Here is a 113,762-nt window from a genome sequence, read left to right on the forward strand (position 1 = left end):
AACAGGAAAAGCCCAGCCATAGGTTGGGGAACAATGAACGACACAAAAAGGCTGGGATGGGGGCTCTGGGGAGCGTTTTTCTACAGCCTCGTTAGCAGCTGTACCCACCCCTCCACGATCTTGCCTGATGAGTAAAAAAGGGATAATTTGTACTCATGGAAGAATTCGAGTTCGACGACGAAAAGAGCAGGGCCAATCTTGCAAAGCATGGAATTGACTTCGACACGGCCCAAGAGCTCTGGCAAGACCCTGATCTTCTGGAAATTCAGGCTAAGACAGAAGGCGAGCCGCGCTTTCTCATCATTGGCCGGGTAGGAGCAAAGCATTGGTCTGCTGTCGTTACCTATAGGGAAGGCCGAATCCGCCTGATCTCTGTCAGGCGGTCTCGCAAGAGAGAGGTGGAGCTGTATGAATGCTGAAGACTTCGACGAAAAGTTTGATGCGGATAAGCAAGATGTCGTTGACGACCTGGACCTTTCGACAGCACGTCGGGTGAACCAGGAACAGAAGCGTATCAATGTTGATTTTCCGTCCTGGGTTGTCGAGGCGTTGGATCGCGAAGCAGCGCGAATAGGTGTCACTAGACAGTCGATTATCAAGGTCTGGCTGGTTGAGCGCCTGGAAGCTGATGCTGCTAACAAGGCGCTTAACGGTGACGCCGCAAGCGGCGCACGTTGAGGCTGTAGAAAAAGTCCCGGAATCGCCGATCCGGCTCTGGTAGCATCGACCCATCGCTGGCTGACAAGGACCCGTCTTCCATCATGCCCCGTTTCAAGCCCTACAACTACGACCAGGACGCCATGGTCGTGATCAACTACCAGGACCAGATTCAGCCCGGCACCTTCGAGTACGCGGTGCATTACCTCATTTAGCACAAGCTGGATTTGTCGGTCTTCCATCCCCGGTATCGCAACGAGGACACCGGACGGCAGGCCTACAATCCTGCTCAAGATCATCCGGTTCGCCGACTAAAAGGCAAGGGACGACAGGTGTCCTACACTGCGAGCACGAAACGCGGTCCGACCTACACCGACTGGATGAAGCAGCGCGTAGATAGCCAACAGGGCAAGTCTGTTTACAGCCCTCGAATGTCGGTGGTGGAGCCGGTGTTCGGCAACATCGGCACGATCAAGGGACTGAACCGGTTCAGCCATAGAGGGGAGAAAAAGAGCAGGGCCAGTGGCAGCTTTACTGCCTCGTCCACAATATCGAGAAACTGGCCAATTATGGGCGGATGGCGGCATAAGGCAGTGCTTCGGAATAGCTGCTCCAAGCGCTTTTATGGGGCGCATCAGGACCCGGCAGTGGTCGGTTAAACAAGAAAACAGGAAAAGACCCAGCCATGGGCTTGGGGCCAATCTACGAAATAAAAAGGCTATAACGGGGGCTCTTAGGAGCGTTTTTCTACAGCCTCGTTGGACGGCAAACTTTGACACAACACACAAAACCTAAAGAAGGAGGCAACTATGTGGGGCTGGAAACCTGTAGAACGAAACATTGAACCTAGCGTTACCCTGGAACAGGCACGCTCTATCATGAAAGAGGCCGGATTCGACGAGCACGTCACTAATCCTGACCACGTCATCTTTCGGCGCACCGGAACGCAACTCGCTGTTAAGGGTGAGAAGTTTCCGATTGAAGTCGCACTCGCCACATCAGAGGGAGGACTTTTCCTTCAGGTCCGTTACGACACTTTCGCGCTCTTTGATACCGGCGACCTTGCCAAACTGGCAGATGAGCTCGTCGCAAAGCTTGGATGATAGGGTATTACCACAAATGCCCAACAAACGGATGCAGCCAGACCTCGCTATCGCTCGGCTGCTGATCCGCCGCGTTTTAGGGTTGCGGAGGTTGGATCTAGATATGAACTACGAAGAGGCAGTGCGGAGCGTCTGGCGCCACGCCGAAGCCGCGCCGACTGATGAGGCGGAGCAGATGAAAGAGATCATCCGTTACGCCACGCTGGCTCCCTCCGGGCACAACACACAGTGCTGGCGGTTTCGGCTCGGGAATCGTTCCATTGCGATCCTGCCGGATTTGTCCCGGCGTACCCCAGTGGTTGACCCGGATGACCATCATCTTTTCGTGTCGCTGGGATGCGCTACCGAGAACCTCGTCCAAGCGGCAAGGGCATTCGGCTTGAAAGGCAATGCGGAATTCAGCCCCGAATCCGGTGGAGTAATAACGGTCGGGCTGGAACAATCGAAGGCGGAAGAATCGCCTCTGTTCAAAGCAATTCCCCGTCGGCAATGCACACGAACCGACTTTGATGGTAAACCGCTTGCTCCCGAAGAACTGCGACTGCTCGAAGCGGCGGGAACCGGGAATGGCGTTGCGGTCATTCTGCTGACCGAACGCGAAGCCATGGAAAAAGTTCTTGAATATGTGGTTGAGGGCAACACGTTGCAGACCAACAACCCGGCTTTTGTGAATGAGCTGGAGAGTTGGATTCGCTTCAGTGATGGCGAAGCGATCCGATCCGGGGATGGGTTGGCGGCCCGATCGACCGGAAACCCCCCGGCTCCGCGCTGGCTGGGGAGGCTACTATTTCGCACTTTCTTTCGTGCGAAACCGGAGAATGACAAGAATGCCCGTCACATCCGTAGTTCGGCGGGAATCGCAGTGTTTGTCTCGGATGTCGATGATAGAAATCACTGGGTTGAGGCAGGCCGCTGTTATGAGCGCTTTGCGCTACAAGCGACAGCGCTGGGAATTCGGAACGCCTTTGTGAATCAGCCTGTCGAGGAGTCCGGGCTTCGCCCCGAATTCGCCAAGGCCCTGGGGCTGGGTGACCGGAGACCCGATCTCGTCGTACGCTTTGGCCGGGGAAAGGAAATGCCGAGATCGTTGCGGCGTCCAGTGGAGTCGGTATTGGTTTGAAAAACAACAATGGCGTTAACAGGCATGATAAGGACATGGAGGCATTAGTTGCTTGCTCCGGACGAAGCAGAGAAAGCCTCAGAAGCTATTTTAGAGCCCAGCCGCGAGCGGCTTGCCAAGAAGCAGCGAAAAAGGCTTAGATGGTCGGTACGTTTTCAGAAATTCCGAGTAGCGCTTCTAGGTTTCATCGTTGGTGGCCTGCTGGGAGATTACTTTTTTGGGGATCTGTATCCCTGGAATGTGGTGGGGCTGGCTATAGGTCTCTTCGTTGCAGCAATACTCCGGCGCTTTCCCGTGCCTGTTAACAAGTAGCTCCAGTACGTTCCGGCCCTACGGGCCTCCACCGGACGTGCTAAAGCGCGCCGCTGAGCAAGTCGTTAGTGGTCTGTGGCTCCGGGCCTTTCGTTGGCTGTGTGCCAGGGCCTCGGCGGAAAGTTGGCAGAAAACCGGAAATGTCGGTGCTCGGCCAACGCCGTCAGCATCGGAGAGCGAATTGGTAGCTCAGTCGAGTTCTGTTCCGGTTGGAGAAGTTGGTGCCAGGGTCGTGGGGCTGTCCGGCGCAAGCCAGTTGCAGATCCGCTACCCTTGAGTTCAGGTTCCTTCGTCACCGTGCTTTAAGCTGCCCGTTATAGCTGCCGTTATGTAAATTGACACCCGATACGTAACGGGTTACATTTCCGAAATGATTCGAAGTTTTAAGCACAAAGGGCTGGCCAAATTTTTTAAGACGGGCAGCACTGCAGGTATTCAGCCAGCTCATGCAAAAAGGCTTCGGCTCATTCTCGGTAGGCTGAATGCGGCGTCAGACGTCAGCGATATGGATTTGCCAGGTCTGCGACGACACCAACTTTCGGGGAGTCGCTCCGGAATTTGGTCAGTAACGGTCAGCGGTAACTGGCGAGTGACGTTCAGGTTTGAGGATGGAGATGCCGAGATAGTGAATTACGAAGATTACCACTGAGGTACGGCCAATGTTGATGCATAACCCTCCCCATCCCGGCGAAGTATTGCGAGAATTATGTCTGGAGCCCCTTGGCTTGTCGGTAACGGCTGCAGCGGAGGCTTTGGGCGTAAGCCGTAAAACGCTTAGTGCGGTCTTGAACGGCAATGCTGGTATTAGTCCCGAGATGGCAATCCGATTGTCTATCGCATTTGATACGTCAGCAGAAAGTTGGCTCAACCAACAGTCCCAGTATGAACTCTGGCATGCCGAGCAGCATCGTAAGGAGCTCAAGGTCAAGAAGCTTGGTGCCGCCTAAAAGTAGATAAAACCGGGACAGATCTATTTATTGAAAAGTAACTGTCGCGACCGGTCAGCCGTATCCGGGCTGGTCTGGAGGTCAGGGACTACGCACCCAGTAGGCTCTGTGCAACCTGACCCGCCAGCCCCACTCAACGGCGGATTCCTCGCACAATCAGGTAATCGCGCGGTACGGTCACACCGAGTTCGTCCTCGAACTGCTCATGGAATGCCACGAAATCGGACTCAAACTGGTCGCGTCGTTTGGCATCCAGTTTCCCGGCCAGTGTTTGGACGGGGCCGTAGCCCTCAACAAAGGTGCGCCACGCGGCCAGGGCATCGGGTTCGCGGTAATAGGACGTGCCCCGTTCAAAGGCCAGTTCGAAGGCATCTCCCAGCAATACCTTTAACCGGTCGGTATCTCCCCACGCGAAGGGAGACGGTGGCGGTTCGCCTTCGGGCGTTGGCATGTATTGCTTGATGACCTTGAACATCTCGAAGACCTTGCCGTCCGGTGTCCAGACGGCCAGGACCAGCCGACCGCCCGGGCGCACGACGCGGGCCATTTCGGCGGCGGCGTCCTCGGGGCGCTGCGTAAACATGACCCCGAACGTCGAGATGAGGGCATCGAATTCCCCATCGTCAAAGGGCAGTGCCTCGGCGTCGCCATCCACAAAAGGAATGGGCAGTTGGCGTGCGCCGGCCAGATCACGGGCGGCCGATAGCATGTCCGGTGCAAAATCGGCCCCGGTTACATCATAGCCACGTTCGGCGAGTCGGCGTGCGGTCCAGCCGGTTCCCGTCGCCAGGTCGAGAATGCGCATCGGTTGGCTTGGCTCCAACCGATTGATGGCGTGTTCGATGGCATCGAGGATGCCACGGCTGACTTCATCGTAGGCGGCGCCACCGCTTGACCAGACGGCCGACGGGCCCTGGTTATGGGGGCGTAGGGAGTGTTGCGCTGTGTCTTGTGCCGTTGTCATGAGAAACCTCCGCATGAGTTGCTCAGCGTCAGTGGATGTCTGACGGGCCTCAGCCCGCCACGATTCATCATCGCAAGCGGGATGTCGGCGCAACCAGTTCAGAAACTGAACCGCGCGACGTGGAAAATGCGGTGCCTGAATGGCAGGATTCAGGGAGGGCGAAGGCTGCTTAGCGGCAATGGCTGGGAGCAACGCCTACCCGGAAGGGACAACGGGGCCACAAGGAGGGAAGGGTATGGCGGGCTTTTCCGGTTATGGCCAGTTCTGCCCGGTTGCCAAGGCATCGGAGATTCTGGCAAAACGCTGGACGCCGTTGGTCGTGCGCGAGCTGACCAGTGGGTCAACGGGCTTCAACGAGATTCATCGCGGTGTCCCGCTGATGTCTCGCCCGTTATTGGCTCAGCGCCTGCGGGAGCTTGCCGAAGAAGGCGTGGTCACCCGGAGCGCCGCCGGCGTCTATGAACTGACCGACGCTGGCCATGCGCTGGAGCCGGTGATTCGGGCCATGGGCCTGTGGGGCCAGCGTTGGGTGGAAAGTGAGGCCAACGGCCCCGACTGGGATGCCGGCGTGTTGATGTGGGACATGCGCCGTCGGATCGATACCGATGCGCTGCCGTCGGGCCGCACGGTGCTGCAGTTCGATTTTCAGGACGCACCGGACGAGATGCGCTGGTGGTGGTTGCTGATCGAAGGCCAGAACGTGGATCTGTGCGTCTCCGATCCCGGCCACGAGGTGGACCTCTACCTCATCACGCAAGTGCGGATACTGGGGCCGATCTGGATTGGTCAGCGAGCGCTGGCGCCAGCCATCGAGCGGGGCGACGTTCGCCTGCACGGTCGCGTGGATGTGTCGCGCTCGATTCATCAGTGGATGATGCTGTCGGCGCTTGCCGAAGCCTCTGGCGTGACCCACGACCAATAGCCACGCTGGCACGCCCCGCGAAGCGGCTCGATAAGGGCCTCGTGGTTTGCGAACTAGGCACCGGAATCTTGTCCTATGGAGACGAAACAGGCTTAATCTGCCAGCAACGCTACAGAAGAAGGAAGTCAGTCGATTTGCGCCGTCACGAATTCATTGAAGAGTCCCGGAAACAGTGGAGTTCGGAATCGGCATTCGTTGCCTCCATGGCGGCCGCCGCCGTCGGCCTGGGGAACCTGTGGCGCTTTCCCTACATCATGGGCGAAAACGGCGGTGGCGCGTTTGTGGTGGCCTATCTGACCGCGCTCATCGTGGTGGTGATGCCGATCATGATTCTGGAGGTCGCCGCTGGTCGATTGTCAGAGGGCAGCACGGTCGGCACCTATCGCCAGGTGGGCCGCTTTGGCACCTTCTACGGCTGGTTTGTGGTGCTGGTGACGGTGGCGATCACCAGCTATTACCTGGTGATCACGGGGTGGACGCTGGGGTACGCGGTGGACTCGGTACGGGGTGAGCTGCGTGTCTTCGACGAGTTTACGAGCGGCTATAACTCGCTCTGGTTCTTCATCGCGACGACGGTGCTTGCTGCGATTGTTCTGGCGCGCGATGTTACGGCGATTGAGACGCTGTCCAAGCTGCTGATGCCGGCGCTGGTGGCGGTGGTGCTCTTTCTGGTGTTTCAGGCATCCCAGACGCCGGGGTGGGGCGAGGCGAAGGACTTTTTCTTTCAGGTGGACTGGTCGCGTCTGTGGAGCGGCCAGCTCTGGGGATTCGCGTTCGGCCAGGCGTTTTACACACTGGCCATTGGCCAGGGCTATCTGGTCACCTACGGCAGTTTCATTCCCCGGAAAACCCATCTGCCCCGCGCCTGCCTGACCGTTGCCGGTGTGGAAACCAGTATCGCGCTTCTCGCCGGCTGGATGATCTTCCCCTTTGTGTTCAGTTTTGGCCTGGAGCCGGGGCAGGGCTCGGCGCTGGCCTTCGAGACGCTGCCCCGGGTCTTCGATCAGCTTCCGGGCGGCGGCTGGCTGGCAGCCCTGTTTTTCGGCCTGTTCTTTGCCGCGGCCTTTACCTCATCACTGGCTGGTCTGAAAGTCGTGACTGCCGCGGTGGCAGAGGAATTCCGGCTGCGTAATGGCACGGCCGTGGCCATTGTGACCGGCGTGATGCTGGTGCTGGGAACGGCATCGGCGCTGAGCTTCACACCCCTGGAATGGCGAATTGCGGGCGAGCCGGTACTGGACGTGATCGACCGTGTGGCCGGTGGTGATGTCATCATTTTCTCAGGGGTGACGGGCGCGGCGTTACTGTGTTGGTTCATTCCGCCACACCGGATTCGAACGGTCCTCGGCACGGCCAATCGGTGGTGGGAGTGGCGGGTGTACCTGGTGGGTCGGTACCTGCCGGTGCTGGTGGTGGTGTGGGCGTTGATCGTCTTCGCCCGAAACCAGATATAGTGGCCGGTGTGATCCGAAACCTCAGCTTGCCGGAGTCAGTGACCCTGCATCCGGAAACGGCAGTCCATTGGTAAAGAGCTGATGACTTAAACGCGGCATCTACGTTGACAGACACTGTTCGGGAGCAGTTACCGGAGTGTGGCAGCGACGGGTGGTTGGTATGCTCTGTTGAAACCCCTGACGTGGAAGGCACGACCATGAGCACACCATCGAGCCGTACCCGAGAGGCGGAAACCGTCGCCGACGATCCACGCTGGGCCGCGGTGCGGACCCGCGACCCGGAGGCCCTATGTGTCAACGTATTTGTCGCCTGAATACTTCAGAGGACAATCATGCTCCATTACTCCCCGGAACGTAAGGAAGCCATTCTCAAGAAGATGGCGCCGCCTCACAGTCTCACTGTCGACCTGGTGTTCGGTTCCAACTCCATTCTGCGTGCCTATGCGGAAGTCTACTCACAGGACGACAACGAGGAGAAGTTCGTTCACGACTTCGTGAGGGACTGAATCAAGATGATGAACGCAGATAGATTCGATATCAGCTGATAATCGCCCAATGAGGGCGGGCAAGGATTGGAGCGCCCGCCCTCGATAACGCCAAAGCAGCGATGGCGTTTCAGCCTATCGTTCTAGAACTTAAAAACAACCTTCACGTTTCCATCGACATGTTTCTCGTCCACATATCCGATTGTATTGGGATTATCGGATACGAGCTCCTTGACAGCCGCCGCATCGGAAACCGACTTCGGCGGGCTCCCCTTGCCGGTAAACATCTTTTCAGACCAGAAGGACTTCAGTTGGCTGGGACTTTTACCGAGTACGCTCTCTGAGAAACCCTTCCGTATATCGCTACCCTCAGCCTGATCGACGGGAATAGCCTCGCTACCATCTGGAAACGAGCTTGCCTTGCCGAGAAAGATGGCAGCCACCTGATCTTGGTTCAGTTTCGCCGAGTTGGATGGGTGAACAATGACCGCATTTTCAGCCAATGCACTGACACTGAAAAGCAGCAGAGTCGACGTCAAAAAGGCGAATCCGAGTTGTTTCACGTGACCTCTCATAGCTAACTCTCCTTAAAAAACCGTGTCTATCGTGAAGGCGACAAGACGCCCTTCATTGCTCACGCTGTCGTCGAGAACATCCTCTTCCTCAGTCTGGGTAACGTCGAGCTTGAAAGCAGTCCCGGGCGCGAAATCGTAACGCACCCCGACCGTGACGGCGCTATTGTCATTACTCGCAACCAACTGTTGCGCGGCTCCCTGCACCACAGCAGGTTGGCCATCCACAAATGAGAGATCTGGATCATCTGTTTGCTCTTCATAGGTCACATGAAGGGTAAAATCACTGATTCGCCGGCCGATTGTCGCGTACCAGCCCTCATCCTCGGAAGTGGTTGATTGCTCATCCACCAGCAGCTCTGTGTACTCTGAGATAAAGAGCCAGTTGGCATAATCGATTTCTGCCGCAACGCCCCAGAACTCACCGACCTCGTCTTCCGCCCTCAACACTTCTGCAACATCATTAGGCAATCCGCTTAACACGGTAGTCAATGCGGCAGGCGATGCAACATCAAAATCTGCGCGATTGTACGATGCCCTGAAGGTCAGCCAGTCTCGGTCGAGGGTGAGATTCACACCCGTAAACTTGGTCAGGTCAAGGTCCACTTCTTCGCCCAGCAACACGGTTTCATCCTGAAGCCGGCCATAGTAGGCCTGTACCGTCGCATTCCACCCTGCGACCCGGGTGTTATAAACGGCGTCAACACCCTCTACCGTGTCAAAAATGAATCGATAGACCTGCCTTGGAGGAGCGACCCAGGGGTAGGCGTAACCGACATCAAGAGAATCCGAGTATCGAAAGAACGGAGACCGCAGTCGTCCTACCCTGAGGTCAAGGTTCCGATTCGCTTCATAAGTCAGATAAGCCCACTCGGCCTCCATGTTGTAGTCATCGTTTCCGGATGCCAGTAACTGGCCTGTCACCGTTACATCCTTGTTAACCTCTGCAGTAGCCTGTAGGGCAATCTTCGTAACAGGCTTCATTGTGAAGTTGTCATCAAACCCCTGGTAACTTTCTGAGGCAGCGCTGTCATCGGCTTCAAACTGACCACCACCAAAGGAAGCAAACCCGTTTAAACGCAAATCCCCAGCCTGCGTGTTGGCGCAAACCAAAAGCGCTGAGGTAAGTGCTATCGATTTCCTGTTAATTGGGACCATCTTCCACTCCTCATTCGTTGATTGTTGTCACAACTCACTCCCCAACCCTCCTGGCAAAAAACACGTCGGATCAGACTCTGAATTGGCCCGCAACAGCTTTTAGTTCCCGAGCCAGTACATCCAGCCGTTCCGAAACTCCTTTTAGCTCATCCGAGTCAGTCGCACCCTCTTTAGTTTGCTCGCGAATCTGATTAACCTGGTTGACCATATCGCGCGACAGTGACTCCTGCTGTTCGGTTGCCGTCGCAATCTGCTGGTTCATGCTGGTTATCGTATCCACCAACCCCGTAATCGATTGAAGTGTCTCTCCGGCGTGGCCAACCTTGTCGACATTGCTCTGAACAACCTCGGTACTGTTCTGCATGTCCGCTACAGCCCTCTGGGCCACCTCCTGGAGATTCTTCAGGGTTTCAGTGATCTCTTCGGTTGAGTCCTGGGTTCTGGACGCAAGTGCCCTCACTTCATCAGCGACAACAGCAAAGCCGCGCCCCTGCTCACCGGCGCGGGCGGCTTCAATCGCAGCATTCAACGCAAGGAGGTTGGTCTGCTCTGCAATGCCTTTAATCACATCCAGAACGCCACTGACCTTATCAGTGTGCTGCTGAACGTTGCCGACAACCTCGGCCGCCTCACCCAGTCTTTGCGACAGGGAGTTGATTCCAGATACTGTCTCGCCAACGACGCGATTACCCTGCTCCGCGTGCTGATTGGCGTTACTTGCCGCGTTTGCTGCCTCGGCGGCGCTCTCTGCAATCTCGGCGACACTACGGCTCATCTCCTCCATCGCTTGCTGGGACTGAGCCGCATATTCATCCTGCTGGCCGAGGCTTTTCTGCATACGCCCGGACAGGTTATGAACCGTCTCAGATAGTTCCGCAAGCGGTACAGCCGACTCAACGAGCTGCCGGATAACCTGCTGTAACTTCTCTACAAAACTGTTGAACCAATACACGAGATCACCAACTTCATCCTGCGAGTTGGTGCTGATTCGAATGGTCAGGTCGCCGTCGGTTTGCGCCATGGTTCTCAGCCGGTCGACCACTTCATCCATGCTCTTGCTGATGACACGGCTTATTGGAATAGCGACCGCGAGCAACGCGCCCAGGGTGACCACCGCCGCCAGGATGCCAACATTGGCAATGTTTGCCGCTTCCTGGTTGGCATTATCGAAGGCTGCCTTGAATTTACCCCTCTGATCCTCATAAAAACCGTCGAGCCTTGTGTCCAGTTGCTTGATCATGGACGACATCTTATCGGCGCGTTCCCCAACTTTTGAAAAGTCGGCACTCCCTTCCACCATATCCTTGGATAAAGAGGAGGCGAGCGAATAATACGCGTCGAAGTCTTTCAATATGTCCTCGATCTCACGACGAGTGGCATCATCCTGAACATTCACGTCCTTAAAATCAGAGCGGAATGCCTCAGCGAGAGTGTTTGCTTGTGTCAGCTTTTCAGCCTCTCCCGCAGAAACCGCGCTGCTCAGCGTGTTCTTGATCTTATCCAGCCGAACGCGATTCGATTCCGCCGTCAGCATCAGAGGAAACTGCTGGTCTTGCGCAACGTCCAACTTCTCAACAGCATCATTGACCGCCATGACACTGAACATCACATAAAATATGAACCCGGCAGCGCCAACCAACGGGATCAGCAGTATCTTGCGCGTAATGGATAGTTTTCTGATCAAGAAACCATACTCCTAAATCACGGTCCGGCACTAAAGGCGGACGGGCTACACTGACTTAATCGTCATAAAAAACTTTGAAAAACTAACCTTAACTTGAGATTAGCTTCGGCTTTTTGTACGTCAAGCCGCTTTCAGGTCTAGAGTATCGGGGGTTTGCCAGACCGTGCTCATCGTGGTGATGCCGATCATGATTCTGGAGGTCGCCGCTGGTCGGTTGTCCGAAGGAAGCACGGTGGCCACCTATCGTCAGGTGGGCCGCTTTGGCACCTTCTATGGCTGGTTTTTGGTGCTGGTGACGGTGGCGGTCACCAGCTATTTTCCGCCACACCGGATTCGAACGGTTCTCGGCACCGCCAATCGGTGGTGGGAGTGGCGGGTGTATCTGGTGGGCCGGTACCTGCCGGTGCTGGTGGTGGTGTGGGCGTTGATTGTCTTTGCCCGAAACCAGATATAGTGGCCGGTGTGATCCGAAACCTCAGCTTGCCGGAGTCAGTGACCCTGCATCCGGAAACGGCAGTCCATCGGTAAAGAGCTGATGACTTAAACGCGACATCCACGTTGATAGACACTGTTTGGGAGCAGTTACCGGAGTGTGGCAGCGAGGGGCGGTTGGTATGCTCTGTTGAAACCCCTGAGGTGGAAGGTACGACCATGAGCACACCATCGAGCAGCACCCGAGAGGCGGAAACCGTCGCCGACGATCCACGCTGGGCCGCCGTACTGACCCGCGACCCGGAGGCCGACGGCCGTTTCTTCTATGCGGTCATCACCACCGGTGTGTACTGCCGGCCGTCGTGCCCGACACGACCGGCCAGGCCGGAGAATGTGCGTTTTCACGCCACCCGTGAGAGTGCCGAGCAGGCGGGCTTTCGCCCCTGTCAGCGCTGTCGTCCGGATGCGCCGTCGCTTGCGGAGCGGCGGGCGTCGGCGGTCGCCGCGGCGTGTCGGGCCATCGAAGCGTCGGACACCATGCCCGGCGTCAGTGCGCTCGCGCGGGAGGCTGGCATGAGCAGCTCGCACTTTCATCGTGTTTTCCGCGAGGTTACCGGCCTGACCCCGAGGCAATACGGCGCCGCCCACCGCGACCGCCGGCTTCGGGAAGTGCTCCGGCGCGCGGGGAGTATCACGGACGCCATTTTCGACTCCGGCTTCAACGCGGTCAGCCGGTTCTATGAGCGCGCCGATCAGGCCCTGGGGATGGCGCCGAAGAGCTACCGCGATGGTGGCGCCAACGAAACCATACGCTTCGCCGTGGGCGAATGCTCGCTCGGGGCCATCCTGGTGGCGTCCAGCGAGCGTGGCGTCTGTGCGATTCTGCTGGGGGACGACCCGGATGCCCTGGCGCGGGAGCTTCAGGACCAGTTCCCCAACGCCACACTGACCGGCGGCGACGCGGCCTTCGAGTCTCAGGTGGCGGCGGTGGTGGGATTTGTCGATTCGCCCCAGATCGGGCTCGATCTGCCGCTCGACATACGCGGTACGGCCTTCCAGCAGCGGGTCTGGCAGGCCCTGCGCCGCATTCCCGCCGGGGAGACGGCGAGTTACAGCGAGATCGCGCAGCGCATCGGTTCGCCAAAGTCCGTGCGGGCCGTCGCCCGGGCCTGTGCCAGCAACCGCCTGGCGGTGGCGATCCCCTGCCATCGTGTGGTGCGCAAGGATGCCGGGCTCTCCGGTTACCGTTGGGGTGTCGAGCGGAAGCGTGCGTTGCTCGAACGGGAAGCGCGATCCACCCAATAGGCCAGGATGGTCACATCGAAAGGGGTGTCACCCGGACCTTGTCGCGCAGCCGGTCCACTGTTTTTTGGTCGAATAACTCCGTTCCCGGCTGCATGACCGTCGCGGCACTGCACGCCATGCCCTCACGCAGGGCGTCTTCGTCGGAAGCGCCCTGTGCGATTCGTCCCGCCAAACCGGCCACCATGGAGTCACCCGCACCGACGGTGGAGACAACCGGCACCGACGGCGCATCGCCTTTCAGGACGCCGGAGGCGGTGACCAGCAACGCGCCTTCGGCTCCCATGGAGACACAGACCTTGCCCACGCCGCATTCGAGCAGCCGACGGGCTTCCCGGACGACATCGGATTGACGGGGCAGCGATTGGCCCGCGAGCACCTCCAGCTCGTACCGGTTAGGTTTGATGAGGAAGGGGCCGGCATCGATCGCGTGTCGCAGTGGCTTGTCATGGGAGTCGATCACCGCAAGGCCTCCGGCGGCATGAATCCGGCGCACGACGTCGGCGAAGAGATCCTGTGGCAGGTCCCTTTGCAGAGAGCCGCACAGGATGCCGAGCCCGCCCTGACAGTGGGTCAGGAATGGCTCGAGCAATCGCTCCCGTTGGTCCGCCGCAACGTGGGGACCGACGCCGCTGACCTCGTACTGGGCGCCCGAGACGCTCTCGAGGATGGCGCTGTTGATCCGTGTTTCACCGTCGACTTCCTGATAGGTGACGTCACCCAGCTCCGTGTCGAGCTGCTGTTTCAGGGCGCGCCCGATGCCGCCGGCGATCACACAGAATGTCCGGGCGTCCACGGCCAGTCGTTTGAGGCCGCGACTGACGTTGATGCCACTTCCGCCGGGGTCGAAGCGCGAACGGTGGGCGCGGACTTTCTGGTCGGCGATCAGTTGGGGGATGTCATAGGTGACATCCACTGCCGGGTTCAGGCTCAACACGGCGACGGGGTGGTGCGCGAGCGCATCGGCCATCAAAGACTCCTCGGGACAGACGGCGAACAGCCAGGGTATACCTTGGTCATATTATCGGGGCGGGCGGATTCGACCAAGCGCCATGCCGCGGGCGCTTGGTTTTCAGGGAGACTCTGGCGAATCCCGCGGAGATCAGCGAGGATGTGGCGGAGCCGCTGTGAGATCCGAACGGACGCAATGATGCCTCTGCTGAACGCCCATACCGACATCACTGAACAGGCGCTGAACGCCATCGCCCATATGCCGACCCGGAGTCTGCCCGTCCTGATGGATGATGACTTCGCCGGCCGCCTCACCGACGCGGAGGTCATGCGCATTGCCGTGCTGCTGGCCCGCAAGAGCTATGACGAGGGCGGCTGCCCGATTGGCGCGGTGATCGTGGACAATGCCACCCGGCGGATTGTTGGGAAAGGGCACAACACGCTGGTGCAGGAGAGCCACCCCTACAATCATGGCGAAACGTCAGCGATTCGTGATGCCGGCCGGATTGATTTCAGCGCCACCACGCTCTACACCAGCCTCAGCCCCTGCGATGTCTGCGCCACACTGCTTTACATGCGCGGGTTCAGCCGGGTCGTGGTCGGGGACGTGACCACCGCCTCGGGTAATGAGGCCCTGCTGCGGGAGAAGGGCGTTGCGGTGGACATTCTGGAAGATCCGACGGGTATTGATCTTTACGCCCGCTTCCGCTTGGAGAAGCCGGATCAGGACCTGGAGGACTGGAAGGGTCTGAGCGCGCTTTAACGACCGGGATGTCGTTGAGGGGCGGATGCTGGACATGTTGGCGTTCCGAATGGTACTGGGTTCATTCTGATCTTCCTGGCGCTGTTCTGAGCCATCATCGCCGCGATTGAAGCCGCGCGCCGTGGCTGAGCGATTAACGAGTGGGACCGGACTCAAGGAGCGCGGCGAGTCGCTCCAGGCCGAGCCGGACGTTGTCGTCACAGTACCAGTGGAGTGGCAAGCAACAGCATCAGCCCCATGCCGATGATGTTCGTTGTCTATGAATGAAAGCGCCCGGTCGCGGTGTGAGTATGGTCACTATGGCAACAGCGGCCCCGATCAGTCGCTCAGCGGCGGCAGTGCCAGAATCTCCTCCCGAGCCGTCTGCTTTTCCGCCCGGATTTGATCCATCAGCCAGCTCAGGTTTTTTTGCTGGTCCGGCGTTGATCGCTGTCTCGCGATGTTGTCCAGCAGGACCATCTGTACGTGTCGATCCTGAAAGCGCCCCAGCAGTTTCTGGCGGGCCTTGAGGTGCTTGATGGCGCCCGCCAGGTGGTCCGGGTCCATCTCAATGAGGTATCGGACACGCTTGAGCGCCTTGCGGACCCGGTGGAATTCATCGTCCGGGGCGTCGTGGGTGAGGCGGTTCAGAAGACGATCATGCCGCGCCGTCTGTTTTTCGAGTGTTTTGCGGATGGACTTCGGCTTGAGATCCTTTGTCAGTCGCTTGATGGCGCCGTCCTGAATCAGACGATGCCAGCGGTTCATGTCGTGTGCGAAGTCCTCGCCGTCCAGCTGCTTCACAAGCTGTTGATGCGCCGCCTGTTGCTCTCTCGAAAACGATGATTGCAGACCGAGGTCGTCGATCACCTCCCGGCGCGCCGGATCCCCCCGCCACTCCGCCAGTGTCCCGAGGAAGACATCAAGATCCCGGAGATGGCTGGTGTTCCGGGCCTGGCGTTTGAGTCCCTTGATCCCTTTCTTGAGGGACTTGTCCTTCTGGACCCGTTCCAGCGCCTCTGCGATCGCGCGGCTTTTGCGAAGGTTAACGCGGAACTGGTGCAGAAACTCCGGGTCATGACCGTGCCGCACCCCGCTTTGCAGTGCTGATATGAGCTCGGCCTGATGCGCCAGCATGGCCGGAATGCGCTTGCGCAGACCGAGCCCATTCAGGTCCGGTGCCGCGGGTGCTTTGCGCCGGAACAGCTTATAGCTGAGCTGCTCTGGCAGGAACCGGGCCGTGAGTTGCCCGGCCTGCCGGTTCACCTGACGCCAGGAAACGCCGGGCAGGGTGATTTGCAGCGCCGTTCCGGTGGGCAGCGTCTCCAGAGGGGCATCCAGCAGGCGGTTGGCGAGATCGAGCAGAGCGGGGTTGTGTCCGATGATCGTGACTGGAGACTGTTTGGGCCGGGACTGGAGCCACTGCATCAGATGGTCGTCATCGAAGGTGTAGAGCGTGTTGTCGGTCTCGAGCCGCAGTGGGCTGCCGGCAGGCAGCGCCTCGATGATGCCGGTCGCGGTCTCCTGAGCCCGTGCAGCGGGGCTGACGTAGAGGCTGCCCGCGAACGCACCGGCTTTTTTGAGGGCCGGGCCGAGTGCCAGCGCCTGCCGCCGTCCGCGTTTCTTGAGGGGACGTCGGTCGTCGGGGAGATCCGGCTGGTCCCAGCTTGATTTGCCGTGTCGGACCAGGAACAGGGTTTTCATACAGGGGGCCCTCTGGTTCTTCCGCTGATCGTCTGTGCGTACCATTGTCGACCGTGCCTGGGATACTCTGTCAATCGGACGTTCGGCCACAGTTACTGGCTTTTCTGTCCTGAATTCGCTACCGTTCGCGCGCACACGACAAGCCACGGCCTGATTGTCCGCCATGAAGATTTCCGATTTCCATTTTGAGCTGCCGGACGAGCTGATCGCCCGATACCCGCTGGCGCAGCGCAGTGCCTCCCGCCTGCTGTCGCTGGATGGTCCGTCCGGGTCGGTCACGCACCGTCATTTCGTCGATCTGCCGGAGCTGCTGGCCCCCGGGGATCTGCTGGTGTTCAACAACACGCGGGTGATACCGGCGCGTCTTTATGGCCACAAGGAGAGCGGCGGCCGGGTGGAAGTGCTGGTGGAGCGCCTGCTGGATGACGACGAACTGCTGGCCCACGTCGGCGCGTCCCGCCCACCCAAACCGGATCAGACGGTGGTGCTCGAAGATGGCACGGCACTGCGGATGGTGGACCGCAATGGGCCGCTGTTCCGCTTCAGCCGCACCACCGACGAGCCGCTATTGAGCCTGCTGGAGCGGGTGGGTCACATGCCGCTGCCGCCCTATGTGGACCGGCCCGACGAGGACACCGACCGGGAGCGTTACCAGACCGTTTATGCCCGGGAGTCCGGTGCCGTTGCCGCGCCGACGGCCGGCCTGCACTTTGACGATACGATCTTTCAGGCGCTGCATGATAAGGGTGTGGAAACCGCTGAGGTCACGCTTCACGTTGGCGCCGGCACCTTTCAGCCGGTGCGTGTTGAACGGGTCGAAGATCACGAGATGCACAGTGAGATTGCCGAGGTCCCAGAGGCAACGGCGGATGCCGTTGCGCGGACGCGACAGCGTGGTGGTCGTGTCGTGGCTGTGGGGACGACGTCCGTCCGATCACTGGAGTCGGCGACGGTGGATGGCGAGTTGCGCCCGTTCCGGGGCGAGACCGACATCTTCATCTATCCCGGCTACGCCTTCCGCTGCGTGGATGCGATGGTGACAAACTTCCACCTGCCGGAGTCTACTCTGATCATGCTGGTCAGTGCGTTTGCCGGCCGGGAGGCGGTGCTTGGCGCCTATGAGGAAGCGGTCCGGGAGCGCTATCGATTCTTCAGCTACGGCGATGCCATGTTCGTGACGGGCCAGGTACCAAGCCTCGGCGCCGGCAAGCAGACAGAAGAGGGGAGTGCCTCGTGAGAGACGACTGTGTGATGCAGTTTGAAAAACTGGCGAACGACGGCGAGGCGCGCCGGGGCCGGCTGACCTTCCCGCGCGGGACCGTGGAGACGCCCGCGTTCATGCCGGTGGGTACCTACGGCACGGTCAAGGGCATGCTGCCGCGAGACATTGAGGAGATCGGCGCCGAGATCATTCTGGGCAACACCTTTCACCTGATGCTCCGGCCCGGCACGGAAGTGATCCGGGGTCATGGCGACCTGCACGACTTTACCCAGTGGCAGGGCCCGATTCTCACGGATTCCGGTGGGTTTCAGGTCTTCAGCCTCGGTGAAATGACCAAAATCTCCGAAAAGGGCGTGCAGTTCCGCTCGCCGATTGATGGCTCGCCGGTGGAGCTGAACCCGGAGATTGCCATGCAGGTGCAGCGCGATCTCGGGTCGGACATTGTGATGATCTTCGATGAGTGCACCCCATACCCGGCAACGGAACAGCAGGCCCGTGAATCCATGGACCTGTCTCTGCGCTGGGCCGAGCGCTCGAAGCAGGCCCATGGCGACAATCCGTCGGCACTGTTTGGCATCGTTCAGGGCGGTATGTACGAGGGGCTCCGGGAGGCGTCCCTGAACGGACTGACCGATATCGGTTTTGACGGCTACGCCATTGGCGGGCTGTCGGTTGGCGAGCCCAAAGAGGACATGCAGCGCATCCTCACCCACATTGCTCCGAAACTGCCGGACGATCAGCCGCGGTACCTGATGGGTGTTGGCCGGCCGGAAGATATTGTCGAAGCGGTCCGGCGCGGCGTGGACATGTTTGATTGTGTGATGCCGACCCGCAACGCGCGAAACGGTCACCTGTTTACCACCGAAGGCGTGATCAAGATCCGCAACGCGAAGCATCGCCACGATACCGGGCCACTGGATACCGCGTGCGACTGTTACACCTGCCGGCATTTTTCCCGGGGCTATCTCCATCACCTTGATCGGTGTGGGGAAATGCTGGGTTCACAACTCAATACCATTCACAACCTGCGGCACTATCAGAGCCTCATGGCCGGATTGCGTGGGGCCATTGAAGCAGGTACATTGTCCGACTTCATTGAACGGTTCTACGAGCGGTGCGGGCAGACCGTTCCGCCGCTTTAACCCGATTGTAATGCCTGATCGGCGAACCTCTCTTTTCCAATAACGGAGTGAACGAATGAAAGCGCTTTCCACCCTTCTGTTGACCGCTCTGTCGCTGATGCCGGCAGCTGCCATGGCCCAGGACGCCAGTGGCCAGGGCATGGGCGTGATCGGCCAGATCATCTTCTTTGCCGGCTTTATCCTGATTTTCTACCTCCTGATCTGGCGTCCGCAGTCCAAGCGTGCCAAGGAACACAAAGCCCTGATGGCCGGTCTCAACAAGGGTGATGAAGTGGTGACCTCCGGCGGTGTGGCGGGCAAGATCACCAAGGTGACCGACGACTTCATCGTTCTGGAAGTGGCGGACAACGTCGAAATGACCGTACAGAAGGTCGCCGTGGCATCCGCACTGCCGAAAGGGACGCTGAAAGACATCTGATCCCGCCGGTCTGAGCGGCGCCGATTCCCGGCGCCCGCCGGACCGACGCCCGGACCGGGCCCCGATGATGGGGCTGGTCCGGGTGCCGTTCACCGGAAAGAAACGCAGGCCGGGGCCGCCCGGCGATAAGGCCATTCATGCTGAACAAGTTCCCGCTCTGGAAAAACCTCCTGATCCTGGTGGCGCTCATTGTCGGTTTTGTCTACGCGCTGCCGAACCTCTACCCGGACGACTACGCGCTCCAGATCACCGGCGCCCGGAGTTCCACCCAGGTGTCTGAATCCGTGCTGGACCGCGCCGTGTCCGTCCTTGAGGACAAGGGCATTGAAGTCAAGCAGTCCAGTCTCAACCCGCCCGATGCGCTGATCCGCGTCAACAGTGCCGAAGCCCAGCTCGAAGGGCGTCCGCTGTTGCAGAAAACGCTGGGCGAGCGCTATCTGGTGGCGCTGAACATGGCGGAAAGCACGCCGGACTGGCTGCGGTCCATTGGTGCCGGGCCCATGAAGCTGGGCCTGGATCTGCGCGGCGGTGTGCACTTCCTTCTGGAAGTGGACATGGACGAGGCGGTGGAAAAGCGCCTGAGTGTCTACGCCAGCGAGATCAAGCGCAAGCTGCGTGAGGAGCGTATCCGCTACCGGGGCGGTGACGTGACCGATGACGGCGACATCGTCATGGAATTCCGCAGCGAAAGCGCGCGGGAATCCGCGGCCGACCTGATGCAGGATGAGTACAACCAGTTCCGGCTTCGCGAGTCCGAAACCGACGACGGCGCTTTCCAGATGGAATTGCTGCTGTCGGACGTAGAAACGAAGAAGATTCAGGACTACGCGCTGGAGCAGAACCTGACCACGATCCGAAACCGGGTGAATGAGCTGGGCGTCGCCGAGCCGTTGGTTCAGCGCCAGGGGCAGGACCGGATCGTCGTTGAGCTGCCAGGGGTTCAGGATACGGCCCAGGCGAAGCGGGTACTGGGCGCCACGGCGAACCTGGAGTTCCGCCTGGAGGCGCGTCAGGACGCGTCGTCCGCTGAAACCCAGACCTTCCCGTTCCGTGACCAGCCCAACCGGACCGCGCGCCTGGAGCGTGAGATCATCGTGACCGGTGAAAATGTGGCCAACGCCCAGCAGGCGTTCGACCAGAACGGCCAGCCGCAGGTCAACATCACCATGGACGGCCCGGGCGGTGATCGCATGCTGCGTGCAACGCGCGACGCCGTCGGTCGCTCCATGGCCGTGCTGTTCATTCAGTATGACACCGAGGAGGTGGAGAAGCGGGTGGACGGTGAGCTGAAGATGGTCGAGGAGCGCACCGTCGACCGCAGCATCATCAGTCTCGCCACCATTCAGTCGGCACTGGGCAGCAACTTCCGCATCACCGGGCTGGACTCCACCGCCGAGGCCGCCGAACTGGCGCTGCTGCTGCGGGCCGGCTCGCTGGCGGCGCCGATGTACTTTGTTCAGGAGCGCACCATCGGTCCGAGCCTGGGGCAGAAGAACATTGATGCGGGCCTGATGTCCGTGACCGCCGGCTTCGTGCTGGTACTGCTCTACATGCTCGCTTACTACCGTTTCTTTGGCGTGGTGGCCAATGCCGCGTTGGCGCTCAACCTGATGCTGCTGGTGGCGGCGATGTCGATCCTCTCGGCAACGCTGACCCTGCCGGGGATCGCGGGTATCGTCCTGACCGTGGGTATGGCGGTGGATGCGAACGTGCTGATATTCGAACGCATCAAGGAGGAGATCCGGCAGGGCATGCCGCCCCAGAAGGCGATCCATGCCGGTTACTCGCGCGCCTTCGTGTCCATCGTTGACGCCAACATCACGACGTTGCTGGTGGCGGTGATCCTGTTTGCCATGGGTACCGGGCCGGTCAAGGGCTTCGCCGTCACGCTGTGTATCGGCATCCTGACGTCCATGTTCACGGCGCTGTTGGTCAGTCGCGCCATCGTCAACCTGACCTACGGCGGTCGCAATGTCTCCAAACTCGCGATCGGGGGGAAGCTCGCCCATGCGTGACAGCAACCGCGAACCCATTAATTTCATGAGCTTCCGGCGCGTGGCGTCGGTCATCTCGATTCTTGCCGTGGTGCTCTCGATCGTGGTACTGGGCATGCGGGGCCTCAATCTCGGCCTTGATTTCACCGGCGGAACCTCGGTGGAGTTCGCCTACGAACAGGCCCCGGATCTGGAGAATGTGCGACAGATTCTGGAGGACAAGGGCTACGAAGACTTTGTGGTCCAGAACTTCGGTGCGGAAACCGAAGTGCTGGTGCGTCTGCGGGAGGATCTGAACGACGACCTCGCCCGCGAGTTGACCGCCGATCTTCGCGACGCGGGCCAGCAGCTGGAGATGGTGCGTGCCGAGTTCGTGGGGTCCCAGGTGGGCGACGAACTGAAAGAGCAGAGTGGTCTGGGCATGCTGCTGGCGCTGTTCGTGGTGCTGGTTTATGTCGGTATGCGCTTCCAGTTCAAGTTCGGTATCGCCTCGGTGGTGCCGTTGGCGCACGATGTCATCATCGTTCTGGGTCTGTTCTCGCTGTTCCAGTGGAACTTTGATCTGAGCGTGCTGGCGGCGTTGCTGGCTGTGATCGGTTACTCGCTTAACGATACCATTGTGGTGGCTGACCGAATCCGTGAGAACTTCCGGAAGCTGCGCACAGGGTCCACCCAGGACGTGATCAACCAGTCCGTCACGGAAACCCTGAGCCGGACGTTGAACACCTCCGGGACGACGTTGGTGGTGCTGCTGTCGCTGTTCTTCCTGGGCGGCGAGGCGATCCACAATTTCTCGGTGGCATTGATCATCGGCGTGGTGGTGGGGACCTACTCCTCCATCTATGTGTCGGCGAACCTCGTGGTCTCGCTGGGCGTGACCCGGGAGGACATGCTGGTGCCGGCAAAAGAGAACGCCAAGGATCAGCCGGAAGAGGAAGAGAAGCCGGAGTGGCTGGACCGGATGTAATCAACGGTCTGGCCGCACCCCACAAAAAAGCCCCGGAGGTCGTTCCTTCGGGGCTTTTTTGATGGTATCGGTCTGTCGTCGATTGGCTTCGGTCGTTGGTTGGGCTGACGAAGGAAGCCCAACAATCCTTTCCCCGCTAAACGGTTATCCCCGTTGCCAGGCGTTGTTGGGCTTCCGTTGTCAGCCCAACCGACGGTAGCTGCCTGGTTCCGGGCGATCGCTCAAGCGGTCGGTGATGACCGGCAATATCGGTCGCCCTCGCGGGCTACTCCGAAGTCGGAGACACCGGCTACAGGCGGATCACCGTTCACTATTGGAGCTGGCCGTTTTTTCAGCCAGCGTTACCGCGGCAGCCGACCCCGGAACGGATGCAGTGTCTGGAGCAGTTCCCGGAAGAGTTTCGGGTTGGCAATGGCGAACTGGCCGCTGTCTTCGCTCATCGGGTTGCCGGAGAAGTCCCCGCACAGGCCGCCCGCCTCCTGCACCAGCAGCGTGCCGGCTTCCAGGGTTAGTGCGTCCGGGCGATAGAGCACCGTGCCGTCCATGTGGCCGGCGCTGATCCGCGCAATGTCGAGCAGGGGGCAGGGGCTGGTCAGAACCCGGTGACTGGTTTTCGCCATGGTTGTCATCAGCTCGCCCCAGACCAGTGGGTTGTCGCCGTCCCGGCAGTGGTCCATGGCGTTGGTGGTGAGCGTCGCGCTCTCCATCTGGCGGGCACCATTCGTCCGGATGCGACGGCTGTTGAGAACCGCACCCTGCCCACGGCTGGCGGCGTATTCTTCCGTCGTGACCGGGTTGATCGCCAGCAGGTGCTCGACACGGTCGTTCTTCTTCTGGATCAGAGCCAGGAGAAAGTCAGGCGTCCCTCGCAGGAAGGCCTCTTCACCAATCACCGGGAAGATGTGCCAGCTGTCGTCGTGTCCCTCGGCATGGATGTCGCCGACCGGCGCAATGTAGTGGTCCTTGTAGGCTTTCTGAAGCTGGTCGGTGAAGCTCGCATAAATGGAGTCCGTCACGCGCTCCAGTCGCTGCCGGGGTGTCGGGCCACCCTGGTCGGTCAGTTCCTGGCGGTCGAAGTGCGCCTTGAGATAGTCCGCACCTTGCCGTCCGATTCGCAAGGCCATCTTGATTGCTGGTTGCATGGCGTTCAGTACACCTGAGGGGTTATGGGAAAAGGCGACGAATGATACCAGAGTGTCGGCCAAATCTCACGGGTCGGGCGATGCGTGTTTCTGGTATCATAGCGGCCTTTTCTCAGAGGAGACGGCTTGGCCATGAGTGAGGACATCGGGGCTGGCGCACCGGGCAGCGGTGCGCTCGACCATGTGCATATCGTGCTGGTGGAAACCACGCACTCGGGCAACATCGGGGCCGTGGCGCGTGCGATGAAAAACATGGGCCTGGCCAATCTCACGCTGGTGCGGCCGCAGTCATTCCCGGACGAGGCCGCCTACGCCCGGTCTTCAGGCGCCACGGATGTGCTGGACCGTGCCCGGGTTGTGGATTCTCTGGATGAGGCGCTTGCTGAGAGTTCGCTGGTGCTGGGCACCAGTGCGCGGGGTCGCAAAGTCCCCTGGCCGGTTGTAAACCCACGGGATGCCGCGGGGATGGTGACCGGTTACCGGGAGCAGGGCACCGTTGCACTGGTATTTGGCCGGGAGAGCAACGGTCTGAGCAATGACGAGCTACAGCGCTGCCACTATCATATCCATATACCCTCGAATCCGGAGTACAGCTCGCTGAATCTGGCCATGGCCGTCCAGGTGATCTGTTACGAGCTCCGGATGCACCACCTGATGGGGGAAACATCGGATGTGGCCCGTCAGCTGTTGCAGCCGTTGATGCGACCGGGGGACGAAGGCTGGGATCGTCCGCCCGCCTCGGTTGGTGAGCTGGAAGGGTTTTACGACCATCTGGAACAGGCGCTGGTGGACGTTGATTTCCATAGCCGGGACAATCCCCGGCAGTTGATGACGCGGCTGCGACGGCTGTTCCAGCGCGCCCACCCGGACCGGATGGAGGTCAACATCCTGAGGGGCGCGCTCACAGCGATACAGAAAACCGCAGGGACGGCAGGACCGGCCCGCAAGCAGGAACAGGACTAGACTATGTTTGACCGTCTGCGAGAGGACATCAACAGCGTCTTTCACCGTGACCCGGCGGCCCGCAACACGTTTGAGGTGCTGACCAACTACCCGGGTCTCCATGCGTTGCTGTTTCACCGGCTGGCCCATCCCATCTGGTGCCGTGGCTTCAAGTGGCTCGCGCGGACCATCTCGACGCTCGCCCGGTGGCTGACCGGCATTGAGATCCATCCCGGGGCGACCATCGGCCGCCGGTTCTTCATCGACCATGGCATGGGCGTTGTGATCGGCGAGACCACCGTGATTGGTGACGACGTCACTCTGTACCAGGGCGTGACGCTCGGCGGCACATCATGGGCAAAAGGAAAGCGCCATCCGACGCTGGGTGATGGCGTTGTTGTCGGCGCAGGTGCCAAAATCCTGGGTCCGTTCGAGGTGGGCGCCGGGGCCAAGATCGGCTCCAATTCAGTGGTCACCAAAGAAGTGCCGGAAGGCGCAACCGTCGTCGGTATCCCGGGGCGCGTGGTGGTCAAGCGCGACAAGGACAAGGAAGACGAGAAACGCAAGCATGTCGAGAAGCAGATGGGATTCGATGCCTACGGTGTGACCGAGGAGATGCCGGATCCGCTCGCCCGTTCGGTCCGCAGTCTGCTGGATCACATGCACGCTGTTGATGAGCGTATTGAAACCATGTGCCGCGCGCTCCAGCGGGTTGACCGGGACTATCGTAATGGCACCTCGCTGCCGCCGATCGATGAAGAGGACTTTGACTGTGTCCGCGACATCGAAGAGCGCGAAGACCGGGACTGACAACGCTCTGGGGCGGTCAATTTCTGCCAAATTCTGAATACTTGACTGAAATACTCGGTCAACTCATACTCGAATAGGATATTTCGTAGAGTGACAGGCACAGAATCATGCGATTGACCACGAAAGGGCGCTATGCGGTCACCGCCATGCTCGATCTGGCGTTGCATGCCGAACAGGGCCCAGTGAGTCTGGCGGACATCTCCGACCGACAGGGCATCTCGCTGTCCTATCTCGAGCAGTTGTTTTCGCGCCTGCGCCGCCATGACCTGGTCATGAGCATCCGGGGCCCGGGTGGAGGGTATCGCCTGAGTCGTGGTTGTGATGCGATTTATATTGCGCAGGTGGTGGATGCGGTCAACGAGTCGCTCGATACCACGCGGTGTGGTAACCGCGGTGATTGCCAGAATGGCGAAATGTGCCTGACTCACCACCTCTGGTCTGATCTGAGCGACGAGATTCACTCGTTTCTCAGCGGCATCAGCCTGGCGGACCTCATGCGCAAGCGTGAAATCCAGGTTGTGGCGGAGCGACAGAATCGCCGCCAACACGAAGAAGCGATCAATACCCGGCGTCTGATGTCGGGTAACCCTGCCTGATTCGATCCATCAAATCTCATGGTGTTATGAAAAAACCGGTCTATCTGGATTATGCGGCCACCACGCCTGTGGACCCCGTCGTGGCCGAGAAAATGGCGGAGTGCCTGACGCTGGACGGCGTTTTTGGTAACCCCGCGTCCCGCTCCCACGCCTATGGTTGGCAGGCCGAAGCCGTTGTCGAGAATGCCCGGCGGCAGGTCGCAGACCTGATTGGATGCGACAGCCGCGAAATCGTGTGGACCTCCGGCGCGACCGAATCGGACAACCTGGCCATCAAGGGCGTCGCCTCCCGTTATCCGGGAGGCCATATCATCACCTCCCGCATTGAGCACAAGGCGGTCGTGGACACCTGTGAGTGGCTGGAATCCCGGGGGCATCCCGTGACATGGCTGACACCGGATGAGTCCGGTCGTGTGTCGGCTGATCAGGTGCGCGAGGCACTGCGGGAAAATACCTGTCTGGTTTCGCTGATGTGGGTGAATAATGAAATCGGCGTTCTGAATGACATCGACGGCATCGGCCGGATGCTGCGAGAACAGGGCATTCTTTTCCACGTCGATGCAGCCCAGGCGGCAGGCAAGCACCCCATTGATCTGTCCCGGACCTGCGTGGACCTGCTTTCGTTGTCCGGTCATAAGGTTTATGGCCCCAAGGGCGTGGGCGCCCTCTATGTGCGCCGCTCCCCGGATGTGCGCATTGATGCCCACATCCATGGCGGTGGTCATGAGCGTGGCATGCGTTCAGGAACCCTGCCGACCCACCAGATCGCCGGGATGGGGCTTGCTTTCCAGAAGGCGGAAACGGTTCTGGACGAAGAGCGCGTGCAGCTGCAGGGGCTGAGGGAACGATTTCTTGACGGCCTGTCGGCCATGCCGGGTGTCACATTGCACGGCAGTGCTGAACAGACCGTCCCCGGCATCATCAATCTTGGGTTTGATGGTTTGGATGGTGAGTCGCTGATGCTCGGGCTCCGGGATCTGGCAGTGTCGTCCGGCTCTGCCTGCGCCTCGGCCACCATGGAGCCGTCTTACGTATTGCGGGCACTCGGGGTGCCGGATGATCGGGCCCACGGGTCGCTGCGTTTCTCGCTGGGGCGTTTCACCACCGGTGAAGAGATTGACTTCGCCGTGGAGCGCATTCAGGCCGTCGCAACGCGGTTACGGGAGCGTCATGTGGCGCCGTGAGGCGAGCGGTAGGCACGTGAGGGTATCCCGCGTATAATCGCCGCTCACCATATGACAGCGAATAACCAGATGGAGAACGATAATGTCCGTTGAGCGCACGCTCTCAATCATCAAGCCCGACGCCGTTGCCAAGAATGCCATTGGCGAGATCGAGACCCGTTTTGAGAAAGCTGGCCTGCAGATTGTTGCCGCCAAGATGATCCATCTGAGCCAGGAGCAGGCGGAAGGGTTCTACGCCGAGCACAAAGAACGGCCTTTCTTCCCGGATCTGGTGGCGTTCATGACCTCCGGCCCGGTCGTTGTTCAGGTGCTGGAAGGCGAGAACGCCATTGCGAAGAATCGGGACCTGATGGGAGCGACCAACCCGGAAGAAGCCGAGCCGGGTACGATTCGCGCGGACTTCGCCAAGTCCATCGACGCCAATGCGGTTCACGGCTCTGATTCCCCGGAATCCGCCGAGCGCGAAATCGCCTATTATTTCAATGACAACGAGATCTGCCCGCGCGGCTGATTGTCGTTGACCGGGGCCGGCCTGGCCGGCCCCGGGTACACGAAGCACTGAGGTTTCTGGTCATGACGACGCCCGAAGATAAGGTCAATCTGCTGGGGATGCCCCGGGCGAAGCTGGAGTCGTTCTTTGAGTCGCTCGGCGAAAAGAAGTTCCGGGCGCGCCAGCTTCTGCTCTGGATGCACCACCGGGGTGTCGATGACTTTGACCAGATGACGGATGTCAGCAAAAAGCTGCGCCAGAAGCTCAAGGAAGTGGCGGAAATCCGCGGTCCTGAGGTGGTCTACGACGAGACCTCGAAGGATGGCACCCGTAAGTGGGTCATGCGGATGGACAGCGGTAACAGTGTCGAAACCGTGCTTATTCCCGACGGGCAGCGAGGCACGCTCTGCGTCTCAAGCCAGATTGGCTGTAGCCTGGATTGTACCTTCTGCTCAACCGGTAAGCGTGGGTTCAACCGAAACCTGACAGCGGCGGAAATCATTGGCCAGGTTTGGGTTGCGCGGCGGGCCTACATGCCGTTTGAGGATCCGACCGACCGGCCGGTAACCAACGTCGTCATGATGGGAATGGGGGAGCCGCTTCTCAACTTCGAGAACGTGGTGGATGCCATGAATCTCATGATGGAGGACCTGGCCTACGGTATCTCCAAACGGCGTGTGACGCTCAGTACATCCGGAGTGATTCCCAAGCTGGATCGGCTGGGGGAAGTCAGCGACGTATCGCTGGCCATCTCCCTGCACGCGCCCAATGATGAGTTGCGCAATGAATTGGTGCCGCTGAACAAGAAATACCCCATCGCGGATCTTCTGGCGGCAACCCGGCGTTATCTGGATCGGTTGCCGGACCGCCGTAAGGTCACCATTGAGTACACCGTCATTGAAGGGGTGAATGACCAGCCGGAGCACGCCCGGCAGTTGTCCCGGCTGTTGAAGGACATCCCCTGCAAGATCAACCTGATTCCGTTCAATCCTTTTCCCGAAAGTGATTTCCGTCGCCCTGAGGCATCGGCGACGCGCCGGTTCCAGTCGATTCTCCATGAGGATGGGCACATCACGACGGTGCGCACCACGCGGGGTGACGACATCGATGCCGCTTGTGGCCAGTTGGTCGGCCAGTTCGAGGATCGGACGCGCCGCAGTGAGCGTTACATCCCGGTTCACCATGTGGCGTCGTGATCCCGGGAACTCAGATCTGCTATAACAATCAGGGATAAAAGGAAGAAACACGATGCCCTTCCGGGCATTGTTTGATGTGGGACGAAAGAATAGAGGGGGTGCGATACAGTGAGAGCGTTTGGGAGCCGGCGTGCCTGGCATTATCCACTGATCGTATTGCTCACCCTGATGCTTGGTGGCTGTGTCACGACCACCACCAGCCCGTTCGCTGAAGACGCCAACGCGGAAAAAGCGGTCAGCGACTATGTTCGCCTCGGCACCGCTTACATTTCTCAGGGCAATTATGAGCGCGCCCGGGAGCACCTTCGACGCGCTTTGGAGATCGACCCCGAGAGCTCTGAGGCGCTGGCCACCCTTGGCCTTGTCCACCAGTCCGATGGCGAGCATGCTCTGGCGGAACAGTCCTACCGCCAGGCCCTTGACAATGACCCCTCCTATACCCGCGGGCGCGTCTATTTCGGAACCTTTCTCTACAATCAGGGCCGATTTGACGAGGCTGTGAGCCAGTTTAAGCGGGCGTCCACGGATACCGATTACAATGATCGCGCTTCGGTGTTCCAGAGTCTCGGCAAAAGCTATGAAGCGCTGGAGCAGAACGCCGACGCAACATCCGCCTACCGGCGCGCTGTCGAGATTTCCCGGGGCAACCCGCAATACCTGTTGTCCCTGTCCGGTGCGCTGGTCCGGATGGAGCAATATTCGCAAGCGAGCCGGTATTACAGTCGGTTAAGACGTATGATGGCCCGCAACAAGAATCTCAGACATTCGCCGGAAAGCCTGCTGACCGGAATTCGGATTGCCCGTCATTTTGGCAACAAGGACCGGGAGGCGAGCCTCGCGCTGCTGCTTGAAAAAGAGTACCCGCAGTCCGAGGAGCTGAAGGCGTATCGACAACTGGCAACGAAACCATGACGGACGACGAACAAGAACCCATGGGGGCAGCCAGGGACGGGGACACGGGCCGAAGGCTCAGGGAAGCGCGCGAAACGGCCGGCTACTCGGTCACGGAGGTCGCGGAGCAACAGAATCTGCGACCGGCCATTATCGAAACCATTGAGGCCGGCGAGTACGACCAGATTGATTCGGAATTGTTTCTCAAGGGGTACGTGCGATCCTATGCGGGGTTGCTCGGGCTCGATGCCGATGCCGTGATACAGGTGTTGGATGAGGAACTGGAACCGCTACGGGAGGAAGCTGAGCAGGCCCGCCGTAACGACCCGCTGGAAGAGATCGAGCGTCGCAAGCGTCAGAAGCAGCGCATCGCCCGTTGGACGGCGGGGCTGGTTTTGGCGGTCCTGGCGGGCTGGTTCCTCTACTGGTTCGCTCAGAGCGATCTGGCCCGGTCTGGCGGTCAGATGCTCGAACAGACGATGCAGCAGGAAGCGGCCGAAGAGGCTGAGCCGTCTGGTGAGCCGGCGGATACGCCGGAGAGTGGAGACGCTGCAGCGCCGGGCGACGGTCCGATGAGTGGCGCGCCTTCCGGATCGGAAGAAAGCGACACGGCCGTGCAGGAGGATGGGCTGACGGACACGGGGGCGGTGGATGACCCCATGCCGGCGGCCACTCAGGACACGCCTGAGCCGGTCACCGAGCCTCCTTCGACAGAGTCCGATGAGGGCCCACCGGAGAGGGAAGAGCCGAGCTCCGGCAGCGGTGTTGATGCGGAGCCGAATGCGGACACGAGCGTGACAGAGCCTGATACAATGGCGTCTGTCAGCACCGGAACACCAACGTCCCCGACGAGTCACAACATCGTCATCGACTTCTCGGGAGACTGTTGGGTGCAGATTGAGGACGGCGGGCGCACGGTGGTGTCCGGATTGCAACGGGCCGATGACGAAGTGCGTTATACCGGGACCGGCCCGTTCCGGATCGTGCTGGGGGCCGTGGATGTCGCCAGCGTGAGATTTGATGGGGAAGCGGTTGATCTGTCAGACATTCCCGCACCCAGTAACCGGGCCGTCCTGACCCTTGGTAATGACAATGCCTGATGGCAACGAGAAGGCCTGACGCCAGGAAACTATGAAGCACGAATCACCGATCAAACGTCGCCAGTCACGGCAGATCCACGTGGGCAATGTCCCGGTTGGTGGTGACGCGCCCATTTCTGTCCAGACCATGACCAACACGGAAACCTGCGACGTCGACGCGACGGTGGGCCAGATTGAGGCCGTTCAGCAGGCGGGGGCGGACATCGTCCGGGTGTCCGTGCCGAGTATGGAGGCGGCCGAAGCGTTCCGTGAGATTCGCAAACGCGTGACCGTGCCGCTGGTGGCGGACATCCACTACGATCACAAGATTGCGCTCAAGGTCGCTGACTACGGCGTCGACTGTCTTCGCATCAACCCCGGTAACATTGGGCGCGACGACCGGGTCAAGGCGGTGATCGACGCGGCGAAACACAACGGCATTCCGATCCGTGTGGGCGTCAATGCCGGTTCGCTCGAAAAGAGCCTGCAGCGCAAGTATGGGGAGCCGACCCCGGCCGCGCTGGTGGAGTCGGCCATGCGCCACATCGACCTGCTGGACCGGCACAACTTCCCGGATTTCAAGGTCAGCATGAAGGCCTCCGAGGTGTTCATGGCGGTGGACGCCTACCGGCAGATCGCCAGCCAGATCGAGCAGCCGTTGCATCTGGGCATCACCGAGGCCGGTGGCTTCCGGTCCGGAACGGTCAAGTCGTCCATTGGCCTGGGCATTCTGTTGATGGAAGGCATCGGCGACACGCTGCGGGTGTCGCTGGCGGCGGACCCGGTGCAGGAAGTCAAGGTCGGGTTTGATATGCTCAAGAGCCTGCGCCTGCGCAGCCGGGGCATCAATTTCATTGCCTGTCCAAGCTGTTCCCGGCAGAATTTCGACGTCATCGGCACGATGAACGAGCTGGAATCCCGTCTGGACGACGTCAACACATCCCTGGATGTGGCGGTGATCGGCTGTCTGGTGAACGGCCCGGGGGAGGCGAAGGAGGCCGACCTGGGACTGACCGGCGGTTCCCCGAAACACCTGATGTATGTCGGTGGCGACAAGGACCGAAAGCTGGACAATGACCGTCTCGTGGACAACCTCGAAGAGATGATCCGCGAGGAAGCGGAGAAAAAGGAAAAAGCCGAGCAGTCCATCATTGCCCGGACAAGCAGCGACTGACTGAGACCAAAGGGCTGACAGGCCTCTGCGATGGCCGGCATCGACCGGCCATCTTTCGTTGTGACCGACTAACACAGACAGAACTGGAAACCGATTTTGGGAAAAATCAACGCGATTCGGGGAATGAACGACATCCTGCCGGACCAGTCCCCGACCTGGCAGTATCTGGAACGCACCACGGCTCGTATTCTCCACGGTTATGGCTACCACGAAATCCGCATGCCGGTCGTGGAACAGACCGACCTGTTCAAGCGCTCCATCGGTGAAGTGACGGACATCGTCGAAAAGGAGATGTACACCTTTGAGGACCGCAACGGCGACAGCCTGACGCTTCGTCCCGAAGGGACCGCCGGCTGCGTCCGGGCGGCGGAGCAGCACGGCCTGCTGTACAACCAGGTTCGCAAGCTCTGGTATACCGGCCCGATGTTCCGCCACGAACGCCCTCAGAAAGGACGCTATCGCCAGTTTCACCAGATCGGCGTGGAATGCTTCGGTCTCAGTGGTCCGGACATTGATGCCGAAGTGCTGCTGATGACGGCCCGGCTCTGGAAGGCGCTGGGCCTGACACCTCACGTTCGTTTGGAGATCAACTCCATCGGTACGCCCGAAGCTCGCAGGGCCTATCGCGAGGCGCTGGTGGCCTACCTGTCCGACTATCGGGACGAGCTGGACGACGATAGCCAGCGTCGGCTGGAAACCAATCCACTGCGTATCCTCGACTCCAAGGCCCAGCACACCCAGGCGCTGCTGAAGGACGCCCCGGTTCTGGCGGACTATCTGGACGACGAATCGCGTGATCATTTCGACGGCCTCTGCCGTCGCCTGGACGCTGCCGGGCTGGAGTACGCTGTCAATCCCGGACTGGTGCGCGGTCTGGATTATTACGGCAAGACCGTCTTCGAGTGGGTGACCGACAGCCTGGGCGCGCAGGGAACCGTGTGCGCTGGTGGCCGCTACGATGGCCTCGTGTCCCAGCTCGGTGGCAAGCCAACGCCGGCCGTCGGCTTCGCCATGGGGATGGAACGACTGGTTCTGATGCTGGAATCGCTGGATTTGATACCGGACTCGGTGAATGACCGGGCGGATCTGTACGTCCTCGGAATGGGAGAAGCAGGCGAAGCGGAGGCGGCGCGGCTTAGCGAACATCTCCGTGACGCCATGCCGGACCGGATGATTCTGACCCATTGTGGGGGCGGTGGTTTCAAGAGCCGGATGAAGAAGGCGGACCGGAGCGGCGCTGCCGTAGCGCTGATCCTCGGCGAGGATGAGCTGTCCGGCGATACGGTGACGCTGAAACCCTTGCGCTCCGGCGAGGAACAACGCACCGTATCCCGGTCTGAACTGACAGAGACCTTGGCCGGCCTGCTGTCGCCGGTCAGTGAATCAACGGCCTGAGAGAGGATGGCATGCAAAGCGAAGAAGAACAGATAGCCACCATCAAAAACTGGTGGAAGCGGAACGGGACCTCCCTGCTGTTGGGCGTTGGTCTGGCACTGGCCCTGGTCTTTGGCTGGCAGGCCTGGCAGCAGCATCAGGCGGAGCAGATGAGTGCGGCCGGCTCCCAGTACCAGCAGTTGCTGACGGCGGCGACCAAACAGCAACCGACCGACAAGGACGCGGAGACCATTCGCTATGTGGCTGAGGCGCTGCGCAACGACTTTGCGGACACGCCCTATGCGGTCTATGGCACGTTGATCCTGGCCGGTCATCAGGTGACCGAGCAGGGTAAGCCTGAGGCCGCAGCGGACTCGCTCAAATGGGCACTGTCCCGGGCCGAGAGTGGTCCGCTGAAGCTGCTGGTGCGTCAGCGACTGGCCCAGGCCCAGTTCGCAGCCGAGCAGCCGGATGCGGCGCTCGCCACGCTTAATGAGGCAGGGGAGACCGGTGCATTCACGGCACTCTACGCGGAACTTGAGGGCGATATCCTTCGCGCCCAGGGCAACGCTGAGGAGGCACGTGAGGCGTACAAGCGCGCCAGTGAGGCGGCTTCCGGCCCAACCGCAAGCCCGATGCTGCAACTGAAAATGGCCGATATGGCCATCCCGGAGGATGCCTGATGCCCGCAGCGCTGAAGCGCGCCGCCCTCAGCCTTGCCGCACTGTCCGTCGCAGCGTTGCTGACGGCCTGTGGCTCGACCGACAGTTTTGAAGAACCGGCGCCGCTTCCGGAAATCTCCGCTTCTGTCTGGCTTGAGACGGCATGGGACCGGTCGGTTGGCGACGGTCACGACGAGCAACTGCTGTTCCTCCAGCCGGCGCTGGTCGAGGGCACCCTCTACGCCGTATCGGCCGATGGTGAGCTCCAGGCCGTTAACCCGGACAACGGTGAGCTGCAGTGGGAGCGGGAGCTGCCGGAGCGCATTCTGGCCGGCGTTGGCGCCGACCAGTCCCGTCTCTTCCTCGGCTCCCGGGATGGCAAACTGCTCGCCCTGTCACGGACGGATGGCGCCTCTGACTGGTCCGCGTCCTTGCCCAGTGAAGTGGTTGCGCCGCCCCAGTCGAACGGCGACGTCGTCGTGGCCCATACCATTGATGGCAAAGTCCTTGGTTTCGATGCCGCCAGTGGTGAGCGGCGGTGGCAGTACGATGGCCAGATTCCGGTCCTGAGTTTCCGCGGTAATGCCACGCCCCGGGTGGGAGCCGACCTGACATTGGTGGCGTTTGCCAACGGGCAAGTGGTCGCGCTCGACAGCGCCACCGGCGAGCCGGCCTGGCAGTACCGGGTCGGTGAGCCTGTGGGCCGTACGGAGCTGGAACGCCTTGTTGATGTCGACGGGACGCCGCTGGTCCGGGATGGTGTCGTCTACGTCACCGGCTATCAGGGCAAGGTGGCGGCGCTGGACCTCACCAGCGGCCAGGAGCTCTGGAGCCGGGAATCGAGCAGTCTGGAATCGCCGGAGCTGGCGTATGGCAACGTCTTTGTCTCTGGCTACGATGGCGTCATCCGGGCGTTCAGTCTGAACAGTCGCCAGGAACTCTGGGCTCAGTCACAGCTGGAGTGGCGGCGGGTTACCGGCCTGCTGGCGGTGGATGGCGTGTTGCTGACCGGCGATTTCGAAGGGTATATCCACATCCTGTCCCAGCTCGATGGATCTCTGCTGGGACAGCGTGAAGTGGACGACGAGGGCCTGCGTGTCCCCATGCTCCGCTATGAGGATATGGCCATCGTCTACAGCAACAGTGGCGAGCTGGTCGCCTACCGTATTCAGAAGCAGGATTGATCCATGCCCCGTCCCGTGATTGCGCTGGTGGGCCGCCCGAACGTCGGCAAGTCCACGCTATTCAACCAGATGACCCGCACACGGGATGCCCTGGTGGCGGACTTTTCCGGCCTGACCCGGGATCGAAAGTACGGTGAGGGCCGGTATGAGGGCCACCGCTTCATCGTCATCGACACCGGGGGTCTGAGCGGTGATGATGCCGGCCTCGACGCCGAGATGGCCCGTCAGTCACTGCAGGCCGTGGACGAGGCGGATCAGGTTCTGTTTCTGGTCGATGGCCGTGCGGGGCTGACCGCCGGTGACCACCTGATTGCCGAGCAGTTACGCCGGCATGGAAAACCCGCCCACCTGGTGGTGAATAAGACCGATGGTCAGGACCCGGAAATGGCGGCGGCCGAGTTCTATGAGCTGGGTTACGAGTCCGTGTTCCTGATTGCGGCCTCCCACAATCGCGGTGTTCGCAGCATGCTCGAATCGCTCTTCCCGGACATGCTGGAAGAGCCGGAGGAAGATGAGGCCGACAAATGGCCCGGTATCCGGATTGGAGTGGTGGGTCGTCCCAACGTGGGCAAATCCACACTCACGAACCGTCTGCTGGGCGAAGAGCGGGTGGTGGTTTACGACCTGCCGGGCACGACCCGCGACAGTATCTACATTCCCTATGAACGCCACGGTGAAGAATACACACTGATCGACACCGCCGGGGTCCGACGTCGCAAGAACGTCAACGAGGCCGTTGAGAAGTTCTCCATCATCAAAACCCTGCAAGCGGTTGAAGACGCCCATGTGGTGGTCGTGGTGGTGGATGCGCGGGATGGTCTTGTCGATCAGGATCTGCACCTGATCGGCTTCGTGCTGGAGGCCGGTCGGTCGCTGGTGCTGGCGTTCAACAAGTGGGATGGCATGAGCGTCGAAGACCGCGAGAGCGTCAAACGGGAAGTGGACCGGCGTCTGCCGTTTGTGGGCTTTGCCGACAAGCATTATATCTCCGCGCTCCACGGCTCAGGGGTCGGTCTGCTGTACGACTCCATCCACGAGGCGTATGACTCCGCCATGACAAAGTGGCCCACACGGCGCCTGACGGAGATCCTTCAGGGTGCAGTGCAGCAACATCAGCCCCCGGTGGTGCGCGGTCGCCGGGTCAAGCTGCGCTACGCTCATCAGGGCGGGTCCAATCCGCCCCGGATTGTTGTCCATGGCAATCAGGTCGAGTCACTCCCGGACGCTTACCGGCGCTTTCTGGAGAACACGTTCCGCAAGGTTCTGGACATCTGGGGCACACCGATCCGGTTCGAGTTCCGGTCCGGTGAGAACCCCTATGCCGGTAAGCCGAACGAGCTCAATGCCCGTCAGAAGGCCCGAAAGTCCCGCATGATGCGGCATGTGAAGAAGAACGAGAAAAAGAAGAAGCAGAAGAAGCGCCGGGGCTGACCCCCGGCCCGCCCGTTGCCCATCGTCGCCGGGACGCTGTCACATCCCTGAGACAGCGTCCTGCATTGCCCGTCTGTCAGCCCGCGTCTTCCTGGCGCACCGCCTGCACCGCCGTCAGGGCAATGGTGCCGACAATGTCATCCACCAGCGCACCACGCGAAAGGTCATTCACAGGCTTTCTCAGGCCTTGGAGCATGGGGCCGATGCTGATGACATTGGCGCTGCGTTGCACTGCTTTGTAGGTGGTGTTGCCGGTATTGAGGTCCGGGAAAATGAACACGGTGGCCCGACCGGCGACAGGACTGTCCGGTGCCTTGCTTTTGCCCACGCTTTCGATGGCGGCGGCGTCGTATTGCAACGGACCGTCGATCAGCAGGTCCGGGCGTCGTTCCTGCGCGATGGCGGTCGCCCGTCGCACCTTGTCGACATCGTCACCACTACCGGACGCCCCGGTGCTGTAACTGATCATGGCGATGCGTGGGGTGATGCCGAACCGTTCCGCCGAATCGGCACTCTGAATGGCAATGTCGGCCAGTTGTTCGTCGTTCGGGTCCGGATTGATGGCGCAGTCACCATAAACCAGAACCTGTTCCGGGAGGCACATAAAAAAGACGGATGACACAACTTTGGCTGCCTCGTGCGTCTTGATCAACTGCAGGGCCGGGCGGACGGTGTTGGCCGTGGTGTGTACGGCGCCGGACACCAGCCCATCCGCTTCGTCCAGGGCAACCATCATGGTGGCCAGGACGACGTTGTCCTCCAGTTGCGCTTCGGCCATGTCGGGCGCCAGACCCTTGTGCTTGCGCCGTTCGACCATCGGCTCAATGTAGCGTCCGCGGATCTCGTCCGGGTCCATGATCTCCAGCTCGGCCGGCAGCGTCAGCCCCTGTGCCCGGGCCACCTGATCGATGGTCTCCCGTTGACCGATCAGCACACAGCGCGCCAGCCCACGCTCCTGGCTTCGGATGGCGGCCTGCACCGTGCGCGGTTCGTCGCCTTCGGGTAAAACAATGCGTTTGTTCGCCGCCCGTGCCCGTTCGGACAGGTTGTAACGGAAGGCGGGCGGAGATAGACGACGCTCACGCTCGATGCTGAGATGATCGCGGAGCCAGTGCGTATCGATCGCTTCGGCGACCGAGTCCATCACCCGTTCAATCCGTTCGGCATCGTCCACCGGGACCTCCCGGGACAGCGTCGCGAGCCGGCGCGCGGTCTCATAAGTGTTGGTGTCGATGCGCATCACGGGCAGGCCGGTCTGGAAGGCCCCCCTGGCCACTTCCAGGGTGCGCTCATCCGGCGTAAGGCCGCCGGTCAGCAGCAGGCCCGACAGGGGAACGCCGTTCAGCGCGGCCAGCGCGGTGGTCACGATAATGTCTTCCCGGTCGCCGGGCGTCACCACCAGGGTGCCGGGTCGCAGGGTTTCCACCATGTTGGGAATCGTGTTGGCACAGACGGTCACCCGTTGTATCCGGCGCTGGTTCAGGTCCCCTTCGTGGAGTATGTCGGCGTCAATGTCCCGGGCAACGTCCAGCGTCCGGGGGGCCAGTAGTTCCGGTTGCCACGGGACGCAGCCCAACAGCCGCAGTTTCTGGTCGCTGAAGATACTGCATTCGGTTGGATAGTCCGGGTGGGCAGAGCGGGCGTCCGGGTCATGATCCGGGGTGAGGCCGTTCTTCTCTGGCTGGCCGACCTTGTTCAGGATCACGCCGAGCACCTCCGGATCCTGCGGGTCCGCGAACAGGCGGGCGGAGAAGTCCAGCCAATCACTCAATTCCTTCGGATCACGCCCCTCCGGTGCGCTGACGAGGATGACTTCCGCGCTCAGGTTGCGTGCCATCTCAACGTTCAGGCGAGCGGTGTAGGCCTCGCTCCGGTCGGGAATCAGCCCTTCGACCACGACCACGTCAGCGTCCTCAGCGGCCTGCTGATAGCGGCCGATGATCTCCTCCATCAGCTGGTCCTGATTGCCCTTGTTGAGCAGGCTCTGGGCCCGCTGCAGCGTGATGGGCTCGGGTGGGCGCACGGTAGACAGCGACCGCAGGAAGTTGATGGAGCGGTCCTCGTCGGCATCGCCGCCGTCACTCTGAGCCACGGGTTTGAAGAAGCTGACACGGACGCCGACGCTGTCCAGCGCCCGGAACAGGCCAAGGCAGACCGAGGTCAGGCCGGACTCCAGTGCTGTGGGGGCAATGAAAAGGTTCTTTGCCATTGGGGGAGATCTCCGTATTCCGGTTGTCAGACGTTCTGGGCGCCAAGTGTTCTTGCGTCGGCGGCAATCATGCCTTCTTCATCGGTGGGGATGACGTAGACCGGATGGGAGCCGTCGGCGTGAATCGCACCCTGCTGGCCGTCACCGTGAGAGCGGTTGCGTTCCGGGTCGAGCGTAAACCCGAGCATGGCAAGCCGGGCAACGGTCTTCTCACGGACACGCACGCTGTTCTCACCGATACCCCCGGTGAAGACCAGACCGTCGCAATGGGTCAGGGACGCCATCATGGCGCCGATGTATCGCGCGAGTCGGAAGCAGAACGCCTCGATGGCGACGGTGGCGTGTTCATCCCCATCAAGGCTGGCCTGTTCCAGGGCGCGCATGTCGTTGGTGTTGCCGGACAGGCCGCGAAGGCCGCTTTCGCGGTTCAGGGTCTGGTTGATGGTCGTCGGGTCCAGCCCTTTGCGCTGCAGGAAATCGAAGAGGCCGGGATCGACGTCGCCACTGCGGGTCCCCATGATCAGGCCTTCCAGAGGCGTCAGCCCCATGCTGGTATCGACAGACTGGCCTTGTTCGATCGCGGTGATGCTGCAGCCGTTGCCCAGGTGCGCCGAGATCAGTGATGTGGACCGGGATGGCTGCTTCAGTCGGCTGGAGAGCGTCTGCAGCATGCAGGCGTGGCTGGTGCCGTGAAATCCGTAACGCCGGACGCCCCAGTCCTCGTACCAATGCCGGGGCAGGGCATAGAGATAGGCATGGGGTGGTAGCGTCTGGTGAAAGGCGGTGTCAAATACCGCCACCTGCGTCACGTTGGGGTAGAGCGACTGCATCGCACGAATACCGGTCAGGTTGACCGGGTTGTGGAGGGGCGCGAGATCGGCGCATTCCTCGATGGCGTCGGTCACGGCTTCGTCAATGACCACGGATTCGCTGAACCGTTCCCCACCGTGAACGACGCGATGCCCGACGGCACCCGGCGCGCTCTGGAGCATCCGGTTTGCCTCCAGCCAGTCGATGATGGCGGCCAGGCCCTGCTCGTGATCCGAGTGGTCGGGCAGGGCAATGGCCGTTTTTTCATTCGTCCGGATGGTGGCGCGTGCCTCGGCGGTGCCGAGGTTCTCCGCCAGGGCGGAGGCGATCGGGCGGTCCTCCGGCCCGTAGAGGGCCAGCTTGATGGAGGAACTGCCGCAATTAACGACCAATACGTGATCCTGCATGGCGACGTCTCTTCAGAGGTTCTCAGGGCAAACGCCGGAGTCTACTCAAGACCCGGGTGCACCGTCCATGCGGAATCAGGTCGCTGATTGGCCCGCCGCCCGCGTATTGGTCTGGATCCACTCGACGAACTCGTCCGCCACAATGGGGCGGCAGTAGAAATAGCCCTGCGAGAAGTCGCAGCCGTGATCCTGCAGGAAATGGGTCTGGGATTCGTCCTCCACACCCTCGGCGATGACTTCCAGGCCAAGGCTGTGCGCCATAGTGATGATCGCGCGCACCAGCGCGGCATCGTCTTCCTCAATCATGACATCGCCGATGAACGTCTTGTCGATCTTGAGGGTGTCGAAGGGATAGCTCTTGAGGTAACTCAGTGCGGAATAGCCCGTACCGAAGTCATCCACAGACAGACGGACGCCAAGTTCGTCGAGACGCCTCAGAGTGTCTGAGGCCTCGATGCTGTCGTCCAGAATGAGTCGCTCGGTGATTTCCAGTTCCAGCTGCCCGGCCGGCAGCCCGGCCTCCTGCAGCGCTTCGTTCACCAGATCCACGAATCCGGGATCCCGGAACTGACGCGGTGAAACGTTCACAGCGATAAAAAATGGCTGACCGGTGAGTTGCTGCCATCTTCGGGCTTCGAGGCAGGCCTGACGGATCACCCAGGCCCCGATTGGGATGATCAGCCCGGTTTCCTCGGCGAGCGGGATGAACCGATCGGGGCCGACCATGCCCAGCTCGGCGTTGCGCCAACGAAGCAGCGCTTCCGCCCCAGCCATGAGACCGTCGCTGGTCCGGACCACCGGCTGGTAGTGCAGCTCCAGCTCATCCAGCTCCAGTGCCCGGCGCAGGTTCGACTCCATCTGTAAACGCTCGTAGGAGATGGCCTTCATCTCCGGCCGGAAACGCTGGTAGGCGCTCTTGCCCTGGCTCTTTGCCTGGTACATCGCGGCATCGGCGTACTGGAGCAGGTTACCGCTGGCGTCGGAATCGTCCGGGTAAAGTGCGATACCGATACTGGTGCTGACAAAAATCTCCTGTCCACTGATCTGGATCGGCGAGGAAAAGGTGTTCAGAATGCGCTCGCCGACCTGTTCAGTGGCCGAGGCATCCTTGATGCCAGGCAGGATGACGAGAAATTCGTCGCCCCCGAGCCGGGCGACGGTGCTGGTTCCGCGCAGACAGCTTGAAATCCGGCGCGCGGCCTCGATCAGGAGGTTATCGCCTGCTTCGTGCCCCATCGTGTCATTGATGTGCTTGAAGTTATCCAGGTCCAGGAACAGCACGGCCACCAATGTGCCCTCGCGCTGGGCCTGGGCGAGGGCAAGCTTGAGGCGGTCGAGTGCCAGCATCCGGTTGGGCAGGCCGGTAAGGATGTCGTAGTTGGCCTGTCGCAGAAGTTGTTGCTCGTACCGTTTGCGGATGCTGATGTCCTCGCCAAGGATCAGGTAGTGAGTGGCCGGGCCGTCGTCCTCGTATATTGGCGTGACCACCACCTGCTGCCAGAAACGCTCACCGTTGGTCCGGGTACTCTGGATTTCGCCCTGCCAGACGCCGACCCGGCGAACCTGAAGGCGGATGTTTTCCCAGAGCTGGTTGTTGTCCCGGGGGCTCATGGAATCAGCGGTAATCAGCTCGGGGTGCTTGCCGTGAATGGCGTCGGGCTCGTGGCCGGAGATCTGGCAGAACTTCTGGTTACAGAACTCGATCCGCCAGTTCCGGTCGCAGATAAGGACGGATGAGGGGCTTTGCTCGACGGCTTTGGAGAGCTTCCGGATCTTGGCGGCATCGAGTTCCTGTTTCTGGACGTCCTCTTCCAGTCGCTCCCGCATATGGTTGAACGCATCGACCACCTGTGACAGCTCGTCGCGGCGGTTGGATGCGGTATCCGCGCGATCGAGCCGTAGCGGTTCGTTCCGGTTATGTATGGAAAACCGCCGTGCGAATTCTGCCATCGTCTGGAGATGGCGGGTCACGAAGTGCTGGAAAATCCAGATGATCAGGATGGAGACGAAAAACGTCTTCAGGAACTGGGTTGCCAGTATGACGACGATCTTTTGTTGGAGATCCTGGTAAATGGCATCCATGCTGGCCGTAATGGTCAGTTCACCGAGTTCGTAGGACTCGCTTTCTGTCTGGTGAACGAGCTCAATCGTGCTGCTCCGGGTGGCATTCGCCGTTGACAGGTCGCCCATGCGGACCCGCGAATCGGGGTAGATGGTCAGGTCAAGATGCACGATATCGGGCAGGCTGAGAATGCCCTCCATCTGGACTTCCAGTAGTTTCTGGTCGAGCGCCCAGAGGCTGCGGGCGAGACTGCTGGAATAGCTGGTTTCGATCACGCTCATGCGCTCATCCACCAGCGACACGTCGTTACGGAAGTCCGTGTAGATCTGTGTTGCCGAGGTCACGAGCGTGAACAGGGAGCTGAACAGCAGTATGTAAGCCAGTATTCGAAACGACAGTGGTGAACGATCCCGGAACTGGCGCAGTCGGCGAAACCATTTTTCCATCGGGTGGGTACTTCGGTCTCATGAGTTCGTTATTGCGGCAACTATAGCAGCAGTTGGGACGGGCTGCTGTCCGGAGAGGCAATTGATCGCCTTTAAGGACAATTGCTTAGGAAATGATCCGCTGTGCCTGTGGAAGGCCGGAACCCATGCCGGGGAGTCTCCATGGCGTGATTGCATTGCTCCTGCGGAGCACCGCACACGTCGGTGTCGTCACAGATTCGGGAACGATTGGGAAAGAAAGAAAAAAAGTGGCGTCCCCTAGGGGGTTCGAACCCCTGTTGCCGCCGTGAAAGGGCGGAGTCCTAGGCCACTAGACGAAGGGGACGCATTGATCCAGGCACTGGGTGTGCCTCTGGATGGCTGCCTCGTCGAGGTGGCGCGTATATTAAGAACGGCGCCTTTTGCTGTCAAATCTTTTTTTAACCGGATTTCAGAACGTCCGTGATTCGGTCAGGTTCCGTTAATGCAATATTTGAGCTCATCGCCGATGGCATCGAATGCGGCCAGCGTTCCTTCAGACTGTTGCAGGTCGAAAATCGCCCCCGCGATGCGATGCCTTGAGTCGGGCAATTGCCTGAGTACGTTCTGCCGGTTGGCGTCCAGTGTGGCCGCGACGAGCACCTGATAGCGCAATTTGTTCTCCCCGGCGCAGAAATAGAAATGCCCCTCCCGGCTGGAGGGTTTCGGCGCACCGCGTTTTCGATAGACGCGTCGACTGCAGCGCGCGTACTGGCTGTTGACCGCGGAGTAGGTCGCAATCAACCCGTCATCCTTCACCGCCTGGAACAGCGTACGGACGCGTTTTTCACCAGGGTCGCTCAAGCCTGGCAGGGTCGCAATCAGCTGATCGGCATTCATGCCCTTGTCAATCAACTGCAGTGTTGTGACGTACTCCGCCGTGATCAGACTACAGGTTTCAAAGCTCTGACCGGGTGTCTGAGGCGATGCACTGGCAACGCCGGTCAGGCCTGCGGCCATCAGCAGACACCATCGTTGCAACACCGTATTAGCGAACCGCATCCTGAAGCGCCTTTTCCAACTGCGGGAATTCGAACCGGAAGCCGGCGGCTTCCAGTCGCTCTGGGTGCGCCCGTTGGCCCTCGAGAAGCAGCGTGCTCATTTCGCCAAGACCCATCCGGAGCACGGCCGCCGGGACCGGAAATACGGTGGGGCGGTGGAGAACGGTGCCCAGTGTGCGGGTGAAGTGCTGGTTGGTAGCGGGTTGCGGACTCACCACATTATATGGGCCCGAGGCGTCCGGTGTTTCCAGCATCCAGATGAGGGCAGAGACCACGTCGTCCCGATGGACCCAGGGGAGATACTGCTGGCCGTTGCCCAGCCGGCCGCCGAGCCCGAGACGGAAGGGCAGCAACATGCGCTTGAGAAAACCTCCCTGAGGGCCAGCGACCACGCCCGTCCGGGAGAGGCAGACGCGGGCGCCCCAATCCACCGCCCGCTCTGCGGCTGCTTCCCAGTCACGGCAGAGTTCGTGGGTGAATTCGTCTTTGGGGGCCGTCTCTTCGGTGACGGGCTGGCCCCCTTGATTACCGTAAAACCCAACCGCCGATCCGGACACCACCACCGGTGGTTTCTGATCACGCCGGGACAGGTAATCCATCAATTCGTGGGTGAAGGCAATGCGGCTGTCCCTCAGAGCCTGCTTACGCTTTGGTGTCCAGCGTCCGTCGGCAATGCCTTCACCGGCCAGATTGATCACACCCTCGATATCGGGCAGATCGACGACGTCCTTCAGTTGGTGAAGGGGGCGGACCCGACCGCAACGTGACCGGACATCGGCGTCGCCCTGTCGGCTGAATACGGTCAGGTCATAGCCGGCCTTGAGCAGGCGCGGGCAGAGTCGCTGACCGATGAAGCCCGTCCCTCCGGTTACCAGCAGATGGGATGTCATGGGACCTCCTTACGCGTCCAGCGTGGTGGCGCCAGTGAGCTGCTTTTCGACCACCGAACGAATGGCTTCGCCCAGCGCGGCATCCTCACCGATGGGCGGAGCCAGCTCGATCTCGATGTTGTACCGGCTCCGGTAGTCGGCCAGCATGGCAGGGACATCCCGCCGCAGGTGCCGCCCGGCCGCCAGGAACAGGGGTAGAACGGTGACGTGGGTCACGCCGTCACGGGCGGCCCGTGCAACCTCCTGCTCCAGAGAGGGCTCGCTGAGCTCCATGTAGGCGACCGCCGATTGGGGGATCGCCGAAAGCGTCGGTCGGGCGAGCTTTTCGAACGTGTCGCACCAACGCTGATCGCTGCTTCCGTGGGCCAGTAAGAGAATCCGGTTCTGTTCGGCCATGGTGGCTCCTTTGATGACGTGGATGATATGGACCCTGATGCGCTCATGATACGTATAATAACGGCTTCTGGAGCAACGGCGATCAACCGAGAGGCGTGAATGTTCAGTTGGCAGTTTGTGGTGGATTTCTGGTTTGGCCAGCTTGATGATGATGGCCTGCCGGAGGCGCTGTGCCGGAAGCGCTGGTTCCGGGCCAGCAAGACCTTTGACTGGGAGGTCCGGCGGCGGTTCCTGACGATGGTGCTGGTGGCATCGGAAGACGGGTTGGACAGCTGGCGTTCAGAGCCCGGCGGCGCGCTGGCGGAGATTATCCTGCTGGACCAGTTTACCCGGAACATCCACCGGGGGACGGCGCTGGCGTTCAGCAACGACCGACAGGCCCGCCGCCTGTGCCTCGACGGGCTCGATCAGGGGCGTGATGTGTCCCTGCCGCCGATTATGCGTGCGTTTTTCTACATGCCGCTGCAGCACAGTGAGCGCCTGGCCGATCAGGAGCGTGTGATCGGCCTCTACGAGCAGCTGGTCGCCCAGACGCAGGGCGATCTGCGGGCGCTGCTTCAGGGTTTTCTGGACTCGGCGAAGAGCCATGCGGACATCATCCGACAGTTTGGCCGGTTTCCCCATCGCAACCGTCTGCTTGGGCGCACATCCACTGACGATGAGCGGCGTTATCTGGAAAACGGTGGCGCTCGCTTTGGCCAATAATCGGAGTGAGCTTCCGTCCGGCGTCCACCGTTGTCAAACAGTCCGTGCCGCTTGATCTGGTTCACTCTTTTTGTCGTTCCGGTTCGTCATAATGGAGTCTGCTCCTGAACCGGCGTCGCCGTCAGCGCGATTCCGTGGCCGAACGCCTCTACCAATAACAATCGGTCCGTCCGGTCAGGCATCCTTTTTGACGGGGAACAGGACGGAAAGAACGATGACGTGTCAGGACGAAGATGCTGAGGGAAGGGGGCGCAGTGCGCCGGATGTCGGCTTGCGGGATGCGATTCACTATCATGGACGTAAGGCAGCCCGCGCCAAGAGCGAGGAACGGCGCCGCCGGATTCTGGATGCGGCGCTCAATATCGCCGCCCGTGAAGGGGTCCGCGGTATCAAGCACCGCTCGGTGGCCCGTGAGGCCGGTGTCCCTCTGGCTTCCACCACCTATTACTTCCGGGATATCAACGAGCTCATCAGCGATGCGTTCATGCATTTTGCGGAACGCTCCCAGCTGGCGCTCGACGACTTCTACGACACACTCAACCAATGCGTGGACCGGGCTCGCCAAAGGGGGGATCTCGTGACCCGTGCCGGTCGGGTGCGGGTAGCGGATGACATTGCTGAGCTGGTCTCGGATTTCCTCATCCACCGGTTCCGCTATCACAAGGGCAGCGTCCTCACCGAGCAGGTGTTCCTGGTGGAGGCCAGCCGGAACCTGGACCTTGAGCAGCTTGCACGCTACTACCGCAGCGCCTGGTCCGGTGGTCTGGAGCGTATCCTGCAGCGGCTGGAGACCGCGCACCCCAAACGCGACGCAACGCTGCTGATCAGTGTGGTGTCGGGCATGGGATTCGATGGTCTGTTGTTCAGCGACCAGTTCAATCCGACATTCCTGAGGGAATCGCTGGCGCGTGTATTCCGATTGATGATGGGCGTGGGTGCAGCGGGTACGGAGGTAACGACGGCGGAGCCTCATTGGGCATCGTCGTCCTGAGCTTGATGGCGGTTTTATTGCAAAAACGCCCATCAAGTGTTGACGAAGCCGCGCGAATCGGTAAAATGCGCAGCCGTTGACGGGGAGCGCCCCTCACACAAAACGCGGGAATAGCTCAGTGGTAGAGCATCGCCTTGCCAAGGCGAGGGTCGCGAGTTCGAATCTCGTTTCCCGCTCCAGATTCAGAAAACCCGGCCCAGCGCCGGGTTTTCGCGTTTATGGGGGCGGGTTTCGTCGATGATGACGCCTCCGGTCGCGGCGGGTATGCTTGTTGCTTTGACTGCCGGGAACGAAGGGAGGCGTGCATGCAGGCACTTACGGTCACTCAATTGTACCGGTATCCGGTCAAATCACTGAGCGGTAACCCGGTCGACACGCTGACGCTGGATGATTTTGGCCCGGCCGGCGACCGGCGCTGGATGATGGTGGATGAGGCAGGCCAGTTCATCACCCAGCGGAGCGAGCCCCGGCTGGCTCTTGTGCGGGCCTCGCTGGCAGGTGAACGCGGCGATGCCGTTTGCCTGATGTGGCCGGATCAGCCCGACGGCCTCGTTGTGCATGCCGGCCCGAAGCGCAAGTCGGTGACGGTCTGGCATGATACGGTCGAAGGCCGTGTCGGTGACGGCGATGCGAGCCGGGCCCTCAGCGAATGGCTGGGCCGGTCCGTTGAGCTGGTCTGGATGCCCGCCGAGACCCGTCGAGGTGTCCAACGGGACGCTGGCGCGTCCGCCCACCGGGTGGGTTTTGCCGATGGCTACCCGTTTCTCATCACCCACGAAGCGTCCCTGGCCGCACTTTGCGACCGCCTGGGTGAAGATCTGACCATGCGGCGCTTCCGTCCGAACATCGTTGTTCGTGGCGGCGGGGCCTTTGAGGAGGACGACTGGCGTCGCCTTGAGACGGGGGCCATCTGCTTCCACCTCGTCAAGCACTGCTCACGATGTGTGATGACCACGGTCGATCCGGAAACCGGCATCATGAACGAGGCCCGGCAGCCACTCCGAGAGCTGGGCCGTTTCCGGCGGACCGACGCGGGCATCCTGTTTGGTATGAATGCGGTCCATGACGGCCCCGGTCGTCTGACCATCGGTGACACCCTGCACGTAACCGAGCGTGCCACTGCTTCCTGATTCCTGAGAGAAATTGAATGCCGCTTCTGTCCCTTGAAAATCTGTCGCTCTCTTTCGGCATGCATGCCCTGCTGGACGACGCCAATCTGCTGATCGACCGGGGTGAACGGGTCTGTCTGCTGGGCCGTAACGGCGAGGGCAAGTCGACGCTGCTGAAAATGGTGACCGGTGAGGTGACGCCGGACCACGGGCAGGTACGCCTTGAGGACGGCTCGGTGGTTGCCGTCCTGCCCCAGATGCTGCCCCGGGACGACCAGAGAACCGCCTACGAGTGTGTGTCCGACGCGTTCCCGGAAACCGGCGAGCTTCTGGCCGAGTTCCACCAGCTCTCGCAGAAGGCGGACGAATCCTCGCTGAACCGTCTGATGGCCGTGCAGGAGCGGCTTGAGGCGCTGGATGGCTGGCGGCTGGACCAGAAAGTCAACACGATACTGGCCGAGTTCCGGATCGACCCGGACCAGCGGCTGGCGACCCTCTCCGGTGGTTGGCAGCGACGCGTGCTTCTGGCGCAGGCGCTGGTGGCGGAACCGGATCTCCTGTTGCTCGACGAACCGACCAACCATCTTGATGTCCCGGCGATCGCCTGGCTTGAGGAAACGCTTCGTCAGTTCGCCGGTGCGATCTTTTTCGTCAGCCACGACCGTGCCTTCGTGCGTCGTATTGCCACCCGCATTGTGGAGCTGGATCGGGGCCGACTGGTGAGCTTCGCGGCGACCTATGACCGGTACCTGACGCTCAAGGAAAAGGCGCTGGAGGAAGAGGAAAAGCAGAACGCGGAGTTCGACCGCAAGCTGAAGCAGGAAGAGAGCTGGATACGGCAGGGCATCAAGGCGCGCCGGACCCGTAATCAGGGGCGCGTCAAAGCCCTCAAGGAAATGCGTGAGCAGCGTCGCCAGCGGCGTGAGCAGGTGGGCAAATCCAACTTCCAGGTGGACGAGGCGGATCGGTCCGGCAAGCTGGTCGTGGATGCCCACGACGCCCGCTTTGCCTATGAGGATGGCACCCCGGTGGTTCGTGATCTGAACATGACGGTGATGCGAGGCGACAAACTGGGTGTGATCGGCGAAAACGGTACCGGCAAGACGACGCTGGTCCGTCTGCTTCTCGGCGACCTTGAGCCGACGGCCGGCCAGGTCCGGCTGGGGACCAAGCGGTCCGTCGCTTATTTCGATCAGCTTCGGGGCGAACTCGATCCGGACATGAACGCGGTGGATAACCTGTCGGGTGGCCGGGAGTTCATCGAAATCAATGGCCAGCGTCGCCACGTTCTGGGCTATCTGCAGGACTTTCTGTTCACGCCCGAACGGGCGAGGGCGCCGGTATCGGTGTTTTCCGGGGGCGAACGGGCGCGTCTGATGCTGGCGCGGCTGTTCAGTCATCCGGTCAACATACTGGTGCTCGATGAGCCCACCAACGACCTCGATGTTGAGACCCTGGAACTGCTGGAATCCCAGCTTGTGGACTTTCAGGGCACAGTGATCGTGATCAGTCACGACCGGGAATTCCTCGACAACGTGGTGACCGATACGGTGTTCCTGGACGGCAGTGGTCGGGTTGCCTCTCACGTGGGCGGATACTCGGACTGGCGCCGGCAGGGCGGGCGGTTTCCCACGGAGATCCCTGACAAGCCGACACCCCGGTCCAGCGAGCCGAAACCGGAACAATCAGCGTCTTCAGGGAAAGAGGAAAAAACCGGGGAATCAGCGAATAAGGGTAAAAAGCTCAGCTACAAACTGAAGCGTGAACTGGCGTCTCTCCCGGAGCGAATCGCCGAGTTGGAAGCGGACATTGAGGCGCGGCAGAAGGCCGTGTCCGATCCGTCGTTCTATGAGCGCCCTCAGGACGAAGTGTCGGCGGAGCTGACGGCGCTGTCGGAACAGGAACAGGCGCTGGAATCCCTGATGGAACGCTGGATGGAACTGGAGGATATGGCCTGACGTGCGGCGTTCCGCAGGCAAAGAAGGTGACTTTGCGATACCATGGAACGGACAGTCGCGCGTGGCCTTTTTACGGCGCAGGATCAGACCGAAGCAGTAACAAGAGAGATCCGAATGACCATCCGTTACGAGTTCCATCTGGAAAGTGGCGATAGCCAGACCTTCGATGTGTCACCTGACCGGGAGGCGCCGTCGGCTGCGGGCAGCAACCTTCCGGACTGGACCCGGCTGGGCCACTGTCAGTGCAGCAACTGCCCGCTGAAGGCCTCGGAGTCACCCCATTGCCCCGCGGCGGCTGACATGGTGCCGGTCGTTGATGCTTTTCGTCGGGAAGGGGCGTATCAGAAGGTCACCGTTCGTGTTGATGACGGTCGTCGGATCTACGAGAAAACCACCACGCTGGAGGAGTCGTTGCGCTCGTTGCTGGGTCTGGTCATGGCGACCAGTGCCTGCCCGATTCTTTCCGAGCTGAAACCGATGGCGATTCATCACATGCCGTTTGCCAGCTCCGATGAGTTCATCATGCGGAGCGTCTCCCACTACCTTCTGCAGCAGTATTTCGCCCAACGCAATGACGAGACGCCAGACTGGAAGCTGGATGGGCTGGTGAGCCGGAACCAGCGCCTGCAACTGGTGAATCAGGCGCTATGGCAACGCATTCACGCCGTGTGTGAAGGCGACAGCAACCTCAAGGCGCTACTGAACTTCTTCTCCATGGCCTCCAGCGTCAGCGTCTCTCTGGAAAGTCAGCTCCGCAAGCTGGAGGCGAAGCTGAACAGCATGGAACCCGGGACCTACACGCCGGGGCTCTAGGAGTCTGCGCGGCACAAAGTCGCACCGCTGCGACCGCCCCACTGCGGTCCCTTTTGAGCGCTCATTTTCGTTACATAGAACCACTATGCGCCTCAAATGACCGTCAAAATGGCCTCGCAGTGGGACGATCTCGCCTGGCACGATTTCTACCGCGCAGACTCCTAGTGTCCCGTCTGGTTCATTCGTTGATCGACTGCGCAGACGCCTAACGGATTCGCACGGCCAGAACATCGCACTGGGCGCCGTGAAGCACGCCGTTCGCTGTGGACCCGAGAAGTAACTGGATACCGTGTCGTCCGTGGCTTCCGACAATCGCCAGATCCACATCCCGTTCTTTGCAGATCCTGTGGATTTCGCTCTCCGGTCGTCCTACGGATACAACCTGATTGGGCTCACTGACATTGTGGGCCCGGCCGAAGGCCGCCAGCTGCTCGTGTGCTGCCTGGTCAAGCTGGTCCTGCAGATCGCTCAGGTCCATCGGAATGTCACCGCCATAGGCATATCCCACAGGCTCGACGACGTGGAGCAACAACAGCTCCGCGTCATGGTTGTCCGCAATTTCGCGGGCTCGTGCCAGCACCTGATCCGCCTCTTCGGTCAGGTCAATGGCGGCCAGTATACGGTTATAGTGACTCATGATGGGGGCTCTCCTGCACTCATATTACGTAGGTCATAGGTCTAAGCCTATACTATAGCCAGAATGGCCGGGACGGATACAATGCCACAGGCCATTGTCTTCGAATTATTGGTCATTTGGGGGTCGGGCCATTGGCAGTTGCGATCACGCTGATTGTATTGGCACTTGCATTTATTCTGGCCGGGATTATGCGATTACGCCCCTCGGTCGAGGGCCGTCGCCGGATGCGACTCCGGAATCAGGCATACCGGCGCGGCTGGCTGGTTGAGAAACTGCGGGGAGAGGCTCTGGAGGCGCTTGGCGAACCCGGCTCGACGGTACCCTATTATTGGTACTGGCGAGCCTGGCCAGAGGGATGGTTTGAGGGCGAGTCTCATCCGATCAGGGTGGTCCATGTGTTGGTCGAAGGACAGCCAGTCGCGGGCGTGTCAGGGGCAGAACGGCTGCCCAGAATCCCCACCGTCTGCTCGGCTTGGCTGGTCGATCCGCGAGGCATTGGTTTTGTCTGGGATGAGAAGGGCACGGTGGATGATCTTGAACGGCCGTTTTCAATGATCGAGGCCGTCCTGAAAGCCGATTGACGACGTCGCTCCGGGGCGGTCCGGTCGGCCCGCCCCGATAAAAACGCGTCAGGTCAGGCGTTCTCGCCGGCGGCGGATTCGCCGTCACCACCCTGCAGCAAATTGATGGTGCGGTTCAGGTCGCTGACAATGCCTCCGGAATACCGGTTGATCACGAATGACACGTTGCGCTGGTTGTAGTTGACGTACGAGCTTCGGATGAAGCCCCACTTGGAGGAGATGTCGCCCAGCAAAGTGCGAAGCTCACCCCGAGGGTTGCCCTTCGACACCGTTTTCATCAGCGTGTCGAACTGCTTGGCCTGCTGATCCAGCGACATCTCAGAGTCCGCCCCCTGAAAGGTCTGGGAGACCGAAGAGGTGGATCGCGCTGCGTATTTGGTCATCATCTTCGCCATCAGCAGCGAGGCGGCCCGGGCCGCTTCGACCCGTTCGTCAGTATTCAGGGTGTCAGAGGTGCTGGCCAGGTCGTACAACTCGTCCGAAATCAGGCTCAGCGCCTGAGCCTGGTTGGCCATGTCAGAGACCAGCCGGAGATCCGGATAGCTGTTCTCACGGACGTAGTTGATGTTGTCGCGCATCAGCTTCTTGTACCGATCAAACTCGGTCTGAAGCTGGCTGACCTGCTCCGAGTCAAGGAGGTCGCCGGATTGACCGCCGACTTCATTCATTTCCGCATTGGCGCCATTAATGCCGGCGACAACCTGATTGAGCGTGTCGGTGTGGCCATTGGCACTGAAATAGTAGAAAGCGTTCAGGGCTGCGAAGTTATGGATACGAAATTGGTGTAGGCTGGACAGCAGGGGCGTGTTTGCGGCCTGCGCCGTCAGGGACAGCGAGCCAAGTGCCAGCGCGACAAAGAGGGCAAGCGCCGCGCGAAATCGGTAGCCGGTCTGGATCATCAGCGGGCATCTCCATTGTTGTTGTATCGAACCGGAGGCGTATCGCCGCTGCAGTCGGTTGGGCCTCGGTTCGCTGAGTGATTGTCCGTCACTGCGGTGCCTGCGGTAACACAGGTCTGGAAATGAGGCTAAATCAACGCGGAGGGGCAATCAAGCAGTTCCCGCGCCGGTGTGATGCAGTTTTACAGTCTGTTACGCCCGGTGGGTTGGTTATGAGGTGCGACCAGAAACAAATTGACAAATGCTGCGTTTTTTTTCATCGTAGCCCACTCCGATTCAAACGACTGTATGAATTTTGGATCGGACGATCGGGCAGTGATCGAAATCCCGCTGTCTGGACAGATTAAAGACGCTGTAGGAATGTTCCGGACAGTTCCAAACACAGACTGGAGATCAGTTGATGATTTACGACGGTAAAGCCATCAAGGTGAAAGAGATCGAAGGCGGAATCGCTCAGCTGAACTTCGACCTGGAAGGCGAGTCAGTCAACAAGTTCAATCGCCTTACCATCGAAGAGCTTGGCGAAGCCGCAGGCAAGCTGAAGGATGCCAAGAACATCAAGGGGCTGGTCGTGACCAGTTCCAAGGACAGCTTCATTGTCGGTGCCGACATTACCGAGTTCACCGACCTGTTTGCAGGCCCGGAAGAGGACCTGGTGGCCAATAACCTGAAGGCCAACGACGTTTTCAATACCATCGAGGATCTGCCGTTCCCGACGGTTACCGCAATCAACGGCATGGCGCTTGGTGGCGGCTTCGAAATGTGCCTGTCGACTGACTACCGAGTGGCCGACAACAAGGCGAAAGTGGGTCTGCCGGAAGTCAAGCTGGGTATCTTCCCGGGCTTCGGTGGGACCGTCCGCCTGTCTCGCCTGATCGGCGCCGACTATGCCATCGAGTGGATCTCCGGCGGCTCCGAAAACCGCGCGGACAAGGCGCTGAACGAAGGTGCTGTCGATTCCGTGGTGGAAGCGGACAAGCTCGTGGAAGCGGCTGTTGCGATCATCAACGAAGCTAACGCCGGCAAGCTCGATTACAAGGCGCGCCGTGAAGAGAAGCAGGGCAAGCTCAAGCTGAACGCCATGGAAAGCATGATGGTGTTCGAGACGGCCAAGGGCTTCGTCGCTGGCAAGGCCGGCAAGAACTACCCATCACCGGTCGAGTCCATCAAGGTCATGCAGAAGCATGCCGGCCTGACCCGTGACAAGGCGATCGAAGTGGAAGCCAAGGGCTTCGCCAAGATGGCCAAGACCAACACGGCAGCCTGCCTGGTTGGGCTGTTCCTGAATGATCAGGAGCTGAAGAAGAAGTCCAAGCAGTGGGAGAAGGAAGCCAATCCGGTGAATCTCTCCGCCGTGCTGGGTGCCGGCATCATGGGCGGTGGCGTTGCGTTCCAGTCCGCACTGAAGGGCACACCGATCCTGATGAAGGACATCAACCAGGACGGTATTGATCTTGGTCTGAGTGAAGCCAAGAAGCTCCTGACCAAGCGTATTGACAAAGGCAAGATGAAGCCGGATCAGATGGCGGACGTGCTGAACAACATCACGCCGACCCTGAACTACGGTGACTTCGGCAATGTCGACATCGTCGTGGAAGCGGTTGTCGAGAATCCGAAGGTGAAGGACGCTGTGCTGCGCGAGACCGAAGATCACATCGGCGAGAATGCGATCCTGACGTCCAACACCTCCACGATTTCCATCGACACGCTGGCCAAGAATCTCAAGCGTCCGGAAAACTTCTGCGGCATGCACTTCTTCAACCCGGTACACATGATGCCGCTGGTGGAGGTCATCCGTGGTGAGAAGACCAGTGACCGTGCCGTCGCGACCACCGTCGCGTACGCCAAGGCCATGGGCAAGACTCCGATTGTCGTCAACAACTGCCCGGGCTTCCTGGTCAACCGGATCCTGTTCCCGTACTTCGGCGGCTTCCTGCACCTGATCCGTGACGGCGCTGACTTCCAGCACGTCGACAAGGTCATGGAGAAGTTTGGCTGGCCGATGGGTCCGGCATATCTGCAGGACGTGGTTGGCATGGACACCAGTAAGCATGCCGGCGACGTCATGGCAGAAGGCTTCCCGGACCGGATGAGCCACGATAGCAAGACCGCTATCGACGTCATGTTCGAGAAGGAGCGCCTCGGCCAGAAGAGCGGCAAGGGCTTCTACCAATACGAACTGGACAAGAAAGGCAAGCAGAAGAAGGTTGTCGACGAAGAGACCTACGAGCTGCTCAAGCCGGTCGTTCAGCAGCAGAACGAATTCACCGATGACGAAATCATCGAACGCATGATGGTTCCGCTGTGCCTGGAGACGGTGCGCTGTCTGGAAGACGGCATTGTCGACACGCCGACCGAAGCGGATATGGGCCTGGTTTACGGCATCGGCTTCCCGCCGTTCCGCGGTGGCGCGCTGCGTTATATCGACGATCTGGGCGTTGAGGAATTCGTCCGTATCGCCGACAAGTACGCGGACCTGGGTGCGCTGTACCACCCGACCGACAAGCTGCGTGAAATGGCCAAGAACGGCGAAACATTCTTTGGCTGATTGCTGAACGAGATTTCCGAACGGAGAAACAATCTATGAGCCTTAATCCGAGAGACGTTGTCGTCGTCGATTGCGTACGGACACCGATGGGCCGTGCCAAGAATGGCTGTTTCCGCAACGTACGCGCGGAAACCCTGTCCGCCACGCTGGTCGATGCCCTGTTTGACCGTAATCCGAAGCTCGATCCGAGCGAAGTGGAAGATGTGATCTGGGGTTGTGTGAACCAGACAAAAGAGCAGGGGATGAACGTCGCGCGTCAGATCTCCCTGATGACGCGGATTCCCCACGAGTCCGCCGCCCAGACCGTCAACCGGCTGTGCGGGTCGTCGATGACCGCAGCGCACACTGCGGCGCAGGCGATCGAGACCAATAACGGTGACGTGTTCATCATCGGCGGTGTGGAGCACATGGGTCACATCCCGATGACCTCCGGCTTTGACCACAACCCGGCGGCGTCCAAGTACACGGCCAAGGCCTCCAATATGATGGGCCTGACCGCGGAAATGCTGGCGAAGATGCACGGCATCACCCGTGAGCAGCAGGACGAGTTCGGCGCGCGGTCACATCATCGTGCCGCCGAAGCCCGTGAAGCCGGCAAGTTCGACAATGAGATCGTGCCGGTGGAAGGCCACGACGAAAACGGCTTCAAGGTACTGGTGGAACAGGACGAGACCATTCGTCCGGAAACCACCGTTGAGAGCCTGAGTCAGCTCAAGCCGGCCTTTGATCCGAAGCAGGGTACGGTCACCGCCGGGACGTCCTCCCAGCTGACCGACGGTGCCTCAGCCATGATCCTCATGTCCGCCGAGCGTGCCGAGGCCCTTGGGCTGAAGCCGATCGCGAAGATCCGCAGCATGGCCGTTGCCGGTGTCGATCCGGCGATCATGGGCTATGGCCCCGTTCCGGCGACCAAGAAGGCCCTCAAGCGTGCCGGCCTGAAGGTCGAGGACATCGACTTCTGGGAACTGAACGAAGCGTTCGCTGGCCAGTCCCTGCCGGTCCTGAAGGATCTCAAACTGCTGGACGTCATGGACGAGAAGGTCAACCTGAACGGCGGTGCCATCGCACTGGGTCACCCACTGGGCTGCTCTGGCGCCCGGATCTCCACCACCCTGCTGAACGTGATGCAGGACAAAGGCGGCAAACTGGGTGTTTCCACCATGTGCATTGGTTCCGGCCAGGGTGTGGCCACGGTCTGGGAACGGCTGTAACTCAGCGCTTCGACGCAGACGAAAAGCCCGGCTCCGGCCGGGCTTTTTTGTCGTTCTGCGTTTTTTTGGGTTGTGTGCACTATCTTGACCCTGTAAAAAAGAGCACCTATATAAATGGACCCCAGTGCGGATCGCTCTGCCCAACCCGTTTTTGGGCGTTTCGGTCTCTGAGCAGACCGACGGTTCGACGGGGCACAGAGTCATCCCCAGCGAAGGATCAGACTGTCCGATATGGGTAAAAACCTTGTCATTGTCGAGTCCCCGGCAAAGGCCAAGACGATTAACAAGTATCTGGGCGCCGATTATGTCGTGAAGTCCAGCGTCGGCCATATTCGTGACCTGCCGGTGAGCGGTAGCGGCTCAAAGAAAGACCCCAAGGAAAGTGCCCGGCAGGCGGCACAGACACGCAAGATGAGCCCGGAAGAGAAGGCTGAGTACAAGGCCCGCAAGGCCCGGGAGCAGCTGGTTGCACGCATGGGGGTGGACCCGGAGAAGAACTGGGATGCGAATTATCAGGTTCTGCCTGGGAAAGAGAAGGTGGTCAGTGAGCTTCAGCGTCTCGCCAAGTCGGCGGACAGGGTCTATCTCGCGACGGACCTTGACCGTGAAGGGGAGGCCATTGCCTGGCACCTGAAAGAAACCATTGGCGGCGATGATGACAAGTACCGTCGCGTGGTTTTCAACGAAATCACCAAGCGTGCGATCCGTGAGGCGTTTGCCGAGCCGGGCGAAGTCGATACCAGTCGCGTCAACGCGCAGCAGGCCCGCCGGTTCCTAGACCGTGTGGTCGGGTACATGGTGTCGCCGCTGCTATGGAGCAAGATTGCCCGCGGTCTGTCGGCCGGTCGTGTCCAGTCCGTCGCCGTTCGCCTGATTGTTGAGCGGGAACGGGAAATCCGTGCGTTCGTTCCGGAGGAGTACTGGCAGCTGCACGCCGATCTCGCACCGGAAAGTGCCGATGCCGAGCCGGTGCGGTTTGAGGTCACGCGTCATTCCGGCAAGGCGTTCCGCCCCACGAGTGAGCAGGAAACCAACGGCCACGTTGCCGCGCTCCAGAACGCGGGGTATCAGGTCGCCAAACGGGAAGACAAACCGACCAAATCCCGCCCCAACGCGCCGTTCATCACCTCAACGCTGCAACAGGCTGCCAGCAATCGCATGAGTTTCAGCGTCAAGAAAACCATGACGCTGGCGCAGCGCCTCTACGAGGCCGGGTTTATTACCTACATGCGGACCGACTCGACCAATCTCAGCGGGGAAGCGCTGAGCAGCGCGCGCAGCTACATTGAGGAGCAGTTCGGCAAGCGTTATCTGCCGGAGCAGCCCCGCGTTTATGGGAGCCGTGAAGGCGCCCAGGAGGCGCACGAGGCGATTCGTCCGACGGATGTCACTCGTCGCCCGGCCGATATCCAGGGTCTGGAAAAGGATGCGGAGCGGCTCTATGAGCTGATCTGGCGGCAATTCATCGCCTGCCAGATGAACGACGCCGAGTTCCTGAGCTCGTCGGTCACCATTGAGGCCGGTGAGTACGAGCTGCGGACCCGTGGCCGGATCGTCCAGTTCGATGGCTTTCTCAAGGTGGCGCCGCAATCCAGCAAGAAGGACGACAACGTCGCGCTTCCGGATATTCAGGTTGGCGATTCCCTGGCCCTGAAGAAGCTGGACCCGACTCAGCACTTCACCAAGCCCGCGCCGCGCTATACGGAAGCGAGTCTGGTCAAGGAGCTGGAGAAGCGGGGGATTGGTCGGCCATCCACCTACGCGTCCATTATTTCCACCATCCAGGATCGCGGCTATGTGCGGCTTCAGAATCGCCGCTTCTACGCCGAAAAGATGGGGGATATCGTCACCGAGCGGCTCTCGGAGTCCTTCACGAACCTGATGGACTACGATTTCACCGCTCGTCTGGAAGAAGAGCTGGATGAAATCGCCGAGGGCGAGGTGGACTGGAAAGCCGTACTGAACAGCTTTTACGCCCGCTTCAAGAAACAGCTCGACGAGGCCGGTTCGGATGGCGAAGGCGGGATGCGCAGCAACACCCCGACGGAGACCGACATCGAGTGCCCGACCTGCGGTCGCAACATGCAGATCCGGGTGGCAAGCACTGGAGTCTTCCTGGGCTGCTCCGGTTATAAACTGCCGCCCAAGGAGCGGTGTAAGCAGACCATGAACCTGGTCTCGGGCGATGAGGTGGTCAGCGAAGACGACGATGTGGAAGGCGAGGGCGAGAGCCGCCTGCTGCGTAAGAAGCGCCGGTGCGCCAAGTGCGGGACGGCCATGGACAGTTACCTCATCGACGAGAAGCGCAAGCTGCACGTCTGCGGTAATCACCCCGACTGCGATGGCTATGAAATCGAGCAGGGCAGCTTTCGAATCAAGGGGTACGACGGCCCGACGCTGGAATGCGACAAGTGCGGTTCGGAAATGCAGCTCAAGACGGGTCGTTTTGGTAAATACTTCGGGTGCACGAATACCGAGTGCAAGAACACCCGTAAGTTGTTGCGCAATGGGGAGCCTGCGCCACCCAAGATGGACCCGGTCCCCATGCCCGAGCTCAAATGCCAGAAGGTGGACGACACCTACGTGCTGCGGGATGGTGCCTCAGGCCTGTTCCTGGCGGCCAGCCAGTTTCCCAAGAACCGGGAGACCCGCGCGCCGCTGATCAGTGAGATCAAGCCTCATAAGGACGAGATTGATCCGAAGTACCACTACCTCATGTCCGCTCCGGAAAAAGACCCGGCCGGCAACCCGACGGTCATCCGCTACAGCCGCAAGACGAAAGAGCAGTACGTCATGAGCGAGAAGGATGGCAAAGCGACAGGCTGGAAGGCGTTCTATACCGGCAAGCAGTGGCAGGACAACGGCAAAGAGCCGAAGTAAGGTGGGTTTTGCCGCGGAATCCACGGAACGACACGGAAGCGCCCTTCGGACGAAAAAAATGGGCGAATAAGAGAGTGACCGGTAAGCGGCGTGTCATCGCGCAGTCGCTTAACGCTCGTTAACCGTCACGTTGAATCATTATTTTTCCGTGATCTTCCGCGGATTCCGTGGCCAATCAACCGCCGGAGCCCCGTAACCGCGCCAGCAGACTCGACGTATCCCAGCGTCCGCCACCCATGTTCTGCACATCGGCGTAGAACTGGTCCACCAGCGCCGTTAGGGGCAGCGTGGCCTGATGGTTGCGGGCTTCTTCGAGGCAGATGCCAAGGTCCTTGCGCATCCAGTCGACGGCGAAACCGTGGTTGTACTCGCCCTCAATCATGGTTCCGGCGCGGTTTTCCATCTGCCAGGATTGCGCGGCGCCCTGTGAGATCACATCGATCACCCGTTGCTGGTCGAGGCCGACCTGTTCGGCAAAGTGCAGTCCCTCCGCGAGACCCTGCACGACGCCCGCGACCGAAATCTGGTTCACCATCTTCGTGAGCTGCCCGGCGCCGGCGCTGCCCATGCGTGTGACTGCCTTGCCATAGGCTGCCATGATGGGCTCGGCGCGCGAGAAAGCCGCTTCGTCGCCGCCACACATGATCGTGAGCTGGCCGTTTTCCGCTCCCTGCTGACCACCGGACACCGGCGCATCGATAAACGACTGCCCGTACGACGTGGCGTGACGGGCCAGTTCCCGGGCGACCTCGCCGGAGGCGGTGGTATGGTCAATCAGCAATGCGCCTTGTGGCGCGTTGGCGAGGATGCCGTCCTGCCCGAGATAGATGGCGTGCAAATCCCGGTCGGCGCCGACGCAGGTCACGATGCACTCGGCGTTGCGGACCGCTTCGGGAATGGTGTCGGCAGATTGACCGCCATGGTTCCGGGCCCACTGTGAGGCCTTGCTGGCGGTGCGGTTATAGACCGTGACGTCATGGCGCTTGCCTGCCAGGTGGCCGGCCATGGGGCCACCCATCACGCCAAGACCAATGAACGTAATTTTCATGAGAGGCTCCTTTCAATCGGTTGGAAGGAAGCGGGCCGGGCCACGCTCATGGATCCCAAAAAAAAGGCTGCACCGTGTGCAGCCTCTGGATCAACGCAACCGGATCAGCCTTTCGGATAATCGCGCTGGTTGGAGCCGGTGTACAGCTGGCGCGGCCGACCGATGCGGAAGCTGCCGCTGACCATTTCGTTCCAGTGTGAGTACCATCCGATCGTGCGGGACAGGGCAAAGATGACCGTGAACATGGAGGTCGGAATGCCCATCGCTTTGAGGATGATCCCGGAATAGAAATCGACATTCGGGAACAGCTTGCGCTCGATGAAATACTCGTCTTCAAGCGCAATCTTCTCCAGGCGCTGAGCAATGCGCAGCAGTGGGTCGTCGATGCCGAGCTCGTTGAGGACTTCGTGGCAGGTTTCGCGCATGACTTTGGCGCGCGGGTCGAAGTTCTTGTAGACCCGGTGGCCGAAGCCCATCAGGCGGAACGGATCGTTCTTGTCCTTGGCCTTTTCGATGAACCTCTCGATATTTGACTCGTCGCCGATCTCCGCCAGCATGTCCAGAACCGCTTCGTTTGCACCGCCGTGTGCCGGTCCCCACAGCGCGGCAATGCCCGAGGCAATGCAGGCGTACGGATTGGCGCCGGTGGAACCGGCCAGACGGACCGTCGACGTCGAGGCGTTCTGCTCGTGATCGGCGTGGAGGATGAAAATCTTGTCCATGGCTTTCGCCAGGATCGGGTTCACCTTGTATTCCTCACAGGGATTGCCGAACATCATCTGGAGGAAGTTTTCGGAGTAATTGAGGTCGTTGCGGGGGTAGATGAACGGCTGGCCATTGGCGTACTTGTAACACCAGGCCGCGATGGTCGGCATCTTCGCCACCAGGCGGTGCGCCGTGATCTGGCGCTGCTCTTCGTTATTGACGTCCATCTGGTCGTGGTAGAACGCCGACAATGCTCCGACAACCCCACACATGATGGCCATCGGGTGCGCGTCACGGCGGAAGCCGCTGAAGAAGTGGCGCATCTGATCGTGGATCATGGTGTGGTGCTTGACGGTGTCCTTGAAGACCTCGCCCTGTTCCTTTGTGGGCAGCTCTCCGTTCAACAGGAGATAGCAGACTTCCAGGTAGTCGCTGTTCTCAGCCAGTTCCTGGATGGGGTAGCCGCGGTGAAGCAGGATCCCGTTGGCACCATCAATATAGGTGATTTTCGATTCACAGGCTGCCGTGGAAACGAAGCCGGGGTCGTAGGTGAAAACCCCCTCTTGAACCAAAGACCGTACGTCAATGACGTCAGGCCCTTCCGTGCCGGAGTATACGGGCAGCTCGATTGATTGTTCACCCACCGAAAGCGTCGCTTTCCTGTCGGTCATGGTGCTCTCCTATATCAGCTTAGCCAGCGTAAGGGACCCCCGGGACACGGTCTGCATGGCCGGAGCGACCGGATGTCAGGCCCGGTCGGCGCCACCGGTGATTCCCTGAAAGGCGACTATTATCGCAGGAACGCCCCGTCAGGTCACGGCTTCACACCAGATGCCTGCCGGGGCGCTGTTTTCGTTCTGTCTCATCACGGAATCCGCGCCAGCCCCCGTCATTGAGGGGTGGTGGACTCTGTGACTGTGTCGGCAAAATATAGGGTGGATGGTTTTATTGTCAATGCGGCATGCATTGCGGATCCGGAGTGACGGATGTCCGGGATGGTCTCGCCGTCGGCTTCAACACCATGGGGTGTGGGTTAGACGAAGGTCCGGTACAGCGCTCGCAGATTCCTGAAAATAAACCGCTCTGTGGGGATCTGGAGGGCTAACTCCCTGCTCCTCAGGGACTTTCACAGTGTGGATGGTTTGTAATTCATGGGGCCGCTCCTTATAATCCTTGGCCCGTAACCGGGGATATGCCGGCTCCGGAACGCCGATCAGGGCCGGGCAATGATCACGTTTCCCTCCTGATGCTGGACCCACCGTCGGGTCGTCAGCGACACCAACCAAATTTCCGCGGGCATTCCGGCAATCCGCGGATAAAAAAAGAGTGTGAGAGAGCTGTGAATAGCAAACGACCAGTCAATCTCGATCTCGGCAAATTCCACTTCCCATTGCCGGCCATCACGTCGATCCTTCACCGGATCAGTGGGGTCATCATCTTTGTGGGTCTTGCCTTCCTCCTCTACGGCCTTGATCTGTCGCTCTCCGGAGAAGACGGATTCAACCAGGTCAGCGCTTTGCTGGACTCGTTTCTGGCGAAGCTGATTGTATGGGGCATCCTTTCCGCGCTGCTGTATCACCTTGTGGCCGGAATCAAGCACCTGATCATGGACATGGGCTACGGTGAAGAGCTTGAAAGCGGTCGGTTGGCCGCCAAGGCCACCGTCGTCGTGTCGGTTATTCTCATCGTTCTGGCGGGGGTCTGGATATGGGGACTGTAAACAGCGTAACCAACCTGGGTCGCAGCGGTGTGTACGACTGGTTGATTCAGCGTGTCTCCGCCTATGTGCTGGCTCTATACACCCTGTTTCTGCTCGGATTCATCCTTTTCACGGATGTGACGTATGAAAGCTGGGCAGGGCTGTTTTCGACGACCTGGTTCCGTATCTTCAGTCTAATGGCGCTGGTTGCCATTGGGGCCCACGCCTGGGTCGGGCTGTGGACCGTCACCACCGACTACATCAAGGCGATGGCGCCGCGTTTTCTGGTCCAGGCGGGCTCTGGTGCGGTGATGTTCGTCTATGTGGTTTGGGGTGTAGAGATTCTCTGGGGGCTTTGATCCATGGCTAATATCAAAACGATTACGCACGATGCCATCGTCATCGGTGGTGGTGGTTCCGGTATGCGAGCGGCACTGCAGCTGACAGAGTCGGGCATCGATACCGCTTGTATCACCAAGGTCTTTCCGACCCGCTCGCACACGGTTTCCGCCCAGGGTGGTATTACCTGTGCGATCGCCAGTGCCGACCCCAACGACGATTGGCGCTGGCACATGTATGACACGGTGAAAGGCTCCGACTACATCGGTGACCAGGAAGCGATCGAATACATGTGCTCGGTTGGCCCTCAGGCCGTATTCGAGCTTGAACATATGGGGCTTCCGTTTTCCCGGACCGAAGAGGGACGGATCTATCAGCGCCCGTTTGGCGGGCAGTCGAAGGATTACGGCAAGGGCGGCCAGGCGGCCCGGACCTGTGCGGCGGCGGACCGGACGGGTCACGCACTGCTTCACACGCTGTATCAGGCCAACCTCAAGGGTGGCACGACCTTTCTGAACGAGTGGTACGCCGTCGACCTGGTGAAGAATGAAAAGAACCAGGTTCTGGGTGTCATCGGTATCGAGATCGAAACCGGTGAGGTGGTCTACATCAAAGCCAAGGCCACTGTCCTTGCGACGGGTGGTGCCGGGCGGATCTACGCGTCCACAACCAATGCCCTGATCAACACCGGCGATGGCATCGGCATGGCGCTGCGTGCCGGGTTCCCGGTACAGGACATGGAAATGTGGCAGTTCCACCCGACCGGTATCCACGGTGCGGGCACGCTGGTGACGGAGGGGTGCCGCGGTGAGGGCGGCTATCTGATCAACGCCGAAGGCGAGCGCTTCATGGAGCGTTACGCGCCCAATGCCAAGGATCTCGCGGGTCGGGATGTCGTGGCCCGGGCCATGGTCCTCGAAATTCTCGAGGGGCGCGGGTGTGGTCCGGAAAAAGATCACGTCAAACTCAAGCTGGACCATCTTGGTGAAGAAACGCTCAATCTGCGCCTGCCAGGCATTCTGGAGTTGTCGCGCACGTTCGCGCACGTGGATCCGGTCAAGGAACCGATTCCGGTGGTGCCGACCTGTCATTACATGATGGGCGGTATCCCGACAACGGTTGGCGGTCAGGCGCTGGGTCAGGATGAAGACGGCAACGATGTTGAAATCGACGGCCTGTTTGCCTGCGGTGAAGCGGCCTGTGTCTCGGTGCACGGCGCCAACCGTCTTGGCGGCAACTCGCTGCTGGACCTCGTTGTCTTCGGTCGTTCGGCCGGTCTGCACATTGAGAAGCTGCTTCGTGACGGCCCGGAGGCCATGGAAGCCTCCCAGGACGACATCGATCGGGCTATGGCGCGTCTTGATCGCCTGAACAACGCGACCGAGGGTGAGGATGTGGCTCAGGTCCGCAAGGATCTGCAGGATTGCATGCAGCTATACTTTGGCGTGTTCCGCGACGAAGACAGCATGCGCGAAGGTCTCTCCAAACTGGATGAGCTCGGCAAACGGGTTGGCAACACCCGTCTGGCGGATCGCAGTAACGCGTTCAATACCGCGCGGGTAGAGGCGCTTGAGCTGGATAACCTGTACGAAGTGGCTTATGCCACGGCCGTTTCTGCACTTGAGCGTCGAGAAAGCCGTGGTGCCCACGCCCGTAATGATTACACGGAGCGGGATGACGAGAACTGGCTGAAGCACTCGCTGTACTTTCCGCTCGAGAAGCGGCTTGGCAAGCGCGAAGTCAACTTTGCGCCGAAGACGGTGGACACGTTCCAGCCGAAGATTCGGACGTACTAGGGGAGGCAATCATGCTTGTAAGTGTCTATCGCTATAATCCGGAAACGGACAACGCGCCCTATATGCAGGACGTGGATCTGGACCTGCCCGAGGGCAAGGACCTGATGGTCCTGGACGTCCTGAACCTTCTGAAGGAGAAGGATCCCTCCCTGGCGTACCGTCGTTCCTGTCGGGAAGGCGTCTGTGGCTCTGACGGGCTGAACATGAACGGCAAGAACGGCCTTGGCTGCATCACGCCGTTATCGGAAGTGGTCAAGAAGGACAAGCTCGTCATCCGTCCACTGCCGGGCTTGCCCGTCATCCGGGACCTGGTTGTCGATATGACCATCTTCTATGAACAGTATGAGAAGGTGACGCCGTATCTGGTCAACCGGGATCCGGAGCCGGCCATTGAGCGTCTCCAGTCACCGGAAGACCGGGAAAAGCTGGACGGGCTGTACGAGTGTATCCTGTGCGCCTGCTGCTCGACCTCCTGCCCGTCGTTCTGGTGGAACCCGGACAAATTTATCGGCCCTGCAGGACTGCTGCAGGCGTACCGGTTCCTGGCTGATTCCCGGGATCAGGCTCAGGAAGAGAGGCTGGCCGATCTGGATGATCCGTTCAGTGTGTTCCGCTGCCGGGGCATCATGAACTGTGTGAGCGTGTGTCCGAAGGGGCTGAACCCGACCCGGGCCATCGGTCATATTCGCAGTCTGCTGCTTCAGCGGGCGACGTGACCGGCAAAAATACAGACAGGCGCTATACTGTTCTGATGAATCCAGCCCTGCGTACCGGGTGAAGGGAGATCCTCTTTCACTAAAGGCTAATATCCAATGATGGATGCGCAGGGCAGACTACGGAAGCCGTGACGCGCGCTTACAAGGCGCGCCCGCGGCTTTGCTGAATATAACCACCGGGGAACGGGAAACAGCCGTTGAGTCCCTGTGGTGGCGGCAGTCATCGGTTCGTCTCGGGGTGACTGTCCAGTGCCTTATGCCACCCAGGGATTGCTCCCCGAACAGTTCGAGGTGAGCCATTCAAAATGCCTGAAAGCATCATGGAGCAGCTATGGCGGACCTCCCATCTTCAGGGTGGGAATCTGGCCTATGTTGAAGAGCTTTTCGAAACCTATCTGACGGATCCGAATGCCGTCCCCGAAGAATGGCGTAACTATTTCGACAAGCTGCCCCGAGTCGATGGTTACGCTGGACAGGATGTGTCCCATGCGGCCATCCGAGAGCAGTTCGAGCACATTTCCCGCCATCAGCGATACTACGCAGCGAGCGTCCCCGCCAGCGCCACCACGGGTGCCGATCAGAAGCAGATCCGCGTTCTTCAGATGATCAACGCCTATCGTTTCCGCGGCCACCAGCAGGCGCAACTGGACCCACTTGGTGTGTGGCAGCGCACGCCGGTTGAAGATCTGGATCCGGCCTTCCACGGGCTCAATGATGCGGACATGGATCTGGAGTTCAAGACCGGCTCACTTGCCTTCGGCGGCGAAAACATGGCGCTGCGGGACATCCTGGATGGTCTGAAGGAAACCTACTGCAGCAGTATCGGCGCGGAATACATGCATGTGGTGGATACCCGCATCAAGCGCTGGTTCCAGCAGCGGATGGAGCCGGTGCGGTCCCATCCCGCCTATGCGGAAAAGACCCGGAAGCACATCCTCGAGCGTCTGACCGCCGCGGAAGGGCTGGAAAAATACCTCGGCTCCCGTTACCCCGGCGTAAAGCGCTTTGGCCTGGAGGGCGCGGAGAGCCTGATTCCCTGTCTGGACGAGCTGATCCAGCGGGCCGGCAGTTACGGCGCGAAGGAAATTGTCATTGGCATGGCGCACCGTGGCCGTCTCAACGTGCTCGTCAACACGCTGGGTAAGGAGCCGAGCGAACTGTTCGACGAGTTCGAGGGCAAGAACCTGGATGATGAGGGCTCCGGTGACGTCAAGTACCACCAGGGCTTCTCCTCGAATGTGATGACTGAGGGCGGCGAAGTTCACCTGGCACTGGCGTTCAACCCGTCCCACCTGGAAATTGTGTCTCCGGTGGTGGAGGGCTCCGTCCGGGCCCGCCAGACCCGACGCAACGACACGACTGGCAAACAGGTTGTTCCGATCATCATGCACGGCGATGCCGCGTTCGCCGGGCAGGGCGTGGTGATGGAAACCTTCCAGATGTCCCAGACCCGTGGCTTCGGCGTCGGCGGTACCGTGCACATCGTGGTGAACAACCAGGTCGGCTTTACGACCAGCCGCCAGGAAGACGCCCGCTCCACGGAATACTGCACCGACGTGGCCAAGATGGTTCAGGCGCCGATCCTGCACGTGAATGCGGACGACCCGGAAGCGGTCATGTTTGCCACGCAGATGGCGATGGACTACCGCAACGAGTTTGGCGGCGACGTGGTGATCGATCTGGTCTGTTATCGCCGCCGCGGCCACAACGAGGCTGATGAGCCCGCCGCAACTCAGCCGGTGATGTACGAGAAAATCCGTGGTCTGAAGACAACCCGTGGCCTATACGCGGCGTATCTCGAAGAGCAGAAGGTCATCGCCGAAGGGGATGCCAAGGCCATGGAGCGCGCGTACCGGGACGCCCTGGATGAGGGCGATCACGTCGTGAAGTCACTGGTGAAGGAGCCCAACAAGGACCTTTACGTTGACTGGACCCCGTATCTGGGGCACGAATGGACCGCCAAGTGCAAGACCAGCGTGGACTTCAAGCGCCTCAAGGAACTTGGCAAGAAAATGAGCGAGCTGCCTGAGGGCTTCGTTCTCCAGCGCCAGGTCAAGAAGATCGTCGAAGACCGTAGCAAGATGGATCAGGGCGCGCTGTCGCTGAACTGGGGCTATGGCGAGATCATGGCCTACGCCACGCTGCTGGACGAGGGGCACCCGATCCGTATAACCGGGCAGGATGTGCGGCGCGGGACCTTTTCGCACCGCCACGCGGTGTTCCACAACCAGAAAGGGGGCGACACCTACGTCCCGCTGGAGCACGTTGCTGACGATCAGCCGTCATTCGAAATCTATGACTCGCTCCTCTCGGAGGAAGCGGTCATGGCGTTTGAGTATGGCTACGCAACCACCACGCCGCAGTCGCTGGTGATCTGGGAAGCCCAGTTCGGTGACTTCTCGAATGGCGCTCAGGTGGTGATTGACCAGTTCCTGACCAGTGGCCAGCACAAGTGGGGACGCCTTTGCGGGCTGACCCTCTTGCTGCCGCACGGGTACGAAGGGCAGGGGCCGGAACACAGCTCCGCGCGACTGGAGCGGTTCCTGCAACTGTCGGCCGAGCACAACATTCAGGTGTGTGTGCCGACCACCCCCTCTCAGGTATTCCACATGCTGCGTCGCCAGGTGAAGCGGCCGCTGCGTAAGCCGCTGGTGGCGATTACGCCCAAGAGTCTGCTGCGCCATAAAGAAGCCGTCTCCAATCTGGATGACCTGACCGAGGGCACGTTCCGCACGGTCCTGCCCGAGAAGGAACCGTCGCCGGCGAACAAGGTCAAGCGTCTGATCCTGTGCTCCGGCAAGGTCTACTATGATCTGCTGGAGAAAAAGAAGGCCGATCAGCGCGATGATGTCGTTATCTTCCGTCTGGAGCAGCTCTATCCCTTCCCGGCGGATGACCTGGACGAGATGCTGGCGCCCTACAAGAATCTGACTCACGCCGTCTGGTGCCAGGAAGAGCCCATGAACCAGGGGGCCTGGTACTGCAGTCAGCACCACATGCGTGGGGCCTTGCACCGGCACAATCCCAAGCTGTACCTGCAGTACGCGGGCCGTAAGGCCTCGGCAGCGCCGGCAGCGGGGCATTTGTCTGTGCATGTCGAAGAACAGAAGCAGCTGGTGAACGACGCGTTTGAAGTCTGAGGAACGACTGAACTAAGGATCCGAGATGTCAACTGAAATCAAAGCACCCGTATTCCCCGAATCCGTGGCTGAGGGCACGGTTGCCACCTGGCACAAGCAACCCGGGGAAGCCTGTGAGCGTGACGAGCTGATCGTCGATATCGAGACCGACAAGGTCGTGCTGGAAGTGGTGGCGCCCGATGACGGCGTCATCGAATCCATCGCCAAGAACGAAGGCGATACGGTCGAAAGCGGTGAAGTTGTCGGGACTTTCAAGCCGGGTGCGGCGGGTGAAGCCTCCGCCAAGTCCTCTGGTGACGAGGGTGATAGCAAGGGTGACGATCAGGCCTCTGAATCCGCGCCTGAGGAAAGCGGGCCCAAGGCGCCCACCGATGGTGAACCGATCCTGAGCCCGGCGGCGCGTAAGCTGGCGGATGAGAACGAAGTGGATCCAGCGGCTGTTCACGGAACCGGCAAGGGTGGCCGTGTCACGAAGGAAGACGTTCAGAAGCACATTGACCAGAAAGGCAGTGCTCCGGCAGTCAGTGGGCCGTCCAAGCCGGCAGCCGATGCGCCGGTCGCTCCGGTGCAGCCCGGTGAACGTCCCGAGAAGCGGGTGCCGATGACCCGGCTGCGGGCGTCGATTGCCAAGCGGCTGGTGAGCGCGCAACAGGACGCGGCCATGCTCACCACCTTTAATGAAGTCAACATGAAGCCGGTCATGGAGCTGCGTAAGCAGTACAAAGACAGCTTCCAGGATCGTCACGGCGTCAAACTTGGCTTCATGTCGTTCTTCGCCAAAGCGGCGACTGAGGCACTGAAGCGCTTCCCGGCTGTGAACGCCTCCATCGATGGTAGCGACATGGTGTACCACGGCTATCAGGACGTCGGTGTCGCGGTCTCGACGGATCGCGGGCTGGTCGTGCCAGTCCTGCGGGACGTGGATGGCATGGGACTGGCGGACATCGAGAAAGGCATCATCGATTACGGTCAGCGTGCGCAACAGGGCAAGCTGGGCATTGAGGAAATGACCGGCGGCACCTTCACAATTACCAACGGTGGCATCTTCGGCTCTCTGATCTCGACGCCGATCCTCAACCCGCCGCAGACGGCCATTCTGGGGATGCACAAGATTCAGGAGCGCCCCATGGCCGTGAACGGTCAGGTCGAAATCCTGCCGATGATGTATCTGGCGCTGTCATATGACCACCGCATGATCGATGGCAAGGAAGCGGTCCAGTTCCTGGTGGCGATCAAGGAAATGGTCGAGGACCCGGCCCGAATTCTGCTCGACGTTTAATCGTTAATGCATTGGAGAAACAGGATCGAACATGGCGGATAAATACGATGTGATCATCATCGGGGCCGGCCCCGGCGGTTACGTGGCGGCCATTAAAGCAGCCCAGCTTGGTCTCAAGGTAGCCTGCGTTGAAAACTGGACGTCTGAGGACGGCAAGAAGCAGGTGCTGGGCGGTACCTGCCTGAACGTTGGCTGTATCCCGTCCAAAGCGCTGCTGGAAATCTCCCACAAGTACGAGGAAGCTCAGCACGGCTTTGCGGATCAGGGCATCGAGTTCAAGGACGCCAGCATCAATGTCGGCAAGATGATGTCCCGCAAGGAGACCATCGTGAACCAGCTGACCGGTGGGATTGCCCAGCTGTTCAAGGGCAACGGCGTCACGCCGATCCACGGTCGCGGTCGTGTACTGGCGAATCATCAGGTGGAAGTGACGGATAACGACGGCAATACAACCACCTATGAGGCGGATAATGTCGTCATCGCAACCGGCTCGAACCCGGTAGAAATCCCGCCGACGCCGATGACCGAGGGCTACATCACGGACTCCGAAGGCGCTCTGGAGTTTGACGAGGTGCCCAAGCGTCTGGGGGTGATCGGCGCGGGTGTGATCGGCCTGGAACTGGGCAGCGTCTGGGCGCGGCTGGGCTCGGAGGTCACCATCCTCGAGGCACAGGACACCTTCCTGCCGATGGTGGATCAGCAGGTCGCCAAAGACACGCTCAAGCAGTTCCAGAAGCAGGGCCTGAACATCAAGCTCAATTCACGGGTGACCGGTTCCAGCGTCAAGCGCAAGCTGGTCACTGTCAATTATGAAGACAACGACGGTGAGCAAGAGCTCAAAGTCGACAAGCTGATCGTCGCCGTCGGCCGCCGCCCGAACACGGACAACCTGTTGGCCGCCGACAGTGGCGTTAACCTGGATGAGCGGGGTTTCATCTTTGTGGATGACACCTGTCAGACGGACGCGCCCGGTGTCTGGGCCATTGGTGATGTTGTCCGTGGTCCGATGCTGGCGCACAAGGCCTCAGAAGAGGGCATTATGGTGGTCGAGCGGATTGCTGGCCACAAGCCCCAGGTCAACTATGACTGCATCCCTAACGTGATCTATACCCATCCTGAAGTGGCCTGGGTCGGCAAGAGCGAAGAGCAGCTCAAGGCCGAGGGGGAACAGTTCAAAGTGGGTGTGTTCCCGTTCGCAGCGAACGGCCGTGCCATGGCCGCCAATTCGGCGTCGGGTATGGTCAAGATCATCGCAGACGAAAAGACTGACCGCATTCTGGGTATGCACGTCATCGGCCCCCAGGCCTCTGAGATCATCGCCCAGGGCGTCATTGCCATGGAGTTCGGCTCGAGTGCGGAAGATCTGGCGCTGACCTGTTTCGCGCATCCGACCCTGTCCGAGTCGGTTCACGAAGCGGCGCTGGCAGTGGATGGCGGCGCCATCCATGCGGTCAACAAGCGCAAGAAGAAGTGACATAACAAGAAACGGGTGGACCGGCAAAGAGGCCGGTCCGCCGCCTTTCATCATCGTTATCCTCCAGTCAACGACAGGACAACACTATGAATTTGCATGAATACCAGGCCAAGCAGCTTTTCGCTGAATACGGCCTGCCTGTATCCGAAGGGGTGGCCTGCGACACCGCTGATGAAGCGGTGGCGGCAGCCGACAAGATCGGCGGCGACAGCTGGGTCGTGAAGGCCCAGGTGCATGCCGGTGGCCGCGGCAAGGCCGGCGGCGTCAAACTGGTCAACAGCAAGGATGAGATCCGCGATTTCGCCAATCAGTGGGTTGGCAAGAATCTGGTGACGTTCCAGACGGACGACAAGGGCCAGCCAGTCAGCAAGATTCTCGTCGAATCACTGACCGACATCGACCAGGAGCTCTACCTCGGTGCCGTCGTTGACCGGGGCAGCCGTCGCGTCGTGTTCATGGCGTCAACAGAAGGTGGCGTCGAGATCGAGAAGGTCGCCGAGGAAACCCCGGAAAAGATTCTTAAGGCAACGGTCGATCCGCTGGTGGGCGCTCAGGCTTACCAGGGGCGTGAGCTGGCCTTCAAACTGGGCCTGGAAGGCAACCAGATCAAACAGTTCACCAAGATTTTCCTGGGGCTGGCGAAGCTGTTTGAAGAGAAAGATCTGGCGCTGATTGAGATCAACCCGTTGGTTATCACGAAGACAGGTGACCTGCACTGCCTGGACGCCAAGATCGGCGTGGACGGCAATGCTCTGTACCGCCAGAAGCAGGTGGCGGACATGCACGATCCCTCTCAGGAAGACCAGCGTGAGGCGGATGCCGCTGCGTGGGACCTCAACTACGTTGCTCTGGACGGCAACATTGGTTGCATGGTTAACGGGGCGGGCCTGGCGATGGGCACCATGGACATCATCAAGCTTCACGGTGGCCAGCCGGCCAACTTCCTCGACGTGGGTGGCGGTGCCACCAAGGAACGGGTCACCGAGGCGTTCAAGATCATCCTGTCCGATGACAGTGTCCAGGCGGTACTGGTCAATATCTTCGGTGGTATCGTTCGTTGCGACATGATCGCCGAAGGCATTATTGGCGCCGTGAAGGAAGTGGGCGTGACCGTCCCCGTCGTGGTGCGACTGGAAGGCAACAACGCCGAGAACGGAACCAAAGTGCTCGCTGACAGTGGTCTCAACATCATCGCCGCGACCAGTCTGTCGAATGCTGCCGAGCAAGTCGTTAAAGCCGCGGGGGGTCAAGCATGAGCATCCTGATCAACAAAGACACGAAGGTCATCTGTCAGGGCTTCACGGGGGCCCAGGGTACCTTCCATTCGGAGCAGGCCATTGACTATGGCACGCAGATGGTCGGCGGCGTCAGTCCGGGTAAGGGCGGCACCAAGCATCTGGGCCTGCCGGTTTTCAACACCGTTCGCGAAGCGGTCGAGAACACTGGCGCCACTGCGACGGTGATCTACGTTCCGGCACCGTTCTGTAAAGACGCCATCATTGAGGCCGCTGACGCGGGCATCCAGGTGATCGTCTGCATCACAGAGGGGATTCCCACTCTGGACATGCTCTACGCCAAGGAGTACGTGGACCAGAAAGGCGTGCGCATGATCGGTCCGAACTGCCCGGGTGTGATCACGCCGGATCAGTGCAAGATCGGCATCATGCCGGGCCACATCCACAAGCCGGGCAAGGTCGGTATTGTTTCCCGCTCCGGCACGCTGACCTACGAGGCGGTGAAGCAGACGACCGACTTCGGCTACGGCCAGTCCACCTGCGTCGGCATTGGTGGCGACCCGATTCCGGGCTCCAACTTCATCGACATGCTCGAGCTGCTGGAGAAGGATCCGGAAACCGAAGCCATCGTCATGATCGGTGAAATCGGTGGTACGGCCGAGGAAGAAGCCGCGGCTTACATCAAGGACAATGTCAGCAAGCCGGTGGTTTCCTACATCGCCGGTGTCACCGCACCTCCGGGCAAACGGATGGGCCACGCGGGCGCCATCATTGCCGGTGGTAAGGGCACGGCCGATGATAAGTTCAACGCCCTGGAGTCTGCGGGCGTGAAGACCGTTCGGAGTCTGGCGGAAATCGGCCAGGCGCTGAAAGAGGTCACAGGCTGGTAATAGCGGGCCGCATGGCCCGACAGAACGAAACCCGTCCCGGTCTTGCCGGGGCGGGTTTTTTGTCGCTAACAGGGTGTGTGGAATGCCGTACACTGGACTCTCATGGAACTGTCCCCGCTACAACGGCTATAATCCACCCCTGTTTCGTTCGATTCCCGATCCCAAGGAGTTCATGCTTTGAGTTCAGTCGATCCCCAGCAGCGCGTGCTGTCTGGTATGCGTCCCACTGGTCGTTTGCATCTGGGTCATTACCACGGCGTCCTGAAAAACTGGGTCAAGCTGCAGCATGAATTCGAGTGCTTCTTCTTCGTGGCGGACTGGCACGCACTGACCACCCAGTATGACGACCCGCAGGGCATCCAGGACAACGTCTGGGAAATGGTGATTGACTGGCTGGCCGCCGGGGTGAACCCCGGTTCCGCCACGATTTTCATTCAGTCCCGTGTGCCGGAGCATGCAGAGCTGCATCTGCTGCTGTCCATGATCACACCGCTGGGCTGGCTTGAACGGGTCCCGACCTACAAGGACCAGCAGGAAAAACTACGCGAGAAAGATCTGGCCACGTACGGATTTCTCGGTTATCCGTTGCTGCAAAGCGCCGACATTCTGATGTACCGCTCGGGACGGGTTCCGGTGGGGGCGGATCAGGTGTCGCACGTTGAAATCACCCGGGAAGTGGCCCGGCGCTTCAACCATCTGTACGGTCGTGATCCCGGCTTTGAAGAGCAGGCGGAAGCGGCCATCAAGAAGATGGGCAAGAAAAACGGGAAGTTATACCGGAATCTTAAGAAACGATATCAGGAAGAGGGCGATATGGAAGCCCTCGACCGTGCCCGGGCACTGCTGAAAGAGCAGCAGAACATCTCCATGGGCGACAGTGAGCGCCTCTACGGTTATATCGAAGGCGGTGGCAAGGTGATTCTGCCCGAGCCGCAGCCCCTGCTGACGCCGGATTCGAAAATGCCGGGTCTGGATGGCCAGAAGATGTCCAAGTCCTATGGCAATACCATTGGCCTGCGTGAAGAGCCGGATGCGGTCGAACAGAAAATCCGGGTAATGCAGACGGATCCGCAACGTGTCCGCCGGACCGATCCGGGGGAGCCCGAAAAGTGCCCGGTCTGGGGGCTGCACCAGGTCTACTCGGATGACGCTACCAAAGAATGGGTCCAGACCGGGTGCCGTGGGGCCGGCATTGGCTGCCTGGACTGCAAGAAGCCGTTAATTGATGCCGTTATTGAAGACCAGAAGCCGTTTCTGCGTCGCGCTCAGGAATATGAAAACAATCCGGATCTGGTGCGCTCAATCATTGATGAGGGCTGCGAACAGGCGCGGGACGCGGCTCGGGAGACGCTCGTGGAAGTTCGTGAGGCGATGGGCCTTCAATACCGCTAACGGGAATCGCCATGGTCAACGACGAACCGGAACAGCCGGAGTCGGTCGATACCACGCCGCCGACGATTGACGCCGATAGTCGTGCCGCCGTCGAGACGGAATCGCCGGTGGCAATGGTGTCCGGTCAGCCACTGACCGATATTCCGCAGGATCTCTATATCCCTCCTGATGCACTGGCGGTGTTTCTGGACGCATTTGAAGGGCCCCTGGACCTGCTGCTGTACCTGATCCGGCGGCAGAATATGGACATCCTGAACATCGACGTCAGCGAGATCACCTCCCAGTACATGGAGTACATCAGTGCGGCGGAGGCGATGCGTTTTGAGCTGGCGGCCGAGTACCTGGTCATGGCGGCCACGCTGGCCGAGATCAAGTCCCGGATGCTGCTGCCCCGGCCGGAAACCGAGGACGACGAGGAAGTGGACCCCCGGGCGGAACTGATCCGCCGCCTGCAGCAGTATGAGCGATATAAAAAGGCGGCTGAAGACATTGACCGAATACCGCGGATGGACCGCGATACCCACACCGGTTCTGCGTCCCTGCCAACGTTGCCCAGAGCGCAGGTTCATCCGGATGTGGCCATGACAGACCTGCTCCTCGCTCTCAAGGGCGTGTTGCAGCGGGCCGACCTGTTTACCAGTCACCATGTTGAACGCGAGCCCCTCTCGACGCGCGAGCGTATGTCCAATATTCTTGCCAGCCTCTCCGGCGACCGGTTCGTGACATTCGAGAGCCTGTTTACCATTGAGGAAGGGCGTCTGGGCGTGGTCGTGACGTTTCTGGCCACGCTTGAGCTGGTCAAGGAGCAACTGGTCGAGGTGGTTCAGGCCGAGGAATTGGGTCCCATACATATTCGCGCCCGAGCGACCAACTGATACTGATTGTCTATGAGCGAAGAGCACATCCGCCATGTCCAGCGCATTATCGAAGCCGCTCTGCTGGCTGCGGCGCGACCGTTAAGTCTGGATCAGATCCGCGAACTGTTCCTTGAGGAAGAGCGCCCGGCGCGTCAGGTCATCGAGCATGCCCTGAGTCAGCTCGATCAGGCGTGCGAAGATCGCGGTTACGAATTGAAGAAGGTGGCCAGCGGCTATCGCTTTCAGGTGCGACAGGAACTGGCGCCCTGGGTCGGTCGGTTGTTTGAGGAAAAGCCCCAGCGATACTCCCGGGCGCTGCTGGAGACCCTGGCTCTGATTGCCTACCGTCAGCCAATCACCCGGGGTGAGATTGAGGATGTGCGAGGGGTAACCGTCAGCAGCCAGATCATCCGCACACTGCAGGAACGCGAATGGGTGCGCGTGGTCGGCCATAAGGACGTCCCTGGTCGGCCGGCCATGTATGCCACCACACGGCAGTTTCTCGACTATTTCGGCCTGACGACGCTCGAGCAGTTGCCGCCACTGTCGGAAATCCGGGACCTGGAAGACATTGGCCGCGAGATCGAAGATCGCCTCCAGGGTGAGATTGATCTCGAGTCGCCCGAACAGCCGGATGCGACAGAGGGGGATGACCCGGAGCCCCCTTCGGACACGCTGCACTGACGCCAAATCCATTCACTTGACTGATTCACGACACAGGATTGATCCATGACAGCGAAACGCGGACCCGACGACCGGTCCCGATCAACCCGCAACAAGCAGCCCCCGGAGCGTCTCCAGAAAGTGCTTTCGCGCGCCGGTGTGGGTTCACGGCGTCAGGTGGATGCCTGGGTTGAGGAAGGGCGGGTCACCGTCAACGGCGATACCGCTGTTCCAGGGCAGAAGGTGGGCCTCGGGGATGAGGTGCGCGTGGATGGTCGGGTGATCGGGATTGAAAACGCTCAGGCGCCGGTTCGCCGTGTCCTGATGTACAACAAGCCTGAGGGCGAGGTGACGACCCGAAGCGATCCGGAAGGGCGTCCCACGGTGTTTGACCGGCTGCCCTCCCTGCCGGACCAGCGCTGGATTGCGGTGGGCCGGCTGGACCTGACCACCAGTGGTCTGCTGCTGTTCACCACCGATGGTGAACTGGCCAACCGGCTGATGCACCCCTCGCACGAGGTGGACCGGGAATACGCGGTGCGTGTCTTCGGGGAAGTGGACGACGACATGATCCAGCGGCTGCTGGATGGTGTGCTTCTCGAGGATGGCATGGCGCGCTTCTCCGACGTCCAGCCGGCGGGCGGCTCCGGTATCAACCGATGGTTCCATGTTGTTCTGTTTGAAGGGCGCAACCGCGAAGTACGCCGGCTCTGGGAATCCCAGGGTGTGCAGGTCAGTCGACTCAAACGGGTCCGCTTTGGGCCTTCTTTCCTGCCCAGTCGGCTCCCGGTAGGACGTTGGGAAGAACTGGATCAGAAGGGCGTGGATGCCCTCAGTCGCAAGGTGGGGCTGGAGCCGCTTAAGATTCCTGCCAAGACCCCGGAGGAGCAGACGCACCAGCGCCGCCGGCAGCGTAAACGCCAGGGCCATTCACCGGGCAGTGGTCTGAAGAAAGGCCAGGTCACGACGCGTCCGCCACGGCGTCAGCCGGCCCGCAGGAAGGGCAATATCAAGCGCCGCCGCTAGTGTCTCGTCTGGTTCATTCGCTGACAGGCGAGGAGCCTGTGTAAAAGGGCACTAGGTCGTCGGGTTGTGCAGTGGCGTTACCGGCGACTTCCGTGGGCTCGCCGGTGACACGGCGACCGAGGTTCGGTTTCGGCCCTCGGTTTTCGCCTTGTAGAGCGCGTCGTCGGTCCGTTGGAACCAGTCTCCGGGCGCCTCGTTCGGTGTACAAAGCCCCAGGCCCGCCGATGCGGTAACACTCACCGTGGCCGAGTCAGTCCGAATGCGGATGGCGGCAATGGTTTCCCGGATGCGGTCAGCAACGCGGATGGTGTCGATCGATTCAACTCGTGGCAACAGGATGGCGAATTCCTCGCCGCCGATGCGGTACACGGTATCCGTGTCCCGGGTTGCCTCATCCATGGCCTTCGCAACCGCGACCAGCACGTCGTCCCCGACGCCGTGCCCGTGTGTATCATTCACCCGCTTGAAATGATCCAGATCACAGAGGATCAGGGCGCACCGGTCGCCATGGCGGGAATTCATGGAGGCTTCCCGCTCCAGGGCCTTGTCAAACGCCCGCTTGTTGGCGATGCCTGTTACCGAGTCGGTGAGTGCGGCCTGCTGGGCCATTTCGTAACGGCACGCATTACGGACCGGGTGTATGAGCAGGCTCAGCATGGATTCCACGACCGACAGTTCCGATTCTTCAAAGCGGGCATTCCGATGCAGGCTCAAACGCCCGAATCGCTCACCCTCGAGGTTGAGTGTGTAGTCGCAGCGGTGGTGGCCACCACTGCCGGTCGTCCAGTCGATAGAGCGTCCGGCAATCTGGTGATGGTAGCTCAGCGCATCAAACGCAACGGCCCGCCTCAGCTCGTTGGCAAAGAGCTCGATCTGCACCCGCAGGTCGAGCGTCGTATTGATGCGACGACCGAGTCGCGAAAACGGGTCATCGCCCTGGCGCCAGGCCAGACCTGCCTGATGAGCGTCACGGAGCGCCTGTTCCCGCTGATGGCTCTGCTGACTGAGGGAGGTCAGGTTTGAGGGCATGAGCTTACCACCTATCGAGTGACTGTTGATCAGCCCTAAGCACGGGCTGTGCCAGACTCGAAAAGATTCGATAAATCAGGCGAGTAAGGTTGGTTTGTTGGGGGTTTTCCGGAGGAGGGCGTGCGAGTGACGGTTTTTCGGCGTGCCTGCGGCAGGGCCGTGCCGCCCTGTTCCGGTTCGGTGTTGAGGGTGTGTTACACTCTGCGCCTCATTTTTGTCGGACAGTGATACGACGGCATGCAGTTTCAGGCGCCCGAAAGTCTCTCTGAGCAGATCGCACAGCACATCGGCCAGCAGATTGTGGTCGGCCGGCTGCAGCCGGGCGAGCGCATTCAGGAGCTGCGCGTGGCCGGCGAGCTCAATGTCAGCCGGGGATCGGTCCGTGAAGCTCTGCTGATCCTGCAGCGGCGGCATCTCGTGGAGATCTACCCCCGCAAAGGCGCCGCCGTCAGTGAATTGACGCCGCAGACGGTCAACAGCCTTTATGACATTTACATCAACTTGCTTCAGATGCTGGTCCGGGGGCTGATTGACGTCACGGAGGGTTCCGATCTGATCCCCCTGATCCAGAAAATCCGGGAGCTGGACCGGCTCATCGAAGAGGATGCGTCGGCGACGGAGTCGATCATGGAGGCGGGGTTCGGAGTCATGCGCATGGCCTACCGCCTTGTGGATAACCCCTTCCTGGAAGAAACGCTCGAGAATTTCCGGCCGGCAATCAGCCGGACCTACCACATCGCCATTGTGAACGTCAGTGACGGTGTGTCCGACACGCGCCGGTTTTTTGAACGCCTGTCGGCGGCCGCCGCTGAGCGGGACCAACAGGCCCTGGCGGCGGCGATCAGCGACTTTGGCGAACGCCAGCGGGCGCGGGTTCTCGATGCGCTGGCGGAGGAAACGGCCCACGATGACCGGTCCGTCTCCAGTGCGCGGCCCGATGAGGCCTCCTTCGTTCAATCACGGCCCTGAGGAATCCACAACGGACTATGCGTCTCAAGTCGATCAAGCTGGCGGGTTTCAAGTCGTTCGTGGACCCCACCACGGTGCCGTTCCCTTCCAATATGTCAGCCGTCATCGGCCCGAACGGGTGTGGTAAATCCAACATCATCGATGCCGTTCGCTGGGTGATGGGCGAAAGTTCCGCGAAGTATCTGCGCGGTGAGTCCATGACCGATGTCATCTTCAACGGCTCCAGCGCACGCAAGCCGGTGGGGCAGGCCTCCATCGAGTTGGTTTTCGACAACTCGGATGGTTCTGCGCCCGGGCAGTACGCCCAGTTCACCGACATCTCCGTCAAGCGCCGCGTGTCGCGGGAAGGACAGTCGGATTACTTTCTCAATGGCTCGAAGTGCCGGCGGCGTGATATCACAGACCTGTTCCTCGGCACCGGCCTGGGACCGCGCAGTTACGCGATCATCGAACAGGGCATGATCTCCCGGCTGATTGAGGCAAAGCCGGAAGAGTTGCGCGTCTACATCGAAGAGGCAGCGGGCATTTCCCGGTACAAGGAGCGCCGACGGGAAACCGAGAATCGCATCCGCCGCACGACCGAGAACCTGGAGCGGATCACAGACCTCAGGGACGAGCTGGACCGCCAGCTCAAGCATCTTGAAAAGCAGGCAGAAACCGCTGAACGCTATAAGACTCTGAAACAGAGCGAGCGGCGTCTCAAAGCCGAGCTCACGGTGTTGCGTTGGCAGGGGCTGGACGAAGAGCTGGCCACCATCCGTGAGCGCATCCAGGAAATGGAGCTTGAGCAGGAGCGGTTGGTGACCGAGCGGGTCAATGCCGAGTCGCATCTGGAAACACTCCGTGACGATCACCAGGCCCGCACCGATCGGTTCAATGAGGCTCAGGGACGTTATTACGAAGCCGGCGCCGACATCGCCCGTGTGGAGCAGAATCTCGACAACCAGCGCGAGCGGTCCCGGCAGATGGCGACGGAGCTGGATCAGGCCCTGGCCGACCGCCGGGAGCTCGACGAGGAACTGTCTCAGGACCAAGAAAAAATCAGTCAGATCAATGAAGAACTGGCTGAACTTGAACCAGAACATGAAGAACTCAAAGCCCGCTCTGAAACCTCCGCCGAGGCACTTGAGAGCGCTGAACTGGCGATGTCGGACTGGCAGCAGGAGTGGGAAGCGTTCAGCTCCCGCGCCTCGGATGCACGGCAGCGTGCCGAACTGGCCCAGTCCCGGATTCGCAACACGGAGGACAGCCTCGAGAGTCTGAACACCCGGCACCGGCGCCTGGAAGAGGAGCGCGAGCTGCTGGAAGGGCAACTGGATCGTGACGAACTGGCGGCGCTCAGGGAAGAGCGCGAGCAATATGACATGCAGGCCGAGGAGGCACAGGACGCCATTGAGCAGGCGACTGAGGCGCTCGAGGCAGCGCAGACTGAACAGGGGGATGCGGAATCCGAAGCCGCCCGGCTTCAGGGGGAGCTTCAGACAGCCCGTGCCAACCTGACGTCCCAGGAAGCCATCCTCGACGAGCAGTTGGGTGGCCAGGACGAGGCGTTACAGGACTGGCTGACGCAGCAGCAGCTTGACCAACAACCGCGACTGGCACAGCGCATCCGCACCAGCGGGCAATGGGCCTTTGCGGTCGAGCAGGTGCTGGGTGTCTTTGCCCAGGGTGTCTGCGTGGATGCCGTAGAAAACATGGGAACAACACTGGCTGACGCCCCACGCGGGTTGACGTTGGTGGGTGACGGCACCTCCGGCCTGTCCGACACCCCGGGCACGTTGTTGGAGGATGTTTCCGAGGCGGGCGGTCTGAGCGGTCTGCTGGCCCGCATCCACAAGGCGGAATCGCTGAATGACGCGCTGGATCGACGAAACGAACTGGCGCTAGGGGAGAGTTTTCTCACACCGGATGGTGTCTGGGTCGGCCCCCAATGGCTGAAGATGCCGGATTCGGATCAGGGGCAGGTGGGTGTGATCGAACGCCAGCGCCGGGTCGAGAATCTTCGTGACGACGTGTCATCCCTCGAATCGGCGTGGGCGGAGGCGAATCACCGGCTGGAAGCGGCCCGCGAGCGCACTGAAGCGCTGGATCAGCGACGTGAGGAAGCGCGCCAGCAATTGGCGGATGCCGAACGGGAGCGCAGCACGGTGGCGTCGAGGGTCAGCGGTCTTGAAGCACGGGCGGAACAGATCGAATCCCGGCTGTCACGCATCCGCGATGACCTTGAGGAAGTCACAGCGCAGCACGAAGAAGAGCAGGAGCGGCTCGACGAGGTTCGCGCCGTCTGGCAGGACGCGCTGAACGCCACAGAGGACCACGCCAATGAGAAAGAGACGCTGCTCGGTCGTCGTGACGCAGTGCGCGAACGCCTTGACCAGATGCGGCAGCAGGCCCGTCACGACCGGGATCACGCGCATCAGACGGAGCTCCAGATGCAGTCCCTGCAAAGCCAGCAGCAGGGACTGAAGCAGACGATCGAGCGCATGCAGCTTCAGAAAGAGCGGCTGGACGAGCGAATCGAGATTCTGCGCGAGAATCGTGAGGAAGCGGAGGCGCCCATTGAGGATCTCAAGCTGGAGCTGGAAGGTCTGTTGGACCGTCGGGTGGCCGAGGAACAGAAGTTGTCCGAAGCCCGTGACCACCTGGAGGAGCTGGATCGACAGGTGCGTGAACGTGAGCAGGACCGACACCGGGCCGATCAGTCGCTACAGGAGGTCCGGGCCCGGCTGGAAAAGGCGCGGATGGAGTCCCAGGCCCTCGAAATCCGGTCCGGTAATCAGCTCGAACAGCTCTCCGAACTGGAAGTCACGCTGGAGGAGGTGCGCCAGCAATTGCCAGAGGACGCCAGCGAATCGGCCTGGGGCGAAGAGCTTGAGAAGGTGGGCAAGCGCATCCAGCGGCTGGGCGCCATCAACCTGGCGGCAATCGACGAGTATCAGGTCCAGAGCGAGCGTAAGACGTATCTGGATGAGCAGCACGCCGACCTGACCGAAGCCCTGGAAACGCTGGAGAATGCCATTCGCCGCATCGACCGGGAAACGCGTCAGCGGTTCAAGGAAACCTACGACCAGGTGAACAGTGGCCTGCAGGCGCTGTTCCCGAAAGTGTTTGGTGGCGGTAGTGCGAGCCTCGAGCTGACAGGCGATGACCTGTTGGAGACCGGCGTTTCGATCATGGCGCGCCCGCCGGGCAAGAAGAACACCACAATCCACCTCCTGTCCGGCGGCGAGAAAGCGCTGACGGCAATCGCTCTGGTGTTCTCGATATTCCAGTTGAATCCGGCGCCGTTCTGTATGCTGGACGAGGTGGATGCGCCGCTGGATGATGCCAACGTGGCTCGCTATGCCCGGATGGTGGAGGAAATGTCGTCCCAGGTGCAGTTCATCTACATCACCCACAACAAGATCTCCATGGAGATGGCGGATCAGTTGATGGGTGTCACCATGCATGAGCCCGGGGTTTCCCGTCTGGTGTCGGTCGACGTTGAAGAAGCGGCGGCTCTGGCCCAGGCCTGACCACCGGCTAAGATGACAATCAGGCCATCTGCCGGTGCACTCGTTGTATTCAATCGAGCCATTGCTTAAAGTAACAATCGGCGTCGGGAGCGGCTTTCAGCGCGCTTTCCACCGGAAAGACGGACACAGACTCGACAGGACCATCGCTTTATGTCGCTGCGTGAGTGGTTAATTGCCATCGGGGCCCTGATCATCCTGGGGATCGTGATCGATGGTGTCCGGCGAATGCGCCGTGCCCGCAAGGAAGCTCTCGCCATCTCCTCTGGTATGGGCGCGGACGAGATTGATGGCTCCCCCGTCGATGATGACTACAACCCCGAACTGCCGAACGGCGGTGCCCGGCCCGTGCGTCGTGACGGTGAGGATGCCACCGGGGACGGTGAGAGCGCCCCCGGTCGCCCGCTGTTCCGCTTTTCGAACCAGCCCCAGAAGCCGACGCGGCCTATCGTAGATCGGTTCACGGCTACCGCGGACGGCACGGATGACGAGCCTGCGTCCGGCCTGAGCGCCATACCGGATGATGGCGAACTCGCGGCCGGGGAAGCGGACAGCTTCTCGGCCCGTGGCGACGCCGCAGCCCCCGATGAGCTGGCCCCGGCGGAGCCGGGCGGCACTGAGCCGGAACCCGAAGCAGGGGAAGACCCCGAGTCGGTCGAGACGGCACCGGAACGAGGGGCTGGCCCTGAACAGACGGATGGCGTTGACCCGGATCGACCCGTGGCCGGCGCCAACCGTCCCAATGCTGAACAGGTCACGGTGATCAACGTGCTGTCCGATACCGACCGGCCATTTGAGGGAGCAGCGCTGAAGCGGCTCTTTGAAGCGTGTGGACTGGAATACGGCGATCTGGGCATCTATCACCGCCATGAAGAAAGTGACACCCGCAGCCCCGTCCAATTCAGCGTTGCCAGTGCTGTTGAACCGGGGACGTTCCGTCCTGAAGAAATGCCGACCCTCCAGACTCCGGGTATCAGTTTTTTCATGAGCCTGCCAGGGCCGGCGGATTCGCTGCAGGCGTTCGAATTCATGCTTGAGACCGCCCAGGCGGTGGTCCGGAATCTCGGTGGTGAACTGAAAGACGAACGCCGCAGCGTCATGACACCCCAGACCATCGAGCACTGCCGTCAGCAGATCCGCGAGTATGAGCGCCGCAAGCGCTTCCGCCAGCACGCCAACTGATCCATTCCTATGACTGAATCCCCCAGCCGTGACCAGGCGCGCATTGACGAGCTGCGCCAGGAGATCAACGAACAGAACTATCGCTATTACGTGCTGGATGAACCGGCCATTCCCGATGTGGAATACGACCGGTTGATGCGGGAGCTGCAGGATCTGGAGGACGCTCACCCGGCGTTGGTGACGACTGATTCGCCCACCCAGCGGGTCGGGGGTGTGGCCTCCAACACGTTTGCCTCCGTTCGCCATCGCATCCCGATGCTCTCCCTCGACAATGCGTTCGATGCCGATGAACTGCGCGATTTCGACCGTCGGATTCGGGATCGTCTCGACCGGTCCGAGCCGGTTGAGTACGTGGCGGAACCCAAACTTGACGGGCTCGCGGTCAGCCTGATCTATGAGCAGGGGCAACTGGTTCGGGGCGCTACCCGGGGGGATGGCCACATCGGAGAGGACATTACGGCAAACCTCCGCACGATTCAGTCCGTTCCGTTGTCCCTGCGTGGTGATGACTGGCCGGCGGTGCTGGAAGTGCGGGGCGAGGTCTACATGCCACGAGAGGGGTTTGAACGCCTGAACCGGATGCTCTCGGATCGCGGCGACAAGACCTTTGTGAATCCCAGAAACGCAGCGGCTGGCAGCCTTCGACAGAAGGATTCGCGAATTACGGCCCGGCGGCCGCTGGAGATGTGCAGCTACAGCGTCGCGGTGGACAATGAGAGCGATTTACCTGGACACCACTGGGATTGCCTGCAGAAACTCAGGGGCTGGGGGTTCCGGATCAATCCCGAGATGCGTCTGGCAACGGGCGTCGACGAATGCCTGGCGGCGTATGAGGCGCTGCTGGAGCGGCGGGATTCGCTCGCTTACGAGATCGATGGCATTGTCTTCAAGGTGAATGATCTGGCGCTGCAGCGGGAGCTTGGCTTCATTTCTCGAGCGCCCCGCTGGGCCATTGCCCAGAAGTTCCCGGCGCAGGAAGAAATGACCGTGATCCACTCGGTGGAGTTCCAGGTCGGGCGCACCGGAGCGATTACCCCGGTTGCCCGCCTGGCACCGGTGTTCGTCGGGGGAGTCACCGTCAGTAACGCGACGCTGCACAATATGGACGAGATTGAACGTCTGGATGTGCGGATTGGCGATACGGTGTTTGTTCGCCGGGCGGGAGACGTCATTCCGCAGGTGGTGAAGGTCGTAACGGAACGCAGACCCGAGGGGGCGGACACCATCCGTATTCCGGCGTCATGCCCGGTGTGTGGTTCCGAGGTGATGCGGCTGGAGGATGAGGCCGTCGCCCGCTGCACGGGCGGGTTGTACTGTGGTGCCCAGCGCCGTGAGGCGTTCCGACATTATGCCTCGCGTCGCGCGATGGACATCGATGGCCTCGGGGAGAAGTGGATCGATAGTCTGGTGGAGCGGGGCATGGTGCAGACCGTGGCCGACCTGTACCACCTGACCGTGGATGAGCTGAAGCAGCTTGACCGGATGGGCGATAAGTCGGCCCGGAACCTGGTCAATGCGATTGACGGCTCCCGGCATCCCGAGCTGGGCCGCTTTATCTACGCGCTGGGCATCCGCGAGGTCGGCGAGGCGACGGCGAATGCGCTCGCAGCCTGGTTCGGGGATCTCGATCCGCTCATGGAAGCGTCCGAGGAGGCACTGCAGGAGGTGCCGGATGTCGGCCCGGTGGTGGCCGCCCACATCCGTCATTTCTTCGACCAGCCTCACAATCAGGAAACGATCCAGGCCCTGCGGGACGCCGGCGTCCAATGGCAAACAGTCGCTGTCGAGCGCGGCGAGCAGCCGCTCGCCGGCCAGACCTTCGTGATCACGGGCACGCTGACCGATATGACCCGGGATGAGGCGAAACGGATTCTCGAAGGCCTGGGTGCGAAAGTCTCGGGCAGTGTGTCGGGCAAAACCAGCTATCTTGTGGCGGGCGAGGCAGCGGGCTCCAAGCTGACCAAGGCCGAATCCCTCGGCGTTGAGATTCTCGATGACGACGCCTTCCGGGCGTTTCTCGCCCAACATGGCGCGGCTTGAGGGCAGCGTTCGCTAATCTGAGAACTGGCGCAGACTGCCCTGAGCTGATTTTCTTTACCATTGAGTCGAGTTGTAACGGTCTGTAAAGGCGACCGATCCTGACAATCACAACCGGCCAATGGACTTCTGAATGCGAGGCACCATCACCCGCCGTCTGCGTGCACTGTTAAAGCCTACCCGCCGCTCTGCCGGAGTGATTGCTGTTCTGGCAATCCTGATCGGCCTGAGCGCCTGTCGCACCGAGAAACCGGCAGACCAGCCGACGGTCCTCGGGGTTCCGCCGGATGAGGCGTACCTCGGCGTTGAGTACAGCTACAATTTCGGGGCCTTTGGCGGCGACGATCTGCTCGATTTCTCTCTGACCAACGCGCCACCCTGGCTGGGACTGGAAGCCACCAGCAATAAAGCCCGTCCCGGGATCATTATGCGTGGTGTGCCCGGCATCACCGGTGGCGCTCGCGGTGATGACGATCTTGGCACGGTCCGGAACATCAATGTCACCACAACGGACGGCGGTCAGGTCGGGGCCCAGCAGTTTGAAATCACAGTCAATCCGAATCTGCTTTCCGCCAGTGGCGAGAGCATCCGCGAAGGGGAAAGTGCGCAGGACGTTGAAGACGCGGGTGAGGGCGAGCGTTGTGAGCAACCGGATCTGTCAGGGCGGGGAAGCCATGAGGTGACCTTTGACACGTTCAACGACGATGGCACTCAGTCTGGTACCGAGACGCGCGCTTACGATACCAACCCGGTTCTGGTGACGGTTGAGCTGACTGAACCGTCCGTCCAGACGAGCAAGATCGCGTTCGAGCTTCGCAGCGACTTTGACCCCGACAGTTGCGAGAGTGATGCCAACGCCCAGGAGTGTGAGTTCTCGAACAGCAACCGGGACAAGGCGCAGATTGGCAAGGACGTCGTCCTGCAGGGCAATCAGCCCGCCTCCAAAGATCAGCTGCCCCAGCCGGATTACGTCGATGTGCTCGACGAGCGATCCGGCGTGCTCACCATTCCGCGGGGCAAAACCGAGTGTTACCTCCGTCTTGAGCTGGTGGACGATGATTTTCCGGAACCGGCGGAGTCGTTTGAAGTGGCCTTCACGGACGTCCGACAAGGCCTGGTGCATCTCGGTGAAGACAACGAGGGGGTCAACCATACCGTCAATATCACTGACAACTCGCCGACGGTTCGCTTTGAAAGCGTGAATGGCCTGGAAACGACCGCGCTGTCACAGGGGGCGACACGGCAGTATCGGGCCTTTCTGACGCGCAACGGCGGTTCCGTCAATGACACCTTCCGGGTACGGCTCGGTAAAGGAGAAGACAGCAATGCCGGCGGGGACGACTTCGAATTCCGACAGTGTGACGCCGACGGAACCAATTGTAGCGCGATTGACGAGCTGGTCTTTTCGAAAAGCGCCGATGCCGGACCTGATGAAAACATCAACCGCCGCGAGTTCTTTATTAAAGCCACGGGCGCGCCGGGTGTGACCGCGGATGACAAGAACCTGATTGTGGCCGTGGACAAGGGTTACCAGGATGGTCGGCCCGGCTATGTCCGGCTGGGGCAGTCCATGACGGTGTGGCTGAATGCGTTGACAGAGCCCCTGACGGTCGCGGCAGGCGCGACAGATGTTGCTGTGGCTGACGAGGGGCGCAGTTTCGTGGCCGGACGCTCTGACTCGCCGGCGCAGGGCTGGCTTCAGGTGTTCGACCGCTTTGGGAATGAGGAATCCATGCTGACAGTGGATGCCGGCGGTGCGGTCGGTGACCGCGTGGTGGTGACCCAGTCCCAGCGCGACGTGACCGTGGATAACGACACTGAAGAGGTCAACGAAGTGGCCATTGCCTTCCAGACGGATGGGACCATCGCCGGCGCATCGAATCAGGGCAATACGGATACGGTCATCGCGTTGTTCCGGCGCAACGATGGTGATGAGGATTACACGTTCGTCTGGGATGTTCAGGTCGGAACGCCGGGGGCGGATGACGTCCGTGACATCCGGATCGGGTCCGGCGGCAGCGTGTTTATCGCCGGTGAAACAACTGGAACCTGGGGCGGTGAGTCGTCCTCCGGCGGAGAGGACGGGTATCTCCAGCGTATCGACAGCATCGAAGAGGATGGCGGTCCGGAGAAGGCAAAGGTGGCCTGGACGCGCCAGTACGGCACCGTTGGAGATGATCGGGTGACGGCACTGACGCTTTCGGGGAGTACCGCCCACGCAGTGGGTGCTTCCGGACAGGCGGGCAATCGAGATTTCGTGTTCGCCAGTGACTCCGGGACCAACGATGGCGCGACGGTGACTCGTGCCGGAACCGCCCGGAATGATCGTGCCGCTGACGCAACCGCTCTCAATGATCGGTTCTGGCTGGCGGGCACCGGACCGGTCTATACGGTCTCCAGGGACGAAAGCAATACGGCTTCGCTCAGTGCCAGCGGTGAGAACGACCGGGTATACGGGCTTGTGTTCAACCAGACTGGCAATGTGGACAGCGCAATTGCACTGGATGCGGCTGGCGAAGGAAGCGACGAATCGGTCGGGAGGCCGGCGCCACTGCAGGATGACATGGTGTTCGCCGGTGTCCGCGGGATTGGCACCGGTGGAGAATCGCTCTGGTTCTCGCGGGTGCGGCGCAACCTCACGTCGGAAGAGAAGAACGTCGATGACGACGATGAACTGGAGTCCGTGGACATCCCGTCGCTCGAGTCGATCTGGAATGTGAGTCACGAGCAATCAGGCGGAATGGCGCTGGGCACGGGCGTTGAAGTGCTGGCCAGCGATGGCTACCAGGCGTCTGAGATTACCGTGCTGATTGAGAGAAATGACGGAAATGGTGGCACGGAGCAGCGACTGATGCTCTTCAATGGTGATGGCCAGCCGTTGAATCCCGGCCTCTGAGGGCGGGCATCAGGCGTCTCCTTCCTGTTCGCTGGCCTGGGCATAGCGGCGCAGAAAGTCGGTTGCCGTCACGAGCCCGCTGGCTTCACCGTTGGAGCCGATCACCAGTGCGGCGTCGAGTTGATGGGCGAGCATCAGGCGGGCGAGCTGATGGGCATCGGTCTCCGGTGTGGCGGTCAGGAAGGGTGGCAACTCAATACTCTGGAATGTCGCCAGTCGTTCATCGCCAGAATAAGAGCGCAATGTTTCCAGTACCCAGCGCTGGTCCACGAGACCGGCAACGTGACCCTCCGCCGTAATGACGAGGTGATGCACCGAGCCGCTGTCCATCGTCGTCAGGCCATCCGGTAACGAGGCGGTCGCCGGCAAAGCCAGAACGTGCTCGCTGGCGAGGCTTGAGACCGGCAGGTACGCCGCGTCGTCGCCCGGGTCCGCGTCGGACTGCTCGCCGTATTCGCGCAGGGCCCGCCGGGCCAGCGTCTGCTGATCCCGCTCTGCATTCGGATCAATGGGCTCATCCCGCGCCGCATGAGCCTTCTGTGTTTCATTCAGCTCGTCGACCACGCCAACATGCCGTCCCCGAAACGCTTCGGGTAGTCGCGTTGGCACTGGCGGTCCGGGGTCTGTCACAAATACTGGCATTATTGTCTCCCGCACGCGTTCGTGGAACCCTTTCCCTGGTCCCTGAGACGTTTATCGGCCATAGGGCGCTTTTCTTCAACTGCCCTTATGCCGGCACCGAGTCAACGTAAGCCGTTGTGACTGCGATTGGAGCAGGCAGGCCGGCTGTCCGGTCACCCCGTCCGCTATCCATTCCGAAAGCAGGGGGGCATAGGCCAGGCCCTTGCTACCAAGACCGGTCAGAACAAAACAGGTTGGGCGAACGTTGCCGGCGACCGGTTGCCGGTCATGTGTGGTGGCGCGAAACCCGACGCGACCGGTCATGGCCTCCGGGCCGGGACGGCCATTTTCCGACCAGGGCGCGGCCACCATGGTTTCAAGGTGGTCCAGATTCTTCTCATGACCTTTCGCGGTGACGCGGGTATCGGTCTCGTGCAGATCGAAGGTGGCGCCAAAGGTCGTCTGGCCCTGGAGTCGAGGGCACAGGTAGCCGGTCCCGCACAGTACCGTGGAGGGGGTGGCAATCCGGTCGGCTGAAACACGGGAAATCTGGCCGCGAATCGGGCGAAACCGGTACGCGGATGGACCGCCGGGTAGCCACTGGGGGGTCTGATCGCCGCCGGCCAGGATCACCGTCGAGGTTGTCCAGACCGTACCGTCCCTGAGTGTGAGACGCTCTCCTTCGGGCGTTGGTTCAACGCGATCAACATGTGAACGATATCGGATGGTGATCCGCGAGTGCCCGAGCAACCGTCGGCACAACGCCGGCGGGTTGAGCCAGCCGCTTCGAGGAAACCAGAGACCACCCGCCATCAGGTCGATGCCGGCGAGTCGGGAGGCATTCGCCGCACCCACGGGTCGCATGACTGACGATGGGTAGTCATTCCGTGCCAGCAGCCGATCCTGGCGGTCCCGTTCCTGGTCGTTGGTGGCCAGCAGCAGGACGCCGGTTGGGTGCCAGGGCGCATCGACCGTGTCATCCCCCCCCAATTGTCCGTAGAAGCGCTGGGCGTAGAGCAGGGCGTGCAGCGCCAGTTCGGTTTCCGGTGAGTAATCGACGCCGGGCTTGATGTACAACGCGCCCTGGGCGTTGCCGGACGCGCCTTGAGCCGGTCGGTCGCCCTGTTCCAGAACCGTGACATCGATCCCTCGGCGTGCAAGCTGATAGGCCACCAGTGCACCGGCGATACCGGCACCAATAACCGTAACGGGTTCAGTGCCAAGAGCACGGGCTGCACCGACTGGGATGTCACCGGCCAGCATTTCCCGTTTGCGGCCGAAGCCGGGTACCTTGCGCATTTCAAAGCCCCTGGCCTGCAGCGCCCGACGAACCGCGCCGACGGCGGTGAACGTGGCGATGGAGGTCCCCGCTCCGCTGTGGCGCGCAATGGCGTCCAGCAGTTGTTCTTCCCAGAGATCCGGATTGCAGGCCGGGGCAAATCCGTCGAGAAACCATGCGTCGGCCTGAAACGCCATATCACGAAAGGCGTTCAACGCGTCCCCGAAATAGAGGGACAGGTGAACCCGACCGCCATTGAATACCAGTCGATGTAGGCCGTGGATTGCCGGTGGATACTGGTTGGCCAGTGGCCCCACAAGGTCCGCAAGCTCTGGCCAGATCGAAAGGGCGCGTTGCAGATCGTCAACGGACAGCGGATACCGCTCAACGGAGACGAAGTGGAGAGTCGCCTCTGCCGGGGCGTGCTCACACCATAGAGCCCAGGTGGCGAGGAAGTTGAGCCCGGTTCCAAAGCCGGTCTCCGCTACCACAAAGTGCCCGCCGGACAGGGCGCGAAAACGCTCCGGTAGCCGGTTCTGTTTGAGGAACACATAACGCGTCTCGGCTAATCCGTCATCCCGGCTGAAGTAGACATCGCCGAACTGTGAAGACACGGGCTGACCGTCCCGCCAGTCCAGTTCGGCCGTTTCAATTCGAGGTGGTCGCGGGATCTCCTGGCTCATTCCGGCTCCGTCGTTAAGGTGAACGAGTTGGCATTCTCCGGAGGATTGACAAAATTTTTGAATCCGCCACTCGTGGTCTGCTGATCATCGTGCTTACATGGGCTGAACGGGATGTTACCAGAGCGCCGTGTCTGGCGCTTCTCGCAACACTGGGAGAAGTCGCGTTGCGGCCTGTCACCTTGGGAAACACTCCGTGGCGAACTGTTTCTGTACAGGCAGGTTTGGGCGACGCATGCTTTACTGGTTAAAGGGTTCCTCGAAGCGAGGAGACACCATTGTTTGCTTCCGGAGCCGTGTCGTACCGGAGCCGAGATTCCCAGTCGACATGTGTCCAAAAAGGAGGCAAGGGTGAAACAACATCAGGGGCAGATCGAAAAGTCCCGCCTGGGGCGTTTGCTCGTCAATCGGGGTCTGATTGACGAGGGACAGCTTGAGCAGGCGCTGGCCGAGCAGCAGGCCGAGGGGATACGCCTGGGGGAGTTGCTGGTGGCCCGGGGTGTCATCAGCGAGCGCGAGCTGTCGCGGGTTCTCAAGCATCAGAGTCGCTACCGGAATGCCGCCGCATTTGTCGCGATGTTCACGTTGCCGCTCCAGCCGGTGGTGACGTTTGCAGCGACCGCACCCGCCCCGGCGAACGCCGCAACCCAATCGGCTCAGATGCTATCAAAACAGGGCTTCACGCCGTTAAGCGAGGACGACCTGTCTGACGTATCGGCCCGGGGCAGCCTGATGGCGCACGTTGACGCTCTGGCCTCAATGGCTGAGGATGCCGAGACGGGTGAACCAATTGAAGCCGACCCGGTGGAGGGCATTGAACTGGCAGCCCACACGTTTGTTCCCATCCTCAACTTTCTGGATTCGGATCTCACGATCTCTGGTGTGCATTACCGGGGTGGAGAAGCCGAGTACACGGTGCTTGCTGATGGTGGGCTGCGCATGGCTCTGCCCGAGCGCATCGACACGATCTCAATGAACAACATCCGCGTCAGCGGATCACGGGGTGCTTCGCTGGGTAATGTCAGCCTTCACGGCATTCACTTTAGCGAAGGTTCCCATGTGACGATTCGGACACGCCCGTAAACCGGCCCCCCGGCGATCCATCGGGTCGCCGGGGGGCCGTTCATGGCGATTTCGGATTCGGTCAATGGATTGCGAGCATTTTCTTGCCCCGCTCGCGGGCGTTTGGGCTGTCCCTTCCCTGAAAACCCCCGTTTTTTCGGTCCAACGCTTGTTCATCGACTGCCGCCAACCCTAAGTGTTGTCTTTGCTTTGCGCCTATCAAAGCCATTCTTTTCGTCGTAAGCGGTAACATTGTTCTGAGACGCCCTTCCGGCGTCCGTGTCATGTTTTGGAGGCAGGCTTAAAGGAGGGGGTTGATGTCCATTCTGGCATTGGCAACCAATGAGAGCGGTCGTGACTATGTTGTCGGCGACCTTCATGGCGGCTATGACGCCCTGATGAGGAGCCTGGAAGAGATCGGGTTTGACCACAACGCCGATCGCCTGATCAGTGTCGGCGACCTGGTCGACCGGGGGCCGGATTCCATGGGCTGTTTTTGCCTGCTCGACGAGCCCTGGTTTTACGCCTGCCTGGGGAACCACGAGCAGATGATGATGGAGGCCCTGAGTGCGGGGCTCGGGAGTGCTGAGGCACTTCTTTGGTTTCGCAACGGGGGCGACTGGTCGTTGGACTATGACTGGCAGGAACTCACACGGGGTGTGTTGCAACGCCGTGCCCGGTTGCCGGATGCGATTGAGGTCTGTGTTGGGTCCCGGCGGGTCGGTGTGATTCATGCGGAAGTGCCAGGCCATGACTGGTCACGTCTAGCGCAGTCACTGGAAACCGAAGAAGGGCGTCACGAAGCGTTGTGGAGCCGTGCCACCATCTCCCGTCTGTCCAGAGAGCCGGGATATGTTCCCTGGGTCGACGGGATCGACCGGGTCATTGTCGGCCACACGCCGCTGGAAGAACCGCTGTCCGCCGGTAATCTGATGTACATCGATACGGGAGCGTTTCTGGAGCGGGGGTATCTGACGGTGGTCAGGTTGGAAGAGGTGTTGGCCCGGGAGAGCGGTCACCGACCTCGGAGACAATAAAAAAACCCCAGCCGATGGCTGGGGTTTTGTATTGGCGGAGAGGGAGGGATTCGAACCCTCGGTACGCAGAACGTACACGCGCTTTCCAGGCGCGCTCCTTCGACCGCTCGGACACCTCTCCAGAACCTGATTGTCTTCCCAAGGATGGGAGGATCGGGCTGGTCCACCGTGGCGCTTGTCTGGGTGGCTGCCCCGATCTGAGGGCGCAAACTCTAATGGTTTTTCCGCGTCGACGCAACCGTTTGCGTGTTATTTCGCCCGATAAATAATTCCCGGGTGGCACTGGACCATTTCGTAGAGTGTGGGCAGGCCGTTGAGTGACTCCGATGCACCGAGGATCAGGTATCCCTGGCGGTTCAGCGTGCCATGCATGCGGGTCAGAATGTCCTTCTTGAGGTCGGCGGAAAAGTAGATGAGGACATTACGACAGAAGACGATGTCGAACTTGCCTAGAAGGTAACGGTCCAGCAGATTCAGTTCTTTGAACTCCACCATGCTTCGTATGGCAGGCTTGACCTGCCAGCCGCCATTGCGGGTTGCAGTAAAGTAGTTTTTCTGCCGTTCCGGCGAGAGGCCTCGGCCGATCGCAAGCATCTCGTATTCGCCGTGTCGGGCAACGTCCAGAACGCTCCGGGATATGTCCGTCGCGACGATGCGGATGTCGCCGCGGAGCTTGCCAGGATTCTTACGGCGAAACTCATCAATTGCCATAGCGATCGAATAGGGTTCCTGACCGGTCGAGCAAGCAGCAGACCAGATGCGGACTGGCTGGTTGGCATGTGTCTCCGCGAACTCCGGAAGGATCTTTTCGTTAAGGATTCGAAACGGATGATTGTCCCGGAACCAAAGCGTCTCGTTGGTGGTCATTGCATCAATGACCGTCTCCCGAAGAGGCTCCCGACTGGATCGTTGCAGGCGTTTGAGTAGTTCGCCTAAAGAGCCGAGCTCGTTCTCTTCCATGATTTTGCGAAGGCGGCTTTTGACCAGATACTGTTTGTTGTCACCAAGGAGGATGCCACAGGCATCCTGCAGGAATGTCTTGAATGCGTCATATTCCTGTTGAGTGATCTCTGATTTCATTCGGTCTCTGCGGTGATTGAGATATGGCAGCGGATTCGTTGTCGTTATGCCTGGTCGAGAATCGTCATGACGCGTTCAGCCAGTTCATCGGGGCTGAACTTTGCCATGAAGTCGTCAGCGCCGACCTTTTTTACCATGTTGCCATTGAACACGCCACTCAATGAGGTGTGTAGCATGGCGTACAGGTCGTTTAACTGAGGCGATTCCTTGCAGCGGCTAACCAACGTATAGCCATCCATCTCCGGCATTTCAACGTCCGAAATCATCATGGCGATGTGGTCTGTCGCCCGGGAGCCGTCCGCTGTCAGGGTATTGAGATAGTCGAGTGCCTGGCGACCATCATTCATGGTTATCACTGACATACCCACCGCGTTCAGGCATCGCTCTACTTGGCGCCGGGCAATCATTGAATCATCAACAACGAGAATCGGCAGGCTGTCGGAGCGATCGGTTTCGCTGCCCTTCGCAACGATGGACTCGTCAACATCCTCTCTCAAGGGGGTGACGTCCGCGAGAACTTTCTCAACGTCAATAATCTCCACGAGTTGATCTTCTATTTTTGTGACTGCAGTGAGGTAGACATCTTTTCCGGCACCCTCGGGTGGCGGGGCGACCTCTTCCCAGTTGAGGTTTGCTATGCGGTCCACCGAATTGACGAGAAAGCCCTGAGTTCGTCGGTTGTACTCTGTGATGATGACGAAACTGGAACTGAGGTTCTCCTCTTTCATTGGAGGCAACCCAATGGCGAACCCCAAATCAATGATTGAGATCGTTTCCCCACGGATATGAGCAACGCCTCGGACAACTGCCTCGCTTTCAGGAAGTGACGACAGGGGTGGGCACAGGAGCACCTCTTTGACTTTGAAGACGTTAATTCCAAACTTCTGACGGGATCGTAGGTGAAAGAGCAAAAGCTCCAACCTGTTTTTGCCAACGAGTTGGGTTCGTTGATTGACGTTGTCCAGAAGACCGGCCATACCACTACCTGTTGATTACCAGTGTGTCGTGCGCCAGAACGGCACTGTAATTGCATTTCATCTCGACAGCAGGCTGGACCGACAGGCCATTGACGCGGCCCCGGCCAACCATTGCCGATTACCGTCAGCATAGGACATTCGAGGAAAAATGCGCAGTCCCATTGCCAACATTTTGTCAGGCCTGATGCTTATCGTCGCGGTTGCCGTTAACGCCACAGAGTCGGGAACCACTCCGTCTCAGATTCGTGCCGAGGCGGATGAGTTTTTATCGGGGTTTGCCGATGCCCAGGCGGAGGAGGGATTTGATGTGCGTTATGAGGTTGGTGCCCTGGATGACCGGTTGAATCTTGCCCCCTGCCGGGAGGCAATGGCTGTGTCGTTTGCCCGTGATCCGTTTCGTTCGGATCGTCAGACACTGGAAGTCCGGTGCGAGGGCGAACGGCCCTGGCGCCTGTTCCTGTCGGCAAGGGTAAAGATTCACGGTCCGGCCTACGTCGCCTCCAGAGCGCTGGGCCGGAATACCCGGCTGACGCGATCCATGGTCCGCGAGGAGCAGGTCATGATCAACGGTGTGCGCGAGGGGGCGATTCGCGACCTCTCGTCAGTTGTGGGTATGAGGCTCGACCGGCCAGTGAGCACCGGCACGGTGCTGACGCCGCGCTTGCTGTCAGAGCCAGACGCAGTGGCCCGGGGTGACCATGTTATGATCAGCGCCGGTTCGGGGGCCTTCCGTGTGCGCTCCCGGGGGAAGGCACTGGGTAATGCCCAGACGGGCGAGCAGGTAATGGTCGAGAATCTATCGTCGTCAAGGACGGTTCGCGCGCGTGTCGTGGCGCCGGGCAGGGTCGAGATACCGATGTGATCGCCATGCGCCGCGGCAGTGGATGGCCGTTAGCGGCAAAAATATGCCGGATTTTGAGAGTAGGCACTAAAGAGTGTTGGGTGGTGGCCGATATGTCCACCAGAGACTATCGATTCCCGGTAACGGTTTGATGGAAACCGGGCCAGAACAGACACCAGATGGGCAGAGTGAGACAATGACAGTGGATTTCAATGGAGTGGGTCCCGGGCAACCGAATAATCGCACCGGGAACGCCACCGATAAGACGGGCAATGCGCCTAGGACGTCCCAGCAGCCTGCGTCGGATACCGCGGCGAAGCAGTCTTCCGGTGCCCGTGCGGACAGTGTCAGCCTGAGTGATCAGTCAAAGGCACTAAAGTCGCTGGAAAGCCGGCTGGCGGAGTACCCGGAAGTGGACGACGCGCGGGTCGCCGAGATTCGGGCGGCGCTCGAAGATGGCAGCTATAAGGTGGATGCCGAAAAACTGGCCCAGAAGATGCTTGATGAGGATCAGGGTATCTTTGGGTGAGGTATGAATCATGGCTGCGGTCGATGATCTGAAAAAACTGCTTCAGCAGGACGTTCAACAACTGGATCAGCTTTCCGCGTTGCTCGAAAAAGAGCGGGACGCACTGAAAGCGGGTCAGGCTCGGGAGCTTGAGGCGCTGACGAAACACAAAGATCAGCTTCTATCAGGGGTTCGCGAGCGCGCAAAACAGAAGATTCACACGCTCGTGGCTATGGGCTACGACCCGAAACAGGGGCAGCCTTCACGCTTTATTCGATCAGCGGGCATGGCCGACCTGAGCCAGCTCTGGCAGGAGGCCGACCAGCGGCTTCGACACTGCCAAGAACGCAATGGGGTCAACGGGCGTATCATCGGTCACCTCCAGCAACGACTGGGGCGTCTGACCGACATCATTCGTGGTGCCTCCGATCAGGCGAAGCTCTATGGCGAGCGCGGCCAGTCCACCTCGGTCAGTCACACGAACGTGCTTGCCAGCGCCTGATCCCCCTGATGATTCCACTCCGCGGTGACCGCCTCCCCTCCGGTCGTCGCGGTGCCTTGCGCTCAGGCCCTTCTCGTACCCAGAGCGTCCCGTATGGACCTGACGGCCGCCAGCGATTGCTCATTGTCTCCGTGAACACAGAGGCTTGTGGCCGGTAGTGTCAGCCACTGGCCGCTATGGCTTTCCACGCCATCGTACTCCGCAAATCCGACAGCCTGGCGAACGATCTTATCCGGGTCGTGATGAACTGCGTTCGGTTCACGTCGCGAGACCAGTTGCCCTTCGTCGTCATAGGCCCTGTCCGCAAAGGCTTCGAGAATCAGTGACAGTCCCCGTTCATCAGCCATTGATTGGTGTGCTTCGTATCGTGTGGTCACCGGCATCATCAGACTCAGCCGGCGGTCGTACGTGGCGATGGCATCCATGACGGACTGAAGCAGGTCGTCGTCCCGCATCATGTCATTGTTGAGCGCCCCGTGGGGTTTGACGTATTGAACGGTCGCCCCGTGGGCGCGGCAGATTCCCTGTAGCGCACCAACCTGGTACCAGATCAGGGCCCGGACCTGCTCCGCAGTGTGAGGGATCGAGCGTCGGCCAAAGCCGTGTAGGTCGAGATAGGCCGGGTGAGCGCCAATCACCACATTGTGGGACACGGCCAGTTCAACCGTTCGGTGCATGATGGTGGGGTCGGAGGCGTGAAAACCGCAGGCCACATTGGCCATATCAATCAGCGGCATGACGTCCTCATCCCGCCCCATGGTCCATGCGCCGAAGCTTTCACCAAGATCGCAGTTCAGTTTCATGGTATCAGGGTACGTTTCACCCGGCCTGCAGGGAAGGGCCAGCGAATGACGCTTGGAGCGCCTGACACAGAAATGTCACATGTTCGTCATATCGTGGAAGTGCATCGTCGTTCTGGAGGTGGTGGATGATGGCTTTGACGGTACGCTGGCGAATCCTGTTGTTTGCAACGTTTTCGATCGTCTCAATCGTCACGCTTGTTTGGCTCTCGACAAACATGTCGTCCCGTGCCGGCGACGAGACCCGCCAACTGGTCCGTGAGGACATGACCGATGTCTGGCTGTTGAATGACATGAGCCGTAGCCATTACGCGCTGATGGACCTTTCTTACCGGATCAAGTCTCAACTGATGCTTTGGGACGACATCGACAAACGCTTCCGGGCCCTTCAGGCTGACATTCGCGAGCAGTGGCAGGCCGCGGCATCGAATCCGCGGCTGGCGGACTGGGTGGCATCCCACTCGGAAGCACGTCAGAAGGTGATGACGTTCCTTGATACGCTGCAGAAAAGCATTGAAGAGCGGAGTTACTACTCGGCCGGCAAAGTCGTTGATTTCGAGCTCTATCCGGCAATGGACCCTGTCATTTCCGCGATCCGGGAAGAGCTCACCATTGGCCGGGAGAAGACGGAGCAGGGCGCCAACGCACTGATCGCCTATCTGGATACGCGGAAACAGGTCATCCGGTGGGGCGCAGGCTTTGGCTTGCTGACCATCGTTCTGCTGACCTGGTGGTTGCGCCATGCAGTGATTCGCCGCCTGCGCGTTATTGCCGATAGTCTGGAAGAAATGGCCCGTAGCAATGATCTGACGCCTCGCTATCGCGTTGGCGGCCGGGACGAGGTGTCGGCTGTCGAGCAGGCGGTAAACGATCTGCTGTCACAGGTTTCCGCATTCATTGGTGACGTGCGTTCGGCGGCCCACACGCTCGAGGGACGCGCAGTGGATCTCGATCAGCAGGCTGAGTCGCTCAGTGATGCGGCTTCAGAGGCCAGCCACCAAGTGCGTGGTGTTGCTGATTCGATGAGCGTGATCGCCGGCGGGACCGCGAGCATCGAGGCCTCCGCGGATTACTCCATTCGACGCGTGACGGAGGCAGTCGATGGCAATCAGGAGGTTCAGCGCACACTGGTGGACAGTGAAGCCGCCGCTGAGCGTACCGTTGAAATCATTGAGCGGGTCGCCCAGTCAATCGAAGCACTTCGAGGCGATAGTGAGCGCATCGAGCAGGTGGTCAGTGTCATTGCAGAGATCGCCGAACAGACCAATCTGCTGGCGCTCAATGCGGCTATTGAAGCGGCCCGAGCTGGTGAACACGGCCGTGGTTTCGCCGTGGTTGCCGACGAGGTGCGGAGTCTGTCCCGGAGGACCTCGGAATCGACCGAGCAGATCCGCCAGTGGGTGGATCAGCTTGTTCGGCAGGTCGATAACGCCCACGGACGGCTCTCAGAGACGAGAGAAGCGGGCCAGACCAATCATGAGGCGCTGGCAAGTCTGAAAGAACACCTGACATCTCTGGCGAGCACGTTCTCGGAACTCAAGTCATCAAGCGCCGAGGTCAATCAGGCCATCGGCGACCAGCGCTCCGAAGCAGACCGCGTGAGTGAACGGACCCGCGGGCTTGCGGCGCAGACACAAGGTCTCGAGGATAACGTTCGTGAGACGTCGCGGGTGGGCGCTCAGCTGCGGGAACAGGCGGAATCACTAAGAGGCCTATCGGCGCAATTCCGCATCCAGTGAGGGAATACCTGCCCGGGACGTCGGCCCCGGGCAGGCAGCAGGGCATCAGCCCAATTCGCGCAGGCTCTCTTCAACGATACTGAGGCCTTCCTCAAGCAGCTCGTCTTCGATGGTGACGGGCATCAGGAACCGGATGCCGTTGCCCCAGAGGCCGCAGTTGAGCAGGATCAGCCCCTTTTCCTTGGCTTTTTTGGTCAGTGCGCCGGCTTTTTCCGCATCGGGCTGACGCGAATCCTTGTCCTTCACCAGGTCAAAGGCGGCCATCGGCCCGAGATTCCGCGCATTATCCACATAGGCAAACTCGTTCTGCCATTGATGGAAGCGCTTATTCAGCTTCTCGCCCAGAGCCTGACTTTTCTCAAGGATGTTCTCCTGTTCGATCACGTCGATCGCGGCGCAGGCTGCGGCACAGGCGGTGGGCGAGCCACTGTAGGTGCCGCCCAGGCTGTTGGGCCCGGAGGCGTCCATCATTTTGGCGTTCCCAACGACGGCGGAAATCGGCATGCCGTCGGCCATGCTCTTGGCCATGGTCATGATGTCCGCTTTCACGTTGCTGTGTTCACTGGCAAACAGCTTGCCGGTCCGACCGAACCCTGACTGCACCTCGTCGATGATCAGGGCAATACCGTTGTCGTCACAGATCTTGCGCAGCGCCTGCAGGAAACTCGGCGGGGCAATGTGGAAGCCGCCTTCGCCCTGGACCGCCTCGACCACAATGGCGGCGACGTCCTTGGCGGGAGTGTCGGCCTTGAAGACCATTTCGAGGCCGCGCAGCGCGTCTTCCTCCGTGACGCCGTAATAGGGCATCGGGAAGGGGGCGCGATAGACACCGCCCGGCATTGGTCCGAAATCGTTCTTGTAGGGTGCCACTTTGCCCGTCATGGCCAGAGTCATGAGGGTGCGCCCGTGGTAGCCACCATCAAAACAAATGACATCGGAACGACCGGTCGCACTCCGGGCGATCTTGACGGCGTTTTCCAGCGCTTCCGCACCGGCATTGAACATGCAGGCCTTGGCGTTTTCCCCGGTCACCGGGGCAATCCTGCACAGCTTCTCGGCCAGCTGAACGTATGGCGCGTAGGGCATGACGGTCTGGCAGGTGTGCATCAGCTTGTCGAGCTGATTCTTGACCGCTTCAACCACCTTGGGATGGCGGTGCCCGAGGTTCAGGACCCCGATCCCCCCGGCAAAATCAATCATCCGTTTGCCATCCGCGTCCCAGACCTGGGCGTTCTCCGCGTGATCGGCAAACTGGGTGTTGGGGCTCGCGGCGCCAAAGGCCACGTATTTTTCCTTGAGCGCTTGCAGTTCAGCGTTGTTCATTGGCGTTCTCCTCGTTGGGATGCCGTCGGTTTACCGGGTGTTCCGTGCGGCCGGCGTGTTCCGCGTCGGGGCCGGACAGAACTGTGATCAGTCTATGGGGGGACGGCCGCAGGCGTCCATAGGCCAAAGGTACCGTCATACCCCTACAACGTAGAGTGTTCAATACCGCCTTTACCAGTCTTCCGCAGGATTTTTTCGGACAGCCAGCAGGTGGCCCCGCGGTCATTCCGGGTCAAGCGTCGGTCAGCTTCTCTGATGACTTGTCGTAACGGGCCACTGGTCCGGAAGGATTCCTCCAGAGGCCCTGTTGGCGCGTATAGTGATACTAACAACAAGCGTGTGGTCAGGAAGACCCACCACAAGAACCGAACATCAGGGTTTCTTTGGTATACAGACAGGGAGGGCTCGTTATGAGCACCGTTGTTCAACGCGTCGTCGGCGTGACCGACGAACGGGACCTGGAATCGCGCTTCCGGATCGAAAACCTGCACATCAGCTGGCGCTTCGAACATGCCAGCCAGAAGCAGGCTGATCCAACGGGTCAGCGCCACCTCGCACCACTGGTCAGCTGGGAGCGGGACGGCCAGGTTTACCGGTATATCCCCCATCTGGACTTTGTCGAACGGACGTTGTCTCTGCCTCGTGTGTTGAGGCAGATCGGTTTCGTGGACGAACGCCAGTACGAGGTTGATGCAGACCGGCTTCGCCGGGTCATCAGCGAACAGCTTGGCACTCTGGGATGCGTCGCTGAAGCAGTCGCGTAGACAACCTTTACGGGTAAAGAAAAAAGGGTCGGTGTCCACCGACCCTTTTTTTGCGCATCCAGGAAACTAGGAGTCTGCGCGGTAGAAATCGTGCCAGGCGAGATCGTCCCACTGAGAGGCCATTTTGACGATCATTTGAGGCGCATAGTGGTTCTATGTAACGAAAATGAGCGCTCAAAAGGGACCGCAGTGGGGCGGTCGCAGCGGTGCGAATTTCTACCGCGCAGACTCCTAGGCGTCGGCCCCCATCGCCGCCGCGCGTTGCCGGCGGCTCTGCAGGACATCCGCATCGCTTTCCGGTCGCGGCCATCCGGCGAGGTTGTTCTCGACCAGTGACAGTAACGCCTCGATATGGCGTTCATCCGCGTTGAGCGCAGGGATATAGTGAAACGCCTTGCCCCCGGCCTCCATGAAATACTCCCGATTCTCCTGATCAATTTCCTCGATGGTTTCGAGGCAGTCGGATGAAAACCCGGGACAGAACACATCCACGCTCGTCACACCCTGTTCCGGCAAGGATTTCATCGTCTCGTCGGTGTACGGCTGCAGCCACTCCTCACGACCGAAGCGGGACTGAAACGTGGTCATCCACTCTGTGTCGTCCAGCCCCAGCCTCTCGGCGAGAAGTCGCGACGTCTTGTGGCATTCGCAATGATACGGGTCGCCATTGAGCAGGTAGCGCTTGGGAATGCCGTGGTATGAGAGGATCAGCTTCTGGGGCCGTTGGCCGCGCTCCTGCCAGCGTGTCTCGATGTGCCGGGCCATGGCTTCAATATAGGGCTCATGGTCGTGGTAATGCGTGACAAACCGGAACTCTGGCAGCCACCGCCGTCGGGTGAAGTCTGCCGCAATGGCATCAAAGGTTGAGGCGGTCGTGGAGGCCGAATACTGCGGGTACAGCGGCAGAACCAGCAGACGACGAACGCCTTGCTGCTGAAGCTCTTCCAGTACCGAGGCGATGGAGGGCGACCCGTAGCGCATGGCGAAGGCGACCACGATATCGTCACCGTGGCGCGCCCTGAGGCGTTCACTGAGCCGGTCTCGTTGTTCCGCCGTATAGGTCAGCAGAGGGGAACCCGCCGGCTCCCACACATTGGCGTACGCCTCGGCCGAACGCTTGGGGCGGAACCGCAGAATGATGCCGTGCAGAATCAGGCGCCAGAGCAGACGAGGGGCCTCCACGACGCGTGGGTCCGCCAGAAACTCGCCGAGGTACCGCCGCAGAGCGGATTTGGTTGGGGCATCGGGCGTGCCCAGGTTGGTGATCAGTACCCCCGTTTTCTCGGGTTGGTCATGACGAAACCCGGTTGGCCCCCGATACGACATTCGATGTTTTCCTCTCACTGTGATGATGTGTCACACCCATTACGAATGGGCGTCTGACCGGGATCAGTCCCGGCGGCGTTGGACGAGTCGCGGACGCAGAGGCGTCAGGTCATAGCCGGCCCTGCCGGCGGTAGCCAGAAGGTCATCCGCATCATGTGTGGCAGCACGCGATAGCGCCCAGAGCACGGAGCACCGCATGCCACTCCGGCAAAACGCGAGGATGGGGCCCTCTGCCTTTTCAAGCAATGGAGAGAATTGATCGGCATCATCGTCCGTCACATTGCCGGATTGGACCGGCAGATAGTGCCAGGCCATACCATGATTGCGGGCGGCCTCGGCGATCTCCGCCATCGCCGGCTGGCCGGGTTGTTCATTGTCCGGTCGGTTGGCGATCAGGGTCCGGAATCCGGCTTCGGCAAGGGTGGCAACGTCTTCAGGCGCGATCTGCCCGGCCACGCTCAGCTGATCATCGAGTTTGTGCACATTCATCGCCGTCTCCTTGATTCATCGGTAATTGGCGACAGTGTAACGGATGTGATGACCCATGGGAGCCGCAGGAACCTACGAGAAGTCCCTGATGCGGTGATGCCCGAGGCTTACCGGGGAAAATAGGCGGTGTGGTCGGTTCGCCTTGTCGCACCAGACTCCTAGTCAATTCCTTAAGGGATGGGGCTGAAAAAAGCCCGGCGCGGGAGGCCGGGCAATGCGTGCGAGTAGTATCCATGAAAGACTTCCAGACAGACCGGTATCAGCGGGGACACCGATCACTTTCAGTATTGGTCAGAATATGAACACTGCAAGTCTTCCTGTACGTTTTCTGAAACGAATTTTGAATAAGGAATGGCTATTGATATAGCCGGTGAGGATGCACGTCCCGAAGCCGGTCTTGTTATACTGACCCCAGGAAGCGGTACCACGAGCGTCCCGCCTTGTCAGAACCGATCCGGCCGATCAGGGCCGTGGAAGTGGAAGTTATGAGCGATCATGAGAAAGACACACCGTCCTCCGGGGCTGACCATGACAAAGACGCCCAGTTGGCCGGGCGCATCAAGGATTCTGCTCGTCAGATCTGGCTGGCGGGTCTGGGTGCGTACACCAAGGCCGAGGAAGACGCCGGCAAGTTCTTTGATCGACTGGTGAATGAAGGCGAGGAGTTGGAGAACAAGACCCGCGGTGTCGTGGAGCGGCATGTGAAGAACGTGGAAGGCCGCGTCGGCGAGGTAAAGGACCGGGCGACCGGTACCTGGGATCGCCTGGAGGGACTGTTCGACCAGCGGGTTTCCGGTGCCTTGCGTCGGCTTGGCATCCATCGCCGCGAGGACATCGAGGCGCTGGAGGAGCGTATTGCGACGCTGGAGGCGGAGATTGAGGCGCTGAAGAAAAATCAGGACTCGTGAACCGCCATTCCCTTTCCAATGCAGCCGAACATTCATGTTCGGAGCGGCCTGCAAGGCTGCCGATCGCATATGCCTGGCCGGTTGTTTTGTTGGAGCCTGACGGCTCGTCCGAACAAAAATGCTCGGCTACACGGTTTGCGTCAGAAGTCGCAGCCTCTACAAATAATCATCCGCCAACAACCGCACCTGCAACTGGCCATCCTCGGTGAGGTAGGGGGTAAGCAGCGTCAGAACCTGAAACACCCCCTGTCCCAGATCGATCCGGTTCCGGGTGTTCAGGTGTGAAAGCATCTCGTAACTGACCCAGTAGCAAAGCGTCAGGCCCATCTGCTGGCAGAGGGCGTCCCGGGTCTGGTCGTCCGTCGTCATGACGCCCTGAGCCCGAAGACTGTCGATGATCGTCCGAAACGCCCGGATCTTCTGATCCATGATCCCGGTAAACCGTTTCTGAAGCGCCGTATGACGGGACAGCACGTTCACCAGGTCCTGATAAAGGAAGCGGTAGCGGGCGATGGCCTCAAACGTCAGGTGTGTGAACAGGGCCACTTGTTCGAGGCTGATGACGGCGTCCTCCGGAACGTCCAGCAGATCGTCCATTTCGCCCTGGTAGTGGCCGAACAGCTCCGTGACGATGTCACCCTTGCTCTTGAAGTGGTAGTAGAGGTTGCCCGGGCTGATTGACATCTCCTCGGAAATGAGCAGCGTGGTGACGTTTGGCTCGCCGATGTCGTTGAACAGCCTCAGGCTGGTCTCCAGGATTCGGTCCCGGGTTTTCACCTTCATGGGTTACCCCGCCCCAAACAGGACTCTAGGAGTCTGCGCGATAGAAAGTCGCACCGCTGCGACCGCCCCACTGCGGTCCCTTTTGAGCGCTCGATTTCGTTACATAGAACCACTATGCGCCTCAGATGCCCGTCAAAATGGCCTCGCAGTGGGACGATCTCGCCTGGCACGATTTCTACCGCGCAGACTCCTAGAGATCAAATTCCGCCCAGATCGGGCAATGGTCCGATGGGCGTTCCATGGCCCGGATATCATAGGACACGCCAGCGGCTTTTGCCCTGGGCAGCAGCCCACGGCTGGCCATGATCAGGTCGATTCGAAGCCCTCGGCGTGGGTCCCGTTCGAAGCCACGGCTGCGGTAGTCAAACCAGCTGAAGGTGTTGTCTTCATCGGGATAGAGGTTACGGAACACGTCCGTCAGGCCCCACTGCTCAACCCAGGTGAGCCATTCCCGTTCCTCCGGCAGAAAGCTGCACTTGCCATCCCGCAACCAGCGTTTGCGGTTCTGCTCACCGATACCAATATCAATGTCCTGCGGGGAGATGTTCATATCCCCCATGACGATGACCGGGTCGTCCGGGTTCGTCTCGCGCTCCAGAAACGTCATCAGGTCTTTGTAGAACGTTTCCTTGGCGGGGAATTTGGTCGGATGGTCCCGACTTTCGCCCTGGGGGAAATAGCCATTGATCACGGTCACGGTCTGACCGCCGACCGGGTAGCGGGCGGTGATCAGTCGGCGCTGGGCCTCCTCGTCATCCCAGGGGTATCCCTTCTGCACACCGTCCGCCGGGATTTTTGACAGCAACGCAACGCCATAATGCGTCTTCTGGCCGTGGCAATGCGGCTCGTATCCCATGGCCCGAATGTCGTCGACCGGAAACTGATCGTCGGTCACCTTGGTTTCCTGAAGGCCTATCACATCCGGCTGATAGGTATCAATCACGGCCTGGAGTTGATGGAGGCGGGTGCGAATGCTGTTGACGTTGAAGGAGACAAGGATCATGGGCGCGCGTCATCCTGTTTCTGGGTGATTGCACCGGAGTCTATCACAGAGAGTTTTCGCTGGCGGATCACCGCCTTGCGGGCAGCCGCTGCAAGCTCCTTCGCGATGAGACACCAACGACCGGACACGGTGTCCGTCAGATCAGCGGGCAGGGTGGCCGGCTGGTGCCGTAGCGGATGTGGGCGACGTAATTGTTGTCATCACTCTGGCGGATGTTCGTGAGTCCGAGGTAATCCGTCAGACGGCCCTGCTGGTCAAAGCCCAGCGTGATGGGGTCCACCAGCCAACGAAGAATCATTCCGCTGGGCCGGATACGGACCGTCAGGTGGGCGTCGATCGCGTCGCTGTCGGTCGGTTCAGCAACGAACGCATAGTGTTCTCCCCGCGTCGGGCCCATGAAGCGGAAGTCGACGTTACGGCCACTGTTCAGTGACTGCCAGTTGGCCTGGATGAAATGGACGAAGCCGGCATCGATGACCACGTCGTCATTGATCCCAACCTCGAACGTTTCTGTCTCGCCGGCGGGTGTCTGCCAGTCAATTCTGGCGTCGGTGTCACCACGATTGGTCAATTGCATACGCTCATCGAACGGCGGCTGGCGAAAATCGAACGATGGCCTCAGTGGCGATTCTTCATAGGCCAAAGATTTGGTGCCAATGACGGTGTCTTCCGTCGTCGAGCGGTAGACCACCTCATGCTGCCGGGGACGGAAGCGCTCACCGCATTCACCACGCAGGGTGTGGGATTCGGTGTAGGTGGGGGTGCCGTCCACCATGGCGGTGCCGGTGAAGGTGTATTCCGCGGCGCAGAGGCCGGCCGGAAGCAGGACGACGACAGCGGTGACCCCTTGAAGCACTTGACGCATCATCATGACGGTACCAGCTCCGGATAGCGGCGTTGGCGGAGCGCCATCAGCGCGGGGAACACAGTCCCCCAGCCGATGGCGAGAGCAATGAGGCTCGGAATCAGATCTGGGAATGCGACGGGACCGATGCGGGTCGCGCTCCAATAGGCGAAGGGTCCGGCGATTGGTGCCAGCGCGAAGGGCAGCCACCGCCGGGATCCCATCCAGGCCAGCGAATGGGCAAGCGTGGTCATGAACACCGCCCAGAGACCAATCAGCCAGGCGGGCACCCACAACGGCACAGGGCCAGGCTGGCTCAGGAATCCCAACTGGAACCAGAGGCCATCAACCAGTGAACCGATGAGGGTTCCCATCAGAATGAACTCCAGCTCGCGTGTGCGATGCTGACTGACGACAACCAGATGCACCCCGACGATAGCGAAGGCCACGGCCGTCGATAACCAGCCCGGATATATCACGCACAGCAGCCAGCCGATCTGGAAAATAATGAAATTGAAGGCGTTGCGGGCGCCGGAGTGGTGAATCATGGCGTCAGAATGGTGTCCTGCTGATTGAACGGTTTGGCGAACACGATCTGGGAGACGCCGATTGCGCGCTCCGAGAATCCGGCTTCGCAGTAACAGAAATAGAACGTCCAGAGTCGCAGGAAGGCCTCGTCGTACCCGAGCCCCCGAATCCGGTCCCGGTTGGCGACGAAGCGGTCACGCCAGTCCCGCAGGGTTCGCGCGTAGTGAAAACCAACATCCTCGGAGTGCGTCAAGGTCAGATCGGTTCCGGTCCGGACGGCGTCCAGCATGGCACCGAATGACGGAATGAAACTGCCAGGGAAGATGAACCGCTGGATGAAGTCCACATTCTTCAGCGCCCGCTGGTAGCGTTGCTCCGGCATGTTGATCGCCTGGACCAGTGCCAGGCCATCCGGTTTGAGCAGGTGACTGATCTGACGGAAGTAACTATCGAGGAATTGCGGGCCGACTGCCTCGATCATCTCGATCGATACCAGCTTGTCGAACTGCCCTGTCAGATCCCGGTAATCATCAAAGAGCAGGGTGACGCGGTCTCCCAGTCCTTCTTCCTCAATCCGGGCGCGTGCGCGATCAAACTGTTCGCGTGAGATGGTAGTGGTCGTGACATGACAGCCGTAGTGGCGGGCGGCATGCAACGCAAAGCCGCCCCAGCCGGTGCCAATCTCCACCACCGAATCGCCAGGCTGCAGATCGAGCTTCCTGCAGATGCGGTCGAGCTTGAATACGGCGGCCTCGTCGAGACTGGCGTCCGCGCTGGGGTAAATGGCCGAGGAGTACATCATCTGCGGATCGAGAAACGTCTCGAACAGCGCGTTTCCAAGGTCGTAATGCGCCTCAATGTTCTTGCGCGAACCGCTCCGACTGTTCCGGTTCATCCAGTGCAGGGCCTTGAGGGTGGGCTTGGTTACCCAGCTGAACCGGTCCTCGAAAGCATTCATCTGGTCCACATTCCGCGTAAAGAACCGCAACAATGCCGTCAGATCCGGCGTGCTCCAGTCCCCCGCCACATACGCCTCCGCGGCACCGATGCTGCCGCCGGTGAGGATATCCCTCCAGGCGGACGCGTCATGGATTGTCAGCTCCGCTTCCGGCCAGGCAAGGCCATCATCGCCGAACACGGCATCGGGCCGACCGCCTTCACGGACGGTCAGGCGCCCGTGACTGAGGCGCTCGAACTGACTGAAAACCAGGCGGCGTGCCCAGTCATTGGTGAGCGATGATCGTTCTGGAACGGCGGCGGTGTTCAGTTTCTCCATGATGTGACTCTGCCTGTAACGGATGATGATTCGTCGTGAACGGCACAGCCCTGATCGTCGGACCCCTGCCGGTAGGCGGCATCGGACGCCGCGCGCTTGTCTGGATGAGTACGAAAGAGGGCGCCTTTCAGTTTAAGTCGAAGGGCATGCCAGTAGATGCCGGCGGCGACCTTTAAAGTCTCTGCGGGGAATCGACGCAGATGCCGGTGAAGCGCCCGCCGGGTGAGCGGCTCTCGATCAAGGGACAGGGTCGCGTCAAACTGTTTGAAGCCGTCCTGATACACGTTCATGTGGATATGGATGGCCCCTGGCTTGAAGGCGAACACCCATTGGTAGTCCTGGGCCATGTCGTTGAATGGGGAGACGTGGAAGCGTTTGCTGAAACGATACTGGCAGCTCCGCCAGCCCGAGTCGCTCTCGTGAACCGGCCCGCCCTCAAGGCAGTAAAGGTGCCGCTCGCCCCAGGGAGTGTTGGTGATCTCAGAGGCAATCACCCTTGGTACAGAACCATCTCCTGGTCTGTCATGGCGCGTGTAGCAGCAGTAGAAGCTCACCGGGTTGAAAATCGCGCCCAGGTAGCGGGGGTGAGTGATGAGCTGAATGGCCCCATCCGGTCTCCAGCCGGTTGCCTGTTCGACCTGATCCCGGACAGCGGCATCCAGATCGGGATTGTCCGGGCGGAAGTAATCCGCCCGGCGAAGAGACAGCCAGTTGAAGCGTTCAAGAGACAGGAGGCGACTCAGGCGCGGAATGGTTGCCCACTCTGACAGGTCAATGGCGAACATGCCGGTGTGATAGTCGAACCCGTGATGCACCGGAGTGAACCGCCGATGCCGGATGCGCCCGTGAAGCCACTGACTCTTCAGCCCGCTCATGAATCAATACCAATCCCAAAGGCGTCGGTCACGCGTAAGGCGCTTCTAACACCGTCTTCATGGAATCCATTGAACCAGTAGGCACCGCAGAAGTGTGTCCGGTTTCGGTTTCCGATCCGCTCGTAACGCCCCTGCGCGTCGACGGCTTCCAACGTGAACAGCGGGTGCGCATACTGATAACGCTGGATAACCCGCGCCGGGTCGACATCATGGTTACGGTTGAGCGTCACACAGAACGTCTCCGGCGCATCCTGAAAATTCTGCAAAATGTTCATGTTGTAGGTGACCGAGACCGGCTGGGTGCCATGATCGGGGATGAAATAGTTCCAGGCGGCCCACGCCCGCCGATTGGAAGGCAGCACCGAGTCATCCGTATGAAGAACCACATCGTTGTCCTGATAGGGAATCGCCCCCAGAATCGACCGCTCATCGTCGGTCGGGTCCGAGAGCAGCGCTAGCGCCTGATCGCTGTGGCAGGCGAAAACGACCTCATCGAACGTGGCCTCATCGTCGTCCGTTCGGACGACCACCCGGTCAGGGTGTCGATCCACCTGCCGGACGGGCGTGTTGAGATGCAGCCGATCCCCAATACGATCCATCATCCGGTCGATGTAGCGCTCTGAGCCGCCACTGATCACCCGCCAGGTGGGCCGATCGTCCACCGATAGCATGCCATGGTTATTAAAGAACTGGAGAAAGAAACGCACCGGGAATTGCTCCAGCACCATCTCCGGCGCCGACCAGATCGCGGCCCCCATCGGGACGATGTAGAAATCGCGAAAATAGCGGGAGTAGCCGTTTCGGTTCAGGTACTCGCCAATGGTTTCAGAATCCCGGATGCGGCCTGCCTCGAGGTCTTGGCGGGTTTCCCGGTTAAAGCGCAGGATTTCGCGAACCATGTTCAGAAATCGGGGATTGACCAGGTTGCCCCGTTGGGCAAACAGCGTGTTCAGGCTGGTGCCGTTGTACTGTAACCCGGTGCAGGCATCGTCGACACTGAAACTCATGACGCTTTCCTCGGACGCCACGCCAAGGCGGTCCATCAGCCGTATGAAGTTCGGGTAAGTCCAGTCGTTATAGACGATGAACCCGGTATTCACCGGCCAGGACCGCCCGCCCAGCTCGACCGTTTCGGTATTGGTATGACCGCCGGCGGTGTCGCCCGCTTCAAACAGGGTGACGTCGTGGTGCCCCGTCAGGAGCCAGCCGGCCGTCAGTCCGGAGACACCGGTCCCGATCACGGCAATCCGCTTGGGGCTCGTCATGACGACGCCCCGTCTTCGGACCGGGCCATACGGGCCGCCAGGGCGTCCGCCCACCGCCGGGGGAGTAACCTCAGTAATTTGAGCGTGACCGTGAACGGCTTCGGGAAGTCGATACGGTTCCGTCCCTGACGGAGCCCCTTCACGATACGTTGGGCGGCGTCATCGGCCTCAATGAGGAATGGCATGGGGAAGTCATTCTGGTCTGTCAGCGGTGTTTTCACAAAGCCGGGTGAGACGACGGTGACGCCGATGCCTTCGGCCGCCAGATCCGCACGCAGCGATTCGGCGAAATACGTCAGGCCGGCCTTGGACGCACCATAACCCTCCGCACGGGCAAACGGGAACCACCAGGCGGACGAACTGACGATGACCAGTCTGGCAGGGAGCCCCTCGTCCCGGGCCGCCCGGAGCGCCGGAAGGACGGTCTCGACACTGTAGGCGGTCCCCAACAAGTTGGTGCGAACGTTGTTTTCGATGATGTCCGCATCAAAGCGGCGCACATCCAGGTACTCGCAGGTGCCCGCGTTGAGAATGGCCATTTGGACCGGATGCTGGCGGTCAAGCGTGTCCTGGATCCGTGCAAGGTCGTCCCGGCTGGTTGTATCGGCCGGCGCGACGGTCACTTTACCGGACGGCCCCTGGCCAAGAGCTTCGAGCGTTTCGCGTCTCCGGCTGGTGGCGATCAGATGATGCCCGTCGGCGAGCAGTGCCCGGGCCAGGCTGTCGCCTATGCCGGAAGACGCGCCAGTGAGCCAGATCGTCGTCGGTTGTGAAAGCCACTGTGTCATGCTGCGTGTTTCCTCAGCCAACGAACGGCCGCACCGAGCACGGGCACATTCTCATAAAGAAGCTGGCCCGCATCGAAGTAATCCCGGTGGCGGACGATGCGGTCATTGTCAATCGTGAGCCAGCTCATGCCATCCACGGCAATCGGCTCACCCCCTCGGATGCGGCGATGCTGCAGATGCATGGTCCAACTCACGCATGCCGTGGTTCCGGATCGGATCGTCTCTTCGAATGTGAACCGGCACTGGATGACATTCGCGTACGCCCCTTCGAAGTACGTTGCCAGCTCTTCACGGCCTGATAGTGTGGTGAAGGGATCGGTGAATACGACGTCCGGCCCGTAGACGGACGCCAGATCCCCTTTGGTGTCCGATGACATCGAGTTGAATAACCAACAGAATCGCTCAAGGCAATCAGCGTTCTGGTTCATGCCGTGGTTCTCCCCTGACGTTGGCGGTCGCGCTCCAGCGTTTCCTGCCGGATCGACTCCGGTACCGGGTTAAGGTCGTGGATCACACCGAGTTTCTCAAGACCGGCGAGCAGGTAGTAGGTCATGTCCACTTCATACCAGCGGAATCCCTGACGGGCTGACCGGGGCCAGCGATGGTGATTGTTGTGCCAGCCTTCTCCCAGCGTGATCAGCGCCAGCCAGAAGTTATTCCGGCTGTCGTCTTCGGTATCAAACCGTCGAGACCCCCAGACATGCGCCAGGGAGTTGATCGACACGGTGGCGTGGAATAGCGCGACGGTCGAGATGAAAAAGCCCCAAACCACCAGTTGCGGCCCTGTGGTACCAAGCCCGGGTGCCCAGGCCGCCAGGGCCTCGCCCAACGCATAGAAAAGGGCAATACACGAGAGCGGCACGAGCGAATCAAAGCGGTTCAGGAACCGCAACTCGGGAAACCGTGCCCAATCCCGCACCCGGTGTTCCTGGGTCTGGAAGCCGGCGTCACAGGTGAACCAGCCGACATGGGACCACCAGAAGCCGCCCTGTTTCGGCGAGTGAAGATCATCCGGCGTGTCCGAATACTGGTGATGGTGGCGGTGATGGGCTGCCCACCACAGAGGACCGCGTTGAGCGGCGCTGCACCCCAAAACGGCGAAAACGAACTGCCAGGCCCGACCGGTCCGGAATGTCCGATGGGCGAAGTACCGGTGGTAGAAGCCCGTGATTGCGAACATCCGGAGGAAGAAGAAGGCAACCGCGAACCCGATGGCGAATGAGCTGGCGCCGGTGAAAATGGCCAACAGGCAGAGCACGTGAAGCGCGATGAACGGCAGCACCCGCAGGATATTGAACGATCGGCTGTCGCTATCGAGGTGATCCGACTGTGCTTCGGTATCGAACCACCGCAATATGCTGACAAACCAGGTCTGTACTCGAGTCATGGGAAATAAAGTCCTCGGTGTCATACGTAATCGGGGCGGGCCCGCTTTGGGCCTGTCCGGTGATCGGTACGGATCGCTCAACTGACTGGATGCATCACTATTATGACCATTTCTCGTGATCTTAGCGGAATTTTACGACGGGTTGCCGTCATCGGTTCAGGTATGGCGGGTCTGACGGCCGGCCTGATGCTCCGTGACCGCGGCGTGGCGGTGAC

The 113,762-nt window shown here is 60.4% G+C and carries 102 protein-coding genes, 3 tRNA genes and 2 pseudogenes (1 of these 107 running past the window's edge); 69 read left to right on the forward strand and 38 right to left on the reverse strand.

The window, feature by feature from the left end; all coding sequences use genetic code 11:
* Nucleotides 1-155: 155 nt before the first annotated feature.
* From C8D92_RS02620 to C8D92_RS02660, 8 genes and pseudogenes are all read left to right on the forward strand, one after another.
* The gene (locus tag C8D92_RS02620) at nt 156-419 is read left to right on the forward strand and encodes a BrnT family toxin (RefSeq protein ID WP_116918349.1); all 264 of its coding nucleotides are present in this window, start codon (nt 156-158) and stop codon (nt 417-419) included.
* Nucleotides 409-678, forward strand: coding sequence for a type II toxin-antitoxin system BrnA family antitoxin (brnA, locus tag C8D92_RS02625; RefSeq protein WP_116918350.1), 270 nt, complete (start codon nt 409-411; stop codon nt 676-678). Before C8D92_RS02620 ends, brnA begins: the two co-directional genes overlap by 11 nt.
* An 83-nt stretch (nt 679-761) precedes the next feature.
* Nucleotides 762-947 (forward strand): annotated as a pseudogene (locus C8D92_RS16060) (transposase); the annotation flags it as partial.
* Nucleotides 939-1,246, forward strand: a pseudogene (locus C8D92_RS02635) (transposase); the annotation flags it as partial. The pseudogenes C8D92_RS16060 and C8D92_RS02635, both read left to right, overlap by 9 nt.
* Nucleotides 1,247-1,466: 220 nt before the next feature.
* On the forward strand, nt 1,467-1,760 hold the full coding sequence (locus C8D92_RS02640; RefSeq protein ID WP_116918351.1) for a hypothetical protein: 294 nt from the start codon (nt 1,467-1,469) through the stop codon (nt 1,758-1,760).
* 16 nt (nt 1,761-1,776) lie between these two features.
* Nucleotides 1,777-2,880, forward strand: coding sequence for an Acg family FMN-binding oxidoreductase (locus tag C8D92_RS02645; protein WP_207775105.1), 1,104 nt, complete (start codon nt 1,777-1,779; stop codon nt 2,878-2,880).
* 682 nt (nt 2,881-3,562) lie between these two features.
* Nucleotides 3,563-3,841 (forward strand): type II toxin-antitoxin system RelE/ParE family toxin, encoded by a 279-nt coding sequence (locus C8D92_RS02655; protein ID WP_116918354.1) that lies wholly within the window; start codon nt 3,563-3,565, stop codon nt 3,839-3,841.
* A gap of 10 nt (nt 3,842-3,851) precedes the next feature.
* Nucleotides 3,852-4,139, forward strand: a complete 288-nt coding sequence (locus C8D92_RS02660) for a HigA family addiction module antitoxin (RefSeq protein WP_095610730.1) — start codon at nt 3,852-3,854, stop codon at nt 4,137-4,139.
* 133 nt (nt 4,140-4,272) lie between these two features.
* Here C8D92_RS02660 and C8D92_RS02665 read toward each other — a convergent pair whose 3' ends face one another.
* Nucleotides 4,273-5,103: a class I SAM-dependent methyltransferase gene (locus C8D92_RS02665; protein ID WP_116918355.1), complete on the reverse strand. Its 831-nt coding sequence runs from the start codon at nt 5,101-5,103 to the stop codon at nt 4,273-4,275.
* Between the two features lie 235 nt (nt 5,104-5,338).
* On the opposite strand from C8D92_RS02665, the gene C8D92_RS02670 reads away from it, so the two are divergent.
* From C8D92_RS02670 to C8D92_RS15635, 3 genes are all read left to right on the forward strand, one after another.
* Nucleotides 5,339-6,025 carry a winged helix-turn-helix transcriptional regulator gene (locus C8D92_RS02670; protein WP_116918356.1) on the forward strand — a complete coding sequence of 229 codons (687 nt, stop codon included), beginning with the start codon at nt 5,339-5,341 and terminating at the stop codon, nt 6,023-6,025.
* A 134-nt stretch (nt 6,026-6,159) separates the two neighbouring features.
* Nucleotides 6,160-7,479: a sodium-dependent transporter gene (locus tag C8D92_RS02675; protein WP_116918357.1), complete on the forward strand. Its 1,320-nt coding sequence runs from the start codon at nt 6,160-6,162 to the stop codon at nt 7,477-7,479.
* Nucleotides 7,480-7,811: 332 nt separating this feature from the next.
* A complete protein-coding gene (locus C8D92_RS15635; RefSeq protein WP_165819221.1) occupies nt 7,812-7,985 on the forward strand; it encodes a hypothetical protein in 174 nt (57 codons plus the stop codon).
* 122 nt (nt 7,986-8,107) lie between these two features.
* Here the strand turns inward: C8D92_RS15635 and C8D92_RS02680 are convergent, their stop codons facing one another.
* From C8D92_RS02680 to C8D92_RS02690, 3 genes are all read right to left on the reverse strand, one after another.
* Nucleotides 8,108-8,539 carry a type 2 periplasmic-binding domain-containing protein gene (locus C8D92_RS02680; protein WP_243402333.1) on the reverse strand — a complete coding sequence of 144 codons (432 nt, stop codon included), beginning with the start codon at nt 8,537-8,539 and terminating at the stop codon, nt 8,108-8,110.
* 12 nt (nt 8,540-8,551) lie between these two features.
* Nucleotides 8,552-9,694, reverse strand: coding sequence for a porin (locus C8D92_RS02685; protein WP_116918358.1), 1,143 nt, complete (start codon nt 9,692-9,694; stop codon nt 8,552-8,554).
* 70 nt (nt 9,695-9,764) lie between these two features.
* Nucleotides 9,765-11,378 (reverse strand): methyl-accepting chemotaxis protein, encoded by a 1,614-nt coding sequence (locus tag C8D92_RS02690; protein WP_116918359.1) that lies wholly within the window; start codon nt 11,376-11,378, stop codon nt 9,765-9,767.
* A 163-nt stretch (nt 11,379-11,541) separates the two neighbouring features.
* Between C8D92_RS02690 and C8D92_RS15745 the strand changes: the two genes are divergently transcribed.
* Nucleotides 11,542-11,832 (forward strand): hypothetical protein, encoded by a 291-nt coding sequence (locus C8D92_RS15745; protein ID WP_207775106.1) that lies wholly within the window; start codon nt 11,542-11,544, stop codon nt 11,830-11,832.
* 197 nt (nt 11,833-12,029) lie between these two features.
* Nucleotides 12,030-13,115 (forward strand): bifunctional DNA-binding transcriptional regulator/O6-methylguanine-DNA methyltransferase Ada, encoded by a 1,086-nt coding sequence (ada, locus tag C8D92_RS02700; protein ID WP_116918360.1) that lies wholly within the window; start codon nt 12,030-12,032, stop codon nt 13,113-13,115.
* Between the two features lie 10 nt (nt 13,116-13,125).
* Here the strand turns inward: ada and C8D92_RS02705 are convergent, their stop codons facing one another.
* Nucleotides 13,126-14,082, reverse strand: a complete 957-nt coding sequence (locus C8D92_RS02705) for a 1-phosphofructokinase family hexose kinase (RefSeq protein WP_116918361.1) — start codon at nt 14,080-14,082, stop codon at nt 13,126-13,128.
* Between the two features lie 177 nt (nt 14,083-14,259).
* Between C8D92_RS02705 and C8D92_RS02710 the strand changes: the two genes are divergently transcribed.
* Nucleotides 14,260-14,826 (forward strand): nucleoside deaminase, encoded by a 567-nt coding sequence (locus C8D92_RS02710; RefSeq protein ID WP_116918608.1) that lies wholly within the window; start codon nt 14,260-14,262, stop codon nt 14,824-14,826.
* Between the two features lie 318 nt (nt 14,827-15,144).
* On the opposite strand, the gene C8D92_RS02715 is transcribed toward C8D92_RS02710, so the two are convergent.
* On the reverse strand, nt 15,145-16,509 hold the full coding sequence (locus C8D92_RS02715; RefSeq protein WP_165819222.1) for a CHAD domain-containing protein: 1,365 nt from the start codon (nt 16,507-16,509) through the stop codon (nt 15,145-15,147).
* A gap of 163 nt (nt 16,510-16,672) precedes the next feature.
* Between C8D92_RS02715 and queA the strand changes: the two genes are divergently transcribed.
* The 5 genes from queA to secF all read left to right on the forward strand — a co-directional run bounded on the left by queA (nt 16,673) and on the right by secF (nt 22,252).
* On the forward strand, nt 16,673-17,746 hold the full coding sequence (queA, locus tag C8D92_RS02720; protein WP_116918363.1) for a tRNA preQ1(34) S-adenosylmethionine ribosyltransferase-isomerase QueA: 1,074 nt from the start codon (nt 16,673-16,675) through the stop codon (nt 17,744-17,746).
* Between the two features lie 14 nt (nt 17,747-17,760).
* Nucleotides 17,761-18,873 (forward strand): tRNA guanosine(34) transglycosylase Tgt, encoded by a 1,113-nt coding sequence (gene tgt / locus C8D92_RS02725; RefSeq protein WP_116918364.1) that lies wholly within the window; start codon nt 17,761-17,763, stop codon nt 18,871-18,873.
* A 112-nt stretch (nt 18,874-18,985) separates the two neighbouring features.
* Nucleotides 18,986-19,291, forward strand: coding sequence for a preprotein translocase subunit YajC (gene yajC / locus C8D92_RS02730; protein WP_243402363.1), 306 nt, complete (start codon nt 18,986-18,988; stop codon nt 19,289-19,291).
* Between the two features lie 137 nt (nt 19,292-19,428).
* Entirely contained in the window at nt 19,429-21,306 is a 1,878-nt protein-coding gene (gene secD / locus C8D92_RS02735) for a protein translocase subunit SecD (RefSeq protein ID WP_116918365.1), read from the forward strand.
* Nucleotides 21,299-22,252, forward strand: a complete 954-nt coding sequence (secF, locus tag C8D92_RS02740) for a protein translocase subunit SecF (RefSeq protein WP_095610742.1) — start codon at nt 21,299-21,301, stop codon at nt 22,250-22,252. Before secD ends, secF begins: the two co-directional genes overlap by 8 nt.
* A 341-nt stretch (nt 22,253-22,593) precedes the next feature.
* Here secF and C8D92_RS02745 read toward each other — a convergent pair whose 3' ends face one another.
* Nucleotides 22,594-23,394 (reverse strand): inositol monophosphatase family protein, encoded by an 801-nt coding sequence (locus C8D92_RS02745; RefSeq protein WP_116918366.1) that lies wholly within the window; start codon nt 23,392-23,394, stop codon nt 22,594-22,596.
* 132 nt (nt 23,395-23,526) lie between these two features.
* Between C8D92_RS02745 and trmJ the strand changes: the two genes are divergently transcribed.
* The 13 genes from trmJ to der all read left to right on the forward strand — a co-directional run bounded on the left by trmJ (nt 23,527) and on the right by der (nt 36,407).
* Complete coding sequence (trmJ, locus tag C8D92_RS02750) at nt 23,527-24,357, forward strand: tRNA (cytosine(32)/uridine(32)-2'-O)-methyltransferase TrmJ (protein WP_116918367.1); 831 nt, start codon at nt 23,527-23,529, stop codon at nt 24,355-24,357.
* 3 nt (nt 24,358-24,360) lie between these two features.
* Entirely contained in the window at nt 24,361-25,146 is a 786-nt protein-coding gene (gene cysE / locus C8D92_RS02755; protein WP_095610657.1) for a serine O-acetyltransferase, read from the forward strand.
* A 107-nt stretch (nt 25,147-25,253) separates the two neighbouring features.
* On the forward strand, nt 25,254-25,742 hold the full coding sequence (gene iscR / locus C8D92_RS02760; RefSeq protein WP_095610658.1) for a Fe-S cluster assembly transcriptional regulator IscR: 489 nt from the start codon (nt 25,254-25,256) through the stop codon (nt 25,740-25,742).
* A 26-nt stretch (nt 25,743-25,768) separates the two neighbouring features.
* Nucleotides 25,769-26,926: an IscS subfamily cysteine desulfurase gene (locus C8D92_RS02765; protein WP_116918368.1), complete on the forward strand. Its 1,158-nt coding sequence runs from the start codon at nt 25,769-25,771 to the stop codon at nt 26,924-26,926.
* Between the two features lie 82 nt (nt 26,927-27,008).
* Nucleotides 27,009-27,437, forward strand: a complete 429-nt coding sequence (gene ndk / locus C8D92_RS02770) for a nucleoside-diphosphate kinase (RefSeq protein WP_095610660.1) — start codon at nt 27,009-27,011, stop codon at nt 27,435-27,437.
* Between the two features lie 62 nt (nt 27,438-27,499).
* Nucleotides 27,500-28,612, forward strand: coding sequence for a dual-specificity RNA methyltransferase RlmN (rlmN, locus tag C8D92_RS02775; protein WP_095610661.1), 1,113 nt, complete (start codon nt 27,500-27,502; stop codon nt 28,610-28,612).
* Nucleotides 28,613-28,720: 108 nt separating this feature from the next.
* On the forward strand, nt 28,721-29,524 hold the full coding sequence (pilW, locus tag C8D92_RS02780; protein ID WP_228151145.1) for a type IV pilus biogenesis/stability protein PilW: 804 nt from the start codon (nt 28,721-28,723) through the stop codon (nt 29,522-29,524).
* Complete coding sequence (locus C8D92_RS02785) at nt 29,521-30,603, forward strand: RodZ domain-containing protein (protein ID WP_116918369.1); 1,083 nt, start codon at nt 29,521-29,523, stop codon at nt 30,601-30,603. The genes pilW and C8D92_RS02785 overlap by 4 nt, the downstream gene beginning before the upstream one ends.
* Nucleotides 30,604-30,634: 31 nt before the next feature.
* Complete coding sequence (gene ispG, locus C8D92_RS02790; RefSeq protein WP_095610663.1) at nt 30,635-31,756, forward strand: flavodoxin-dependent (E)-4-hydroxy-3-methylbut-2-enyl-diphosphate synthase; 1,122 nt, start codon at nt 30,635-30,637, stop codon at nt 31,754-31,756.
* A gap of 123 nt (nt 31,757-31,879) precedes the next feature.
* Nucleotides 31,880-33,151 (forward strand): histidine--tRNA ligase, encoded by a 1,272-nt coding sequence (gene hisS, locus C8D92_RS02795; RefSeq protein ID WP_409456169.1) that lies wholly within the window; start codon nt 31,880-31,882, stop codon nt 33,149-33,151.
* An 11-nt stretch (nt 33,152-33,162) separates the two neighbouring features.
* Nucleotides 33,163-33,813 (forward strand): YfgM family protein, encoded by a 651-nt coding sequence (locus tag C8D92_RS02800; RefSeq protein WP_116918370.1) that lies wholly within the window; start codon nt 33,163-33,165, stop codon nt 33,811-33,813.
* Nucleotides 33,813-34,976, forward strand: a complete 1,164-nt coding sequence (bamB, locus tag C8D92_RS02805) for an outer membrane protein assembly factor BamB (RefSeq protein ID WP_116918371.1) — start codon at nt 33,813-33,815, stop codon at nt 34,974-34,976. The genes C8D92_RS02800 and bamB overlap by 1 nt, the downstream gene beginning before the upstream one ends.
* 3 nt (nt 34,977-34,979) lie before the next feature.
* Nucleotides 34,980-36,407: a ribosome biogenesis GTPase Der gene (gene der / locus C8D92_RS02810; protein WP_116918372.1), complete on the forward strand. Its 1,428-nt coding sequence runs from the start codon at nt 34,980-34,982 to the stop codon at nt 36,405-36,407.
* 76 nt (nt 36,408-36,483) lie between these two features.
* Here der and pta read toward each other — a convergent pair whose 3' ends face one another.
* From pta to C8D92_RS02845, 7 genes are all read right to left on the reverse strand, one after another.
* Nucleotides 36,484-38,616 carry a phosphate acetyltransferase gene (gene pta / locus C8D92_RS02815; RefSeq protein WP_116918373.1) on the reverse strand — a complete coding sequence of 711 codons (2,133 nt, stop codon included), beginning with the start codon at nt 38,614-38,616 and terminating at the stop codon, nt 36,484-36,486.
* A gap of 26 nt (nt 38,617-38,642) precedes the next feature.
* On the reverse strand, nt 38,643-39,833 hold the full coding sequence (locus tag C8D92_RS02820; RefSeq protein ID WP_116918374.1) for an acetate/propionate family kinase: 1,191 nt from the start codon (nt 39,831-39,833) through the stop codon (nt 38,643-38,645).
* A 75-nt stretch (nt 39,834-39,908) separates the two neighbouring features.
* Complete coding sequence (locus C8D92_RS02825) at nt 39,909-42,341, reverse strand: bifunctional diguanylate cyclase/phosphodiesterase (RefSeq protein WP_116918375.1); 2,433 nt, start codon at nt 42,339-42,341, stop codon at nt 39,909-39,911.
* Nucleotides 42,342-42,590: 249 nt separating this feature from the next.
* Nucleotides 42,591-42,666 (reverse strand) — tRNA-Glu (locus tag C8D92_RS02830).
* 125 nt (nt 42,667-42,791) lie between these two features.
* A complete protein-coding gene (locus C8D92_RS02835; protein ID WP_133243097.1) occupies nt 42,792-43,361 on the reverse strand; it encodes a hypothetical protein in 570 nt (189 codons plus the stop codon).
* Complete coding sequence (locus tag C8D92_RS02840; RefSeq protein ID WP_095610672.1) at nt 43,348-44,250, reverse strand: TIGR01777 family oxidoreductase; 903 nt, start codon at nt 44,248-44,250, stop codon at nt 43,348-43,350. The genes C8D92_RS02835 and C8D92_RS02840 overlap by 14 nt, the downstream gene beginning before the upstream one ends.
* A gap of 9 nt (nt 44,251-44,259) precedes the next feature.
* A complete protein-coding gene (locus C8D92_RS02845) occupies nt 44,260-44,646 on the reverse strand; it encodes a sirohydrochlorin chelatase (RefSeq protein ID WP_116918377.1) in 387 nt (128 codons plus the stop codon).
* 99 nt (nt 44,647-44,745) lie between these two features.
* Here C8D92_RS02845 and C8D92_RS02850 point away from each other — a divergent pair, with 99 nt between their 5' ends.
* The 6 genes from C8D92_RS02850 (at nt 44,746) to C8D92_RS02875 (ending at nt 50,222) form a co-directional block, all read left to right on the forward strand.
* Nucleotides 44,746-45,351 (forward strand): DUF924 family protein, encoded by a 606-nt coding sequence (locus tag C8D92_RS02850; RefSeq protein ID WP_116918378.1) that lies wholly within the window; start codon nt 44,746-44,748, stop codon nt 45,349-45,351.
* A gap of 214 nt (nt 45,352-45,565) precedes the next feature.
* On the forward strand, nt 45,566-46,342 hold the full coding sequence (locus C8D92_RS02855) for a TetR/AcrR family transcriptional regulator (protein WP_095610675.1): 777 nt from the start codon (nt 45,566-45,568) through the stop codon (nt 46,340-46,342).
* 104 nt (nt 46,343-46,446) lie between these two features.
* Nucleotides 46,447-46,521: transfer RNA gene (locus C8D92_RS02860), tRNA-Gly, on the forward strand.
* 126 nt (nt 46,522-46,647) lie between these two features.
* Nucleotides 46,648-47,472 carry an MOSC domain-containing protein gene (locus C8D92_RS02865; RefSeq protein WP_116918379.1) on the forward strand — a complete coding sequence of 275 codons (825 nt, stop codon included), beginning with the start codon at nt 46,648-46,650 and terminating at the stop codon, nt 47,470-47,472.
* A gap of 17 nt (nt 47,473-47,489) precedes the next feature.
* On the forward strand, nt 47,490-49,409 hold the full coding sequence (locus C8D92_RS02870; protein ID WP_116918380.1) for an ATP-binding cassette domain-containing protein: 1,920 nt from the start codon (nt 47,490-47,492) through the stop codon (nt 49,407-49,409).
* A 114-nt stretch (nt 49,410-49,523) separates the two neighbouring features.
* Nucleotides 49,524-50,222, forward strand: a complete 699-nt coding sequence (locus tag C8D92_RS02875) for a DUF6901 family protein (protein ID WP_095610678.1) — start codon at nt 49,524-49,526, stop codon at nt 50,220-50,222.
* A 205-nt stretch (nt 50,223-50,427) separates the two neighbouring features.
* Here the strand turns inward: C8D92_RS02875 and C8D92_RS02880 are convergent, their stop codons facing one another.
* Nucleotides 50,428-50,859 carry a universal stress protein gene (locus tag C8D92_RS02880; protein WP_095610679.1) on the reverse strand — a complete coding sequence of 144 codons (432 nt, stop codon included), beginning with the start codon at nt 50,857-50,859 and terminating at the stop codon, nt 50,428-50,430.
* A gap of 131 nt (nt 50,860-50,990) precedes the next feature.
* Between C8D92_RS02880 and C8D92_RS02885 the strand changes: the two genes are divergently transcribed.
* Complete coding sequence (locus C8D92_RS02885) at nt 50,991-51,440, forward strand: hypothetical protein (protein ID WP_133243098.1); 450 nt, start codon at nt 50,991-50,993, stop codon at nt 51,438-51,440.
* Between the two features lie 53 nt (nt 51,441-51,493).
* On the opposite strand, the gene C8D92_RS02890 is transcribed toward C8D92_RS02885, so the two are convergent.
* Nucleotides 51,494-52,339, reverse strand: a complete 846-nt coding sequence (locus C8D92_RS02890) for a hypothetical protein (protein ID WP_095610681.1) — start codon at nt 52,337-52,339, stop codon at nt 51,494-51,496.
* A gap of 400 nt (nt 52,340-52,739) precedes the next feature.
* Here C8D92_RS02890 and fadB point away from each other — a divergent pair, with 400 nt between their 5' ends.
* The 3 genes from fadB (at nt 52,740) to topA (ending at nt 58,978) form a co-directional block, all read left to right on the forward strand.
* Complete coding sequence (fadB, locus tag C8D92_RS02895; protein WP_095610682.1) at nt 52,740-54,887, forward strand: fatty acid oxidation complex subunit alpha FadB; 2,148 nt, start codon at nt 52,740-52,742, stop codon at nt 54,885-54,887.
* Nucleotides 54,888-54,922: 35 nt separating this feature from the next.
* Entirely contained in the window at nt 54,923-56,098 is a 1,176-nt protein-coding gene (fadA, locus tag C8D92_RS02900; protein WP_095610683.1) for an acetyl-CoA C-acyltransferase FadA, read from the forward strand.
* A gap of 231 nt (nt 56,099-56,329) precedes the next feature.
* Nucleotides 56,330-58,978, forward strand: coding sequence for a type I DNA topoisomerase (gene topA, locus C8D92_RS02905; protein ID WP_095610684.1), 2,649 nt, complete (start codon nt 56,330-56,332; stop codon nt 58,976-58,978).
* Nucleotides 58,979-59,153: 175 nt separating this feature from the next.
* On the opposite strand, the gene C8D92_RS02910 is transcribed toward topA, so the two are convergent.
* Nucleotides 59,154-60,026, reverse strand: a complete 873-nt coding sequence (locus C8D92_RS02910; RefSeq protein ID WP_116918381.1) for an NAD(P)-dependent oxidoreductase — start codon at nt 60,024-60,026, stop codon at nt 59,154-59,156.
* A gap of 104 nt (nt 60,027-60,130) precedes the next feature.
* A complete protein-coding gene (gltA, locus tag C8D92_RS02915) occupies nt 60,131-61,402 on the reverse strand; it encodes a citrate synthase (protein WP_095610686.1) in 1,272 nt (423 codons plus the stop codon).
* A gap of 668 nt (nt 61,403-62,070) precedes the next feature.
* On the opposite strand from gltA, the gene sdhC reads away from it, so the two are divergent.
* From sdhC to rluB, 13 genes are all read left to right on the forward strand, one after another.
* Nucleotides 62,071-62,451 (forward strand): succinate dehydrogenase, cytochrome b556 subunit, encoded by a 381-nt coding sequence (sdhC, locus tag C8D92_RS02920; RefSeq protein WP_095610687.1) that lies wholly within the window; start codon nt 62,071-62,073, stop codon nt 62,449-62,451.
* Complete coding sequence (gene sdhD / locus C8D92_RS02925; protein WP_095610688.1) at nt 62,439-62,789, forward strand: succinate dehydrogenase, hydrophobic membrane anchor protein; 351 nt, start codon at nt 62,439-62,441, stop codon at nt 62,787-62,789. The genes sdhC and sdhD overlap by 13 nt, the downstream gene beginning before the upstream one ends.
* Nucleotides 62,790-62,792: 3 nt before the next feature.
* Nucleotides 62,793-64,565, forward strand: a complete 1,773-nt coding sequence (gene sdhA, locus C8D92_RS02930) for a succinate dehydrogenase flavoprotein subunit (RefSeq protein WP_095610689.1) — start codon at nt 62,793-62,795, stop codon at nt 64,563-64,565.
* A gap of 8 nt (nt 64,566-64,573) precedes the next feature.
* Nucleotides 64,574-65,281, forward strand: coding sequence for a succinate dehydrogenase iron-sulfur subunit (locus C8D92_RS02935; protein ID WP_228151147.1), 708 nt, complete (start codon nt 64,574-64,576; stop codon nt 65,279-65,281).
* A 305-nt stretch (nt 65,282-65,586) separates the two neighbouring features.
* Nucleotides 65,587-68,421 (forward strand): 2-oxoglutarate dehydrogenase E1 component, encoded by a 2,835-nt coding sequence (locus C8D92_RS02940; protein ID WP_095610691.1) that lies wholly within the window; start codon nt 65,587-65,589, stop codon nt 68,419-68,421.
* 25 nt (nt 68,422-68,446) lie between these two features.
* Nucleotides 68,447-69,700, forward strand: coding sequence for a 2-oxoglutarate dehydrogenase complex dihydrolipoyllysine-residue succinyltransferase (gene odhB / locus C8D92_RS02945; protein ID WP_095610692.1), 1,254 nt, complete (start codon nt 68,447-68,449; stop codon nt 69,698-69,700).
* A gap of 31 nt (nt 69,701-69,731) precedes the next feature.
* Nucleotides 69,732-71,174, forward strand: coding sequence for a dihydrolipoyl dehydrogenase (lpdA, locus tag C8D92_RS02950; protein ID WP_095610693.1), 1,443 nt, complete (start codon nt 69,732-69,734; stop codon nt 71,172-71,174).
* Nucleotides 71,175-71,260: 86 nt separating this feature from the next.
* The gene (gene sucC, locus C8D92_RS02955) at nt 71,261-72,430 is read left to right on the forward strand and encodes an ADP-forming succinate--CoA ligase subunit beta (protein WP_116918382.1); all 1,170 of its coding nucleotides are present in this window, start codon (nt 71,261-71,263) and stop codon (nt 72,428-72,430) included.
* Entirely contained in the window at nt 72,427-73,299 is an 873-nt protein-coding gene (gene sucD, locus C8D92_RS02960; RefSeq protein ID WP_095610694.1) for a succinate--CoA ligase subunit alpha, read from the forward strand. Before sucC ends, sucD begins: the two co-directional genes overlap by 4 nt.
* A gap of 177 nt (nt 73,300-73,476) precedes the next feature.
* Nucleotides 73,477-74,691, forward strand: a complete 1,215-nt coding sequence (locus C8D92_RS02965; RefSeq protein ID WP_207775107.1) for a tryptophan--tRNA ligase — start codon at nt 73,477-73,479, stop codon at nt 74,689-74,691.
* An 11-nt stretch (nt 74,692-74,702) separates the two neighbouring features.
* Complete coding sequence (locus tag C8D92_RS02970; protein ID WP_095610695.1) at nt 74,703-75,566, forward strand: segregation and condensation protein A; 864 nt, start codon at nt 74,703-74,705, stop codon at nt 75,564-75,566.
* A gap of 12 nt (nt 75,567-75,578) precedes the next feature.
* A complete protein-coding gene (gene scpB, locus C8D92_RS02975; RefSeq protein WP_095610696.1) occupies nt 75,579-76,232 on the forward strand; it encodes an SMC-Scp complex subunit ScpB in 654 nt (217 codons plus the stop codon).
* 45 nt (nt 76,233-76,277) lie between these two features.
* Nucleotides 76,278-77,237 carry a 23S rRNA pseudouridine(2605) synthase RluB gene (gene rluB / locus C8D92_RS02980; RefSeq protein ID WP_095610697.1) on the forward strand — a complete coding sequence of 320 codons (960 nt, stop codon included), beginning with the start codon at nt 76,278-76,280 and terminating at the stop codon, nt 77,235-77,237.
* Between the two features lie 51 nt (nt 77,238-77,288).
* Here the strand turns inward: rluB and C8D92_RS02985 are convergent, their stop codons facing one another.
* Nucleotides 77,289-78,266, reverse strand: coding sequence for a GGDEF domain-containing protein (locus tag C8D92_RS02985; RefSeq protein ID WP_095610698.1), 978 nt, complete (start codon nt 78,264-78,266; stop codon nt 77,289-77,291).
* Nucleotides 78,267-78,503: 237 nt separating this feature from the next.
* Between C8D92_RS02985 and C8D92_RS02990 the strand changes: the two genes are divergently transcribed.
* The 5 genes from C8D92_RS02990 to C8D92_RS03010 all read left to right on the forward strand — a co-directional run bounded on the left by C8D92_RS02990 (nt 78,504) and on the right by C8D92_RS03010 (nt 88,862).
* Entirely contained in the window at nt 78,504-79,235 is a 732-nt protein-coding gene (locus tag C8D92_RS02990; protein WP_095610699.1) for a GntR family transcriptional regulator, read from the forward strand.
* Between the two features lie 17 nt (nt 79,236-79,252).
* A complete protein-coding gene (gene smc, locus C8D92_RS02995; RefSeq protein ID WP_095610700.1) occupies nt 79,253-82,750 on the forward strand; it encodes a chromosome segregation protein SMC in 3,498 nt (1,165 codons plus the stop codon).
* Between the two features lie 150 nt (nt 82,751-82,900).
* Nucleotides 82,901-83,929, forward strand: a complete 1,029-nt coding sequence (gene zipA / locus C8D92_RS03000) for a cell division protein ZipA (protein ID WP_095610701.1) — start codon at nt 82,901-82,903, stop codon at nt 83,927-83,929.
* Between the two features lie 9 nt (nt 83,930-83,938).
* Nucleotides 83,939-85,969, forward strand: coding sequence for an NAD-dependent DNA ligase LigA (gene ligA, locus C8D92_RS03005; RefSeq protein WP_095610702.1), 2,031 nt, complete (start codon nt 83,939-83,941; stop codon nt 85,967-85,969).
* Between the two features lie 130 nt (nt 85,970-86,099).
* Nucleotides 86,100-88,862: a hypothetical protein gene (locus tag C8D92_RS03010; protein WP_095610703.1), complete on the forward strand. Its 2,763-nt coding sequence runs from the start codon at nt 86,100-86,102 to the stop codon at nt 88,860-88,862.
* A gap of 9 nt (nt 88,863-88,871) precedes the next feature.
* Here the strand turns inward: C8D92_RS03010 and C8D92_RS03015 are convergent, their stop codons facing one another.
* Together C8D92_RS03015 and mnmC are read right to left on the reverse strand one after the other, a co-directional pair.
* On the reverse strand, nt 88,872-89,471 hold the full coding sequence (locus C8D92_RS03015) for a CBS domain-containing protein (protein WP_228151146.1): 600 nt from the start codon (nt 89,469-89,471) through the stop codon (nt 88,872-88,874).
* Nucleotides 89,472-89,579: 108 nt separating this feature from the next.
* On the reverse strand, nt 89,580-91,445 hold the full coding sequence (mnmC, locus tag C8D92_RS03020; RefSeq protein ID WP_095610705.1) for a bifunctional tRNA (5-methylaminomethyl-2-thiouridine)(34)-methyltransferase MnmC2/FAD-dependent 5-carboxymethylaminomethyl-2-thiouridine(34) oxidoreductase MnmC1: 1,866 nt from the start codon (nt 91,443-91,445) through the stop codon (nt 89,580-89,582).
* A 348-nt stretch (nt 91,446-91,793) separates the two neighbouring features.
* Here mnmC and C8D92_RS03025 point away from each other — a divergent pair, with 348 nt between their 5' ends.
* Both C8D92_RS03025 and C8D92_RS03030 read left to right on the forward strand, forming a co-directional pair.
* A complete protein-coding gene (locus C8D92_RS03025; protein WP_095610706.1) occupies nt 91,794-92,525 on the forward strand; it encodes a cyclic di-GMP-binding domain-containing protein, MshE-related in 732 nt (243 codons plus the stop codon).
* Between the two features lie 296 nt (nt 92,526-92,821).
* The gene (locus C8D92_RS03030) at nt 92,822-93,541 is read left to right on the forward strand and encodes a metallophosphoesterase (protein ID WP_116918383.1); all 720 of its coding nucleotides are present in this window, start codon (nt 92,822-92,824) and stop codon (nt 93,539-93,541) included.
* A 32-nt stretch (nt 93,542-93,573) separates the two neighbouring features.
* Here the strand turns inward: C8D92_RS03030 and C8D92_RS03035 are convergent.
* From C8D92_RS03035 to C8D92_RS03045, 3 genes are all read right to left on the reverse strand, one after another.
* A tRNA-Ser gene (locus C8D92_RS03035) sits at nt 93,574-93,662 on the reverse strand.
* Nucleotides 93,663-93,790: 128 nt separating this feature from the next.
* Nucleotides 93,791-94,621, reverse strand: coding sequence for a CheR family methyltransferase (locus C8D92_RS03040; protein WP_095611791.1), 831 nt, complete (start codon nt 94,619-94,621; stop codon nt 93,791-93,793).
* Nucleotides 94,622-94,665: 44 nt separating this feature from the next.
* Complete coding sequence (locus C8D92_RS03045; protein ID WP_095611790.1) at nt 94,666-95,598, reverse strand: chemotaxis protein CheV; 933 nt, start codon at nt 95,596-95,598, stop codon at nt 94,666-94,668.
* A 148-nt stretch (nt 95,599-95,746) separates the two neighbouring features.
* Here C8D92_RS03045 and flgA point away from each other — a divergent pair, with 148 nt between their 5' ends.
* The 3 genes from flgA (at nt 95,747) to C8D92_RS03060 (ending at nt 97,449) form a co-directional block, all read left to right on the forward strand.
* Nucleotides 95,747-96,460 carry a flagellar basal body P-ring formation chaperone FlgA gene (flgA, locus tag C8D92_RS03050; protein ID WP_095611789.1) on the forward strand — a complete coding sequence of 238 codons (714 nt, stop codon included), beginning with the start codon at nt 95,747-95,749 and terminating at the stop codon, nt 96,458-96,460.
* A gap of 175 nt (nt 96,461-96,635) precedes the next feature.
* A complete protein-coding gene (gene flgM / locus C8D92_RS03055; protein WP_095611794.1) occupies nt 96,636-96,968 on the forward strand; it encodes a flagellar biosynthesis anti-sigma factor FlgM in 333 nt (110 codons plus the stop codon).
* A gap of 10 nt (nt 96,969-96,978) precedes the next feature.
* The gene (locus C8D92_RS03060; protein WP_095611788.1) at nt 96,979-97,449 is read left to right on the forward strand and encodes a flagella synthesis protein FlgN; all 471 of its coding nucleotides are present in this window, start codon (nt 96,979-96,981) and stop codon (nt 97,447-97,449) included.
* A gap of 62 nt (nt 97,450-97,511) precedes the next feature.
* Here the strand turns inward: C8D92_RS03060 and C8D92_RS03065 are convergent, their stop codons facing one another.
* Complete coding sequence (locus C8D92_RS03065) at nt 97,512-98,252, reverse strand: 5-oxoprolinase subunit PxpA (RefSeq protein ID WP_095611787.1); 741 nt, start codon at nt 98,250-98,252, stop codon at nt 97,512-97,514.
* A gap of 125 nt (nt 98,253-98,377) precedes the next feature.
* Here C8D92_RS03065 and C8D92_RS03070 point away from each other — a divergent pair, with 125 nt between their 5' ends.
* On the forward strand, nt 98,378-99,988 hold the full coding sequence (locus C8D92_RS03070; protein WP_228151259.1) for a methyl-accepting chemotaxis protein: 1,611 nt from the start codon (nt 98,378-98,380) through the stop codon (nt 99,986-99,988).
* Nucleotides 99,989-100,033: 45 nt separating this feature from the next.
* Here the strand turns inward: C8D92_RS03070 and gabT are convergent, their stop codons facing one another.
* Nucleotides 100,034-101,311, reverse strand: coding sequence for a 4-aminobutyrate--2-oxoglutarate transaminase (gene gabT, locus C8D92_RS03075; protein WP_095611786.1), 1,278 nt, complete (start codon nt 101,309-101,311; stop codon nt 100,034-100,036).
* Between the two features lie 410 nt (nt 101,312-101,721).
* Between gabT and C8D92_RS03080 the strand changes: the two genes are divergently transcribed.
* Nucleotides 101,722-102,075: a hypothetical protein gene (locus C8D92_RS03080; RefSeq protein WP_095611785.1), complete on the forward strand. Its 354-nt coding sequence runs from the start codon at nt 101,722-101,724 to the stop codon at nt 102,073-102,075.
* Nucleotides 102,076-102,306: 231 nt separating this feature from the next.
* On the opposite strand, the gene hemH is transcribed toward C8D92_RS03080, so the two are convergent.
* Together hemH and C8D92_RS03090 are read right to left on the reverse strand one after the other, a co-directional pair.
* Complete coding sequence (hemH, locus tag C8D92_RS03085) at nt 102,307-103,401, reverse strand: ferrochelatase (RefSeq protein WP_095612041.1); 1,095 nt, start codon at nt 103,399-103,401, stop codon at nt 102,307-102,309.
* A gap of 63 nt (nt 103,402-103,464) precedes the next feature.
* Nucleotides 103,465-103,890, reverse strand: a complete 426-nt coding sequence (locus tag C8D92_RS03090; protein WP_116918384.1) for a protein tyrosine phosphatase family protein — start codon at nt 103,888-103,890, stop codon at nt 103,465-103,467.
* Nucleotides 103,891-104,375: 485 nt separating this feature from the next.
* Between C8D92_RS03090 and C8D92_RS03095 the strand changes: the two genes are divergently transcribed.
* Nucleotides 104,376-104,798 carry a phasin family protein gene (locus C8D92_RS03095; protein ID WP_095612249.1) on the forward strand — a complete coding sequence of 141 codons (423 nt, stop codon included), beginning with the start codon at nt 104,376-104,378 and terminating at the stop codon, nt 104,796-104,798.
* A gap of 156 nt (nt 104,799-104,954) precedes the next feature.
* Here C8D92_RS03095 and C8D92_RS03100 read toward each other — a convergent pair whose 3' ends face one another.
* From C8D92_RS03100 to C8D92_RS03145, 10 genes are all read right to left on the reverse strand, one after another.
* Entirely contained in the window at nt 104,955-105,581 is a 627-nt protein-coding gene (locus tag C8D92_RS03100) for a TetR/AcrR family transcriptional regulator (protein WP_095612248.1), read from the reverse strand.
* Nucleotides 105,582-105,771: 190 nt separating this feature from the next.
* The gene (gene xthA / locus C8D92_RS03105) at nt 105,772-106,584 is read right to left on the reverse strand and encodes an exodeoxyribonuclease III (RefSeq protein WP_095612351.1); all 813 of its coding nucleotides are present in this window, start codon (nt 106,582-106,584) and stop codon (nt 105,772-105,774) included.
* Between the two features lie 136 nt (nt 106,585-106,720).
* Entirely contained in the window at nt 106,721-107,455 is a 735-nt protein-coding gene (locus C8D92_RS03110; protein WP_228151315.1) for a hypothetical protein, read from the reverse strand.
* The gene (locus C8D92_RS03115; RefSeq protein WP_095612350.1) at nt 107,452-107,976 is read right to left on the reverse strand and encodes a DUF2878 domain-containing protein; all 525 of its coding nucleotides are present in this window, start codon (nt 107,974-107,976) and stop codon (nt 107,452-107,454) included. Before C8D92_RS03115 ends, C8D92_RS03110 begins: the two co-directional genes overlap by 4 nt.
* Nucleotides 107,973-109,232 carry an SAM-dependent methyltransferase gene (locus tag C8D92_RS03120; protein ID WP_095612349.1) on the reverse strand — a complete coding sequence of 420 codons (1,260 nt, stop codon included), beginning with the start codon at nt 109,230-109,232 and terminating at the stop codon, nt 107,973-107,975. The genes C8D92_RS03115 and C8D92_RS03120 overlap by 4 nt, the downstream gene beginning before the upstream one ends.
* Nucleotides 109,220-110,107: a DUF1365 domain-containing protein gene (locus C8D92_RS03125; protein WP_228151314.1), complete on the reverse strand. Its 888-nt coding sequence runs from the start codon at nt 110,105-110,107 to the stop codon at nt 109,220-109,222. The genes C8D92_RS03120 and C8D92_RS03125 overlap by 13 nt, the downstream gene beginning before the upstream one ends.
* Nucleotides 110,104-111,372, reverse strand: coding sequence for an NAD(P)/FAD-dependent oxidoreductase (locus tag C8D92_RS03130; RefSeq protein WP_095612348.1), 1,269 nt, complete (start codon nt 111,370-111,372; stop codon nt 110,104-110,106). The genes C8D92_RS03125 and C8D92_RS03130 overlap by 4 nt, the downstream gene beginning before the upstream one ends.
* Complete coding sequence (locus C8D92_RS03135; protein ID WP_095612347.1) at nt 111,369-112,160, reverse strand: SDR family NAD(P)-dependent oxidoreductase; 792 nt, start codon at nt 112,158-112,160, stop codon at nt 111,369-111,371. Before C8D92_RS03135 ends, C8D92_RS03130 begins: the two co-directional genes overlap by 4 nt.
* The gene (locus tag C8D92_RS03140) at nt 112,157-112,588 is read right to left on the reverse strand and encodes a nuclear transport factor 2 family protein (RefSeq protein ID WP_095612346.1); all 432 of its coding nucleotides are present in this window, start codon (nt 112,586-112,588) and stop codon (nt 112,157-112,159) included. Before C8D92_RS03140 ends, C8D92_RS03135 begins: the two co-directional genes overlap by 4 nt.
* Nucleotides 112,585-113,547, reverse strand: coding sequence for an acyl-CoA desaturase (locus C8D92_RS03145; protein ID WP_095612345.1), 963 nt, complete (start codon nt 113,545-113,547; stop codon nt 112,585-112,587). The genes C8D92_RS03140 and C8D92_RS03145 overlap by 4 nt, the downstream gene beginning before the upstream one ends.
* A gap of 162 nt (nt 113,548-113,709) precedes the next feature.
* Between C8D92_RS03145 and C8D92_RS03150 the strand changes: the two genes are divergently transcribed.
* Nucleotides 113,710-113,762, forward strand: partial view of an NAD(P)/FAD-dependent oxidoreductase gene (locus C8D92_RS03150; RefSeq protein WP_095612344.1) — the 5' portion only. Its footprint extends 919 nt past the window's final position; only the first 53 of its 972 coding nucleotides appear in the window; it begins with the start codon at nt 113,710-113,712; its stop codon lies beyond the right edge, outside the window.

Source organism: Tamilnaduibacter salinus (assembly GCF_003096655.1).
Classification (GTDB): domain Bacteria; phylum Pseudomonadota; class Gammaproteobacteria; order Pseudomonadales; family Oleiphilaceae; genus Tamilnaduibacter; species Tamilnaduibacter salinus.

What these genes read in the sequence shown, in the direction of transcription:
- C8D92_RS02620 (WP_116918349.1), top strand. Translation starts at nt 156, where the DNA reads ATGGAAGAATTCGAGTTCGACGACGAAAAGAGCAGGGCCAATCTTGCA.
- brnA (WP_116918350.1), top strand. Translation starts at nt 409, where the DNA reads ATGAATGCTGAAGACTTCGACGAAAAGTTTGATGCGGATAAGCAAGAT.
- C8D92_RS02640 (WP_116918351.1), top strand. Translation starts at nt 1,467, where the DNA reads ATGTGGGGCTGGAAACCTGTAGAACGAAACATTGAACCTAGCGTTACC.
- C8D92_RS02645 (WP_207775105.1), top strand. Translation starts at nt 1,777, where the DNA reads ATGCCCAACAAACGGATGCAGCCAGACCTCGCTATCGCTCGGCTGCTG.
- C8D92_RS02655 (WP_116918354.1), top strand. Translation starts at nt 3,563, where the DNA reads ATGATTCGAAGTTTTAAGCACAAAGGGCTGGCCAAATTTTTTAAGACG.
- C8D92_RS02660 (WP_095610730.1), top strand. Translation starts at nt 3,852, where the DNA reads ATGTTGATGCATAACCCTCCCCATCCCGGCGAAGTATTGCGAGAATTA.
- C8D92_RS02665 (WP_116918355.1), bottom strand. Translation starts at nt 5,103, where the DNA reads ATGACAACGGCACAAGACACAGCGCAACACTCCCTACGCCCCCATAAC.
- C8D92_RS02670 (WP_116918356.1), top strand. Translation starts at nt 5,339, where the DNA reads ATGGCGGGCTTTTCCGGTTATGGCCAGTTCTGCCCGGTTGCCAAGGCA.
- C8D92_RS15635 (WP_165819221.1), top strand. Translation starts at nt 7,812, where the DNA reads ATGCTCCATTACTCCCCGGAACGTAAGGAAGCCATTCTCAAGAAGATG.
- C8D92_RS02680 (WP_243402333.1), bottom strand. Translation starts at nt 8,539, where the DNA reads ATGAGAGGTCACGTGAAACAACTCGGATTCGCCTTTTTGACGTCGACT.
- C8D92_RS02685 (WP_116918358.1), bottom strand. Translation starts at nt 9,694, where the DNA reads ATGGTCCCAATTAACAGGAAATCGATAGCACTTACCTCAGCGCTTTTG.
- ada (WP_116918360.1), top strand. Translation starts at nt 12,030, where the DNA reads ATGAGCACACCATCGAGCAGCACCCGAGAGGCGGAAACCGTCGCCGAC.
- C8D92_RS02705 (WP_116918361.1), bottom strand. Translation starts at nt 14,082, where the DNA reads ATGGCCGATGCGCTCGCGCACCACCCCGTCGCCGTGTTGAGCCTGAAC.
- C8D92_RS02710 (WP_116918608.1), top strand. Translation starts at nt 14,260, where the DNA reads ATGATGCCTCTGCTGAACGCCCATACCGACATCACTGAACAGGCGCTG.
- C8D92_RS02715 (WP_165819222.1), bottom strand. Translation starts at nt 16,509, where the DNA reads ATGAAAACCCTGTTCCTGGTCCGACACGGCAAATCAAGCTGGGACCAG.
- queA (WP_116918363.1), top strand. Translation starts at nt 16,673, where the DNA reads ATGAAGATTTCCGATTTCCATTTTGAGCTGCCGGACGAGCTGATCGCC.
- tgt (WP_116918364.1), top strand. Translation starts at nt 17,761, where the DNA reads ATGCAGTTTGAAAAACTGGCGAACGACGGCGAGGCGCGCCGGGGCCGG.
- yajC (WP_243402363.1), top strand. Translation starts at nt 18,986, where the DNA reads ATGGCCCAGGACGCCAGTGGCCAGGGCATGGGCGTGATCGGCCAGATC.
- secD (WP_116918365.1), top strand. Translation starts at nt 19,429, where the DNA reads ATGCTGAACAAGTTCCCGCTCTGGAAAAACCTCCTGATCCTGGTGGCG.
- secF (WP_095610742.1), top strand. Translation starts at nt 21,299, where the DNA reads ATGCGTGACAGCAACCGCGAACCCATTAATTTCATGAGCTTCCGGCGC.
- C8D92_RS02745 (WP_116918366.1), bottom strand. Translation starts at nt 23,394, where the DNA reads ATGCAACCAGCAATCAAGATGGCCTTGCGAATCGGACGGCAAGGTGCG.
- trmJ (WP_116918367.1), top strand. Translation starts at nt 23,527, where the DNA reads ATGAGTGAGGACATCGGGGCTGGCGCACCGGGCAGCGGTGCGCTCGAC.
- cysE (WP_095610657.1), top strand. Translation starts at nt 24,361, where the DNA reads ATGTTTGACCGTCTGCGAGAGGACATCAACAGCGTCTTTCACCGTGAC.
- iscR (WP_095610658.1), top strand. Translation starts at nt 25,254, where the DNA reads ATGCGATTGACCACGAAAGGGCGCTATGCGGTCACCGCCATGCTCGAT.
- C8D92_RS02765 (WP_116918368.1), top strand. Translation starts at nt 25,769, where the DNA reads ATGAAAAAACCGGTCTATCTGGATTATGCGGCCACCACGCCTGTGGAC.
- ndk (WP_095610660.1), top strand. Translation starts at nt 27,009, where the DNA reads ATGTCCGTTGAGCGCACGCTCTCAATCATCAAGCCCGACGCCGTTGCC.
- rlmN (WP_095610661.1), top strand. Translation starts at nt 27,500, where the DNA reads ATGACGACGCCCGAAGATAAGGTCAATCTGCTGGGGATGCCCCGGGCG.
- C8D92_RS02785 (WP_116918369.1), top strand. Translation starts at nt 29,521, where the DNA reads ATGACGGACGACGAACAAGAACCCATGGGGGCAGCCAGGGACGGGGAC.
- ispG (WP_095610663.1), top strand. Translation starts at nt 30,635, where the DNA reads ATGAAGCACGAATCACCGATCAAACGTCGCCAGTCACGGCAGATCCAC.
- hisS (WP_409456169.1), top strand. Translation starts at nt 31,880, where the DNA reads ATGAACGACATCCTGCCGGACCAGTCCCCGACCTGGCAGTATCTGGAA.
- C8D92_RS02800 (WP_116918370.1), top strand. Translation starts at nt 33,163, where the DNA reads ATGCAAAGCGAAGAAGAACAGATAGCCACCATCAAAAACTGGTGGAAG.
- bamB (WP_116918371.1), top strand. Translation starts at nt 33,813, where the DNA reads ATGCCCGCAGCGCTGAAGCGCGCCGCCCTCAGCCTTGCCGCACTGTCC.
- der (WP_116918372.1), top strand. Translation starts at nt 34,980, where the DNA reads ATGCCCCGTCCCGTGATTGCGCTGGTGGGCCGCCCGAACGTCGGCAAG.
- pta (WP_116918373.1), bottom strand. Translation starts at nt 38,616, where the DNA reads ATGGCAAAGAACCTTTTCATTGCCCCCACAGCACTGGAGTCCGGCCTG.
- C8D92_RS02820 (WP_116918374.1), bottom strand. Translation starts at nt 39,833, where the DNA reads ATGCAGGATCACGTATTGGTCGTTAATTGCGGCAGTTCCTCCATCAAG.
- C8D92_RS02825 (WP_116918375.1), bottom strand. Translation starts at nt 42,341, where the DNA reads ATGGAAAAATGGTTTCGCCGACTGCGCCAGTTCCGGGATCGTTCACCA.
- C8D92_RS02835 (WP_133243097.1), bottom strand. Translation starts at nt 43,361, where the DNA reads ATGCGGTTCGCTAATACGGTGTTGCAACGATGGTGTCTGCTGATGGCC.
- C8D92_RS02840 (WP_095610672.1), bottom strand. Translation starts at nt 44,250, where the DNA reads ATGACATCCCATCTGCTGGTAACCGGAGGGACGGGCTTCATCGGTCAG.
- C8D92_RS02845 (WP_116918377.1), bottom strand. Translation starts at nt 44,646, where the DNA reads ATGGCCGAACAGAACCGGATTCTCTTACTGGCCCACGGAAGCAGCGAT.
- C8D92_RS02850 (WP_116918378.1), top strand. Translation starts at nt 44,746, where the DNA reads ATGTTCAGTTGGCAGTTTGTGGTGGATTTCTGGTTTGGCCAGCTTGAT.
- C8D92_RS02855 (WP_095610675.1), top strand. Translation starts at nt 45,566, where the DNA reads ATGACGTGTCAGGACGAAGATGCTGAGGGAAGGGGGCGCAGTGCGCCG.
- C8D92_RS02865 (WP_116918379.1), top strand. Translation starts at nt 46,648, where the DNA reads ATGCAGGCACTTACGGTCACTCAATTGTACCGGTATCCGGTCAAATCA.
- C8D92_RS02870 (WP_116918380.1), top strand. Translation starts at nt 47,490, where the DNA reads ATGCCGCTTCTGTCCCTTGAAAATCTGTCGCTCTCTTTCGGCATGCAT.
- C8D92_RS02875 (WP_095610678.1), top strand. Translation starts at nt 49,524, where the DNA reads ATGACCATCCGTTACGAGTTCCATCTGGAAAGTGGCGATAGCCAGACC.
- C8D92_RS02880 (WP_095610679.1), bottom strand. Translation starts at nt 50,859, where the DNA reads ATGAGTCACTATAACCGTATACTGGCCGCCATTGACCTGACCGAAGAG.
- C8D92_RS02890 (WP_095610681.1), bottom strand. Translation starts at nt 52,339, where the DNA reads ATGATCCAGACCGGCTACCGATTTCGCGCGGCGCTTGCCCTCTTTGTC.
- fadB (WP_095610682.1), top strand. Translation starts at nt 52,740, where the DNA reads ATGATTTACGACGGTAAAGCCATCAAGGTGAAAGAGATCGAAGGCGGA.
- fadA (WP_095610683.1), top strand. Translation starts at nt 54,923, where the DNA reads ATGAGCCTTAATCCGAGAGACGTTGTCGTCGTCGATTGCGTACGGACA.
- topA (WP_095610684.1), top strand. Translation starts at nt 56,330, where the DNA reads ATGGGTAAAAACCTTGTCATTGTCGAGTCCCCGGCAAAGGCCAAGACG.
- C8D92_RS02910 (WP_116918381.1), bottom strand. Translation starts at nt 60,026, where the DNA reads ATGAAAATTACGTTCATTGGTCTTGGCGTGATGGGTGGCCCCATGGCC.
- gltA (WP_095610686.1), bottom strand. Translation starts at nt 61,402, where the DNA reads ATGACCGACAGGAAAGCGACGCTTTCGGTGGGTGAACAATCAATCGAG.
- sdhD (WP_095610688.1), top strand. Translation starts at nt 62,439, where the DNA reads ATGGGGACTGTAAACAGCGTAACCAACCTGGGTCGCAGCGGTGTGTAC.
- sdhA (WP_095610689.1), top strand. Translation starts at nt 62,793, where the DNA reads ATGGCTAATATCAAAACGATTACGCACGATGCCATCGTCATCGGTGGT.
- C8D92_RS02940 (WP_095610691.1), top strand. Translation starts at nt 65,587, where the DNA reads ATGCCTGAAAGCATCATGGAGCAGCTATGGCGGACCTCCCATCTTCAG.
- odhB (WP_095610692.1), top strand. Translation starts at nt 68,447, where the DNA reads ATGTCAACTGAAATCAAAGCACCCGTATTCCCCGAATCCGTGGCTGAG.
- lpdA (WP_095610693.1), top strand. Translation starts at nt 69,732, where the DNA reads ATGGCGGATAAATACGATGTGATCATCATCGGGGCCGGCCCCGGCGGT.
- sucC (WP_116918382.1), top strand. Translation starts at nt 71,261, where the DNA reads ATGAATTTGCATGAATACCAGGCCAAGCAGCTTTTCGCTGAATACGGC.
- sucD (WP_095610694.1), top strand. Translation starts at nt 72,427, where the DNA reads ATGAGCATCCTGATCAACAAAGACACGAAGGTCATCTGTCAGGGCTTC.
- C8D92_RS02970 (WP_095610695.1), top strand. Translation starts at nt 74,703, where the DNA reads ATGGTCAACGACGAACCGGAACAGCCGGAGTCGGTCGATACCACGCCG.
- scpB (WP_095610696.1), top strand. Translation starts at nt 75,579, where the DNA reads ATGAGCGAAGAGCACATCCGCCATGTCCAGCGCATTATCGAAGCCGCT.
- rluB (WP_095610697.1), top strand. Translation starts at nt 76,278, where the DNA reads ATGACAGCGAAACGCGGACCCGACGACCGGTCCCGATCAACCCGCAAC.
- C8D92_RS02985 (WP_095610698.1), bottom strand. Translation starts at nt 78,266, where the DNA reads ATGCCCTCAAACCTGACCTCCCTCAGTCAGCAGAGCCATCAGCGGGAA.
- C8D92_RS02990 (WP_095610699.1), top strand. Translation starts at nt 78,504, where the DNA reads ATGCAGTTTCAGGCGCCCGAAAGTCTCTCTGAGCAGATCGCACAGCAC.
- smc (WP_095610700.1), top strand. Translation starts at nt 79,253, where the DNA reads ATGCGTCTCAAGTCGATCAAGCTGGCGGGTTTCAAGTCGTTCGTGGAC.
- zipA (WP_095610701.1), top strand. Translation starts at nt 82,901, where the DNA reads ATGTCGCTGCGTGAGTGGTTAATTGCCATCGGGGCCCTGATCATCCTG.
- ligA (WP_095610702.1), top strand. Translation starts at nt 83,939, where the DNA reads ATGACTGAATCCCCCAGCCGTGACCAGGCGCGCATTGACGAGCTGCGC.
- C8D92_RS03010 (WP_095610703.1), top strand. Translation starts at nt 86,100, where the DNA reads ATGCGAGGCACCATCACCCGCCGTCTGCGTGCACTGTTAAAGCCTACC.
- mnmC (WP_095610705.1), bottom strand. Translation starts at nt 91,445, where the DNA reads ATGAGCCAGGAGATCCCGCGACCACCTCGAATTGAAACGGCCGAACTG.
- C8D92_RS03030 (WP_116918383.1), top strand. Translation starts at nt 92,822, where the DNA reads ATGTCCATTCTGGCATTGGCAACCAATGAGAGCGGTCGTGACTATGTT.
- C8D92_RS03040 (WP_095611791.1), bottom strand. Translation starts at nt 94,621, where the DNA reads ATGAAATCAGAGATCACTCAACAGGAATATGACGCATTCAAGACATTC.
- C8D92_RS03045 (WP_095611790.1), bottom strand. Translation starts at nt 95,598, where the DNA reads ATGGCCGGTCTTCTGGACAACGTCAATCAACGAACCCAACTCGTTGGC.
- flgA (WP_095611789.1), top strand. Translation starts at nt 95,747, where the DNA reads ATGCGCAGTCCCATTGCCAACATTTTGTCAGGCCTGATGCTTATCGTC.
- flgM (WP_095611794.1), top strand. Translation starts at nt 96,636, where the DNA reads ATGACAGTGGATTTCAATGGAGTGGGTCCCGGGCAACCGAATAATCGC.
- C8D92_RS03060 (WP_095611788.1), top strand. Translation starts at nt 96,979, where the DNA reads ATGGCTGCGGTCGATGATCTGAAAAAACTGCTTCAGCAGGACGTTCAA.
- C8D92_RS03065 (WP_095611787.1), bottom strand. Translation starts at nt 98,252, where the DNA reads ATGAAACTGAACTGCGATCTTGGTGAAAGCTTCGGCGCATGGACCATG.
- C8D92_RS03070 (WP_228151259.1), top strand. Translation starts at nt 98,378, where the DNA reads ATGATGGCTTTGACGGTACGCTGGCGAATCCTGTTGTTTGCAACGTTT.
- gabT (WP_095611786.1), bottom strand. Translation starts at nt 101,311, where the DNA reads ATGAACAACGCTGAACTGCAAGCGCTCAAGGAAAAATACGTGGCCTTT.
- C8D92_RS03080 (WP_095611785.1), top strand. Translation starts at nt 101,722, where the DNA reads ATGAGCACCGTTGTTCAACGCGTCGTCGGCGTGACCGACGAACGGGAC.
- hemH (WP_095612041.1), bottom strand. Translation starts at nt 103,401, where the DNA reads ATGTCGTATCGGGGGCCAACCGGGTTTCGTCATGACCAACCCGAGAAA.
- C8D92_RS03090 (WP_116918384.1), bottom strand. Translation starts at nt 103,890, where the DNA reads ATGAATGTGCACAAACTCGATGATCAGCTGAGCGTGGCCGGGCAGATC.
- C8D92_RS03095 (WP_095612249.1), top strand. Translation starts at nt 104,376, where the DNA reads ATGAGCGATCATGAGAAAGACACACCGTCCTCCGGGGCTGACCATGAC.
- C8D92_RS03100 (WP_095612248.1), bottom strand. Translation starts at nt 105,581, where the DNA reads ATGAAGGTGAAAACCCGGGACCGAATCCTGGAGACCAGCCTGAGGCTG.
- xthA (WP_095612351.1), bottom strand. Translation starts at nt 106,584, where the DNA reads ATGATCCTTGTCTCCTTCAACGTCAACAGCATTCGCACCCGCCTCCAT.
- C8D92_RS03110 (WP_228151315.1), bottom strand. Translation starts at nt 107,455, where the DNA reads ATGATGATGCGTCAAGTGCTTCAAGGGGTCACCGCTGTCGTCGTCCTG.
- C8D92_RS03115 (WP_095612350.1), bottom strand. Translation starts at nt 107,976, where the DNA reads ATGATTCACCACTCCGGCGCCCGCAACGCCTTCAATTTCATTATTTTC.
- C8D92_RS03120 (WP_095612349.1), bottom strand. Translation starts at nt 109,232, where the DNA reads ATGGAGAAACTGAACACCGCCGCCGTTCCAGAACGATCATCGCTCACC.
- C8D92_RS03125 (WP_228151314.1), bottom strand. Translation starts at nt 110,107, where the DNA reads ATGAGCGGGCTGAAGAGTCAGTGGCTTCACGGGCGCATCCGGCATCGG.
- C8D92_RS03130 (WP_095612348.1), bottom strand. Translation starts at nt 111,372, where the DNA reads ATGACGAGCCCCAAGCGGATTGCCGTGATCGGGACCGGTGTCTCCGGA.
- C8D92_RS03135 (WP_095612347.1), bottom strand. Translation starts at nt 112,160, where the DNA reads ATGACACAGTGGCTTTCACAACCGACGACGATCTGGCTCACTGGCGCG.
- C8D92_RS03140 (WP_095612346.1), bottom strand. Translation starts at nt 112,588, where the DNA reads ATGAACCAGAACGCTGATTGCCTTGAGCGATTCTGTTGGTTATTCAAC.
- C8D92_RS03145 (WP_095612345.1), bottom strand. Translation starts at nt 113,547, where the DNA reads ATGACTCGAGTACAGACCTGGTTTGTCAGCATATTGCGGTGGTTCGAT.